Raw genomic sequence first — 102288 nt, 5'->3', positions numbered from 1 at the left:
CTGAAGTCGAAAGACAGCGGATTTACAGTCCGCCCCATTTGGCCGCTCTGGAACCTGCCCGTGTTAAAAGCTCAAAAACCTAAATTCCAACTTAGCCCTCTTCCTTGGTAAAGAAGTGCTCTACCCGATCAATTGCAGATTCATGTAACCTGCAACCCGGGATCTGGAATTTATACGAGCCAGCAGAGGGATTCGAACCCCCGACCCACTGATTACAAATCAGTAGCTCTGGCCAACTGAGCTATGCTGGCATACCAAGTATTTTATCTCAAGATATCCGTAAAAGGAAGCGCAAAAATAACAGCTTTGTTGAAATCTCAAAATTGTTTTTTCAGCCCTGGGACACTCTTCGTTTTTTACCTGATCTGTTTTGGCTAAAATGCCCTACAGTAAAGAACTTTACTACCTTCACCGATCCCTTTTTGAATCGGGATGGCAAAGGTAGTAAAGAGGTTAATAACTTCAAAATTATTTTTCAGGATTTATTGAAATTTCTTTTCTTTTTGCCGCTTGATCTGATTTACAGCAGCATTGAAGGCGAGGTCGAAGGATTCTTCAAAGGATTTAGATTCATGTTTAACAAAAAGGTCGTGGCGGGGTATACGGATCTTTATCTCGGCAATCTTGTCTTTGATCTGGTGTGCTACATTGTCTAACTTAAGGAATACATCCACACTAACGATGCGATCATAGAAGTTGGAAAGTTTCTGGATTTTTTTGTTCACATGATCAATTAGCTTGGAATCTGCATCAAAATGCACCGTTTGAATTTGAACGTTCATGACACTAAATTTTTTAATATTTAACAATCTCAATTCAAGTGGGTAGTCATACTTTCATAGGCTCTCTGTTTAAAATGATTATGTGAAGAACTCTATTACTAATTTATAAATTTTTGCCGTCATTAGCACAATTAAAACCTAATAAATTGTTAACATTAAAAAGTTTGAAGTTTAAAGTTTGAGGTTTGAAGTCTGAAGTCTGAAGTTTGAAGTTTGTTAGAGGTTAAAGGTGCAGAGCGGGTGTTATACAAACAGGCTATGGGCCTGTGAGGCAGGGAGTTGGGTTAAGTATCTCGATACCTGATACCCGATACCTGGCACCTTTGACTGACAACATACATTTGGAACCCGAACCAGGAACCTGCAACAAACTTCAAACCTCAAACTTAAACCTGTTACGCTTTCGGGTGGGCCTGTTTAAACACATCCTTCAGCTTTTCGATGGTATTGTGGGTGTAAACCTGGGTGGCGGCAAGACTGGAATGCCCCAGCAATTCCTTAATGGCATTGATGTCTGCGCCGTTATTGGTGAGATGAGTGGCGAAGGTGTGCCGCAGCACATGCGGACTCTTACGCGTGATAGTGGTGATCTGGTGGCGGGTCAGATAATCCCGCACGAGGTTGTATACATACTTGGGGTATAGTTTTTTCCCGCTTTTAGGATGCGCCAGCAATACCTGCGGCGCCGGGTTTTCGAGCTCGCGTCGCTTACGGGCCATGTATTCCCTCAGCTGCTGTAGCAGCTCCCGGCTGATGGGAATGATCCGCTCCTTGTTCCCTTTTCCCAATACCTTGATGGTAAGATTACCGCTGTCTACATTCCGTTCTTCCAGGTTGATCAGCTCTGATAACCGGATACCTGTATGGTACAGCAGGTCAAACACCAGGCGGTGCGTTACCCCTTCCAGGTCGTCTGAAAAGATAGGCATCCCCTCCTCACCGCGTCGCATGCTGCGGTTGTCTTCCATGGCCTGCATCCCCTTTTCGTCTATAAAACCAGGCAAACGGCGGCTTACTTTAGGGGCCGATACCTTTACCATAGGCGTCTGCAATATCAGGCCCTGCCTTACGGTATACTTGAAAAAAGATTTAAGTGCGGAAATTTTGCGGTTAACGGTCCGGGGCTGCTGCTGCTCTCTTATCAGCTCAGCCAGCCAGCTGCGGACATGTAAATGCCCTATCGCAGAAAGCTCCAGCTGTCCGTAGTGTTGCTCCAGGAACTGAAAAAATTGGTGAAGATCCTGCCTGTAAGCGGCAAAAGTGTGCGCAGAATAGCGCTTTTCAAGCTGAATGTAGGATAAGAACCGGTCTACCACCGGATATTGTATATCTTCGCTCAACGCAAAAAAATTGATGATTGTAAAGTTATTAAAAACCTTACAATCATCAAGTATTTTGATGCGTAAGCTACGCCAGATTAATCTTCAAACTTGCCACTAGCCAGCTGCTGCTTGTAAACAGCTTTCAGCACCTGGTTACGGCGCTTAACAGAAGGCTTGGTGAAAGACTGACGAGAGCGCAGTTGCAGCAAGATACGCGCCTTTTCAAACTTCTTCTTGTACTTTTTCAGCGCTTTGTCAATGTTTTCGCAATCTTTAGAATCGATGATCAACATAATAAATGCTCCTTTAATAATTTTTAGGGAAGGCAAAGATAAAACAATGTTTTAAAAATACAAAAATCTCTAAAATCTTTACCTTCGGACTAACTAGCATATTGTACTATGTTTACCGGTATCATCGAATCATTAGGAGAAGTAATATCCACCAAGAAGGAAGGCGGCAACCTGCTCATCACCATCGGTTCCAGCCTTACACCCGAGCTGAAAGTAGACCAGAGCATTGCCCACAACGGGGTTTGCCTTACCGTAACCCGCCTGCTGGACAACGCGTATGAAACCGTAGCCGTGGCAGAAACCCTCCAGAAAACCAACCTGGGCCAGCTTATTCCCGGTCAGCAGGTGAACCTGGAAAGGGCCATGCTCTTCAATGGCCGTATAGATGGGCACCTGGTACAGGGCCATGTAGACAGCGTAGGCGAATGCCTCTCCGTTACCCCGCAGGACGGCAGCTGGGAATTCCGCTTCCGTTATCCCGCAACATTTGCAGGCCTGCTGGTGGAAAAGGGCTCTATCTGCCTTAATGGCATCAGCCTCACCATATTTAATGTAACAGACCGCGAGTTTTCCGTGGCCGTTATTCCATACACCTACCAGCACACCAATATATCTGCCGTTCAGCCCGGACATACCGTTAACCTGGAGTTTGATATATTAGGTAAATACGTGGCCAGGCAACTGCAGGTAAGCAGTTTACAGGCAGCTGTGGCCGCACAATGATACTATTTACAACACATTTACATAATGAACCTCCTCAACACCATTTACCCCATTATCCAGGCGCCCATGTTCCTGGTCAGCAACGAGGCCATGGTGAAAGCCGCTATGGACAGCGGCATCGCCGGCACTTTTCCCTCCCTCAACTTCCGCAGGGAAGGTGAGCTGAAAGCCGTGCTGGAACGCCTCAATGAACACCACAGCCAGCTGTCCACACCCGGTACCTATGGCGTTAACCTGATTGTTCAGAAAACCAACCCGCTCTACGTAAAACACCTGCAGGAATGTGTACAGGCCCGGGTGCCTTTCTACATCACCTCCCTCGGTAACCCAAAGCAGGTAATAGAAGCCGCCCACAGCTATGGCGGAAAAGTGCTCTGCGACGTCACCAACCTGGAACATGCCGAAAAAGCCGCAAAGGCAGGATGCGATGGCTTTATTGCTGTTTGCGCAGGAGCGGGGGGGCATGCAGGCCCCTACCCTATGCATGTATTGGTGCCTGCCCTGCAAAAAGCCTTCCCCGATAAATACCTGGTGGCAGCCGGCGGCATTGCCAGCGGCCGACAGATGGCCAGCGCCCTGGTGCTGGGCGCTCAGGCGGTGTCTATTGGCACCCGCTTCATCGCCAGCATGGAAGCCGCCGTAAGCGACGCCTACAAACAGGCCATCCTGGAATATGGTATGGAAGATATTGTGCTGACGGAACGCCTCTCCGGTACACCCTGTAACATTATCAATACACCGGCTGCAAAAAAAATAGGTTATAAACAGAACTGGTTTGAAAAAATGCTGAGCCGCAACCCGCGCACCCGCAAGTATTTTAAAATGCTGGTACAGCTGCGGGGCATGAAAAAACTGGAGCAGGCCGTGCGACCCGGCTCCTACCAACACCTCTGGAGCGCCGGGCAAAGCGTGGAAATGGTAGACGACATCATCAGCACCCGCGAAATAGTAGACCGCCTGGTGCAGGAGCTTCACAACTCGCTGGACCAGATCAGCGCGCTGCGGCAACAAGTATGAAGCACCGGATTCTGGAATGATTTTTTCTTCTGTTATAATTATGAGAGTGCACCTGTTGGCCGCCTTTTTACTGCTTCCGCTGTTATCAGCTGCCCAGAAAGCAGTGGTAACAGGCGTTACCGCCTTTTACGACACCACCGCCGTGGTAGAACTGTATAACCAGGCCCCTCTCGGGCTGGAGATCACCTACAATAACGGGGATATCCGGCAGACAGAGGGCTTCCTGGAGGGCGATTATCGCTGGAGAGCCATTAAAGTGTCCAGTCCCGACGGCGATTTCCGGAACGGCCACCTGTACTTTGACCGCCAGAAACTGGCCGGGCAGCATTACCGGGTAAAACTGGTGGTAACCCTTCCTGACGCAGGCGGCCATCCCCCTTTTGAAACCACGCTCCAACTGCCCTACATCACCGGCATACGTTTTAACCATTATGCCGACAGCCTGAAAAGAGGCATTCATTTTTACCTCAACGTTGAAGCAAAATTCAGTTCAGGCAGGATCTTTCCCCTGGATACCTCCAGCGTACAGCTGCAGACTTCCGCCGGGAAACTTCTCGGACAAGACCTTCTGCTGAACACCGGCGATACCACCCGCCTTATTAATGTAAGCGCCGTCTACAAAGCCAAACCCCGCCTTACCGCACACTCCGTAATTCCTGTAAAACAACTACCCGATGACGATTCCCAGGTGATAGAAGATGACAGGAGACCGAACAGGAAAAGGAAAAATTAGTTTGAGGTTTGAGGTTTGAAGTTTGAAGTTTGTTAGAAGTTAGAGGTTTAAAATTTAGGTATATAATAACCTACATATCTCAAGCAGCTTATTGCCCCGCTGACGGCTACTTTCAACCTGTCGCCTTCAACGAACCTCAAACGTCAAACCTCAAACTTAAATCAACATTCTTGCCTTCAGTTCCAGGTATTTGTTGATCACCTGTATGGTCAGCTGCTGGGGGGTTACCAGCAGCGACATGATGCCGTACTGAGACAGCTCGCGGGCAATGAGTTTTTTCTCGTAGGCAAACTGCTGGGCAATTACCTGTTTGTATATTTCTTCCACGCCGGAGGCCTGTTGTTCTGTTACTTTCTTCAGTGCCGTATTCTCAAAGAACACAACCAGCAACAAATGATAGCGGGCCAGTTTGCGCAGGTATGGCAGCTGCCGCTGTAACCCGGGCATGGATTCAAAATTGGTAAAGAGGATGAGCAGCGAGCGCTGGTTGAATGCCCTTCTGAGTGAAATGCTCAGTTTTTCGTAGTCGCTTTCCTCCCACTGGGTTTCCTGGGCATACAGCATTTCCAGCACCTTGTCCAGCTGCGTTTTCTTATTGCTGGCAGGCAGTATATCCACCTGCTGGGCGGCAATGGTAGCCAGTCCTGCCTTATCTCCTTTCTGCAGGGCCACGTTGCTGAAGATCAGCGTGGAGTTAATGGCATAATCCAGCAGTGTGAGTCCGTCAAAGGGCATCTTCATAGTACGCCCTTTATCTATCACACAGTATACCTGCTGCGAGCGTTCTTCCACGTAGGTGTTCACCATCAGGTTTTCCCTGCGGGCGGTAGCTTTCCAGTTCAGCATGCGTACATCATCGCCGCGGGTATATTCCTTGATGTGGTCAAACTCCATGCTGTGTCCAACGGTACGCTTTTTATGCACACCCAGCTCATTCAGCCGGTTCATGTAAGACAGCAGTTCAAAGTTGCGTAGCTGCAGAAAAGAGGGATATGTTTTTACCTGTGCTTCGTTCTCATAAATAAAACGCCGTTTCACCAATCCAAAGGGGCTGGATACAAAAGCGTTGGTATTGCCAAACTGGTAAATACCTCTTTCCAGCGGCCGTAGTGAAAAGGTGAATACCTGTTCTGCGCCCGGCTTTATCCAGCTTTTCAGCAGGTGGTCCCTGAGCTGGAACTGGAAAGGCAGTTCATCCACTATGGCCACTGATACCGGGAAACGGAAATTGCTGCGCACCTCTATACGCACCTCATTCTCATCGCCATTGCTGAAACGCACCGGCGTAATGCGCGTTAATTCCAGCGCATTACCGCGGGTAATGAACAGCAACGTCAGATCCAGCAACAACAGTGCCATCAGCGCTGCAAACACCAGCAGGGCAATGGTATACAAGGCCGGGTAGAAAAAGGATACAATGAACAGCAGCACATTCACACCCAGGGCCAGGTAAAACCGGTTGCCGAAGAACAGGGAACGGTATAGCGCTTTCAGGAACATTATCTGGGTACCTCCACTGCTTTAATGATCTGGGCAATCACTTCGTCTGCAGCAATGCCTTCCATTTCACGCTCAGGGGTGAGCATAATACGATGGCGCAATACATGCGGCAGCATCTCCACGATATCATCCGGCGTTACAAAATCACGATCGCGCATAGCGGCGATAGCCTTTGCACAGTTCATCACCGCCAGTGAAGCGCGGGGCGATGCACCGAGGTACAGCGATGGGTTTACGCGGGTTTCCTGTACCAGTGCGGCAATGTAATGCAACAGCTTTTCTTCAATATGGATCCTGCGCACCTGCGACTGGAACTCCAGCACCTGTGTGGCGGTTACCACACGGTTCACCATCATGGTAATATCCTGTACGCCGTTGTGCTGATGCATGGCCTGCAGCATGGCTACTTCTTCTGCTATCTCGGGATACTTCACCTCAATTTTGAACAGGAAACGGTCCAGCTGCGCTTCAGGCAGGCGATAGGTACCCTCCTGCTCTATCGGGTTCTGGGTAGCGATCACCATAAAAGGCAAAGGCAGCGGATGCGTGATACCATCGTTGGTGATCTGCCGTTCTTCCATCACCTCAAACAGTGCGGCCTGCGTTTTGGCAGGGGCGCGGTTGATCTCGTCTATCAGTACGAGGTTACTGAAAACAGGCCCGCGTTTATATTCAAACTCCCGGCTCTGGGGGTTAAATACAGAGGTGCCCAGCACATCAGCCGGCATAATATCGGGTGTGAACTGTATACGTGAGAAATCAGCGTCCACACAACGGGCCAGCAGTTTGGCGGTAAGCGTTTTAGCCACCCCCGGCACACCTTCTATCAGTACATGGCCCTGCGTAAGCAGCCCGGTGATCAGCAGATCTATCATCTGATGCTGACCGGCTATCACTTTGCCGATCTCCGCACGGATGGCCTCCACTGACTGGTGAAGGGTAGAAAGATCTGATCTCGGCTCAAATGTATTAACGTCCATTTATTTCGTATTTAGGTAAAACTGATGAATGTTCCTATAGAATTGCTGCAGGTCTGCATCGCTGACCTGGTCGGATAGTTGTATATGATGAATGCTTTCCACGATCTCTCTCACCACAGCATAAGGCTGTCCGGATTTACGTGCCAGCGTATCTATAAAGGCTGCGTTCAGATGCTGTGTACTGAGGTAGAAACGCGTACGCACGTATTCTGTCCAGTGCAGCGTCATCTTCTGCGCCAGGTTCCGGTTATTGCCCTGCTGGTAGTATAACTGGCCCAGCGTTTCCACAAACTCCAGCGAGTTATTAGCCAGTACAGGTTTATCAGGAATGATGCGCTGGCGCCTTTTGCTTTCAAAAATAACATATACCAGGAGCAGCGCCACAAACAGCCACAGCGCCCAGCGCATAGCCGGGTAACGCATCAGTACCTGCCACTCGCTGAAGTCGCCCTGCGGCCCGTTCAGATACTTATAGTACTCATCCCAATATACGCCCGAAGGCCGGTCGTAAGTATAGGCCAGCTGATGTTCCAGCGAAACAATGTTGTTGCCGTGCATCAGGAAATAGTTCGTAAAGGAGGAAGGATTCAGCAGTACGAAAATATCTCCCTTGCCATAGCTCACCCGGATGAAGTTAGGCCGCTGATGATGATTGGTAGCCAGTATAGTGGTGTTGGACGTATCCATGGCGGTAAAGTATCGTCCCTCGTATATTCCTTTACGTGAGAATACGGTATCTGCGCCTATATAGGGATTTACATAATGTTCTGCGCTGGGGGTGGAGGCCAGGGAGAACAGCATACGCTCGTCGTTCACGGCGACGCCCAGCCGCACTTTCAGTATGCTGTCCGGCCGGTTTACGGCCAGGAATAACTGGTTGCCTGTTCTCACAAACCGCAGCATATCATCTATATCTTTCTGGCTGGCGTATAGTTTATCTGCCACCAGTATGTACAGGCTGCCCTCTCCCCTGTTGAGATAAACGTTTTTCCTGTAAGTGCGCGTAAATGGCTTTGTCACTACCTTCACCGCTTCTCCGTTAAAGAGATGCTGCAGGCAGTTGTAAGCCACATAGCAACCGCCGGGCAGTTTATCTTTATGAGAGAAGCTCTGCTTGCTGAGATCCTGCCTGGCGTCGGCATTGCGCGACTGGTTGCCGGCTATCATCAGCAATATGAAGCATAGCACTACAAAGACAGTTACAATAATGAAAATCCTTGATCTCACCGGGTAAATCCTAGTTCGTTTATAAATTGACGGAACTGCCCATGAATGTGGTTAAACTGATCAGCATTCACATTCACTTCTCCGTACCATATGTATTCATAGTCTCTTGTAAGACGGACAAAAGGCTGGTACCATTGGGTCTTCAGCAATACGCGGAGGTAGTCTGCATTGGTTTTATCCTTGCTTAATACGATCAGTTCACGGTCTGCCATCATCCGCAGTGTCAGCAGGTGTAAAAAGCGTACGGCCTGCCTGAAATCACCCGCTGTTATCGCCTCCTGTAAATATCGCTCATACCCTGCAATGCCCGGGTCTGTAACTTCCGTATCGGGCAGGGGTTCTTCTGCCTGACCGCGGAAACGGAATCCCTGCTGACGCATGAAATAAAACACCAGCAGCAACAAGCCCGCTACCAGCAGTACAATGATCAGCAGGCGGATATTATACAGGAACTGCACCAGGCCAACCAATAATTTCACCAGCCATTCATTCCGCACCGGCGCTTTTTTCTCCTTATCATATTGCAGGGCCTTATCAGCTTTCAGTTTAGACATGACCTTATCAGGCACTTTGCGTTGCACCAGTCCGCCGTTCACCCACCACTCTTCCGTGCTGTCTATATTCACCGGTACCGCCTGATCCCAGAAAGAATGCGTTCTCACTTCCTGTTCTCCATAGGCTGTTTCCAGCTCATCGCTCTCCGGCGCCTGGAATGCGGCAGTGTCATACATACCGACATCAGCAAGCGACACGCTATCCAGCTCCTGCGCAGGTAACAACAGGGGAAGCAGGATGGCGACCAGCAACAGTAAACAGCTTCTATACCGATTCTTTATGCACATCATCATAGGTTCAGTTGGTTGCCGGAATAGCTTTATCAGGTTTCACCAGTGCGCCGGTGGAAGCGTCCAGCCGGTATCCCTTGCGCTGCACGCATATAGGATATATGATGAAGTAACCGATAATAAAGGACAGTGATAACAGTAATATCAGGAGGCTCAGCCACAGGGGCATGGAAGTATGGCGGGTTACAAATCCTTCCAGGAAAGCCGCCACTACAAATATGGGGATGAGGCTAACGATCACTTTAATACCGTCTTTGGCGGAGCGCTTCAAGGCGTCCATTCTTTTGCGGGTGCCCGGGAACAGCAGGCCGCTGCCCATGATCATCCCGGCGGCGCCTGCAATGACAATGGCTGAGATCTCCAGCGTGCCATGTATCCAGATCACCAGTACAGACTGCCAGCCCAGCCCTTTAGCAAAGAAATAATATTGGAAAGAGCCCAGCATTACTGCGTTTTTAAACAGCAGCCAGAGTGTGCCCACGGTAAAGATGATACCGCCCACAAAACACATCAGGGCCACGTTGATATTGTTGTAGGCAATGTAAAAGAACATTACCCATTCATTACCGCTTTTATATACACCGAAAGGGTCTCCGCTGGAAATATTCTGTTCGGTCATATTTACGTACTCATCGCCCAGGATGCCCCGTACAAACGTTTCGTCATGCGATGCAGAGAAAGCGCCCATAATGGTGAAGAGCAGGAAGTAGGCGAAGGTGAAGAGCAGCAGCCGGTGATGGCGGCGGATCAGCAAAGGCAGCTCGTAGGCCAGGAAGGTGCGCACCCGTCCGGCTTCATCGCGGCGGTTGCGGTAGATATGCTGGTAGATGGCGGCAGCCATCCCGTTGATATACTGGGTTACTTTGCTGAAGCTGTAGAAAGTTTTAGCGTATGCGAGATCGTCCAGCAGACTGGTGAACCGTTCCGCCATTACATCCGGATCATCACTGGGCTCTGCCTGGTAACGCTTCCAGCGGGCCAGGTTCTTTTTAATGAAAGTGGATTCTCTCATACCTGACAAACATATACATTAATTAGTAAATTTGTGCATGACCGCTATAAAAATACCAACTGCTTTCAATATAGACCTTGAATTTGAGGCCGCTGATATCAGCCAGCGTTTTGTGGCCTGGCTGATAGACCTGGGCATACGGATAGCGTGGCTGATACTGGTATGGATTATAGCGGCCAGCTCGTTTTCCGGTACAACGGGCAACATTTTTGCTTTCTGGGCCATTGCCCTGCCGCTGAGCCTTTATTTCCTGGTATTTGAGGTGCTGATGCGTGGACAAACACCCGGAAAAAAAGCCATGAGCCTGAAGGTCGTGAGTATGCTGGGAAACCCGCCCAGCTACAGCCAGCATATGATCCGCTGGGTATTCCGCATTATGGAATCTCCCTTTATTCTCTGGGGCGTTATCCCTATCATTTCTATTGCCCGCTCTAAGTATAATCAGCGGCTGGGCGATGTGGTAGCCGGCACTATTGTAGTGAATACCCGGACAAAAAGCAGCCTGAACGACACCATTTTCCGAGAAGTATCGCAAACGGATTATCAGCCTCATTTTCCGCAGATACTGCGCTTGTCTGACAAAGATCTCAACAAGGTCAGGGAACTGATGGACCGCGCTTTGAAATCAGGCAACCTTGAGCTGGCGGCAAAAGTATCCTACCGTGTAAGGGATGTGCTGAAGATCGAAACGGAAATGGATCACATGCAGTTCCTCGAAACCTTGCTGAACGATTATAATTACTACGTTACGAAAGACTGATCTTAATTTTTCACTACCGTGGTACTTGTCCACTGATCATGCCAGGGCGCCGCGCCGAAGCCTGAAAATGCTTCAAAAGGTACTATACGGCTAAGGCTTCTCACAAAGGCGTCACGGAAGCCGAGCGGTTTGCCATCGTTGGTGACAGCGTGTGTACTGGTGATGAGCTTACCGAGGGTGCGTCCTTTCAGACATGCTTCGGCAAGGGTATAATATATAACCGTGCCCGTGTAGATGAGTAAATAAAACGATATTTTCTCATCCAGGATCCAGCTGTAAGATTCACCCAGCAGGCTCACCATAAAGATACCTGTCAATAATGAAATTGCCAGTGAGGCTACTCTGTCGATAAGATAATTTGCAAGTCTTTGTCCCTGTGATGCGTAATTCAGTACCGCAATCTCATGTATGTCTCCCAGCAGCTCCTCGCTGCCTGTATTCGGATTAACAGATTCCATTGGTATAGTGTGTTTTTGTTTGCACCGTTTTTCCCCCGTACTATTTATTTAACATCCGAGCCGATACTCTGGATCTGATCACCAAGCGATGTGGCGTTGGGATTACCGGCAGGGCCCTGGTACTGGATAGATTTATCAAAGGCCAGGATCGGATAGAAAATGAAACCCAGGAAGATCAGGCCTAAGGTAAAGCCTTCACTTTTGCCAAAGCTTTTGCTGAGCAGGTTGGCAGCCCATATGGCAATCACGAGGTTGACAACAGGGATAAACATCAGCAGCAGCCACCACCAGGGTTTGCCAATAATTCTCATTTGCACGATCACGTTGTAGAGGGGAACGATAACCGCCCATCCCGGCTGACCGGCTTTCTCGTAGATCTTCCAGCCACAATAAATGTAAAAAATCGTGAGTACCAGCCAGAAAAGAAAAAAGCCGGTACCAAAAATCGAGGACGAAGATTCCATAATGTTGAGGTTTTAGGTAAAAAATTAAGGTTGAAAGTAATTCACATTACAAATAAACCACCTTTCTGTCAAATTGTTTACAAATGTATATTATTTTTTTTCGACATATAATATAGACATATGAAAACAGGCAGCTAACATCTTTGCAGTAAAATTTGCATTTTAGCTGAATTCTCTTACCTTTGCATCCGGCAAGTCTTATACGACCAGCTCCTGCTGAACTCCCCCAGGACAGGAATGTAGCAAGGGTAGGCGGTTGTAGCGGTGCGATGTAAGTAACTTGCCGTTTTTTTTTCTTATTCCAGGTCATTAGTTCATATGTCAATAGTCATTCGGGTGGCTATTTACTCCACCTCCTTCCTAATGACCGATGTTCAAATGAACCTGCCTGTAACCGTTACCGTTAAACATTATATTGTCATAGTAGCTATTCCTTGAACGGTATTGATTAAACTGACCTCTTAACAAGTAAATATCTCACATGAAACCTGGCTACTGCAAAGTTCCATGTGATCATTGAATAAAATCAAATATTTCTAACATGAAATTCTTCATAGATACAGCAAATCTCGCACAGATCCAGGAAGCACACGACCTCGGCATTTTAGACGGCGTTACCACCAACCCTTCGCTGATGGCCAAAGAAGGCATCAAAGGTGAAGAAGCTATTCTGAAACATTATGAGACCATCTGCGAAATGGTGAAAGGTGATGTAAGCGCGGAAGTGATCGCTACCGACTTCGAAGGCATCATAGAAGAAGGTAAAAAACTGGCCGCCCTGCACCCCCGCATCGTGGTTAAAGTACCGATGATCAAAGACGGCGTGAAAGCCATCAAATGGTTCACTGAGAACAAGATCAAAACCAACTGTACCCTGGTATTCTCTGCAGGCCAGGCCATCCTGGCTGCCAAAGCAGGCGCTACCTACGTTTCTCCCTTCATCGGCCGTATTGACGACGGTGGCTGGGATGGCGTAGAACTGATTGCACAGATAGCCAACATCTACAACATCCAGGGCTTTAAAACAGAGATCCTGGCAGCTTCCATACGCAGCCCGCTGCACATCATCAAATGTGCTGAAGTAGGCGCAGACGTTTGTACCTGCCCGTTAGAGTCTATCCTCGGCCTGCTGAAACATCCCCTTACAGATATCGGCCTGGCCAAATTCCTGGAAGACGCCAAAAAGACAAGGTAATACCTGATCATATTGCATTTTTAGATGGTGTTCCCCGGTGCCTGTGGTACCGGGGATTTTTTTAGAAAAAATGCCTACCTTAACCCATAAACCATCAGACCACGTTATACGCCATGCAGGGAAAATACATACTATCACTTGACCAGGGCACTACCAGCTCACGCGCCATCCTCTTCGATAACCAGGGCGCCATCACCACTGTAGCACAGAAAGAATTCCGGCAGATCTATCCGCAACCCGGCTGGGTGGAACATGATCCGGTAGAGATCTGGTCTACTCAGGCCAGCGTAGCGGCAGAGGCCATTATTAAAGCAGGACTGGACGGCAGCCACATAGCCGCCATCGGTATTACCAACCAGCGGGAAACCACCATTGTGTGGGACCGTCAAAGCGGCAAACCCGTATACAACGCCATCGTATGGCAGGACCGCCGTACTTCCGCCACCTGCGACCAGCTGAATCAACAGGGCTACGGCCCGCTGGTACAGGAGAAAACCGGGCTCGTAATAGACGCCTATTTTTCCGGCACCAAAATAAAATGGATACTTGACAATGTGCCGGGCGCCAGGGAAAAAGCCGACAAAGGCCAGCTGGCCTTCGGCACTGTAGACAGCTGGCTGATATGGAACTTCAGCAAAGGCAAACTGCATGTAACAGACGTTACCAACGCTTCCCGTACCATGCTGTACAATATCCATACCCTGCAGTGGGACCAGGAGCTTTTAGAACTGCTGGATATACCCGCTTCCATGCTGCCCGAAGTGAAAAGCTCCAGTGAAATATACGGTCATACAGAAGCTACTCTTACTCCCTTCCGTATACCCATAGCCGGTATTGCAGGCGATCAGCAGGCCGCCCTTTTCGGACAAATGTGCATCTCTCCCGGCATGGTGAAAAATACTTACGGCACCGGCTGTTTCATGGTACTGAACACCGGTACAAAGGCTATTCCGTCTAAAAACAACCTGCTCACCACCATTGCCTGGCAGATAAACGGCGAAACCACCTACGCGCTGGAAGGCGGCATCTTCATTGGCGGTGCAGTGGTACAATGGCTCCGCGACGGCCTCGGCATCATCCGCCACTCTGCCGACGTAGAGAAGCTGGCCACCTCTGTTGACAGCAGCGACGGCGTATACCTGGTTCCTGCCTTCGCAGGATTAGGCGCCCCCTACTGGAACCAATACGCCCGCGGCACCATGGTAGGCATGACCCGCGGCACCACCGCCGCCCACATTGCCCGCGCTGCGCTGGAAAGCATCGCCCTTCAGACCCTGGATGTGCTGAAAGCCATGGAAGCCGACGCGGGGATGAATATTCAGGAACTGCGTGTAGACGGCGGCGCCACCGCCAACAATCACCTCATGCAATTCCAGGCAGATATACTCGGCGCTAAAGTGGTACGACCGCACATTACCGAAACTACTGCCCTGGGCGCCGCCTACCTGGCCGGACTTGCAGTTGGTTTCTGGGATAGTATTGACACCATCAGCAGCCAGTGGCAGGTAGACAACACCTTCACTCCTACCATGGACGCCGATAAACGCCACCAGCTCACCAAAGGCTGGCAACGCGCCATCAAAGCCGCTCTGGCCTGGTCACAAAACGATGAACTTAATAATTAATAATTAACAATGAAAATCACAACACCTGTCTTCCATCCTGACACTTGTCACTCCAATTATTAATTCTTAATTATTAATTATTCATTTTTATGTCTCCTTTTATTGCAGAAGTATTCGGTACAGCTCTTCTTATATTACTGGGTGATGGTGTGGTAGCTAATGTGGTGCTTGAAAAAACAAAAGGCGGGCAGTCCTGCTGGATAGTGATCACTATGGGCTGGGCCATGGCTGTATTTACGGGGGTATTTTGCACGGCCAAATTCAGTGGTGCACACCTCAACCCTGCCGTTACCATTGCGCTGGCGGCCGCTGGTAAGTTTGCCTGGGCGCTGGTGCCATCTTATATCCTGGCTCAGGTAGCGGGCGCTATGCTGGGTGCTTTACTGGTATGGCTTTCCTATAAAAAACATTTTGATGTGAGTACGGATGCCGATCTGAAACTGGCGGTATTCTGTACGGCTCCCGCCATCCGCAGCACGGTGCATAACCTGCTCACAGAGATCATCGGCACCGCAGTACTGATACTGGGCGTGTTATACATGGCGGCGCCGGGTGTTGGACTGGGTGCACTGGATGCCTTGCCCGTAGCATTGCTGGTATTGGGCATTGGCCTTTCACTGGGCGGACCTACCGGTTATGCCATCAATCCCGCACGCGATCTGGGTCCCCGTATTATGCACTTCATACTACCTATTCCAGGCAAACGTGACAGCGATTGGGGATATGCCTGGATTCCAATAATGGGTCCTGTAATAGGCGCTTTGCTGGCGGCCGGCTTGTTTCAGCTCTTATTGTGACAAAGTGTATGCGTAAAATGAATGACATGTTTGCATACTGAACATGGCAGTTAGGAAATAAATTTTTAAATTTCCGGCTATGCGCTATGCTAGCAGATCAGCTGTCATTTACGCCTTTTTCCGTGCCGTAGAATCAAGTCGCCCGCCAAACGACCGGCTGTTCTATGACCCACATGCAAAGCTTTTCCTTACACCGATACTGAAAATGTGGGTATGGCTGGCGCGCTTTCCTCTCTTCAGATGGTTTGTGCCCTGGTATGTGGATCTTCGCTGGCCGGGCTCCATTACCTCCGTAGTGGCGCGTACCCGCATGATTGACCTGATGGCGCTGGAAGCCATCGAAAAACATAAAGTATACCAGGTCATTATATTGGGCGCCGGCTACGAAACCCGTGCATACCGCCTTACACAAATGGGCGTAAAAGGCGTACAGTTTGTGGAAGTAGACCGCCGTATGACGCAGGAAAGGAAAAAAGATCTGCTGCTGAATATCCCCGCATCAGACAAACCGGATATACCGCTGGATTATATTGCCCTCAACTTCAGGGAAGAAAGCCCGGAAGAAGTGATTCCGCAACTACTGCAACAAAAGCATTACAAAACACTGATCATCTGGGAAGGCGCTGTTAACAATCTCACCGCCTCTATCGGCAATACCATGTTCCGCTATTTTCAAAACTACCCCTCCGGCACCCGCATCATCTTCAACTTTGTAGACGCCCGGATGAAAGAAAACCCGCGCAGCTTCTACGGTGCTACCAGTGTTATGCGCATGCTGAAACAGATGAACGAAGAATGGGATACCGGCCTCGTTCCCGAATCCCTGGGCGAGTTCCTGGACAAATACAACATGCGGCTGCTCTACAATGAAAACGCTACCGTTTACAGGCGCCTCTACACAGGCAAACGCAATGGCGGCAGAAAGATGAGAGGGTACGAGTTTCTCCGCCTGGCAATGGCTGAACTCAAGTGAAATACCAAAATCCAAAATCCAAATACCAAATTCCAAAGGCGGACAACTGTCAGAAGTAACAGGAAAGTCCTGTTTGTCTGCATACCCAATTTGGATTTTGGAATTTGGTATTTGGTATATGGTATTTGGAATTTAAACCTATGTTTCATTATTTTCTGAAAGTTTAATAACTTTGTAAAACACCAGAGCTGGTACAGCATTTGTCGCCGGTTCTATTAAATCATTACTTATGATGCAGCCCAATATTCCGGAAACCGGTCTTCCCAGGGTGATTATTGTTGGAGGTGGATTTGGAGGCATTAACCTGGCTAAACAATTGAAAAACGCCCCCCTGCAGGTAGTGCTGCTGGACAGGAACAATTATCACCTCTTTCAACCGCTGTTATACCAGGTTTCCACTGCAGGGCTCGAACCCGATAGTATTGCCTTTCCCCTGCGCGGCATTTTCGGGAAGCAGCAAAACTTTCACTTCCGTATGGCAGAGGTAAAAGGCGTAAGAACCGCCGAACAGATACTGGAAACAGGTATCGGCGATCTCCATTACGACTATTTAGTGATCGCTACAGGCAGTAATACCAACTTTTTCGGTAATAAGCTCGTGGAAGAGAACGCCATCGGCATGAAATCGCTGATAGAGGCCGTGCAGATCAGGAACTATGTGATCAAACAGTTTGAAGAAAGCCTGCTGATATCCGACAAAACAGCCATCAAGGCCAAACTCACCTTTGCGGTCGTAGGCGCAGGGCCCACCGGCGTAGAAATGGCCGGAGCCATCTCTGAACTACGCAAACATATCCTTCCGCATGATTATCCTGAGCTGCCGGCAGACTGTATGGATATTTACCTGATAGAAGCCGGGCCGCGTATCCTGCCCGCCTTTAGCGAAAGCTCTTCCAACAAGGCATTGGAGGGACTGCAAAAGCTGAACATTAAAGTATTGCTCAATACCGCCGTAAAAGATTACGACGGACAAACACTGCTGCTGGGCAATGGCGAACAGATCGCTACGCATTCGCTGATATGGGCCGCCGGTGTAAGAGGCATGGCTATCAACGGACTGCCCAAAGAATCAGTATTGCCCAATGGCCGTATTATAGTGAATGAGTTTTGCCAGGTGCAGGGCTTTACCAACATCTTCGCCATTGGCGATATCGGGTATATGACCAATGATCAGCGCTACCCCAGAGGTTATCCAATGGTGGCCCAGGTAGCCATCCAGCAGGGCAAGCTCGTTGCGGCCAACCTGAAAAGATCACTGCGGCAACAACCTATGCAGGGCTTTGTTTATAAAGACCTGGGCAGCCTGGCCACTATCGGCCGTAATAAAGCAGTAGCAGAGATCGGGAAAATGAAATGGAGCGGGCGCTTTGCCTGGTTCATCTGGATGGTGGTACACCTTATGAGCCTCCTGGGCTTCCGCAATAAAATGGTGGTGTTCATCAACTGGTTTTACCGCTACTTCACTTTTGACAGGGGCACCCGCATCATCATTAAACGCGGAGCTGCCAATATTGTGAAACTACGGCAAAGCGTGTTGGAAGAGCAAGTGATTAAATAGCAGTTAGCTGGTAGCTGGTAGCTAGCACTGCTATTTGCTTCTATTCAGCATACTATTCAGCGTAGCCATGCCTACCAGCTCGTCTGAACGGCCGCCTAATGGCCTGAAGTAGATCAGTATGGTATAGTTATTTTCGGCTTCCCAGTGGTTGCCTTCTGTATACTCGGTGCTGAACTTGCTGTTGGGAACTGTTTTATCTATCAGCCCGTAGATGTAGTTATAAAAGCCCTGTTTCAGGAACAGCGTTCCTTCATAAGCCCCCGTGGATGGATTGTACACCATCTTATTGCTTTCATTGCATTCATAGCTGGTCAGCTCTCCGAATATGTACATATCATAACCCGCGTAGGGTTCTCTTGAAGGATAGGTAAAGTGAACCGCTGCATAATCACCTTCAAAATTGGGATCATAATTATCCAGCGTAGCCAGCTGGTAACGCCCGTTAATATCCTTGATATACTGGTAGATACTGTTGCCCCGTTCGGGATCAGGTTTTACGTAAATGTCCGTACCATTGCGCCGGTAATCAGAGTGGTCTACGCGTTCAGTCTGCAGGCGGAAACTGCGCAGATCCACCCAGCGCCATTCTTTCATAGCCGGAAATATGCAATCCACTTCTGTATTATACACAATCTCATTACCCCGCAGGAACATCGGTTTTATATTGTGAATGGCATTGTCCCAGCGATAGTTCTGAAGAATATACACCTTCACCTGGTCAAAGGGATTATTGATATTCAGTCCGGCGGTATTAACAGTAAAATTTACTTTCTGACTGGTGCGAAACAGCTTGGGACTTACCGGTTGCTGTATAAAGCCCGCCACACCGGCTTTATTATCTACCACCAGCATACGGCGCGTAAAGGCCAGCTGGGTGGTATCGCTATCCAGGTACACCATCAACAGGTAATTACCTGCTTTCTTGGGTGTACTGTTGGCAGCAGGTACAGCCACCGTATAATGCGTATATTTCTGCAAGGCGATGCTGGAAAAACGATAGTTCTGTATGCGGTTCTCAGAAAATCCCTGCAGGTAATCAAAAGTGTTTACCTGTGCGCGGGACCAGTCTGCATTGCAAAGCACGAAAGTGAAATAGTAATTCTTCGTGTCGTTATCCATATCATCAAAGCTCAGCTCCAGCTGGTCGCCTCCCCCACGTGTAATAACGGGAAGGCTCAGCGGATCGCCGGGAGGATGGAACTTAACGGATCTGATATTGTTATAGTAGATATGGTCCGGCGATACCGCGTTTTCCTGTGCAGCGGCATAGTAAGTGTTCAACAGTTGCCCTGCCAGCAGCAGGAGTAAACAGCGTATCTTCATAATACTCAAATAGCAGGTTTAAGTTACGATTATTTTACTTTTTTCCGTTTCTTCGTATTATCATGCGTTTATCTTTCTTTATTGCCAGGCGGATCGCATTTAACAAGGGTTCCTCCTTTTCAAGGTTCATCATCAACATAGCCATTATAGCTACTGCTATCAGCGTAGCGGTAATGATACTGGCTACTGCGCTGGTGAACGGCTTTCAGCAGGTGATACAGGAGAAGATATTCAGCTTCTGGGGGCATATACACATTACACAATACCAGCCTAATGCCGGACCGCTCACCGAACAGATCCCCTTTCCGGATGATACTGCCCTGCTGCACCAGCTGCACAGCACACCGGGCATCACCTTTGTAAATGCCTACGCTACCAAATCAGCCATCCTGAAAGCAGAGAAAGATATTGAAGGCGTGATATTCAAGGGAGTGGATGCACATTACGACTGGCAGCAGCTGCAGCGTTTCCTGGTACAGGGCAGCCCCCTGAAATATACAGACAGCAGCTATTCTCCCGAAATAGTGATCTCTGAAAGCATGGCCAGAGAGCTGCGCCTGCAGCTGAATGATAAGGTGATCGTATATTTCATACAGGGTGGCGGACTACCGCCCCGCGCCCGTAAGTTAACGGTAACGGGCATATACAAAACCGGTATTGAAGAATATGACAAGACTTATGTGATCGGCGATCTTGACCTGATCCGCAAGCTGAATAACTGGGGCGCTACCGATATCGGGGGCTATGAAGTATTTACCGCCAACTATAAACAAATGGACGATATCGGCCTGCATCTGGATAATATAGTGCCCGAAAAACTGTTTGTACGCACCATCCGCGATATCTATCCCAACATCTTTGACTGGCTCAGGTTACAGAACAAAAATGAGCTGATCATCCTTGTTATCATGACCATTGTAGCGGTGATCAACATGATCACCGCTATCCTGATACTCATACTGGAACGTACCAATATGGTGGGCATACTGAAAGCCCTGGGCATGCGCAATACAGGCATCCAGGAAATGTTCCTGTTCCAGGCCGCCTACATTGTGCTGATAGGCCTTGCCATTGGCAATACCCTGGGCCTTGGCCTGGCAGTCCTGCAGCAGCAGACAGGTTTCTTCAAACTGCCTGAAGAATCGTATTATATGTCTGTAGCCGCCATAGATCTTCGCTGGCACGAAATAGTGCTCATCAACATCTGCACCTTCCTGATCTGTGTATTTGTATTATTGCTACCTTCTTTAATTATCCGCAGGATCACACCGGTGAAGGCGATACAGTTTAAATAGCTAGTTTTAGCTGTAGCTATTGAAGCGATAATTACCTCCGGGAAAATCACTAATAGCTAACAGCTAACAGCCAACAGCTATATCAGAAGCCTTCCACAAATAATGCCGGTGGCAACAGCTGCATTCAGTGATTCGGCGCCACCCAGGCGGGGGATGGTGATGTGGTGGGTGCTGAGGTCTATTATTTGCTGACTGAGGCCGCGGGATTCATTGCCGATCAGGAGGATACCTTCTTTAACCCGCTCAAATGCGGTAATGTCACGGCCATGCAGGGTGGCGGCGTAGCCGGGCACATCGCTGGTTTTCAGCAGCTCAGCAATATCATGGATGATAACCTGCACACGGGCAAAGCTGCCCATGGTAGCCTGAATGGTTTTGGGGTTGTAGGTATCTACGCAATCCGGTGAGCAGTATATGCTGCTGATACCAAACCAGTCGGCTATACGAATGATGGTGCCCAGGTTACCGGGATCCTGGATGGTTTCCAGCGCGAGCGATACGGTACCGGTGAGCGGCGCGGGGGCTGTGGCAGGCGGTATGTCCAGCAGGGCAATGGCCCTGTTAGGTGTAGTGAGGGCCGAGAGCTGTTTCAGCACCTGGGGTTCCACCACTGTTACCGCTACCCCGGAAAGCTTTGCCAGCAGCGCTTCCTGTTCATGTACCCAATCATCAGTAGCATACACCTCCCGTGCAAGCCCGCCGGTGAGCAGCTCCAGCACTATCTTATCTCCTTCTGCCGTGAACTGGCCGGATATTTGACGGTTTTTTTTATGCTGTAATGATTGAATATACTTAATTTGCGCCTTTGATAACATGGGGTCAAAACTATTTAAAAAATATCATAATTGTTTTCATCGAAATGCAGCCGCCACATAGTTCCTCCTTTCTTAACCTGAACTATACAGTATTACTGATTGCCCTGTTAATGCTGACGGCCTGCTCCAACACCAAATACCTCCAGAAGCACCAGCAACTGTATACTACCGTCTCCGTCAAAGTGAAAGGCGAAGGACTGGTAGCCGCCGAAAGGCAGGACATCCGTAGCTCCCTGACCTCCAAATCGCTGATGCTGCAACAGCCCAACTCAAAATTCATGGGCACACGGATAAAGACCTTTCTTTACAACCAGAAATACAACGAGAAAAAATCCAACTGGTTCTGGAACCTGGTACTGGCGCCCCGAAACCTCGAAGCCCCCGTTATCTATGATTCCATCAAAACAAAAGAATCTGTTAACCGGATGGTGAGTTACCTGAACAACCAGGGCTATTTTTACGCCACCGCCTCGTATACGGAAAAGATCAAACGCCAGAAAGCCAGTATCACCTACCAGATCAACACGGGCAGAAACTTTATCATCAACAACGTTTACTACGATGTGCAGGATTCCGCCATTCTTAAACTGGTAAAGGCTTCGCAACCATTCTCCCTTATAAAAAAGAATACGCCTTACAAGCAGGAATCGCTGATCAGTGAAAGGGAACGCCTGATGCGCCTGGCTAAAGACGCCGGCTACTACAAGTTTTCCCGCGATGCCATCGAATTTGAAATAGACACCCTTCATAAAGCACTGTTCCGCAACCCGCTGAACCCTTTTGAAGGCATCTCCAATATATTCAGTGAAAGACGGGGACTGGAAAAGCCGACCATGGACATTACCGTGCGCATTAAGAACCCGGAGGATAGTCTTGGCCGCTGGGAAGTGTACCGTATTGACTCCATCTTCGTATACCCGGATTTCCCACTCAGCGCCAACCCCGCCGATACTTCCTTTAAATCAGATACCAGGAAATATATCACCATCCGGTCAAGAACGGAATATCTCCGCCCCAGGGTGTTATCCCGCTCGGTACTGCTGCGTAAGGACGACCTGTTCTCCCAGCAGCAGCAAACCAATACCATTAACCGCCTGTATGACCTGGGCGTATGGAACTCCATCAGCCTGCAATACCGGGAAAAGAAAGACACGGCCAACAAGCTGGACGCCTACCTGTTCCTGACGCCCAAACGCAGACAGGAGCTGGGCGCCAACTTTGAGGTAAGCACCAGTAGCGATTACCTGGTGGGTAGCGGCATCAGCCTCAACTACCGGCATCTGAACCTGAACAGGTCTGCCAACCAGCTGAGTGTGAGCCTGAACGCAGGTATAGAGACCATCCGTGACCAGCTGGACAATTTTGTAGTACAGGCCAAACAGTTCGGCGTACAGGTAGATCTTACCTTCCCGCGCTTTATCGCGCCTTTCCGCATCCGGCAGAGCAACCGCTCTTCCATGCGTACGCGCCTGACAGCCGGTTTTGACTACCTGTCCAGGATTGACCGCTTCAAGATCAGTAACATCAACGCCTCTTTCGGATACGAGTGGAACGAGTCTGCCTACAAACGCTGGATCGTAAAACCCATCTCCCTGAACTACGTAGGCGTTAGCCTGGACCCTGACTTCAGGGACACCGTTGTAAACAAGAACCCTTACCTGAAAAGAAGTTTTGAACCGGCTTTCATCGGCGGCGAGAACATCACCTTCATCTTCAGCAATAACGACATCTTTCATAAACGCCATAATTCCTACTTCCGCGCCAACCTGGAAGAATCAGGCCTTTGGCTCAATGGTCTCAACAGCATTGCAGGCACGATCTCCGGTCACAGAAGCGACCTGGAATCTGTAACAGGGCTTACCATTTCCAACTATATAAAGCTGGAAGCAGATTACCGCCACTACTGGAACTTTAACCTGCATGCTTCCCTGGCCACCCGTGTGTATGCAGGGGTGGGAGTGCCCTACAGCAAATCGCAGGTACTGCCCTACATACGGCAGTTTACAGCCGGCGGCCCGATGAGCATCCGCGCCTGGCGGCTGCGTACACTGGGACCGGGCTCCTATAAAGACAGCTCTGAGATTGCACGGATCTTTCCCGACCAGACAGGCGACATGAAGCTGGAAGGCAATATAGAACTGCGTTTTGACCTCATCCGCATGTTCAGGGGCACCATCAACCTGAAAGGCGCCACCTTCCTGGATATTGGTAATATCTGGATGATGAGTAAAGATCCCGCCCGCCCTGGTAGCGAATTTCACCTCAGCACCCTGTATAACGACCTGGCCGTGGGCACAGGCGCCGGTTTGCGGCTGGATTTCAACTACTTCCTGGTAAGACTTGACTGGGGCATTCCGCTGAAAGTACCCTATTACACCGGGCAGCGCCATGGTTGGTACATCAGCGAATGGGATTTGGCCGATAAAAAGTGGCGAAGGGAAAATATCATCTGGAACATAGCCATCGGCTATCCGTTCTGATCTTGTTTGAATTTGTCTATAAACGCATTCACTTCTACCGCATCTGATAATTTAAACTCCCCGATACGTGTTCTGCATAAACTGCTGAGATAAGCCCCGCAACCCAGCGCAGCACCGAAATCATTGGCCAGCGAACGGATATAGGTACCCGTACTGCATACCACCCGGAAAAACACCAGCGGCATCTCAATCTTTGTTAATTCAAATTCTTTGATGAAGATACGGCGAGGCTCCACCTTTACTTCCACCCCTTTACGGGCCAGGTGATAAATGGGTTTTCCGTTCTGTTTAATGGCAGAATGTATGGGCGGCATCTGCTGCTGCTCTCCCATAAAACGTGCAGTAGTGGCGTGTAGCAGCGCTTCGTCTATTCCTGCGGTATCCTTATGCTGCTCCGGTTCAGATTCGAGGTCAAAAGTGGGGGTAACGGCGCCCAGCGTAAATGTACCGGTGTATTCTTTTTCCTGGGCCTGGTATTCATTGATCTTCTTCGTCATTTTACCGGTGCAGCAGATCAGCAGCCCGGTGGCCAGCGGATCCAGCGTACCCGCATGTCCTATTTTTGCTTTGGTCGTATTCCTGATCTTGCGAACTACATCGAAAGAGGTCCAGTGCAATGGTTTATTAACCAGCAGCACCTGTCCTTCCTGGTAGATATTCTTTTCCTGGTGTTGATTCATGGTGCAAAGATAGCCTTTAGCTATTAGCTTTTAACGGTCAGCCCGTTGTCATCGATAGCTAAAACCCAACAGCTATAGGCTAACAGCTTACACGCAAAGTATTTGACATTTTTGTTATTTTAGCGCCTTATGGCTTTACAACAACATAAAGACGCCAACATCAGATACCAGCAGCAGGTAGATAATTCCCGCACTTACGTGATCCCTTTCATTGAACAGGCCATGCCTGTAACAACAGGTTTACGTGTCATGGAAATAGGCTGCGGCGAAGGCGGCGTACTCACCCCCTTTCTCGAAAAAGGCTGTGCGTGCGTTGGGGTGGATCTTGACCCGGTGAGGATCGTACTGGCCAATGAATTTTTAAGCACTTATGTGAACAGCGGCCAGCTCCGCCTGATCACTAAAAATATTTACGACGTTGATTTCCTCGGAGAGTTCCGCAACGCTTTTGACCTGATCATCCTGAAAGATGCCATAGAGCATATTCCCGATCAGTCAAAGATCATCGGCTACCTGAAAAACCTGTTAACACCCAGGGGACAGGTATACTTTGGTTTCCCGCCCTGGTACATGCCGCATGGCGGCCACCAGCAGATCTGCAGCAGCAAAATGCTGAGCATGATGCCATATATTCACCTGTTGCCCAAGCCCCTGTACCGCTCTTTGCTGAAAGCCGGCGGTGAGCACGACAGCACCATACAGGAGCTGATGGAAATAAAAGATACAGGTATTTCCATTGAGCGCTTTGAAAGGATTGTACGGCAGCAGGGGTTTAGTGTTACGCTGAAACAACATTATCTCATTAATCCTATCTATAAATACAAATTTGGCCTGCAGCCACGCAGGCAATGGGCACCGGTAACGTATATACCGTTTTTCAGGAATTTTGTGACTACCTGTGTGTATTATTTGGTGAAGCCTTAGGGTAATGGGGGTTCTTCTGCAGGATAAATTAGTCCGGAATCCGTAATAAATTGGTAGCCCCCTACCCCCGCTCATTCCATATATCCCAGCTTGCTTCCGCCTGCAGCACCAGCATCTCATATCCGTTCTTAACTGCTGCGCCCTTAGCTGCGCCCTGCTGCAGGAACAACGTCTCCGCGGGATTGTAGATCAAATCGTATAGCAGATGACGTTTGGTAATAAGATCATACGGGATCGGTGGCGCCGCATCAACTTCCGGGTACATACCCAGCGGGGAAGTATTGATGATGATCGTATGCGCCGTCATAATATCCTTGTCCAGCGTATCATAGGTAATAACCCCCTGCTGCGCATTGCGGCTCACCACGGTAAAAGGAATATTCAGCTCCTGCAGCACAAACATTACCGCTTTGGCGGCTCCGCCGGTGCCCAGTACCAGGGCATTGGTATGATGGGGTTTTAACAAAGGCTGCAGGGATCTTTTAAAGCCCATTACATCCGTGTTAAAACCAATGCGTATACCTTCGTGAAACTGGATGCAGTTTACGGCCTTTATCTGCTCTGCCGCCGGACTCAGTTCATCCAGCCATGGCAGCACCGCTTCTTTATAGGGGATGGTCACATTCAGTCCCCGCAAACCGGGATGCTGCTCCAGCAAAGCAGGGAACTGGCTGATATTTTCCAGGGGGAAATTTTCATATATGCAGTCATTAATGCCCTCCTTCCGGAATTTCTCCGCAAAGAACCCTTTGGAGAAGGAATGACTTAAGGGGTGGCCAATCAGGCCAAATATTTTCATCATCAATTATGAATTATCAGGTTCCGCATACCCGCTGCATACCCCTACTCCTTATCCAGGAATAAGTGGAAAGTATCACCCCGCAGTCCGATACGCATGGCTTCCAGCGAAATCACCTCATGCGGCGCCAGGTTGCCCAGGTTGGCATTACAGCCGATCAGCTCCAGGAAGTACAGCTGCTGCGCCTTCTGAGGAGCTTCCCAGATGATCTTTTCTGCCGGTATCTGGGTCAGGATCTCCTGCACCAGGCCTTCCCGCACCTCGCCGGAACCACGGTAGATGCCCACATTACCGCTTTCACGCGCTTCGGCAATCACATAACTGGCGCCCGCGTTCAGTTCAGCGCTCATCAGTTCAATCCATTTATAAGGCGGGATGATGTGTTCTGCATCTTTTGAACCCACCTCGCTGAGCACCAGGCCCAGCTTGGCCAGCTTCTCAATATAACCGCATTTTTCTGCATGCGGGATGGTGATAGAGCCGTCGGATACCTCCATATAGGTGATACCGTAGTCTTTTACCACCTTGATATATTCATCCAGCTGGTTACGCACCAGGAAAGCTTCGAAAAGCGTGCCGCCAAAGTATACAGGGATATTATGGGACTGGTACAGCTCAATCTTTTCACGTAGCCGCGGAGTAACGAAAGAGGTGCCGAAGCCCAGCTTCAGTACATCTACGTGCGGCGCTGCCACTGACAAAAAATTCCTTGCTTCTTCCAAACTCAGGCCTTTATCCATTACCATGGTCAGGCCATGCTTACGGGGCTTTTTTGTCCGGTCAGGGATCTGTGTAAGATTAAAGTTCATCGCTCAGTTATTTGTCTTTAAGCCAAATCGGGTACCAAATTATAAAACCGGCGCAAAAATAAGAACTATCTTTAATTTATAATGAGCAAAAACGCTTAAGGCTGAATGCGAAACGATGAACGCTGAACGCAGCATGCCGGATGCTGAATCCCGGGCACATAACGATCTGGCCCTGATGCCAGATAAAAAAAGCTGACCGTTTGCAATATTTGCCTGCGGTCAGCTTTTTTTTATGGAGCATTCAGCCTTCAGCTTTCAGCATCCGGCGTTCAGCGTTCTAATCACTTTTTTTTCCTGTAGCGGCTGATCAGCTCTACTACACTGGTATGCTGCAGAAGCGTTGGATCCAGCTCCACCATCTTTTTAAGCTGGCGGGGGGCCATCTGCAGTGCTGTTTCCAGCTGTATAAGGCCTTCTTTGGTACGGCCCTGTGCAATCAGTACGGCGGCGCGGTAGTACTGGAATACAGGCTTGCGGCCCACTTTCTGCTCTGCCTCATCCAGCTGCACCAATGCCTCGTCAAAGAAATCAGAGATATACAGGCCACGCACAAACTCCTGCCAGGAGCTTACACTGGATGGTTTAAGGCGCAGGGCGTGCATGAACTGTATCAGCGCGTCCTTGTTCTTGTCCAGCTCCAGGTAGCATTGCCCCAGCGCAATATAGTACTCTGCACTGTTCTTATTGATTTTTAATGCGCTGGCGATGGATTTAACGGCATTCTCCCAGTTACCCTCCATCATGTAGGCTACGGCTATCTTGTAGTGCAGCTTATCATCCTGGGGACTCAGGTGCGAGGCCTTACGGTAATAGTAGCGGGCCTGGGTGAATTTGCGCATCTTCTCGTAGCAATGGCCAATAGCCTCGTAGATCACATCTTCGGGCTTGGCTATTTCCAGGTGTTTCTGCAGTACTTCAATGGCATCCTGGAACTTGCGTAAACGGATATACGCATCCCCCATATTGCGGTAGGCATAGTCAAATTTCTCGTCTATGGCCACGGCATACAGGTAGGCGTCTATCGCTTTTTCATAGAGCTTCAGGCCCTGGTAGGCCGTACCCAGGTTAAACCAGGCCAGCTGGTTGTAGGGATGCTCGTTGATAATATTGGTATGCAGGCGGATGCTTTCTTCATTGCGCCCGGTGTACTCGGTCCAGAAGCAGATCTTATGCAGCGCTTCTTCGTTGTTAGGATCGTGTTCCAGCGCTATTTTCAGGCAGTCAAACACACGGTCAAATTCCTCCCAGTCGTCATACACATCTGCCAGTTCCAGTAATAACTCCGTACGGTCTTCCCCGTCAAACTGCTGGATCTGTTCTTCCAGCAGGGCGGCCGCCTTTTCATGCTGATTAAGGGCCAGGTAGATATCTGTTTGCAGGATATACAGGTTTATATCAGTGCTGTCTAAGATGGCTGCCTTCTCCAGCAACTCAAGGGCGTCGTTGTACTTCTTGGTTTCTATCAGGAGGTTGGCTTTTTTCAGCAAAAGGGTGGAAGAATATGGAAACTGTTCTATTGCTATTTCTGCGGCCTGTATGGCATTGGGCAACTCGTCATGCTCATCGTAATAGTCGATAATCTGCTCGAAAGAGTCTTCGTCGAGGAAGGAATGAGACCGGCCAGCCCTGAGGTTTTCGAACTGCTGCAACAAGTCTCTCAACTCCTCAAAATCCTCGTTAAATAATGGAAAGTCTTGATTCATTAGTGTAAATATAATAATTTTATCCAACCAGACAAATGTGCCCCTCAGGGTGCCGTTCATGTAATATTTAACAGTTTCTTAGGAATTTTCACTAAATTGCGTTAAGAATTTGTTATATGATATATTGAAAAGTTTGTACATTTGTGATACAATGAAAACGAGAACCTCCATATTGCATTCTTTTTCATTGTCCTGCTTACTGGCAGGGATCCTGGTTTTGTGCAGTATCAGCAGCAAGGCCAACGATCTTTCTACCAACAGTGATAATGACAAAGACAAGAAGAAAGCGGGTAGCAGCCTCTTCGCCGGAGCTTTACCCAAGACCAACCTGAGCCTGGATGGCTTCAGGTACAATGGTATGCTCAACTCTGAGTTCAAGCTGACAGCTAATAATACATGGAACTTCAAATCAGTGATGACTTACAAGAAAGGTAACGTCACTTACGTGTTGCCGTACAATTTCCAGGTACAGCAGCCGGCTAACATGCAGTTTCATAAATTGCAGTTAGTGCTTCCGTTAAAGTAGAGCATTCAATTTCCAGATAATAAATCCCAAATTCCAAACAGCATTCGCATCTTGGAATTTGGGATTTTTTTATTTGACATTTCTTTAATTCCCCGCTAGTTCCCCATACGCTGTAGCTCCTCCTTACTGATCACTTTATAGCCAGACACCGGTACTTCAAACATCGTAACAGGCACGGGATGCAGGTCCAGCGAAGTCGCCGTTACCTTCATTTTAGCGCCCGTACGGGTGATGATCTCAAACTCCAGGGGAATACCCTTCAGGTTCACAAAACGGCGGTTATAATGCTTGTTTTCCGGTATCAGGCCGGGTGCATAATACACCTCAAAGGTTTTACCGTCTGCCGTGGTACCGATCGCCTTTCTGCAGGTATGCCCCACCAGCTCCTTGGTACCCTCCTGGTCTTTAAAATGGATACCGGCATACTGTTTCAGCTCTTTCTCGTATTCTTCCTTCCCCGAACGGATCAGGTATTTATCTACATGATTATCTATCAGGGTTACCAGGCTCTGCTCCCGACTGTTGATGAGATAGGTATAATGCACTACATTCAGGTTCATATCTATGCGGCTCAGGTGCCCGCGCATGTACTGGGTAAGGGTGCTTCCCTCCAGCATGGCATCCAGTTGCAGCTGTTCAGGCGGCAACTCAAGTTTATAAACGATTTTGGCATCTGACACATAATGCTGGGCGTACAAACGGCCTGCCCCCGGCAGAGCGGCCAGCAGGAATAAGAGCAGGCATTTTAACAACTTTATATGCTTCTTTTTCATAGGTTTCTGATTAATTAATTCTCACCAGCCAGGCCTTTCCTTATTAAGAAACGCCGCTATCCCCCTCCGGCACTCCGGATGCCCGCGGGTGGCGGCGTTCAGCCGGGCGGCCTGTTCCAGCGCTTCATTCAGGGGCATATCCAGCACCCCTGCTATCAGTTGTTTGGTTACTTTCAGGGAGTTGGCAGCTGCTTCATGGCATAGGGCGGTAGCCAGCTGATGTACATAACCGGCTATCCCGGCTTTAGGTACCACTTCGTTAATAAGGCCGTATTCGCGGGCTTTCTCTGAACTGATCAGCTTCCCGGTGAGCAACAGCTCACGCGCCCTGCCCTCTCCTATCTTTCTGACCAGGAAAACCGATACCAGGGCAGGAATGAAGCCGATCTTCACCTCGGTGTAACCCAGCTGGGCCCCGGGCACGGCATAACTCAGGTCGCAGAGTGTTACCAGGCCGCAGCCACCAGCGATAGCATGGCCTTCTACCTGTGCAATCACTACCTTTTCATGATAATAGATCTGTTGCATCAGCTGCATCAGCGAACGGGAGTCCGCCAGGTTCTCCTCATAGGTATTACTTTGCAGCTGTTTTAAGTATTCAAGGTCGGCTCCGGCGCAAAAGGCCTCACCGGCGCCTTTCAGCACAATCACCTTTACCGCCTCATCTTCTTCCGCCTGGCGGAACGCCTGCTGCAGCTCTGTTACCATGGCCCCGTTCAAAGCATTCCGCTTGTCTGGCCGGTTAAGAGTAATGGCAGCAATACGCTTATCAACCTCGTACGTAATGAAAGAAAAAGTGGCTTGCGGGTTGTGTGACAAGGTAACAGTTTTAGTTTGATGGCGCCGTTCACGGTTGAGCCGGATAGCAATTTATTAAATTTGGCAGCAAATCCAAATTAATAAACGTGTTATTGCTTCCCCTTATGATGCGGCGCTTATATTATTTTCCCCGTCTTTCCCAGGCTTCACACAGGCATTCTTTTGCTCCGGCCGTTTTTGTGAAAATAGTACCAGCCTGTAAATAAAAAGGCTGGCCTTCCGGCCAGCCTTCAGCGTTACTTTGTTATCTCTTCTATCACCTTTCCTACGTTCCCGCTCGGCATCTGGATGTGCAGCAGGGCCGCCAGGGTAGGCGAAATATCCGTCATACCGATGGTACGGTTACTTTTGCCGGGTTTAATGCCCCACCCCAGCCATACCAGGGGTATATGTGCATCGTAGGGGTACCACAGGCCGTGGGTAGTGCCGGTTTTACCGCCCTCTATCCAGCCGGGCTGCAGTACCACCTGGATATCTCCGCCACGTTTTACATTATATCCATTGGCCATCATGCTGCGCATTGGCTCAGGCAGGGTGGTCTGGTTCAGTTCTTTGATGGGGAAGGCGTTGGCAATGGCCTTCTGCTGCAGCAGCTGATCTATAACAAAATCAGTGATCTCCCTGGCTGTTTTTCCCGCGTTGGCAATAGCCGCATGATCCAGGTAGAACTGGTAGTTGCTGAAAGCCTGCAAAGCTTTGCTGACGCCAAATTTAGCGTTGATCTGCTCATTGAGGCCGGATAATGTTACCTTATCATCCCAGGTGCCGTTGGGCAGCTTGTTCTCTTCCATAAAGCCGGGCACATGCGCCACGCCATGGTCGGCAGTAATGAAGAAGGTCCACTGTCCCTTGCCGATCCTTTTATCCAGGTAATCAAAGAAAGCCCCCAGGTCTTTATCCAGGCGCAGGTAAGTATCTTCTGCCTCGATGGAGTTGGGCCCGAACTGGTGGCCTACATAATCCGTAGAAGAAAGGCTGATGGCCAGCATATCGGTAACAGATCCGCCGCCCAGGTTATAGGCTTCCAGCGCTTTTTTGGCAAACTCCAGGGTCATGGTGTTGCCCCAGGGTGTAGAGGCAATGCGGCCGGGCTGCTGGCTCAGATCATGCGGAAAAGCGCTGTTGGCTACATTCGGAAACCTGCCTTCATACGGTTTATCATCCGCTGTGCTCAGCTTGTATGTTTCAACGGGATACAGGGTGGTCCAGGGTGTTTTGAGGTACTGAAGCGGCCATTTCTGGTCGTTGAATTCCTTTGCCCAGGCGGGGAGCTCGTTCATATAGTAGGTACTGGTGATCCAGTTACCTGCGCTGGCGTCAAACCAGAAAGCAGCGGTAGCGCTGTGGCCAGCGGGCAGAATGGCACCACGGTCTTTAATGGCAACGCCTACTACTTTACTCTGGAAATTGTTGGACAGGCGGAGCTCGTCGCCAATGGTAGTCACCAGCATATTACGCGGACTCATTTTACCTGCCTTGGAGTAGCTGCCCACGGTATTTACACTGGTATCTTCCGCGCAGTACATGTTACGGCCAATTTCCCGGCTGTACCAACCATTGCCCACAATACCGTGAATGGCGGGTACAGAGCCTGTATACACACAGGTATGGCCGCAGGCGGTAATGGTGGGGGTATAATTAATTAACGTATTTTCGCAGGAGAAACCTTCGTGTAGCAATCTTTTAAACCCGTTAGACGTATAACGGTCGGCATAACGGTACAGGTAATCCCACCGCATCTGGTCCACCACCATACCCACCACCAGTTTAGGGCGGGCCGCTGCTTTAGGAGCACGATCCGCAGCTGATGCGGAATAAAAAGGCTTTGGAGACGTTGCTTTTTGTGAATGAGCGCTGTAAGAAACAAACAGGACGGCCGAAACCAACAGACTGATCCATTTTTTCATGGTGTAATGATTGAATTTAACAAATCCTGAGCTACAGGGTATTATCCCCCGAAAGCCCGATTGCATCATAGTATAATAATGAGTTTATTTGCCTCCGTTCTTTTTCGGTATGCTTTTGGCAAGATGGCTGCAAAAGTAATGTAAGATCGTAAAAAGTAATATTTTAATACATTTGTGCACGATTTTTAATGATCACAATTAATCATTAATTAACATATGGATATTTTTGAGAAACTGCTGAAACACCAGGGCCCTATCGGGGAACATTCAGAGAGAGCCCACGGATACTTTGCCTTTCCGAAGCTGGAGGGTGAAATAGGCCCCCGTATGACATTCAGGGGCAAGGAAAAGATCGTTTGGAGTCTGAATAACTACCTGGGCCTGGCCAACCACCCGGAAGTACGCGCTACGGATGCGAAGGCGGCAGCAGATTTTGGTTTAGCCGCTCCTATGGGCGCCCGTATGATGAGCGGGAATACCAACTACCATGAACAGCTTGAAAAAACGCTGTCTGAATACATGGGTAAAGAAGATACCACCCTGCTGAACTACGGCTACCAGGGCATTATGAGCGCCATAGATGCCATTTGTAACCGCAGGGACGTAATTGTATACGATGCCGAGTGCCACGCCAGCATTATAGACGGTCTTCGCCTGCATCAGGGGCACCGTTACGTATTTAAGCACAATGATATAGCGGACTGTGAAAAGCAGCTGAACCGTGCCGTTGAATTGATCAAAACCACCGGCGGCGGTATACTGGTAGTAACGGAAGGGGTGTTCGGCATGGCCGGCGACCAGGGCAAGCTGAAGGAAATAGCCGCCCTGAAGGATAAATATGAGTTCCGCCTCCTGGTAGACGATGCCCACGGCTTCGGTACCATGGGTAAAACCGGCGCTGGTACCGGAGAAGAACAGGGCGTACAGGATAAGATCGACCTGCTGTTCAATACCTTCGCTAAATCAGGCGCTTCTATCGGCGCTTTCATGAGCGGCGACAAAGCCATCATCAACTACCTACGCTATAACATGCGCTCGCAGATCTTTGCCAAATCCATCCCCCTGCCCATCGTGATCGGCCACCTGAAAAGGGTTGAACTGATGCGTACCCAGCCGGCGCTTAAAGCCAGGCTGTGGGAAAACGTAAACAAGCTGCAGCAGGGCCTGAAAGAAAGGGGCTTCAACATCGGGCATACCAACTCGCCTGTTACCCCCATTTACCTGCAGGGCGATATCCCGGAAGCTACCGCTATGTGCCTGGATCTGCGCGAGAACTACAACATCTTCTGCTCTATCGTGGTGTACCCGGTGATCCCCAAAGGACAGATCATCTACCGCCTGATACCCACTGCAGCCCATACTGATGAAGACATTGCCCTTACCCTGAAGGCATTCAGCGAAACCAAGCAGAAGCTGGACAGGAAAGAATATAAAGTGGCAGAAATACCGGTGGTGTAGTATACTATAGCATAACAGCATATAAAGATAAAAGGCGATGAACGTTCATCGCCTTTTATCTTTACACTACATTAGCTTGCATTGGATACCCTACCGGAAAAACAAGGGGCCGGTGGTTAAGCGGCCCCTGAACATAACGTTCTTTCACTAGGTGTAAAGTATCACTTAGCTTTCATTAGGACATGGTAGAAGCAATGGCCTTCATAGAATAGGAACAACCATTTGATTCTAACGAAGTTTATAATAAGTTTATAATAAGATTATGAATTAGCCCTTGCGAAAAATATTGTTGCAGTATTATTCTCTCTCTATATATCCAAAATTATGTCACTCAATTGTAGAAAACATCACACGAAGGTGCCATTTTGTTAATAACTCGTTAAGTAACTCCCTGGAACATAACAAAATGTGCATAACTTCGTTGCCACAAATTTCCCCCGGGTACGTATACACTTAATTCCCCTGCTTTGTGCCACTGTTATTAGTTTCACCCGAATAACCGTAACACTTACGTTTATTCGTAATACTGAAGTATTCCCTGCAGGAATAGCGGGCGCTACAGAAGGCGATCTGTACGGGGTTTGCGCCTGCCAACGGATGTGTTATTAATAAGAAAGTAAATAATCAGAGCAGGTATTAAAAAGCAAAAAGGAGCGGTGATTTTTGCACCGCTCCTTTTTTATTACTTGCTTTTTTATTTTTACTTATCCTGGCCCAGGTGGCTTTCAATAGACGTATCGTAAGCCGTTTTCCAGTCCTGTATTACGCCCCAGTCTTCTCCATCCACTACGATACGGTCGCCTTTCACCACGCCTATCTTTTCGTGCCGTACGGAATGATCAGTAGTATCTACCAGGCCATGTAATACGGCCTCAAATTTCTCCTGGTCTTCCGGTCTGATGGTCACCACTACGCGGCTCTGGCTTTCGCCAAACAGGTAGGCATCCTTACGGAAATTGCTGTTGGTGTTCACTTCAAAACCCAGGCCGCTGGTCATTGCGCTTTCCAGCAGGGTAATAAAGAGGCCGCCTTCGCTGATGTCGTGTGCAGACTGTATCAATCCGGCTTTATTCAGCCGGGTAATAGCCGCCTGCAGGCGGTGTTCTTCTTCCAGGTTGAAATGCGGCGCAGGGCTGTGCTCTATACCAATGAGCTTGTGCAGGTATTCAGAGCTGTTAATATCATTACGGCTGCGGCCCACAATGTATACCAGGTGGCCGGCAGCTTTAAAGTCCAGCGTAATGCGCTGCTCCAGGTTGTCCAGTATACCCAGCATACCGATGGTGGGGGTAGGATATACGGGGCCGTCGGGCGACTGGTTATAGAAGCTTACGTTACCGCCGGTAACCGGGGTATCGAACTTACGGCAGGCTTCGCCCATGCCTTTGATAGCATATACAAACTGGTAGTATACTTCCGGATCGTAGGGATTACCGAAGTTCAGGCAGTTGGTGATAGCCACCGGTTCGCCGCCGCTGCACACAATGTTACGGGCCGCTTCTGCCACGGCTATTTGTCCGCCGATATGCGGGTTGGCAAACACATAACGGCTGTTACAGTCCGTAGTAACGGCCAGTGCTTTCTTAGTGCCCTTTACCAGTACTATGGCCGCATCGCTGGGTGCATTGGTGGTAGCGTTGGCAGTACCTACCATGCTGTCATACTGTGTATAGATCCAGCGTTTAGAGGCGATGTTAGGCAGTTTGGCCAGCCTTTCCGCCACAAAGCGGGGGTGGGTGGTATCTGGTATGTTCTGGATGTCAAAAGCCTTTATTTTCTCAAAATAAGCAGGCTCGGTATAAGCCCGATGGTATTGCGGAGCGCCGCCGCCCAGCACCAGGCTTTCTGCCGGTACATCGGCTTCGAGCACACCGTTCATATAGAATTTAAGACGGGGATCTTTGGTTACTTCACCGATCTGCACGCAGTGCAGGTCCCATTTATCGAATACTTTCAGCACTTCGGCTTCGCGGCCTTTCTGCACTACGATGAGCATACGTTCCTGGCTTTCGCTGAGCAGCATTTCCCAGGCTTTCATATTCTCCTGGCGGGTAGGCACTTTTTCCAGGTAGATGTTCATACCGTGTTCGCCTTTGGCGCTCATTTCAGCGGTAGAGCAGGTGATACCGGCGGCGCCCATATCCTGCATGCCTATCAGCGCACCTGTTTTAATCACTTCCAGGCAGGCTTCCAGCAGTTTCTTTTCCTGGAAGGGGTCGCCCACCTGTACAGCCGGCAGGTCTTCCGCGCTTTCTTCCGTGATATCGGCACTGGCAAAGGAAGCGCCGCCGATACCGTCTTTACCGGTGGCAGAGCCTACAATAAATACCGGGTTGCCTTCTCCGTAAGAGGTAGCGGAAACGGTCTCCCCTACTTTTACAATACCTACGCTCATGGCATTCACCAGGGGGTTGGTACCGTAGCAGTCTTCAAAATAGGCTTCCCCGCCAACGGTGGGTACGCCAAAGCAGTTGCCATAGTGGCCTATACCGTGTACAACACCTTTCAGCAGGTGCTGAGTTTTTTTATCGTTCAGGTTGCCGAAGCGCAGGGAGTCCAGCGCGGCAATGGGGCGTGCGCCCATGGTGAAGATGTCGCGGTGAATGCCTCCTACCCCGGTGGCCGCGCCCTGGAAGGGCTCAATAGCACTGGGGTGGTTATGTGATTCTATTTTGAATACGCAGGCATAACCGTCGCCTATATCTACCAGGCCTGCATTCTCCTCTCCCGCCTTCACCAGCAGGCGGGCGCCCTCACGGGGCAGGGATTTCAGCCATACGATGGAGTTCTTATAGCTGCAATGTTCGCTCCACATTACAGAATACATGCTGAGCTCCGTGAAGTTGGGAACACGGCCCAGGATGGTTTTTATACGTTCATATTCGTCTGCGGTAAGTCCAAGCTGTTCTGCAGTTTCTACGGTGGTATGCATTAATTTATCTGTGGTTTCTACAGTGCTTTGCATGTATGTAAAGTATATATATACACAAGAGTAAGAAAGAAGTGCAAACCTACCTAATTTTCCGGCAATTGACAAGTGGGGGAGTCGGCGGTGCGGAGGTCGCTCCTACTACCTACGTAGCCACCCACCCCATTTACAAAAACTACCATCTCCTTCTATATGATTATTTTTTTAATATGTCAGTTTTAAAACGCCCTCATCCATTTTTTTTGGTCAAAAATCAAAAAATATCTGATTTTTGGTGCTAAAATGTAATTTTTTAGCAAAAACGAATAAACTTCTTGTTTATCTTACGTAATGAACGTTTTTTTGTGTTAAAATCACTTTACTTAGTATAAAAATCAATTACAGCATGCAATCTTTACGTTTCACGGCGCTGGAAGGTCTAGCCGGCGTTGATCTAAAAATCAAGCCCGAGCAGCTGAACGGCAAAATCACTGAGGTGTTCGGCAGCAATGTTTTCACGGGCAAAGTTCTACGCGAAAATCTGAGTGACGAAGCTTACAAGAGCTTAATGAATTCCATCAAAACCGGATCCAAGATCGAACGTAAGATGGCAGAGCAGATCGCTGCGGGTATGAAACAATGGGCAATGAAAAAAGGTGTAACCCACTTTACCCACTGGTTCCAGCCCCTGACCGGTACTACTGCTGAAAAACACGATTCTTTCTTCACCATTAAGAGCGATGGTTCTGCTATCGAAACTTTTGACGGTGATGCGCTGGTACAACAGGAGCCTGATGCTTCCAGCTTCCCCAGCGGCGGTCTCCGCGCTACTTTCGAAGCGCGCGGTTATACTGCATGGGATCCCTCCTCTCCCGCATTTATTATGGAACAGGGTTATGGTAAAACACTCTGTATCCCTACCATATTTGTATCCTACACCGGTGAATCACTGGACTACAAAGCTCCGCTGCTGAAAGCGATCTCTGTACTGGATAAAGCCGCTGTAGACGTATGTAACTACTTCGACAAGAACGTAACCAAAGTAACTGCCACCCTGGGTTGGGAGCAGGAATACTTCCTGGTGGATGAGAGCCTGGCTAACGCCCGTCCTGACCTGGTAATGTGCGGCCGTACCGTTGTTGGTCACGCACCTTCCAAAGGCCAGCAGCTGGAAGACCACTACTTTGGTTCCATACCCGAACGCGCCTACGCTTTCATGCGCGATTTCGAAGAAGAATCTTACAAACTGGGTATTCCTTTAAGGACCCGTCACAACGAGGTGGCTCCTTCCCAGTTCGAATGCGCTCCCATCTTTGAAGAAGTGAACATCGCAGTAGACCACAACTCCCTGCTGATGGACGTTATGAGCAAAGTGGCCAAGCGTCATAAACTGAGAGTGCTGCTGCACGAGAAACCTTTTGCAGGCATCAATGGTTCCGGTAAGCACAACAACTGGAGCATGGCCACCGATACCGGTGTAAACCTGCTGGCTCCCGGCAAAACGCCGAAGACCAACCTGATGTTCCTCACTTTCTTTGTGAACACCATCAAGGCGGTACATGATTATGCTGACCTGCTGAGAGCTTCCATCGCTTCTGCCAGCAACGATTTCCGTCTGGGCGCCAACGAAGCTCCCCCGGCTATCATTTCCGTATTCGTAGGTAAATACCTGTTCGAAGTTTTACAGGAAGTGAAAACCCGCGTAAACAACAAGTTTGACGAGCAGGACGAAGCCATCCTGAAACTGGATCTGCACCGTCATATTCCTGAACTGCTGCTGGACAATACCGACCGTAACCGTACTTCTCCCTTTGCTTTCACCGGCAACAAGTTCGAGTTCCGCGCCGTAGGTTCTTCTGCAAACTGTGCTTCTGCCATGACCATCCTCAACACCATCATGGCGCAAACACTGTCTACATTCAAGAAAGACGTTGATTCCCTGATCGAGAAAGGCGAGAAAAAAGAGATTGCCATCATGCAAACTCTTCGGAAATATATTGTAGATTCGGAAAAAGTTTTATTCGAAGGCGACGGCTACAGCGAAGAATGGGAAAAAGAAGCAGAGAAAAGAGGCCTGCCCAACGTTAAAACCACACCGCATGCACTGGACGCCCTGGTGACGCCCAAAGCTGCCAAGCTCTTTACCGAGACTGGTGTTTACAATGAAAAAGAACTGCATGCCCGCCACGAAATCCTGCTGGAAGATTATGTGAAGAGAGTACAGATCGAAGCCCGCGTGATCGGCGACCTGGCTACCAACACCATCCTGCCGGCTGCCATCAGCTATCAGAACACCCTGATCGAGAACATCCGCGGCCTGAAAGAGATCGGCTTAGGTGAAGAGGCAGTTAAAGCGCAAAAACAAATAGCTGGTAAAATAGCTGAACATATTAATGTCATCAGTGAGAATGTACAGGCTATGATTGAAGCACGCAAAGTGGTAAACAAGCTGACTGACAGCCGTCAGAAGGCTATAGAATATTGTGAAAAAATTAAGCCGTACTTTGATGTGATCCGTTACCACTCCGACAAACTGGAGTTCCTGGTGGATGACAAAAAATGGGGTCTCCCCAAGTACAGAGAGCTGCTTTTCTTGCGATAAAACCGTAAGATTGTTTTGGTGTATGATTAGCCCGCGGTTTTCACCGTGGGCTTTTTCTTTTTATAAAGTATCGCTGTCCCCGTTAAACTTTTCCTCCCCTGCCCCGTCTATACAACCGTTATGCTGTTTGCGCAACCAATAACCATCCTGTTGCTCCTGCTAATGATGGCCGGGATCACCCGGGCACAGGATGCTGCAGGCGCCCGTCCGCCAGCTGACTTGTCTGCAGCACATAGCCGTCATTCCGCTAATCAAAACAAGCAATGGAAAATAATCAAAGCGGAACTTGCGTTAACAGATAAACAAAGTCAGCAATGGCAAACCCTGAACACAGCCCTCGAAAGCAGCACCAGGGAGATACTGCAGCATAACACACTTACCCCTGCACAAAAACAGGAACTGTTGACCAAAGCGCAACAGGACCATGAGCAACATATAAAAGCGTTACTCACAGCAAATCAATACCAGCAATACGTGCAATGGAACGCCAAACGCCTGGAACGGCTGAGAGCACTGAAGAGGATGGAAGACCGTCAGTTACCCGGCAGAACAACGCCCGGTAAGAACTGATTCAAGATACGTCATGGCTATTTCAAATAAGAACAATTAGGTTAAAGTAAAGCAAGTCCCCGCTCATCTTCCGGTGAGCGGGATTTTTTTTACTTTTATCTTCTCACCCACCGGTACAAAAACATTACGTCATGAGAAAAAGATTAGTGCTGCTTGTGCTCCTGTTTATTTACTGCTACGCCGCCGGGGCCCAGCAAAGAACTTACTGTAATCCTATTAATATAGACTACGGCTTCTGCCCCATTCCCAACTTTACCACCCAGGGTAAACACCGGGCTACGGCAGACCCGGTGATCACCTTGTTCAAAGGCGACTATTACCTCTTTTCCACCAACCAGTGGGGCTACTGGTGGAGTAGTGATATGCTGCAATGGACATTTGTACCCCGCAAGTTCCTGAAGCCCTGGCACCATGTATACGATGAACTCTGCGCTCCGGCTACCGTGGTGCTGGGCGATACACTGCTGGTGATCGGCTCTACCTATACCACCAACTTCCCCCTGTGGATGAGCCAGCATCCCCGCACCGATACCTGGAAGGAAGCAGTAGACTCCTTCAAAGCCGGCGCCTGGGATCCCGCCTTTTTTGCTGATGACGACGGCCGCCTGTACCTCTACCACGGCTCCAGCAATACCTATCCCATTTACGGCCGTGAAGTGGACCGTAAAACACTGCAGCCCATCGGCGAAAGAAAGGACCTGATCCGCCTGCATGACGATATTCACGGCTGGGAGCGATTCGGTGAAGCGAACGATAATACTTTCCTGGCTCCCTTCATGGAAGGCGCCTGGGTAAATAAGCACAACGGCAAATATTACCTGCAGTACGGCGCCCCCGGCACGGAGTTCAGCGGGTATGCAGACGGTGTATACGTAAGTGATCATCCGCTGGGACCATTCACCTACCAGGCGCACAACCCCTTCTCCTACAAACCCGGCGGCTTTGCCAAGGGAGCCGGTCATGGGGCTACTTACCAGGATAAATATGGCAACTGGTGGCATGTCTCCACCGTAGCCATCTGCGTGAAGAATAATTTTGAACGCCGTATAGGCATCTGGCCCGCTGGTTTTGACAAGGATGATTTACTTTTCTGCAACACGGCCTACGGCGACTATCCCCATTATATGCCCGACGCCGCTGCAGACCCTTCCAACAGCCTGTTCACCGGCTGGATGCTGCTCAATTACAACAAACCGGTACAGGTATCATCTACCTATGGCGGCTATACGGCCAACCAGGCGGTAGATGAGGATATCAAGACCTACTGGTGTGCCGCTACCGACAATAAAGGCGAATGGCTGCAGTCAGACCTGGGCGCCCTTAGCACGGTTCACGCCATCCAGATCAACTATGCAGACCAGGATGCTACCATCATGGGCAAACAGCCAGGGCTGTACCACCAGTATAAGCTCTACAGCTCTGTTGATGGTAAAAAATGGCAGCTGCTCACCGATAAAAGCCGCAACCATACCGATGTGCCGCATGATTATATTGCTTTATCAACACCGGTGAAGGCCCGTTATATCAGGCTGGAGAACATCCACATGCCCACCGGCAAATTTGCTATCAGCGGCCTGCGGGTATTTGGTTACGGTAAAGGACAAAAACCCGATACCGTGCGGGAATTCATAGCCCTGCGCGGCGACAGTGAGCGCCGCAATGCCTGGCTTAAATGGAAAACGGTGGATAACGCCACAGGCTATACCATTTACAGCGGGATAGCGCCCGATAAACTGTATACCAGCGTAATGGTATATGGCGCCAATGAGTATTATTTCAGGGCGATGGATAAAGGCAAACCTTACTACTTCTGCATAGAAGCCTTCAACGAGAACGGCATTGGCAAGCGTACCGCTGTGATCAAAGCGGAGTAAAATAAAAACTCCGGGCAGGAATGCTGCCCGGAGCTGAATTTCTATTTGCTTACAACGCACATCTGTCAGCTTGCACGTAACATCTGTCAGCTTGCACGCCGTATCTGTTATCTTACATCGAATACCTTTGATCTGTCACGGTACATCTGTCAGCTTACATGACACATCTGCTGTCTTTCATCGAACACCTTCGATCTGTCACGGTACATCTGTCAGCTTACATGACACATCTGTTGTCTTTCATCGAATACCTTCGATCTGACGCAGATTTTTGTCGGCTGGCGGCGAAGATCCCTTGTCTGGCAAGCGATCTTACCCTGCTTACACCAGCTTAAAGCTTTCTGTGAACTTGGTGGTGAAGTTTCCTTTACGGAAGTCCTCATTACGCATCAGCTGCTGATGGAATGGAATGGTGGTTTTCACGCCTTCGATCACGAATTCGCTCAATGCGCGTTCCATGGTGTTGATGGCTTCCTCCCTGGTCTGCGCAATGGTAATGATCTTGGCCACCATACTGTCGTAGTAGGGAGGGATCACATAACCGGCATAGATATGGGAATCCACACGTACACCATGGCCGCCGGGTATATGCAATACAGTGATCTTACCCGGGGAAGGACGGAAGTCGTTGTACGGATCTTCCGCATTGATACGGCATTCGATGGCATGCATCTGTGGCGTATAGTTCTTTCCTGAGATAGGGATACCGGCGGCTATTTTGATCTGTTCCTTGATAAGGTCAAAATTGATCACCTCTTCTGTTACACCGTGCTCCACCTGGATACGGGTATTCATTTCCATGAAGTAGAAGTTGCGGTGTTTGTCAACCAGGAACTCGATGGTGCCCACGCTTTCGTAATTGATGGCTGCAGCAGCCTTGATGGCGGCTTCACCCATTTTTTCGCGCAATTCAGGCGTCATGAAGGGAGAAGGAGATTCTTCTACCAGCTTCTGGTGACGACGCTGGATGGAGCAGTCTCTTTCGCTCAGGTGACACACCTTGCCGTATTGGTCGCCAGCTACCTGGATCTCAATGTGACGGGGCTCTTCCACGAATTTCTCCATGTAGATACCATCGTTATTGAAAGCGGCGCGGGCTTCAGTTTTGGCCATGTTATAGGCATTCTCCAGCTCCTTTTCCTCCCACACTACGCGCATACCCTTACCACCGCCGCCGGCGGTAGCTTTGAGTATCACGGGCAGGCCCATTTCCCTGGCCAGTTGCTTGGCCTGGTCCAGGCTTTCCAGCAAACCCTCGGAACCGGGAATAACCGGTACACCGGCAGCTATCATGGTTTCTTTGGCGGTCATTTTATCGCCCATTTTCCGGATCATTTCCGGGGTGGGGCCAATAAATTTGATGCCATGCTCTCCGCATATCTCAGCGAAGCGTGCATTCTCTGCGAGGAAACCGTAACCGGGATGGATGGCGTCTGCATTGGTGATCTCAGCAGCAGCCATGAGGTGAGGAATATTCAGGTAGGATTCTGAGCTCTGCGGTTTGCCGATGCAAACTGCCTCGTCGGCAAATTTTACATGCAGGCTGTCTTTATCCGCAGTAGAATATACAGCCACCGTTTTGATGCCCATCTCTTTACAGGTGCGTATGATACGCAGGGCTATCTCTCCACGATTGGCGATCAGTATTTTTTTAAACATTGTTTCTTTTATGGTTCTACTAAAAACAAAGGCTGATCATATTCAACCGGGGAGGCGTCATCAACCAGCACTTTTACGATCTTGCCGCTAACTTCGCTCTCGATCTCATTGAACAGTTTCATGGCTTCGATGATGCATACCACCTTGCCGGGGGCAACATCGTCTCCTACGCCTACAAAAGCTGGCTTGTCAGGGCCCGGGCTGCGGTAGAAGGTACCGATCATGGGAGATTTGATAGTAACAAGGTTATCTGCTTTGGCTGCGGCCGGGGCGGCTGCAGGAGTAGCAGGCGCAGCTGCGGCTGCAACAGGAGCTGCTGCTACCGGTGCAACTGCCTGTACGGGTGTGGCGGCGGGCACCGCTATCACTTGTTGAACCTCGTTATCCTTTTGCTTTATAGTAATCTTAAACTTGTCTTCCTCTATGCTCAGTTCACTGATGTTGGACTTGTTGACCATCTTTACCAGCTCCTGAATCTGTTTAAAATCCATGTAGACAGTTTTTGGTTTTTGAAATGTTCGTTAGTGTTTAGTATGGATTATTCTATTCTTTAACTCTTTCGATGTATTCACCGGTCTTTGTGTTCACTCTGATAGACTCCCCTTCATTTACGAACAAAGGCACCATTACTGTAGCGCCGGTTTCAATGGTGGCAGGTTTTAAGGTACGGGTAGCGGTATCGCCCTTCATGCCAGGCTCGGAATAGGTGATTTTTACAACGATCTTGTCAGGCAGCTCCACGCTCATGGGCTGTTCGGTTTCCGTATTGATAGATACAAACACCTCTTCGCCTTCTTTCAGGAACTGGGGCGCATCTACCATCGTCTCAGGCAAAGCGATCTGCTCAAAGGTTTCCTTATCCATGAAATTATAACCACTGTCGTCCTGGTACAGGTACTGAAACGCTTTCTTTTCAACACGAACAGGGAAAATGGTATCGCCGGAGTTCCAGGTATGCTCTATAGAACGTGCATTGTCAACACCTTTCAATTTAGCCCAAACTTTGGCGGCAGCACGGGCAGTTTTGTTCTGACCAAACTCTACAACAGAATATAAGCTGTTGTCCAGCTTTATGATCAATCCTGTTCTGATATCTGCAGTGGTAGCCATAAAATAGGATACTGATTTTAGGTTTAAAAATGAGATTAGGACTGCAAAAGTAAATCATTCTCAGAAATCCTTGCGAAATCCTTAATAGTACGGCTACCTATGAATTAATTAAATTCTAATATATTCCGGGAGCGGTACCTATTATTTTTTTTAGGAATGCAAACATAATGTAAGGACAGGTAATCTAGTAATTTTTTTGGAAAAAAATCAATTTGCCGGTGTCATTCAAGCCGTTCTGTACTAAATTTAGCCCTTATTGATTAAAACAGACGAATCATGCGATACCTGATGCTGTTATGCTTATGTGCCCTCCCTTTTCTTACACAGGCGCAAAAAAGCAACACGCCCACCGAAGCACCTTACCTGCAGTACAAGGTAATACCGGCTTTTCCACTCACCCTGCCCGACGGGCATATTATCACCAAAAACGATCTCCGGAAGAATGTGCCTACCCTGGTCTTCATTTTCAGCGTGGAATGCGATCACTGCAAACAGCTGACAGAAGAAATGCTGAAGAACATGGATAAGTTCAAAAAAACACAGATCCTGATGATCACGCCTTTCAAGCCAGACCAGATGAAAGCGTACTATGAGCAGTATAAGATCAAAAACTATCCGAACATTATCATGGCCAGCGAACCCACCCGCCAGATCATGTACTTCTATAACATGCACTATTTCCCGGGCCTCTATGTGTACAATAAGAAACAAACGCTGGTGAAAGGATTTGAAGGCTCCGCAAAACTGGACCAGTTACTGCCATATATTAATTAATCGGAACTCCTTTTTACTTATTTTTACTTTAATCAATATTTTTCACCCTAAATATTTGGATAAAATGAAAGTTACTGTTGTAGGAGCCGGCAATGTAGGTGCAACCTGTGCTAACGTGTTGGCCCACAGAGATTTTTTACAGGAGGTCGTATTACTGGATATCAAGGAGGGTACTGCAGAAGGAAAGGCGCTGGACACCTGGCAGCAAGCGCCGATAGATTATTACAGCACCAAGGTGACCGGCGTTACAAATGACTACGCCCAAACTGCCAACAGCGATGTGGTAGTGATCACATCCGGCTTACCCCGCAAACCCGGTATGAGCCGTGATGACTTAATCTCCACCAATGCCAATATTGTAAAATCTGTTACCGAAAATATTTCCAAACATTCTCCCAATGCCATCATCATTGTAGTAAGCAACCCGCTGGATGTGATGACCTACTGCGCTTTCCTTACAGCGGGTAAAGACAGCAGCAAGGTATTCGGTATGGCCGGTATCCTGGATACTGCCCGCTACCGCGCTTTCCTGGCAGATGAAATAGGATGCTCCCCCAAAGATATCCAGGCGATACTGATGGGTGGCCATGGCGATACCATGGTGCCGCTGCCCCGTTATACCACCGTTGGCGGTATCCCCGTTACAGAACTAGTTGCTGCCGATAAACTGGAAGCCATTATCCAGCGCACCAAAGTAGGTGGCGGCGAGATAGTGAACCTGCTGGGCACCTCTGCCTGGTATGCTCCCGGCGCTGCAGCCGCACAGATGGTAGAAGCCATCCTGAAAGATGAAAAACGCATATTCCCCTGCTGCGCATGGCTTACCGGCGAATATGGCCTCAAAGATATTTACCTGGGTGTGCCGGTGGTATTAGGCAAGAACGGTATTGAAAAGATCATAGAACTGAAACTGAACGCAGAAGAAACTGAACTGCTCAAAACATCAGCACAGCACGTAAAAGAAGTAATGGATGTGCTGGATAACATGAAAGTAACCGCGTAAATAACTGATTCACATTATTAAAACGGGGACTGGCCAATCATCAGTCCCCGTGTTTATTTTATCAACCACTTCACACATTCTTGTCATCATGTCGAACATCGAAAAGTTACTTTCGCAAAAGGCCTTCTCCAGCGAATACACGAAAGGATTGGTCAGCCTCGTATTTGTAGGCAACTGGATCGTTGGCAGACATCAGCAATTCTTCAAAAAGTTTGACATCACCATGCAGCAGTTCAATATTCTGCGCATTTTACGCGGACAACATCCCAAAGCGGCCAATATCAATATGCTGAAAGAAAGAATGCTGGACAGGATGAGCGATGTATCCCGGCTGGTTGAACGCCTGCGCAAAGCAGAACTGGTTGAACGCAAAAGCTGTGAGTCAGACAGAAGGGCGGTAGATGTAAAGATCACCGCTAAAGGGCTTGCGCTGCTGCAGGTGATCGATGAAGAGATTGAGCAGCTGGAAGACTGCCTGAAAAATACCCTTTCTCCCAAAGATGTGGCTATGCTGAACAAGCTGCTTGACAAAGTGCTGGCGGATTATTAGCAGACCGCTCAGATCTCCTCCAGGTAATTCAGTTCCTTTCCGAAAGTTTCTTCTACAGTGTAAGCAGTGATCAATGCAACGCCTATACAGATAACCGCTACGATGGCGCCGCTGTGCACATAGCTGAACCATGCCTGTAATGCGGTGAACAAAGCAGAGATCAGCGGCAGCAGGCCCCTGGCAAAATTAGGTACGGTAGTAGCCACCGTGGCGCGCAGGTTGGTGCCAAAGCTTTCTGCTGCAATGGTTACGAAGATTGTCCAGAAACCAACGCTGAAGCCCAGGCCAAAGCATACGGCATAGAAGGTCCATTTGGTAGCGCCATGCATCTGGAAATATACGAACACAAAAGCGGCGGTGAGCAACAGGAACAGCAGCATCACCTTGCGGCGGCTCTTCCATAACTGGCTGATAAGGCCCGTAGAAAAATCACCCAGCGTCAGACCGGTGTAGGTAAAAGCAATAGCATCGCCCGGACTGATAGGATCACGCACGCCCATTTCCACCGCAAATTTGTTGGAGAAAGCGATGAGTATGCCTACTACAAACCAGGTAGGCGTACCGAGTAACAAACATTTAAGGTATTTAAGAAAACGCTGCCGTTCTGTAAACAAAGAAAGGAAATTGCCACGGCTGGTACGGGTTTCCCTGATAGCATTGAACATATGTGATTCCATCACACTGATACGCAGCACCAGTAATGCCAGGCCGAGGCCTCCGCCTATGAAATAACAGATGCGCCAGTCCTGCACTATTTTGGCAATGAAATTTGCTGCCACAGCCCCGGATACGCCAACGGTAGCTACAATCATGGTTCCATACCCGCGTTTTTCCTTGGGCAGGATTTCTGATACCAGGGTAATACCGGCGCCCAGTTCTCCTGCCAGGCCAAGCCCTGCAACAAAACGCCATAAGAGGTAGCCGGTGGTACCCTGCACAAAGCCATTGGCGATGTTGGCCACAGAGTATAATAATATGGAGCCGAATAGTACGCTGAGCCGCCCTTTTTTATCACCCAGAATGCCCCACAGCACCCCGCCTATCAGCATGCCCAGCATCTGTATATTGATCAGCAGCAAACCTACACCGGTGTCAATCTCGTTTTGCGGTACGCCCAGCTCTTTAAGACTGGGCACGCGTACAATCGTAAAGAGCAACAGGTCATAAATATCTACAAAATAGCCTAGTGACGCCACTATAACGGCTACGTTAAAGATAGAAGGGGAGCGGTTTTCAGCGTGCATAGCGGATAGATAGTAGTTGATTAGTGCTTACGATAACGTGTCGGTGGGCGCCTTGCTGTCCTCATGATGTAAATGAGGCTGCTGCTTGGTTTTTCCGAAGAAGAGCTTTATCAGTACCGGTAAGGTGGTGATAAGGACGATGATCAGTATGATCAGCTCCAGGTGCTCTTTCAGTCCGGGGAAGGCTTTGTCAAGATAATGACCGGCCAGCATCATGGAAAATACCCAGCAAAAAGAGCCTACTATATTATATAACATGAATTTTTTGCTCTCCATTTGCACAATACCTGCCACAATAGGCGCGAAAGTACGTACGATAGGCAGGAAACGCGCCAGGAAGATGGCGCCGCCGCCATGCTTGTCATAAAATTCCTTTGCCTGGTAGAGGTATTTCTTTTTGAAGAGGAAGGTGTCTTTCCGGTTAAACAGCAGCGGACCGGATTTGCGCCCAAACCAGAAACCTACCATATTACCCAGCACACCCGCAATGGCAATGAGGAACATGATCACAAAAAAGGGCATATTGAAAAAGCTCTTGCTGAGCAGGTCTCCATAAATACCTGCTACAAACAGCAGTGAATCTCCGGGTAGAAAAAATCCCACAAACAAACCTGTCTCTGCAAAAACGATCAGCAACAGCAGGTAGATGCCTCCGTGTTCGATGATCCATTGGGGGTTAATAAGATGCTTAAAAAACTCTGTGATCTGGTCCATGCTACATTTTATGAATAAAAATTCCAAAATTTCGAGATTGCCAAAATAGCAATTTAGTTGTTATAATCTTGTTATATCTCTTTCAGGGCATCCCGGCCGGGTTCAAAAGCGCCTTCCCATTTAGATACCACTGCAGTGGCCATTGCATTGCCGATCACGTTGGTGGCAGACCGCCCCATATCCAGCAGGTGGTCTACCCCCAGTAACAGCAGCAGTCCCGCTTCAGGAATGTTGAACATGGAAAGCGTGCCTGCGATGACTACCAGCGAAGCGCGGGGCACACCGGCTATACCTTTGCTGGTGATCATTAATACCAGTAGCATAGAGATCTGCTGTTCAATTCCCAGGTGCATGTTATATGCCTGGGCAATGAACAAGCTGGCAAAGGTCATATACATCATAGAACCATCCAGGTTAAACGAATAACCCAGTGGTAATACGAAACTTACAATTTTGTTATCACAGCCATATTTTTCCAGTTCCTCCAGCATCCGCGGGTAGGCTGCCTCGCTGGAAGCAGTGCTGAATGCCAGCAGCAGGGGGGCTTTCAGGCGGCCCAGTAAAGGGAATACCAAACGCCCCAGTATTACAAAACCTGCCAGGGCCAACACCAGCCACAACACACCCAAACCTAAATAAAACTGGCCTATAAATTTACCGTAGGTCCACAAAATTCCCATTCCTTTCTGCGATATAATGGCAGCCATAGCCCCGAATACAGCGAAAGGCGCAAAATTCATAACGTAGTTGGTCACCTTCAGCATGATATAAGCTACGGCATCCAGCGCTTTGATCACCGGCGCAGCTTTTTCACCCACGGCGGCAGTTGCCACTCCAAAGAATAACGCAAATACCACTATCTGTAATATCTCGTTGTGGGCCATTGCATCGATAACGCTGTCAGGGAACACGTGGCGGAAAAACCCCCTGAGGGACATATCTGCACCGGATACCCCGCTGCTGGCGTGAGTATCGGGCAGGGGCAGGTTCAATGCATGGCCCGGCTGCAGCACGTTTACCAGGATCAGCCCGAGGAACAGGGAAACAAAAGTGGCGGTAATAAACCAGAGCATTGTTTTGCCGCCTATCCGGCCAACGGCTTTAATGTCACCCAGTTTGGCCACGCCCGTAACCAGTGTGGAAAATACGAGGGGCGCAATGATCATTTTTACCAGGCGCAGGAAAATATCCGTGAGGATGGATATGTTGTCTGCAAATTTCTTGACAGCTGCTTCATTTCCTGAGTATAGGACATAAACAATGTACCCTGTTAATATGCCCAGCACCATTCCCAGGAATATGAACAGGGTAAGCCGGTTAGATTTCTTCATGCAATTACTGGTTTAGCTTATATATAGCCTTCTTTAATACTTAAAATTCCCCAAAAATAAGGTACAGGATTAATATTCAGCCCATACCTGGTAAAATAAAACAGGCTTATTTGGTTTTAGATAGTTATATTTGGCGGTCTTAAAACAAATCACAACAAATCAAACCACTTAATCAACCAACAATACTTCTATCATGAGTAGACTCTTTGTAAGAAAGCCACTGGGTCAATTATTATCTGAAGCTACAGAATCGGAAAAAGGTTTAAAGAGAACGTTAACTGCCGGATCCCTGGTAGCATTGGGTATTGGCGCCATTATAGGGGCCGGACTTTTTGTTCGTACTGCTGCTGCAGCAGGAGCTCATGCCGGGCCTGCAGTAACCCTCTCCTTCATTATTGCAGCTATTGGCTGTGCGCTCGCTGGTTTATGTTATGCGGAGTTTGCTTCCATGATCCCTATTGCCGGTAGTGCCTACACGTATTCTTATGCTACCCTTGGCGAGTTGGTTGCCTGGATCATTGGCTGGGACCTGGTGCTGGAATATGCCCTGGGCGCCGCCACCGTTTCCATAGGCTGGTCCCAATACCTGAACAACTTATTGAACACGCTTTTTCACGTCACGATCCCCTTTGAATGGTCGCACTCTCCCTTCCAGGTATCTGATGCAGGTGTGCACGGCATTGTGAATCTTCCCGCCATATTCATACTGTTTTTACTGACCTTGCTGCTGATCAAAGGTACCCAGGAATCTGCCCTGGTAAATACGATCATCGTAATAATAAAGGTTGCTATCGTATTGTTATTCATCGCGTTGGGCTGGCAATTCATCAATCCTGCCAACCACACTCCTTATATTATCCCTGCCGATGCAGGTGTTGTTCATCTGAATGACGGCACATCGGTGGATTATTCGCTAACGCGAAACCATGGATGGATAGGCGTATTGGCCGGAGCTGGTGTGGTATTCTTTGCCTTCATAGGTTTTGATGCCGTATCTACTGCCGCCCAGGAAACCAAGAACCCGAAAAAGGCAATGCCTATCGGTATCCTGGTATCCCTGGCCATCTGTACGGTATTGTATATTCTGTTTTCTCACGTAATGACGGGTGTGGCTCCCTATAAAGACTTCCTGAAGGAAGGCGCCGAAGCATCCGTAGCGTACGTGATCAATACGTATATGCCTGGTTACGGCTGGCTGTCTTTATTTATCACCATCGCCATCCTGGCAGGTTTTTCTTCTGTGATACTGGTGATGTTGCTGGGACAGACCCGCGTATTCTACTCCATGTCAAACGACGGGTTGGTGCCGCCGGTGTTCTCCAAACTCCATCCCAAGCACCGCACGCCATATAAATCACAATGGATGTTCTTCTTCTTTACCGCATTATTTGCCGGTTTTATCCCGGATCATATAGTAGGTGATATGACCAGTATCGGTACCCTGTTTGCCTTTGTACTGGTATGTGTAGGTGTAATGGTAATGCGTAAAACAAACCCGGAGGTGCCCCGTCCGTTCAAAACGCCCCTGGTGCCTTTTGTACCTATCGCTGGCGCACTGGTGTGCCTGGCCATGATCGCCGGACTGGGCCCCGGTAACTGGACACGTCTGATCATCTGGCTGGCTATCGGCTTTGTAATTTATTTCGGGTATAGCGTTAAGCATAGTAAAGCCCGTAAATATCATGAACAGAACAAGCAGTAACAGCACATTATATGCTATCAGGATATTTCAGACCGTCCCGGCTAAACCGGGACGGTTCCATTTTACTGGTAGTACATTAGGATAAACACTGTATTTTTGCGTCTCGATAATAAACCAACATGGGAAGAATTTTTGAAGTAAGAAAGGCCACTATGTTTGCCCGTTGGGACCGGATGGCCAAACAATTCACCAGGATAGGTAAAGAAATTGCCATTGCCGTAAAACAGGGTGGCCCTGACCCGGATAATAACCCAGCCCTGCGTCGTTGCTTTGCCAACGCCAAAGGCGTGAACATGCCTAAAGACAGGGTGGAAGCCGCGATCAAACGCGCTATGGGTAAGGATAAGACGGATTATGAAGAGGTTGTATATGAAGGTTATGCTCCTCACGGCGTGGCGGTAATGGTGGAAACCGCTACCGATAACCCTACCCGCACAGTAGCTAATGTGCGTATGCATTTCAATAAAGAGGGCGGTAGCCTGGGCACCAGTGGCTCCGTAGGTTTCCTGTTTAACCGTATGGGTGTATTCAAGGTGAAAAATGAAGGCCAGAACCTGGAAGAGCTGGAACTGGAACTGATTGATGCTGGCCTGGAAGAAATAGGGGAAGACAGTGAGAATAATATTATCATCCGTACTCCTTTCACTGAATTCGGTAATATGGCCAAAGCCCTGGAAGAAAGGGGCATCACCACGATCACTGCCGAACTACAGCGCATCCCCACTACTACTGTAGAGCTGAATGAAGAGCAGGCTAAAGAGGTACTGCAGCTGATTGACCGCCTGGAACAGGATGAAGATGTGCAGCAGGTATTCCATAACCTGAAATAGGTAATAGCAACTCAAAAGAGATTATAAACAAGAACCGTCCTGCAGATGCGGGACGGTTCGTCTTAGTGTGTGGTGTGTGGTGTTTGTGATTAGTCGATAATATTTTCAGGCATCCGCCATGCAGGCCTTGGGATCTGTAACAAGCCGCAACCCCTTTCCATGGAAGGTTTCCAGCTTTACATCCGGGTCAAGGCGGAAGTGTTTTCTAAGTCGTGTAAGGTATACATCCATGGTGCGCCCCGCAAAGAAGTCGTCACTTCCCCATACGCTCAGCAGGATATTTTCCCTTCTTAAACGCCGGTTAGGATTTTCGCAAAGGAACTTCAGTAATTCAGCTTCCTTGGGGGGCAGGTTAATGGTGTGCCCGGTAGGCTGATGAAAGATCTTCAGTTCTGTATAATTGAATTCCAGGGCTCCAAGCTGGTAGACCACTATTTTTCTGTTTTGCAGTAAACGGCTCCTTTTCAGGAAAACGTCTATCCTGAACTGCAATTCCTCTATATTGAAGGGTTTCACCATGTAATCATCTCCCCCCGCCTGAAAGCCGCTGAGGCGGTCTTGCTCCATATAGCGCGAGGAAGTGAAGATAATCGGGATATTGGTATCTCTGCTCCGGATGTCTTTTGCCAGGGCGAAGCCGTCCCTCCCGGGCATGATAATATCCAGCAGGCAGATGTCGAAAGCCCGCTCCTGGAAGGTGCGCCAGGCTTCTTCTCCATCCAGGCAATGCACAACATTGTAGCCTTCTTTTTCCAGATGTCTCTTAATTACTTTTGCGAAAAAGTGATCGTCTTCTACCAGTAGAATTCCTGCTTTCATACAGGGTAGTTTTTTGATAAGAGTCTAGGGTACCTTGATTAATGAATTTTCTTCATGTCTTTAATAGTAACCGCGGGGGTTATTAATCTTTTCCAATTTAGCTAATTCTTCCTAATTCCGGAAAAATACAGGAAACTTTTTTATGACTTACTGTTATTCATTTTATTCATTATTGATATCTACAATAACTAATATCCGATTCTAAGTATCAGACTATCAACATAAATATAACAGTTACCCATATCAGTAATTAACGGGCACAGCGTTGCTGGCAGCGATCTCAGCCTGCTAAAATAGATGCGATCAATTTAGCAGGTTTTCGGGTTTGCCTGAAAGGTAGGACCGTACATTTTCAATTACCGTATTCAGTAGGCGGCCTCTGGCCTCTTTTGCCGCCCAGGCAATATGGGGTGTTACCAGGCAATTTTTTGCATAAAACAATGGATGTTCAGCAGCCGGCGGCTCTACCGAAAGTACATCGAGCCCTGCGGCGGCAATACGTTCATTGTTCAGGGCGTTGGCCAGGTCCTGCTCATTTATTAGTGGGCCGCGGCTCGTATTGATGAGCAGGGCGTTCCGTTTCATGGTATCAAGCAAAGCCTTGTTCACAAAGCCGCGGTTCTGCTCGTTCAGCGGACAGTGTAAGGTAATAATGTCTGCCTGTGCAAAACAATCTGCCAGCGATACAAAGTGCACTCCATCCATTTTGTCCCGCTCAGGGTGTTTATGGTGTGCTATTACCCGCATACCAAATGCAAGCGCAATCTGCGCCACCGCCTGTCCTATCTGGCCTAATCCAACAATGCCCAGTACTTTGCCGTCGAGCTCCTGCAATGGCGCTTTCCAGTAGCTGAAATCATCGCTGCGGCTCCAATCCCCTGCCCGTACACTGTCTGCATGCAGTTTAACATGGTTACAAAGCTCAAGTATCAGTGCAAATGTAAACTGCGCCACTGCAGCTGTACCGTATGCAGGTACGTTGGTCACTTTTATCTGCCGGGCGCTGGCAGCGTTTACATCCACGATATTGTAGCCGGTGGCCATTACACCGATGTATTGAAGCTGGGGCAGCTGTGCTATGGAGGCCGCATTCACAATGGCTTTATTGGTCAGTATAATGTGGGCATTCTTGGCGCGGAGGGCAACCTCACTTTCTTTTGTCCTGTCGTATATGGTAACATTGCCCAGTGCATGCAGTGGGCTCCAGTCAAGATCTCCGGGATTTAAAGCATAGCCGTCTAATACAACAATATTTTTCATCTGCAGTTCTTTTTGCCGTTGTTAATATAGTGAGTTTTGGCACGATTATGTACTAAGTTTAAACAGGCACCGGATTGAAATAATCGTTAAATAACACGGCCATGGCATAGTAGTATGGATATTATTTTTAATATTTGTAGCACCTTCTGCTTGTCATCTGCCTGAACCTACAACTGTTACACTGAAAAAAAACGTCCCGTGTGAACATACTACACGGGACGTAATGTTTTATTTCAGGTTGTGATTATTCTGCCATCATCGACATCACAGTCTTGATCACATCTTCTGTATTAGGCTTGGAGAAATAATCCCCGTCAGATCCATAGGCAGGCCGGTGGGCCTGGGCACTAAGGGTACGGGGAGCCACATCCAGCCAACGATAGCCGCCCTGCTCTTCCATTACCTGCTGGAACATGTAAGCGGTGCCTCCACCCGGAACATCTTCATCGATGAATAAGATCCGGTTGGTTTTCTTCAGTGATTCCACAATACTGTGGTGGATATCGAAAGGCAACAGGGTTTGAACGTCTATCAGTTCACAGGAAATTCCCATTTGAGACAGTGTATGCATGGCTTCTTCCACAATACGCAATGTTGAGCCATAAGATACTAAGGTAATGTCAGTACCTTCATGCAATACTTCCGGTATACCTAACGGCACAGTAAATTCAGTAAGGTTGGCCGGGATTTTCTCCTTCAGGCGATAGCCGTTCAGCGATTCAATCACAATAGCCGGTTCATTGGCACTGAGCAAGGTATTGTACATACCTGCCGCCTGTACCATGTTACGTGGTACGCAAACATGCATACCGCGCAAACTGTGAATGATCATTCCCATGGGAGAACCGGAATGCCATATGCCTTCCAGCCGGTGACCACGGGTACGAACAATCAGCGGGCATGCCTGTATTCCTTTGGTTCGGTATTGCAGGCTGGCCACATCATCACTGAGAGGCTGTAATCCATACAGCAGGTAATCAATGTACTGGATCTCAGCAATAGGACGCAGTCCGCGTAAAGCCATACCAATTGCCTGTCCCATAATGGTGAGCTCACGGATACCGGTATCGAATATACGCTGCTTGCCATGCTTCTGCTGCAAGCCGGCAAAGCCCTGGTTTACGTCGCCTATCTTACCTACATCTTCTCCAAAGGCAAAAACCTTCGGATTTTCAGCAAACAGCTGATCAAAGTATTTGTTCAGCACTTCGTATCCATTGACCATATGCACTTCTTCAGTAAACGAAGGAGCAACAGTTGGCACATTCAATGCAGAATTGGCACCGGTGGCATAAAGGTTCGTGTTATAATTTTCCCGCTCCTGGGCAAGCAGCTGGTCGTAATACTGTTGCAGGGCCTTTAATGCAGGGCTCTGCGCTTTCTGGTGATGGAACAGGATGCCGGCCGCAGCCTTTAATACATCACGGCGTAAGGGTTCGCGGTTAGCCTGAAGTTCCTGCATAACCCGGTTTACCATCTCTGCATCCGCAGTGCCTTCGGCTACCAGGGCTTCTCCATGCGACAGCATCGTTTTAACATGCTGTTTGATTGGAGTGATGTATTTCTCCCAGGCGCTTTTCCTGGCTGTTTGTGCAGTGATCTTAGCCTGGCTTTCAATTTCCCGGAGTGTGGCATCATCAGCCAGCGCATTCTCAATGATCCACTGCCGCATCTTCACATTACAATCAAAATCCTTCTCCCAGGCAAGGCGGTCCTTGCTCTTGTAACGCTCATGAGATCCGCTGGTAGAGTGGCCTTGCGGCTGCGTGATCTCTTCAACGTGGAACAAAGCGGGGATGTGTGTTTCGCGCACTTTGCGGAGGCCGTTTTCAAACACCTCGCACATACCTGCGTAATCCCAGCCCTTTACGTTGTAGATATCAAAGCCATTGGAATCTTCTGTTTTGCGGAAGCCCTCCATTGCGGCGCTGATAGACCCCTTGGTGGTTTGATATTTACGCGGTACCGAAATACCATAACCGTCATCCCATATAAATACGGCCAGTGGTACCTGCAAAACGCCGGCTGCGTTCATGGTTTCCCAGAAATGCCCTTCAGACGTAGAGGCATCGCCGATAGTAGCAAAACATACTTCGTTACCGTTATGCGATAAATTGGTAAAAGGCTTCAGGATATCTACCTCACGGAACAGCTTTGAGGCAAATGCAAGACCCAGGGCACGCGGCATCTGGGCCGCTGTAGGTGCCATATCTGTAGCTGTATTCTTTATCTGGGTAAGATCCCTGAAACGGCCGTCCTCGGTTATATTAGGTGTCGCAAAATGCGAATTCATCTGCCTGCCGGCTGAAAATGGTTCATTCTCAGGATCGGGATCGGCATAAAGTTGAGAAAAGAATTGCTCTATCGTGGCAATGCCGCTGGCAAATGCAAAAGTCTGGTCGCGGTAATATCCTGAACGAAAATCGCCCGGCAGGAAGTATTTCGCCATTGCGATCTGAGCCACCTCTTTACCGTCGCCGAATATACCGAACTTGGCTTTGCCCGTAAGCACTTCCTTACGAGCCAGCAGACTAACTTCCCTGCTTTCGCAAGCCAGCCGGTAGTCATTCAATACTTCCTTGCGGAACTCTTCAAAAGATAACCGGCTGCTCATGTTCATAGTCAGTTCATTATTTTCTATCATGCCCTGTTGGTTAAAGTGCAAAAGTAAGGTTAATTATACAAGTGAAAAATAGTTGCTAATTGACTGAAAATGCCGTCCTTAAATTAAAATGATTTTTTTAAGAAGATTTTAATAATTTGGCGGCTATAGAAGTATTTTTGGCTGTAAATTTGTTACTATTCCAGGGTAAAAACCAGTTTTTTAACCAAACCGTTTAAAAACCAAACTATAATGATGAAAAAGTTTATCTTATCCCTATTTGCGAGCATGCTGTTCACCACAGCGATTTGGGCCCAGGCTCAAAACGGAGCTGGTACAGGGAACCCGGCAGATGCAAAGGTGAAATTTGTGAAAGAAACTATTGATTTCGGTAAAACCCAACTCAACAAACCTGTTACTGTTGATTTTGAATTTACTAACATTTCTAAAGAGCCTGTGCTGATCGAAGCTGCACGCGCCAGCTGCGGATGTACCACTCCTAACTGGACAAAAGAACCGATCTTACCTGGTAAAAAGGGTAAAGTAACTGCTACATACAGCGCAAACGGCCCTGGCCAGCAGAACAAAACCATCTGGGTAAAGCTCAAAGGCGTTGATCAGGACAAGGAATTACACCTGACCGGCACCGTAGAAGGAAACTAACCAACGGCATGCTGCTGTTGTACGGCAGTATAAAGCATTTTGCATAAAACCTTACAGTATTGCTGTAAGGTTTTTTTATTTAATCACGTAAGGGCACATTTCCATATTGCACATTAGCCTACCTTTGCATTCGCAAATGCAATAGAAAATGCCCGAAATTAGCAACAGGGGACAACTGATGCCCCCCTCCCCGATCAGAAAACTGGTGCCTTACGCAGAAGCTGCCAAAAAAAAAGGCATTAAGGTATACCATCTGAACATTGGCCAACCGGATATCGAAACCCCTCAACCTGTGCTGGATGCCGTGCGGCATTCTACCTTTAAGATCCTTGAATACAGCCACAGTGCGGGCAATGAAAGCTACCGCCGTAAGCTGGTAGATTACTATGCAAGATTTGATATCGCGGTAACCCATCAGCAGATCATTGTGACCACCGGTGGGTCGGAAGCCATCCTGTTTGCATTTATGGCCTGCCTGGATCCCGGTGATGAGGTAATTGTGCCTGAACCTTTTTATGCCAACTACAATGGTTTTGCACTGGAAGCCGGTGTGAAGATCCGCACTATCACTTCGGGTATTGAAAGCGGATTTGCACTTCCCGCCATGGAGGCTTTCGAAAAAGCGATCACATCACGCACCAGGGCTATTTTGATCTGTAACCCCAATAACCCCACAGGTTATTTATACAGTAAAGAGGAGCTGGAGGTATTGAAGCAGTTGTGCCTGCAACATAATCTTTACCTCTTCTCTGACGAAGCATATCGTGAATTTTGCTATACAGGACAGCATTTTTCAGCTATGAACCTCCAGGGTCTGGAGAACCATGCCATCATCATGGATACTATATCTAAGCGCTATAGCGCCTGCGGAGGCCGTATAGGTGCCCTGGTAACAAAAAACCAACAGGTACTGGATGCGGTAATGAAATTTGCACAAGCACGTCTTAGCCCGCCATCGTTTGCACAAATAGCCGGGGAAGCAGCAGTAGATCTTCCGCCTGACTACTTCGACGATATAAAAGCCGAATATCTTTCACGCCGGGATACCCTGGTAGAAGGTTTAAATAAAATTCCAGGAGTATTTTGTCCCAATCCCGGTGGGGCTTTTTATGCCATGGCCCGCTTACCAATTGATGATGCTGATAAATTCTGTCAATGGCTGCTTGAATCTTTTTCTTTTCAACAGCAAACAGTCATGATGGCGCCTGGAACCGGATTTTATGCAACCCCCGGGCTTGGAAAACAGGAAGTGCGCATGGCCTACGTACTGAGCAATGATAATATTGAAAAATCTATCATATGTTTAGAAAAGGCGTTAGAAATTTATCCGGGCCGGGTTGTTGGCAATGCTGTCAATGCAACAAAAAGCGCCTGAAGTAAGCAATTAATTAACATAAAAAATTGATTATTAATAATATAATAACATAATCAATCCTGCAAAATCCCGACCTTTGCTATAAATAGGATAAGTTTTCACGATGCTGATATTATATTATAATAAATTCTATATTTATGTTTTCGACTAAGACGACAAATTTTTTTTAGGAAAAGTATTTTTTAAATCAATTTTCGTCGTATATTTGTTATCGAAACGGTGAGGGACCAGGTTAAAAAGTGATGAAGAAAGGTAGATGCAAGAAAGCAAAATCCACTACGGGTTTAAGAAAAATTTAACCAATAGAATTTTTTCAAACGTCTTTTTGGTCCGAACTTTGTCCCATAATTAGTAGATATACAAGTGAATTATCAGCGGTGTGTAAAAAGTGGAAAATCTACTAAAACGTTTTAGCTAAATATCGTATTTTTGTATCAGTTTTTCATAACGTGGAATTTATAAAGGCAAACGGCTCTGTTCACAGAGCCGTATTTTTTTGCTCTTATCCCTGATTATCTCCCATTTATCGTCAAGATTGAGTACTTCATCACTTGTACTAATTTCCAGCTGATTTTTTTCTGCATTTTTGCTCTCATATTGAAACGGCGATGCCGCCTGTTCTGTTTATGCAGAGCATGAGCCCATCCGCTTGTTTTCATAACGTGGAATTAAAAGAAACGGTCCCGACTCCTCGGGACCGTACCTATTATACTGCTCGTAATATTTGAGATGTTTCGCTCTTTATGACATATACTGCCTGATCATGGTAAAGAAGTCGTCAAACAGATACCTGGAGTCATAAGGGCCAGGGGTAGATTCCGGATGGTACTGCACTGAAAAAGCAGGCTTATCCTTTATACGGATCCCTTCGATAGAACCATCGTTCAGGTTCACGTGGGTTACTTCCACCGTTTTACTGGCAGAGATAGCTTTAGGATCCACTGCGAAACCGTGGTTTTGTGTAGTGATCTCGCAACGGCCCGTGGTAAGGTTTTTTACCGGGTGATTCAAACCACGGTGACCGTGGTGCATTTTATAAGTAGGAATATTATTAGCTAATGCCAGCAATTGATGCCCCAGGCAAATACCAAAGAGCGGACGCTCTGCATTCAATACTTTTTTGACCGTTTCTACTGCATAGGTCAGAGGAGCCGGGTCGCCAGGACCATTGGAAATAAAATAAGCATGCGGCTTGAACTGCTCGCACTCTTCAAAAGGCGTATTGGTAGGAAATACCTGCAGGTAGGCGCCTTTTTCTGACAGGCATTTTAACATGTTGCGTTTTACCCCGTTGTCCAATACCGCAATGCGGATAGGAGCCTCCGGATCGCCTATATTGTACGCTTCCTTTGTAGATACCTCTGCACATAATGCCAGGCCTTCCATGGAAGGGACCTTGGCCAGCTGCTCTTTCAGTTTTTCTACGTCCAGTGTTTCAGATGAGATAATGCAGTTCATAGCTCCCTTACTGCGGATATGGGATACCAGTGCACGGGTATCCACATCATAGATCGCTACCAGTTTATTCTCCACCAGGAATTGCTCCAATGAGCTATCTGCCATTTTGCGGGAATAATTCTGGGCAATGTTCTTACAGATAAGGCCGCTAATCTTTACACTGCTGCTCTCTACATCATCTTTCTTGGTACCGTAGTTACCAACGTAACAGTTATTCATGATCAGCACCTGACCCTTATAGGAAGGATCTGTAAATACTTCCTGGTAGCCAGTCATACCGGTATTAAAGCAGAGCTCACCGGCAGCGGTACCAATCATACCAAAAGCTTTTCCTTGATAAACCGTACCATCATCCAATAATAAGATGGCCGGTTGGCTGGGTCTTGTGTGAGGCATTGTATTATTCAGACTCTTTTAAAAAATCGTGCAAAGTTAGGCATTAATAATGAATAATGATGCATTAATCACATAGCGATAACTGTACCACCTATTTATCTCGTGATATAACCATTATTCACTATACAAATTTCTCCCTTTACTTCACTTTAACAGAGTTGAATATTCGTTTGGCCACTTCCTGCCCGTTAGGATCATCTGAACGGTAGCGGATGCCAACCAGCCAGCGATGCTGCCCGCGCACCATTACCAGGTTGTAAAAAGATAACCTGACCGCACCCTTGTACAGCATGCTACCTTCCTGTAGTACGCCCTGAATATTGGTCTGAGGCAGGGGGTTAGAGGTATACTGGAGGTCTGAAATGCCATCTTCTGCCTGTATTTCTTTGGCAGCCAGGGTAGTAGCTTCCTCAAGGCTGTTGGATACACTTTCCCGGTAGCTGTACATGTCTACAGTTATTTGCATCCCTTTGTCCTCCCTGTTCCGGTAGTTTTTCGCATAATCCAGCATACTCCTCAGTTCCTGGGGCAAAGGTTTGTCGTTTACGCTTAAATGAACGGGAGTGCTGATTTCTATTGCCTGACGACCGATCGTAACGGTTTGCCAGGTAGTATACTGCCAGGACTTCTCCATTTTAGGGTAGCCCCAGGTAACCATCGCCTGTTTCCCGAAATAGGTGCCTGCAACCGCCACAAATGCAAAAACCAGCACAGCTGCAAGTATAAGCCCCCTTCTGCCAGCCGGCCATAAATACTGCTGCATCCACCCGGGTTTGGACGAAACTTCTTCTTCTATGTATATCGCCACCTCACGCTGAAACGCCTCAAAACCGCTGTCAGGATTCTTCTGTTTCCATTCAGCATATGTATTGGGTAGTTTCTTACCGCAGCTTTCACAAAAGGTAAGGAATTCAGATCTTAATGCATTGTAGTGCCCGCAGTGCTGGCAACTCAGGTAATTCATAGGATCGGGTATTAGGGATTTTCAAGCCGCTATATTACAAAATAATACAATCTATGTCAACACAATGAAAGTATCATTCTAAAAAAAACGGACAAGGCAAATGCCTTGTCCGCTGTATAATATTGAGCAACTGTTGTTTACTCAGCTGCTTTTTCTTCAGATTTGCCTTCAGCAGCAGGAGCTTGTTCATCACCAGCTTCTGCAGCTTTCTTTTTAGCCCCACCGGCACGACGGGTTCTCTTGGCAGGCGCTTTTTCAGTTGTCTTGCCATAGATCTCGTTAAAGTCTACCAGTTCGATCAGGGCTGTTTCTGCGTTATCGCCCATACGTTTACCCAGTTTAATGATACGGGTGTAACCTCCGGGACGGCTGGCGATTTTCTCGCTGATAGCACCAAACAGTTCCTTGATAGCTTCTTTATCCTGCAGGTAGCTAAACACGATCCTGCGGTTATGGGTGTTATCAGTTTTAGCTCTTGTCAGCAATGGTTCTACGTATACACGCAGGGATTTTGCTTTAGCAAGGGTAGTAGTGATACGTTTGTGGCTGATCAGTTCACAAGCCAGGTTAGATAACAGGCTCTTACGGTGAGCAGCTGTTCTTCCCAGATGATTTAATTTAACTCTGTGACGCATGACATTTGATTTTTATTCCCCTGTACCGTGTCAGGAATTACAGGGTACTTATGATTGTTATTAAACTTTTAGCGGTCAGTTATAGGCGATGTACCTAATGCTGACCGCTAACATTTCTAAGATTATTCTTCTTCCAGTTTCAGTTTGGAAAGATCCATACCAAAATGCAGGCCCCTTTCATTCAGCACTTGTTCGATCTCGCTCAGTGATTTCTGACCAAAGTTTCTGAATTTCATCAGCTCTTCCTGCTCATACTGCACCAGTTCACTCAGGGAGTTGATCTTGGCAGCCTTGAGGCAGTTAAAGGCGCGAACGCTCAGGTCCAGGTCTTCCAGCGGCGTTTTCAGTATTTTACGCAGCTGCAGCGTTTGTTCGTCTACCACGTCTTCTTTCTCAGTGTCCTTGGTATCAAAGCTGATGTTTTCATCAGTGATGATCATCAGGTGCTGGATCAGAATACGGGAGGCTTGTTTTACAGCCTCTTCCGGGTGGATAGTACCGTCTGTAACCACTTCCATGATCAATTTCTCATAGTCGGTCTTCTGCTCCACACGGGTATTTTCAATGCTGTACTTTACGTTTTTGATAGGGGTAAAAACAGAATCGATGGCGATATAGCCAAACACAGCATCCTTCGGTTTGTTCTCCTCAGCTGGCACATAACCACGGCCTTTACCGATAGTAAGTTCAATATCCAGTTTGGCAGAAGGATCCAGTGTGCAGATCAGCAGCTCAGGGTTCATGATCTGGAAAGCGCTGGTGGCTTTCTCGATCATATCCGCCTTGAACTCAGTTTTACCTTTGATGGAGATCTGGATCTTTTCGTTATTCACTTCATTTTCCACGATCTTCTTGAAACGCACCTGCTTCAGGTTCAGGATGATCTCAGTAACATCTTCGGTAACACCTTTCAACGTAGCAAACTCGTGATCGGCACCTTCTATTTTTATTCCTACAATGGCATAGCCCTCCAATGACGACAGCAATACGCGACGGAGCGCATTACCGATGGTCACACCATAACCTGGTTCTAATGGCCGGAATTCGAATTGTGCTTCAAAGTCGGTTGACTTCTGCAAAACGATCTTATCAGGCTTTTGGAAATTAAGAATTGCCATTGCTATTTGTAGTTTATAAGTTATTATTTAGAGTACAATTCCACTATCAGTTGTTCCTTGATATTTTCAGGAACGCTCTCTCTTTCAGGATAGGCGATGAAAGTACCTTTCATATCCTTCTCATTCCAATCCAGCCAGCTGAACTTGGGGTTCTTACCGCGAATAACGCTGGTCAGGGCAGTGTTAGCAGCGGTCTTTCCTTTCAATCCGATGATATCACCGGGTTTCAGCTGATAAGAAGGTATGTTCACTACCTGTCCGTTAACAGTGATGTGCTTGTGAGAAACCAGCTGACGGGCAGCGGGGCGGGAAGGCGCAATGCCTAAACGGAATACGGTGTTGTCAAGACGTGCTTCCAGCAATTTGATCAATACCTCACCGGTTACACCTTTACGGCGGTTAGCCTCTTCGAACAGGTTAGCAAACTGGCGCTCCAGTACACCGTAAGTGTATTTCGCCTTTTGCTTTTCACGCAGTTGCAGTGCATACTCACCCAGTTGTTTACGCTTACGGGTGGCGCCATGCTGGCCCGGAGGGTTGCTGTTCTTACCTAAATACTTGCCATTGCCTAAAATCGGCTCTCCAAAAATCCTGGAGATTTTGGTCTTTGGTCCTGTGTACCTTGCCATGTTGTTTTTTGTTAGATTTTTTAGTTCCGATGTATGATCATTAAAAAATCTTAAACCCGATCATACACCCATTGTTTATTAAATATAAATCCCAAATTCCAAATACCAAACCCCGGATGGGAATTTGGCATTTGGAATTTGGATATTGTGATTCCTACACTCTTCTTTTCTTTGGAGGACGGCAACCGTTATGCGGTAAGGGCGTAACGTCCTTGATCATGCTCACTTCGATACCGGAGTTCGCGATAGCACGGATAGCGCTTTCACGTCCGGCGCCGGGGCCTTTTACAAATACGTCTGCTCTTTTCAGACCAGCATCAAAGGCGGTCTTCGCAGCATCAGAAGCAGCCAGCTGGGCAGCGTAAGGAGTATTCTTTTTAGAACCCTTGAAGCCCATCTTACCTGCAGAAGACCAGGAGATCACCTGACCCTGCTTGTTGGTAATGCTAACAATGATATTGTTAAAACTGGCGGAAATGTGTACATCTCCGTAGTTATCTACTTTTACTACCCTCTTCTTATTAGCAGCAGTTTTTGTATTGGATGCTTTTGCCATAATAATTTAAAATTCCGAATTCCAATTTCCCCGTTCCACTTACCATGCATATAATCCTGGGAAACTGGAACTGGTTATTTATAATGTCAAGATTATTTCTTAGGTGCCTTTTTCTTACCAGCAACTGTCTTACGCTTACCTTTACGGGTACGGCTGTTGGTACGGGTACGCTGGCCTCTAACCGGTAAGCCTTTTCTATGACGCAGACCGCGGTAGCAGGCAATATCCAGCAAACGCTTGATATTCATCTGCACCTCAGAACGAAGCTGGCCCTCTACCTTGAACTCATTGTTGATGACGTTACGGATGGCTGCCTGATCATCATCATTCCAATCCTTTACCTTCTTGTTAAAGTCAATACCTGATTTGGTCAGGATGTATTGAGCGGTAGAACGGCCTATACCATAGATATAGGTGAGGCCTATTTCTCCTCTTTTATTCTTAGGAAGATCTATACCGGCTATACGTGCCATATTGCTATTTTAAAATTTACGTGTTTTAATTAATCTGAATTATCCCTGGCGTTGTTTGAAGCGGGGGTTCTTTTTGTTGATCACCAACAATTTGCCCTTTCTACGCACTATCTTGCAATCTGCACTTCTCTTCTTGATGGAAGCTCTTACCTTCATATTGTTAAGAATTAAGTTGTGTTATTTATAACGGAATATTATTCTTCCTCTCGACAGATCATACGGGCTCATCTCAACGCCTACCTTATCTCCAGGCAAAATTCGTATGTAGTGCATTCTCATTTTCCCAGAAATAGTCGCCAATATCTCATGCCCATTCTCCAATTTTACACGGAACATAGCGTTAGACAAGGCTTCCAGTATAATTCCATCCTGTTTAATGAGTGCCTGTTTTGCCATAAAAATTTTTAGGACTGCAAAGATAGCTAAAATCTTTTGAAATCGAAAAATTTCCCAAAATTAATTAATAATAGCGTTGAATAATCGATAATTTCCGCGGAAAACCTCGTTTCCTCCCCCCTTTCCAATCACTACCTACTTTTACTTATCAATAACCCTCTATTTGTTAATAGCTGGAATTCAAAGCTGTATTCTCCTTCTCTGCTCTTTCAATACCGGCAAAGCTGGAAAGTACGTCTGCTTTACCTTTCATCACCGCCACCGTATGCTCATAGTGCACAGAAGGCTGTTCATCGCGGGTAGCTACCGTCCAACCATCATCCATATACGCCACATCCTTGGAACCGAGGTTTACCATAGGCTCTATGGCGATCACCAATCCTTCTTTCAGGATAGGCCCGCTTCCCCTTTTTCCATAATTAGGCACCTGGGGATCCTCATGCAGATGCTTCCCAACCCCATGTCCTACAAGCTCGCGCACAACGCCATATCCACGTTCTTTCTCAGCATATTCCTGGATGGCGAAGGCAATATCTCCTACCCTGTTCCCAGCTACTGCCTTTTCAATGCCGCGGTACAATGCAGATTTGGTGGCAGCCATCAACTGTAACACCTCTGCTTTCACGTTGCCTATTGCAAAGGTATAAGCACTGTCTCCATGAAAACCATTGAGATATACACCCACATCCACTGATACGATGTCTCCATCCTGCAACACATAAGCATTGGGAATGCCATGCACCACCTCATCGTTCACAGAGATACAGGTACTCTTGGGATAACCACGGTAATCCTTAAACGAAGGAACCGCGCCGTTATCACGAATAAACTGATCCGCCAGCCTGTCCACATCCAGGGTAGTCATCCCCGGTTTAAGTGTTTTTGCCACCTCTTCCAGTGTGGCGCTTACCAGCAATGCGCTTTTACGCATTAACTCTATTTCCTCTCTGTTCTTGTAATGGATCATGATATCTTCTCCAAAAGGTCACAATGTCACAAGGTCAAAAGGCCTCTTATAAACTGGTAAGACCTTCTGACCTTGTGCCTTTATGTAATTAAATGATTAGCCTACACATTAGCCGGAGCAGTTCTGCCTTTTATACGGCCGGAGCTCATTAGGCCGTCGTAATGGCGCATCAGCAACTGGCTTTCGATCTGCTGCAGGGTATCCAGTATCACCCCTACCATGATCAGGAGGGAGGTGCCGCCAAAGAAAGAGGCGAAATTACTGTTGATACGCAGGGCAGCTGCTATACCAGGCAATATACCTACCAGCGCCAGGAAAAAGGCACCGGGAAGGGTAATACGGTCCATTACAGCGCCGATATAATCAGCGGTAGCCTTACCAGGTTTTACACCGGGGATGAACCCGTTGTTCCGCTTCATTTCTTCCGCCATCTGGTTGGGGTTGAAGATCAAAGCAGTATAAAAATAAGTGAATACTATTACCAGTACAGCATAGATCAGGTTATAATAACCATTTGTATGGTCGCTGAATATGCGGATGAATCCTGAAGCACTCTCAGAAGAAGTGGCGAAGCCGATAGCGGTTGCAGGGATAAACATAATAGCCTGCGCAAAGATGATCGGCATTACACCGGCAGCGTTCACCTTCAGGGGGATGAACTGGCGTACACCGCCATACTGCTTGTTACCTACTATGCGCTTGGCATAGTTGACAGGTATCTTACGCGTGCCTTGTACCAGCAATATCAACCCGATCGTGATCAGGATAAATACGGCCAGCTCTATCAGGAATACCAGCATGCCGCCGCCACCACCTGTTGTTTTGGAGGTGAACTCCTGGATCAATGCCTGGGGCAGACGGGCAAGGATACCCACCATGATGATCAAGGAAGTACCGTTACCGATCCCTTTATCTGTAACCTTCTCACCCAGCCACATTACAAACAGGGTACCTGCTGTAAGAACAACTGTTGTGGACAGCCAGAAAAGGAATGCACTGTATTGAGGGATGATAGCGCCGGCAGATTGATTTTTCAGATAAGCCACGTAAGCACTTGCCTGGAAACCGGTTACGAACACGGTTAATATACGGGTATACTGGTTGATCTTCTTTCTGCCGCTTTCACCTTCTTTCTGCAGTTTCTGGAAATAAGGCACTGCTATAGTTAGCAGCTGAATGGCGATAGACGCGGAGATATAGGGCATGATCCCCAACGCGAAAATGGAAGCCCTGGAAAAAGAGCCCCCCGCAAACATATTGAACAGTCCCAGAATACCCTGATTGGATTTCTCTGAAAACTGCTGCAGGGCGTTGGCATCAATACCGGGTAACACGATGTAGGATCCTACGCGGTATACGAGGACAAGGAGCAACGTGGTAAGAATGCGTTTACGCAGGTCTTCTATACTCCAGATGTTCTTTATTGTTTCAATAAACTTCTTCACAGGAAGATAAAGGTTTAATAGCGCTATTAAATACGAAAAGACGCACTACTCCGTAGGCGTCTCCTCAGTCGTAAAGTCTTATACCAGTTCTACTGACCCACCTGCTTTTTCAACAAGCTGCTTGGCTTTTTCACTGATGGCGTTCACCTTTACGGTTACTTTAGCTTTCAGTTCTCCCTGTCCTAACAGTTTAACTTTAGCAGTTCTGTTGATCAGGCCATTGGCATACAGGTTGTCAAGAGAGAACTCCTGCAGACCGTATTTTTCTACCAGGTGATCTAACTGGCCAACGTTGAATACTGTAACTTCTTCCGGGTTAATGCTTTTAAAACCACGCTTGGGCAAACGACGCTGGATCGGCATCTGGCCACCTTCGTGACCTATTTTCTGGGAATAGCCGTTACGGGACTGATGCCCCTTGTTACCTTTGGTAGAAGTACCACCTTTACCGGAAGCTTCCCCACGACCCAGGCGTTTCTCTTTATGTACAGAACCTTTTGCAGGTTTCAGTGAATGCAGATTCATGATTAATTCTTTTTACTTACGCGGAAATTAGCCGCTCGCTTAAATATAATATGTATTTCTATAATACCAATGTAAAAGTACGATTATTTAGTGAAGGCCGAACACAGCGATCAACCTTTCACGTCTTCTACTTTTACCAGGTGATTCACCTTACGCACCATCCCTACGATCTGGGGAGTTGCCTCTACTTCAACAGTAGCGTGCATTTTGGTAAGGCCCAACGCCTTTAAGGTCAGTTTCTGCCTTTCAGGACGGTCTATACCACTTTTTACCTGAGTGATCTTGATCTTTGCCATAATATTAAGAATTTCAAAATTCCAGATTCCAAATCCCACAATGTTGGGAATTTGCTTCCCGGGATTTGCGCTTAACTCATTATCCGTTGAACACCTTTTTCAGGGACACACTTCTGCTCTTAGCAACCTGTACCGGCTCGCGGAGCAGGCCCAGGGCTTTGAAAGTAGCTTTTACCACGTTATGCGGATTGGCAGATCCGAGAGACTTAGCCAATACGTCCGTAATTCCGGCACTTTCCAACACAGCGCGCATAGAACCACCGGCGATCACACCAGTACCATGAGCGGCAGGTTTGATCAGCACCTTGGCAGCGCCTTCCTTGGCAAACTGGTCGTGAGGAATTGTGCCTTTCATTACAGGTATTTTGATCAGATTCTTCTTGGCATCGTCAATACCCTTAGTGATAGCTTCCTGCACTTCCTTGGCTTTACCCAAACCATGGCCAACAACACCGTTCTCGTTACCTACAACTACCAGGGCGGAAAAGCTGAATGTGCGGCCGCCTTTGGTCGTTTTGGTAACACGGTTAATGGCCACTACCTTCTCCTTCAACTCCAGGTCACCGGCCTTTACTTTATTGAATGAATTCTTTGCCATTTTATTAATTGCGAATTACGATTTCAGATTTACGATTATTATTAGAACTGCAGGCCACCTTCCCTTGCGCCATCTGCTACACTTTTAACACGGCCATGGTACAGGTAACCACCACGGTCAAACACACAGGCGCTGACACCTAATGCTTTGGCTTTGGCGGCCAGGGCGGTACCTACCAGCTTGGAGATCTCGCTCTTGGTACCCTTCTGCGCCTTAATGTCCTTATCGCGTGAAGAGGCAGCAGCCAGGGTGGTACCAGTGGTATCGTCGATCAACTGTACGTAGATATCGCTGTTGCTGCGAAATACAGACAACCTGGGCTTTTGTGCCGTACCGCTGACCTTTTTACGGATGCGGTAACGGATCTTCTGTCTCTTGATTTCTTTCGTGTTCATTTATTTCAAGTTTTAACGCCCGATGCTGCCGGGCGTTTAATTATAAGCAACTAATTATTTACCTGCAGACTTACCTGCTTTCTTACGTACCACTTCATCGCTGTAGCGAACACCTTTACCTTTGTAAGGCTCAGGCTTACGAAGGCTGCGAAGTTTAGCGGCAACCTGGCCTAACAGCTGGTTGTCAATGCCTTCCAGCATGATCTTGGGGTTAGCACCTTTTTCAGTTAAGGTGCTCACCTTCAGTTCTTTCGGCACTTCGAAGATAATATTGTGAGAATAACCTAAGGACAGATCCAGCAATTGACCCTGGTTGGCGGCTTTGTAACCCACACCGACCAGCTCCAGCTGTTTCTTGAAACCATCAGTTACACCTTTTACCATGTTGGCGAGCAGCGCACGGTACAAACCATGCAGCGCACGGTGGCGGATCTGGTCAGTAGGACGGGTAACCGTCACTACGCCATCTTTCACTTCCACCTTAATATCCCTGTCAATGCTCTTCTTCAGTTCGCCTTTAGGGCCTTTCACTGTAATTTCATTAGCCGGAGAAACAGTAACTGTTACACCGCTGGCTAATTTTATGGGACTTTTCCCTATACGTGACATGTTTTGATATTTTATGCTGTTAAAAGTACCGGCTGCCCGTGTTCAGCTCCGTATAGAAAGCTTAATTGTCAGACGTGCCGCATGTATATATTAGTAAACGTAGCAAACAACTTCGCCGCCTACGTTCTGCGCTTTAGCTTCTTTATCAGTCATTACGCCTTTAGAGGTAGAAATGATAGCTACGCCCAGACCGTTCTTGATACGGCGGAAATCGTCGGGTTTAGAATACTGACGTAAACCCGGACGGCTGATACGCTGTAATTCCTTTATTGCGGGTTCTTTTGTTTGAGGATCATATTTCAGCGCTATTTTAATAACGCCCTGTTTGGTATCTTCCTCAAATTTGTACTTCAGGATATAACCTTTATCGTACAGTATCTCTGTGATACGTTTCTTCAGTTTGGAGGCCGGAATTTCCACGATCCTGTGGTTAGCCATTTGAGCATTCCGGATTCTGGTCAGGAAGTCTGCTATTGGATCAGTAACCATTGTTTGTAAAAAAGTTAATAATGTTTACAATGCGATATCCAATCAGTAATAGATAGGAAAATCAAAAATCAATTCAAAAACGATCAGTTACGGCAACAGGCCCAATGCCATTACAGCAGGGCCTCCGTAAACCGGATCTTACCAGCTAGCTTTTCTAACGCCGGGGATTTTACCAGCCAGTGCCAGATCGCGGAACATGTTACGGCAGATGCCGAAGTGACGCATGTAACCTCTGGGACGACCTGTTAACTGGCACCTGTTCTTTAAGCGAACGGGGGAAGCATTTTTAGGCAGTTTGTCCAGTTCTGCATAGTTGCCTTCTGCTTTCAGGGCAGCGCGCTTTTCTGCAAACTTGGCTACCAGTGCTTCTCTTTTTCTTTCCCTGGCTTTTACGGATTCTTTTGCCATAGTATTGTTATAATATAATTAATTAGTCCTTTTTCATATTCTTGAACGGCATACCCAGCTCTTTCAGCAGTTCATAAGCTTCTTCGTTGGTAGTAGCCGTTGTTACAAAAGTGATATCCATACCGGCGATCTTGGTCACCTTGTCGATATCTATCTCAGGGAAGATGATCTGCTCAGTGATACCCAGGGTATAGTTACCACGGCCATCAAAAGCTTTCTCATTCACACCTTTAAAGTCACGTACACGGGGCAGTGACACAGACACCAGGCGATCCAGGAAATCATACATGTTGGTTCCACGCAGGGTTACGCGGGCGCCAATCGGCATGTTCTTCCTGAGTTTGAAGTTGGATATATCTTTCTTGGAAAGGGTGGGTATTGCTTTCTGACCTGCGATACGGGTCATTTCGTCTACAGCAATATCAACCAGCTTTTTGTCGCTAACTGCGCCATTAATACCCTGGTTCAGGCAGATCTTTACCAGGCGGGGTACCTGCATTACACTCTTATAGTTGAATTTCTTCATAAGTGCAGCTACCACTTCTTCGCGGTACTTTTTCTGCAGCCTCGGGATATATGTAGTGTTTGCCATTATTTAATTACCTCCCCTGATTTTTTAGCTATACGAACTAATTTACCGTTTTCACGCTGCCTGTTCACCCTGGTAGGTTTACCAGCCTTAGCATCCCACAACATTACGTTGGAAATGGCGATAGGAGCCTCCTGCTTTACGATACCACCTTTGGTGTTCTGAGCAGTGGGTTTGGTGTGCTTGGTGATGATATTTACGCCTTCAACCAGAACACGGGCTTTGTCGATGAGCACTTCCAGCACCTTGCGAGGCTTAGTCCTGTCCTTGTCGTCGCCGGCAATCACCACTACCATGTCGCCCTTCTTAATGTTGAACTTAGGCTTGAATCTAGTTTTCATTTTTGTTTATTTATAAACGCCAAGCGAAACCCTCGTTTCGCTTGATAAATATTGACTCGTTTTTGTAAACGGGCTGCAAAGATAAATAAAAAAGAAAAAGGTAAAAATTAAAATTTTCTGCTAACTCTCCGTTCCTGTGTTGTTTTTACTTTTTTCCTTTTTACCTTTTATTTATTACAGTACCTCAGGTGCCAGGGAGATGATCTTCATGTATCCCTTATCACGCAGCTCACGGGCAACCGGACCGAAAATACGGGTACCGCGCGGCTCGTCGGAGTTGTTCAGCAATACAACGGCATTATCGTCAAAACGGATGTAAGATCCGTCTTTACGGCGCAGCTTGTTCTTTGTTCTTACAATAACAGCTTTGGTCACCATACCTTTTTTCACGCCACCGGCAGGAATTGCATCCTTCACGGTTACCACGATCTTGTCGCCCACTTTCGCATAGTCCTGGCCGGAGTTGCCCAATACCCTTATACACAGCACCTCTTTGGCACCGCTGTTATCAGCTACGTTCAGCCTTGATTCTTGTTGTATCATCTTAGTATGTTTTGCTATTTGTTTAGTCAGCGGCTACACCCGGGAACGCCGGCGTGCAGCTTGAAACAATCATTAAATTATTTTACTTTTTCGATAATCTCTACCAGTCTCCAGCACTTGTTCCTGCTCAGCGGACGGGACTCCATGATCCTAACGGTGTCGCCGATGCTGCACTCGTTCTTCTCGTCGTGCGCCATGAACTTGGTAGTTTTCTTAACGAATTTACCATAGATCGGGTGCTTCACTTTACGCTCCACGCTTACAGTGATGGTTTTATCCATTTTATTGCTGGATACAACACCAGTCCTGGTCTTTCTTAAATTTCTTACTTCGGTCATTGTTGAAAGTATTTTTCCCTTCAAACTCCTCCATTTACTGCGGAAGAGTTAATTAATATTTATGATCTGACGGAAGCCGGATTGACTTACCGGTGCCCGTTTGGATTTAAAAGCCCAACTCTCTTTTATGCAGTTCAGTTTTCATCCTTGCGATCTCCCTTCTCAGTGAGCGGATGCTCATTGGATTCTCGATCGGCGTGATGGCATGACTAAACGTGATCTTCTTCAAGCGCAGTTGCTCTTCAGAGATCTTGTCTTTCAGATCCTGCTCGCTCAGGCTCTTCAGATCCAGCTTTACTTTTGCCATTGCTTTAAGTTTTGTTTTGTTTTTTACTTGTAACTAGAAGGCTGTTCTCACTTACGCAACATAATCGTGGCGTACTACAAATTTTACCTTGATGGGCAGTTTCTGAGCAGCCAGTTCCATGGCTTCTTTCGCTACCTGCAAGGGAACTCCGTCTGCCTCGAACAGGATACGGCCGGGTTTTACCACAGCTGCCCAGTGATCGGGAGCACCTTTACCCTTACCCATCCTCACTTCCAGCGGTTTGGCTGTGATAGGCTTGTCAGGGAAAATACGGATCCACACGTTACCTTCACGTTTCATATGCCTTGTCAGGGCCACACGGGCAGCTTCGATCTGCCTGTCAGTGATCCATTTCGGCTCTAATGCTTTAAGTCCGAACGTACCAAAGGAAAGAGCAGCACCACGCTTAGCGTTACCTTTGATGCGGCCTTTATGCATTTTCCTGTGTTTCGTTCTCTTGGGCTGTAACATTGTTATATGTTATTAATTGTTAATCGATATTGTTAATTGCCTATCTGCGACCACCCCTGTCGCCACCGCCTCTTCTTTCACCACCACCGCGGTTATCTCTTCTTTCACCGCGATCGCCACCGCCTCTTTCAGGACGACCACCACCGGTACGGCCTTCATTCTCTTTACCGCTCAGCACGTTCGGGTTCAGATCGCGTTTACCCAGTACTTCACCTTTACAGATCCATACTTTGATGCCTATTTTACCGTATACGGTAAGGGCGAACAAAGATGCGTAATCTATATCCATACGGTAAGTATGCAGGGGCGTACGACCTTGTTTGATCTCTTCAGAACGGGCAATTTCCGCACCGCCCAAACGACCGCTCACTTTCACCTTAATACCTTCCGCACCCATTCTCAAAGCGGTGGCAATAGCCATCTTAATAGCACGCTTGTAGTTGATACGGCTTTCTATCTGTTTGGCAATTGTTTCAGCAACGATATTGGCGTCTACCTCCGGACGGCGGATCTCCAGAATGTTAATCTGTACATCTTCCTTACCGGTCAGTTTCTTCAGCTCTTCTTTAATGCGGTCTACCTCGTTACCACCTTTACCTATAATGATACCAGGTTTGGAAGTATGGATGGTAATGATCAGCTTACCCAGTGTTCTTTCGATCACTACGCGTGAAATGCCGCCTTTGTTGATACGGGCATTCAGGTAAGTCCTGATCTTGTTATCTTCGATCAGTTTGGTAGCATAGTCTTTTTTGCTACCATACCAATTAGAGTCCCATCCTCTGATGATACCTAACCTGTTACCAATAGGATTTGTTTTCTGACCCATGTTCCTGGTTTATTTATCTATTAGTTGAATAGTTTTTAGTTCTTTGCTACCTCGTTACGGCTGTCCACAACAATAGTTACGTGGTTACTTCTTTTGCGTACGCGATAACCCCGGCCCTGCGGAGCAGGACGCATTCTCTTCAGGATGCGGCCACCATCTACGAAAATAGTCTTCACATACAGGTTAGCATCTTCTACCCGTTGGCCCTCGTTCTTCACTTTCCAGTTGGCGATAGCAGATACCAACAGCTTTTCCAGTGGAACGCTGGGATGTTTGGGATGGAATTTCAAAATATTCAAAGCCTTCTCCGCATCCAGACCACGGATCAGGTCTGCCAGCAACCGCATTTTGCGGGTGGATGTCGGATTATTATTCAGCTTAGCTACTGCTTCCATTTTTAAAAATTTGATATTTGATTTTGAGAGTAGCCCTTCAAAGGTTCAGATTCCCAGAAGGGCAGCTCTCTATATAAGTTACATTTTCTTGTTAGCGTGTCCTTTAAAGTTGCGGGTAGGAGCAAATTCACCCAGTTTATGACCTACCATAAACTCTGTAACATATACAGGGATGAATTTATTACCGTTGTGCACCGCAAATGTATGGCCCACAAAGTCAGGAGTGATGGTAGAACGGCGGCTCCATGTTTTGATCACGGAACGCTTGGTACCTTCATTCATCTTCTCAACTTTCTGCTCTAATTTGAAGTCCACATAAGGACCTTTTTTTATGGAACGACCCATGTTGCTATTTTTAAATTCCAATTTCCAAATTCCAAATTCCAGCTATTATATCCCTTGTTTAGGATTTGGTTCTTGGGATCTGGGATTTTAATTATAATTTCTTGCCGTTTTTCCTGGTGATGATCAGCTTATCAGAGCTCTTATGCGGTTTCCTGGTTTTCAGGCCTTTCGCATATTTACCTGTTCTGGACCTCGGGTGACCACCTGAAGCTTTACCTTCACCACCACCCATCGGGTGATCTACAGGGTTCATGGCCACACCACGGTTGCGGGGGCGGATGCCTCTCCAGCGGTTGGCACCTGCTTTACCGATAGATTGCAAAGCGTGATCAGAGTTGGAAACAGTACCTACGGTAGCCATGCAGGTGATCAGCACTTTACGCAGCTCGCCGGAAGGCATTTTCAGGGAAGCATATCTTTCTTCCTTAGCGTTCAGCTGTGCATATGTACCTGCGCTGCGGGCGATAGCACCACCTTTACCAGGCTGCAGCTCGATATTGTGCACAACTGTACCTAAAGGCATATTTTTAAGCAGCAGGGCGTTACCTACTTCAGGGGCTACTTCAGCGCCGCTTATTACGGTAGCGCCTACCTGCAGGCCCTGGGGAGCCAGGATATAACGTTTTTCACCATCTGCATAGCTCAGTAATGCGATGAACGCGCTACGGTTGGGATCGTATTCGATCGTCTTAACGGTAGCCGGGATATTTTGTTTGTCGCGTTTGAAATCTATGATACGGTAGTGTTGTTTGTGGCCACCACCAATGTACCTCATAGACCTTCTACCCTGCACGTTACGACCGCCGGTCTTCTTGGTAGGCTCCAGCAGGCTTTTTTCAGGGGTATCCGTGGTCAGTTCGGCAAATGCATTGCCTATTTTCCAACGGGTACCGGCTGTGATCGGTTTGTACTTCTTAAGTGCCATTGTCTAGTTTCTTATTGCTAGTTATTATTTATAAAGTGATCTGTATATACAACCATTGTCCCGGGTGTTATGCCGGGATCAGGGCACTATATGTTAGCATACAGATCTATAGATTCTCCGTCTGCCAGTGTAACGATCGCCTTTTTGTAGGAAGGCTTCCTGCCGGCGATGAAACCTGCTTTAGTAAAGCGGAATTTGCTCTTACCGGGCATTACTGCAGTATTAACATCTGCTACGGACACACCGTAAAAATCTTCCACTGCTTTTTTGATCTCCAGCTTGTTGGCTTTTTTGTCAACAATGAAGTAGTAGCGGTTGAATTTATCAGTGGCCTTGTTCACCTTTTCTGTTACCACCGGTTTGATCAAAACATCTGAAAGTTTCATTTTGTATAGCTTTTAGCTGTTAGCGGTTAGCTCCTAGCTGTTGTTATTTATTTTGTTTACGCTTCTACTTCAGCCGGTTCTTCGGTGAAGATCTTTGCTGCGCTCTCAGTGAACACCAGGTAGTTGCTGTTCATGATATCATAGGTGTTGATATCAGCCAGTACCACGCCGTCAATGCTGGGAATGTTCCTTAAAGACAGGTATACATTATCGTTGTACTCAGGCAGTACCACCAGGGTTTTCTTGCCTTCAACGTTGATACTCAGCTTATTCAGGATACCCACCAGTTGTTTGGTCTTGGGAGCTTCGATGTTAATATCTTCCAGCACGATGATGCTGTTCTCTTTTGCTTTAACAGACAGGGCAGAGATCTTTGCCAGATCTTTCACTTTCCTGTTCAGTTTAAAGTCATAACCATGCGGTTTGGGACCAAAGATGGTACCACCGCCTTTATATAACGGGTTACGGATGTTACCTTTACGGGAACCGCCGGTACCTTTTTGTTTGTGCAGTTTACGGGAGGCACCTTTCACTTCTGCTCTGGTCTTTACCTTGTGCGTACCCTGACGTTGAGCGGCCAGGTATTGTTTTACTGCCAGGTAAATAACATGGTTGTTAGGTTCCACGCCAAAGATCTCTTCAGGAAGTTCAATAGTTCTTCCGGTTTTCTTACCTTCTATATTTAAAATATCGAGTTGCATATTACTTCTGGATTAAAACGATTGAACCAATGTGGCCGGGAACGGAACCACTTACCAGGATATAATTCTTATCAGGGAATATCTTCAGAATTTTCAGGCCTTTCACTTTCACTCTTTCATTACCGGTCTGGCCCGCCATACGCATACCTTTGAAAACGCGGGAAGGATAAGATGAACCACCGATAGAACCAGGAGCCCTGCTTCTGTCATGCTGGCCGTGGGTAGCTTCACCCACACCTCCAAAACCGTGGCGTTTTACAACACCCTGGAAGCCTTTACCTTTGGAAGTGCCTACTACGTCAACCTTTTCACCTTCTGCAAAGATCTCGCAGGTGATGGTTTCACCGAGGGCTTTCTGTACATCAGGGTTACGGAATTCTTTTACGAAACGTTTGGGAGAGGTGCTTGCTTTCGCGAAGTGATTTGTTGCTGCTTTGGTAGCGTGCTTTTCTTTTTTGTCGCCAAATGCTACCTGGATGGCGGTATACCCGTCTGTGTCCTGTGACTTCACCTGGGTAACCACGCAGGGACCGGCTTCGATAATGGTGCAGGCTGTTTGCTTACCATTGGACTCGAAGATACTGGTCATGCCAATCTTTTTACCAATAATACCTTTCATTGTTATATAGTTTTACCCAGCGCCTGGGGGTGTTCGTGCTTTCCCCAGGATGGGCGGTTTAAATACATTTATTGGGCGGCCACCCTGAAGGCGTGACCTGATATTTTTTATTAATATTTGTACTACCAGTTAACATGCTACCGGTACCTGAGCACCGTAACCACCGCAATACAATCGTATGTCTTTTTCAAAACCAGGCTGGCCTTTTGCCTTGCTGGTTTATATCTCTTCAAAGGCCGGGCGTTTATACACTGCCGTCTGACCCTATCTGTGAAAGTCCTACGCCTTGATCTCTACTTCAACACCGGAAGGCAGATCCAACTTACTCAGGGCATCTACTGTCCTGGAGGAAGATGTATAAATATCCAGCAAACGCTTGTGCGTGCACAGCTGGAATTGCTCTCTAGCCTTCTTGTTAACGTGCGGAGAGCGCAGTACCGTAAAGATCTTCTTTTCAGTAGGTAACGGAATAGGACCTGTTACCACGGCTCCCGTGTTACGCACGGTTTTTACGATCTTCTCAGCAGATTTGTCTACCAGGTTATGATCGTAGGACTTCAGCTTGATTCTAATTCTCTGAGACATATGCAATGAACTTCTTCTTTTTTACCCTTTACAATTTGGGAGGGCAAAGGTAACCTGTTTTTTGACAAATGACAAATTATTTTGCAAAAAAACGGTGACAAAAATAGGGCCTCATCCTAATACCAGCCTGACCGGATTAAAATGAGACCCTGCAAAAATACTGTAAATGCTTAGAAATGAAGGGGTGGCTCAAAACTAAGCTCCGCCCAGCAAGGATTGGAGCAGATCTAAAATAAATTTAATCAGTGCATTGAACAGGTCCATAAAAAAGGGTTTTTCAGGTGTTAATGCCTACTCTTTTAACTGGTTTTCGGCAATCCCCAGGAATTTACTTGCATACCCCGCCTTACAGGGAATTCAGCAGGCCGGTCAGCAGATCAATAAGTGCAGTGATCAGGTTAACGAAAAAATTCGCCATAAGCACGATCAAAAAATGAGGTTTCCGCCTACTCTGTTATTTTGGTTTTCGGCAAATCCCAAATGCAGTTCAGTTAACTACATATGCGTAAATTAAATACTATCGCGCAGGAATTACCATTCATCTCTATTCATTTTCAAGTGCTTCGGCCAGGCTGTTCAATAATACTGGTTCAAGTAGTTTTAAGGAATAAATAGCAAAGCCCCTGATCATCTTACTGATAAGACGAAACAGGGGCTTATACCCATTGTATGATCAACTTTAACTATCTGCGCTCTTCCCGGATGATCTCCCTGGCCTTTGCCGTTGGCAGGTACACCTGGAAACCGATCCCAAGGTTCAGCCGGTTCGAAGTGGTAGCGCTGCCAAAACCTACCGTCAGCTCATACTTCAACAGGGCCTCCAGGGATACGTTAGGCGTAATAAAATAAGCCAAACCGGGGCCGAAGCCGATGTCCAGGCCATTGTTATTCACACCTGTTTTGGAATAGTTATTCCCGCCAAAACCGGCGGTAGCCTCCAGGAAAAACCGGCTCCGCTGGGAGAATTCCATCTGGCGTACCCGCTTATCTTCAATAAAATACCTGGCCAGCGCACCAATGCCATAAGTGGTATTGGTTCCCTGGTCTTTGGCAGTAGCCAGGCTAAACCGGCCGTACCCGCCCAATGCCAGGTTATCCCTGAAAAAATACGCTATTTTGGGTGTCAGGTCCATGGTAAAGGCGGTACCTCCCCCTCCTCCCAGGAAATTCAGGTTAAAATTCGAAAGGTCGCCGCCTACCATCAGGTTTCCTTTCTGGGTCTGCGCCAGGGCTGCAGTACTGAATAACAACGCCATAAAGGCCAGGGTTACATGTTTCAATCTGTTCATGTCCGGAGTTTTGGTTAAAAAATACTTGCCATCAAAAAATATGAGTTAACACGGTAAGAGAACCGCCAACAAATTATACGCCAACACTTTCCCGGTATTTTATTTCGTTATATAACAGCCGACACTTAAAACTTGTTTTATGCAAAGACCTTTATTCCTGCTGGCATGCCTGCTTACCCTCTACACCACTGGCATGTCCTGCAAAAAAGACTCCAAGCCTTCCTCCAGCGGTGATGATAACTGGCCTGCAGACAGCATAAGAGTAGTGGCAGACCAGCTAAGTTTTCCCTGGGAGATCCTCTGGGGCCCTGATAACCATATCTGGATGACAGAACGGGGAGGGCGTATCAGCCGTATTGAGCCCAAAAGCGGTGATATATTCCCCTTGCTGACCATCAGCGAGGTAAGGAGCAATGGGGAAGGCGGACTGCTGGGCATGGCCCTGCATCCCTCTTTTCCACAGCAGCCTTACGTGTACGTTGTGTACAATTATGACCGGAACGGGGATTACCGGGAAAAAGTGGTTCGCTACACTTATGGTAACAATACCCTTGCCAGTCCCCGGGTATTGCTGGATAACATCAACGCTTCCGGCATTCACAACGGCTCCCGCCTACTGGTTAGTCCGGACAATAAACTATGGATCACCACCGGCGACGCATCCAGCTCCCAGGATGCCCAGGATACCAGCCTTCCCAACGGGAAAGTGCTGCGCATTAACCTTGACGGCAGCGTTCCGGCCGATAACCCCTTCCCGGGTAACCCGGTATGGAGCTACGGCCACCGCAACCCCCAAGGTCTGGTACTGGTCAACGATAAATTGTACGCTTCAGAGCACGGGCCCAATATTGAGGACGAGGTAAACATTATAGAGAAACAACGGAACTATGGATGGCCCCAGGTGAACGGGCCCTGCGATGGAGGAGAAAATACCTTTTGTACCCGGTATAACGTGAAAACGCCGATCTGGTCTTCAGGAAACAGCACCGTGGCTACCTCCGGGATGGATTACTACAATAAGGACCGTATTTCGCAATGGTCCAACTCACTGCTGCTCACCACGCTTAAATCACAGCGGCTGTACCAGCTGCAGTTGTCGCCAGACGGGGACCGCGTGACCAGCTCAGCCACCTGGTTCACCAATGCCTTTGGCAGACTAAGAGACGTATGCATTTCACCCGCCGGCAGAGTATACCTCTGCACCAGCAATGGCAGCAACGATAAAGTGATCGAAATCAGCTCCTTAAAATAAAAGAGACGCGAATGGTCAGTTCGCGTCTCTTAACTATTAATTACTAACTCTTAATTCTTATCAGTCTGCATTCACTTTACCTTTCACCTTAGCCATTACTTCAGCAGCAATGTTGTTAGGCGCAGGAGAATAGTGAGAGAACTCCATGATGGAAGTTGCACGACCGGAAGACAGTGAACGCAGCTGGGTTACATAACCGAACATTTCGCTCAGGGGCACTTTGGCTTTGATCACCTGTGCACCAGCCCTTGATTCCATACCTTCCAGCATACCACGACGACGGTTCAGGTCACCGGTTACATCACCCATGTACTGGTCAGGAGTAGTTACTTCCACCTTCATGATGGGCTCCAGCAGTACGGGTTTACATTTACGGCCAGCCTCACGGAAAGCAGACTTGGCGCAAAGCTCGAATGACATAGCGTCGGAGTCCACTGCGTGGAAAGAACCGTCAAACAGGCGAATCTTCAGGTTATCCAGCGGGTAGTTAGCCAGTACACCACTGCCCATAGAGGCTTCGAAGCCCTTCATTACAGCCGGGATAAACTCCTTGGGAATGGCACCACCGAAGATATCGTTCACGAACTGGAAGCTCTTGCCATCATTCTCTTTCAGCCATTCTGCATCAGCAGGGCCGATCTCAACCTGGATATCAGCGAATTTACCGCGACCACCCGTTTGTTTCTTGTACACTTCCCGGTGCTCAACAGTAGCAGTAAATGCTTCTTTATAAGCTACCTGGGGTGCACCCTGGTTTACTTCTACCTTGAACTCGCGTTTCATACGGTCAACGATGATTTCCAAGTGCAACTCACCCATACCACTGAGGATGGTCTGACCGGTATCTTCGTCTGTTTTAGCGCGCAGGGTAGGATCTTCTTCCACCAGTTTGGCGATGGCCATACCCATCTTGTCCACGTCTGCCTGTGTTTTAGGCTCAATGGCAATGTGGATCACCGGCTCAGGGAAGGTCATTGATTCCAGTACGATCGGATGATCTTCCGCGCAGAGGGTATCCCCTGTTTTGATATCTTTAAAACCAACAGCAGCACCGATATCACCTGCTTCGATGAAATCGATCGGGTTCTGCTTGTTAGCGTGCATCTGCATGATACGGCTGATACGCTCGTTCTTACCGGTACGGGTGTTCAGTACATAAGAACCTGCGTCCAGGCGACCGGAATAAGCCCGAAAGAATGCCAGACGGCCTACGAACGGATCGGTAGCGATCTTGAACGCCAGGGCTGCGAATGGTTCTTTTGCATCGGGTCTACGCTCGATCTCGTTGCCGTTATCGGGATCGGTACCTTTTACTGCGTCGATATCTACCGGAGAAGGCAGGTAACGGCAAACAGCATCCAGCATTTTCTGTACGCCTTTGTTCTTGAAAGAAGAACCGCATAGCATCGGGATGATAGCGATATCGATGGTAGCTTTACGGATAGCCTCGTGGATTTCATTCTCGGAGATAGAATTAGGATCTTCGAAGAATTTCTCCATCAGCTTGTCGTCGTATTCAGCAACGGCTTCCACCAGTTTAGCCCTCCACTCTTCCGCTTCGTCCTTCATGTCTGCGGGAATGTCGATCTCCTGGTAAGTAGCACCTTTACCTTCTTCGTCCCAGATGATACCTTTCATGGTGATCAGGTCAACTACACCCTTGAAAGTGTCTTCAGCGCCAATAGGCAACATCAGGGGCACAGGGTTAGCGCCCAGCATTTCCTTCACCTGTTTTACCACGTTCAGGAAGTCAGCACCGGAGCGGTCCATCTTGTTCACGAAACCGATACGGGGTACACGGTAGCGGTTAGCCTGACGCCAAACGGTTTCAGACTGGGGTTCTACACCAGATACAGCGCAGAACAGGGCTACCAGACCATCCAGTACACGCAGAGAACGCTCTACTTCCACGGTAAAGTCCACGTGGCCCGGAGTATCGATGATATTAAATTTATATTGCTTGGATTCAGGCGTGTTTTTACCCTGGTTGGTAGGGAAGTTCCAGAAACAGGTGGTAGCAGCAGATGTGATGGTAATACCTCTTTCCTGCTCCTGTGCCATCCAGTCCATGGTGGCAGCGCCTTCATGCACCTCCCCTATCTTGTGGGTTTTACCTGTGTAGTACAGGATACGCTCTGTGGTAGTGGTCTTACCGGCATCGATGTGCGCCGCGATACCAAAGTTCCTTTGAAATCTTAAGTCTGCCATAAAATATAAATGACTGTATAATTAAATGCAATTTGGGGGGCAAAGGTAATCCTTTTTTTGTTATAAATAAAACTACTCCATATTGCCGGAATGTTATTTCCCTTTAACAATTAGGAGGCAATACGGATTAATAAATTGAATTATAAGTAATAATGTCAAAACCACATATAGCATTCATCCTACCAACTACAGCCCGATTTTAACCAAACAGGAAGTAGCGGTTGACCGCCTGCCGTAATTAAATAATTTTTGTTTCGTGTTTCCCCAGCGTTTGCAGAGTACGATACGTATACCCTTTTACTTCACCACCTCAAACTGCTATTGCATGATAAAACTGAACACACCTATGTAATGCTATTTATATAACGGCAGCCGTTCGGCTTCCGATAGTATCCACTTTATTTTTTTATGGTACACCTAATGCCCAGGGCCGTCAGGCGCTTTGAGGGGCATAGCCTTGTTTTTGTCATCATCAAACTACTTCATAAAACATAACTACATGAAATTGATCTACTTATTATGCGCAATCACCTTCATGAGCCTGTTATGGTCACTTACCGCCCGGGCACAACTGGTGCTCCAAAGGCAGGTGACGGCTAGTACAGGGGGCAGTGGCCTTATCGGCAACATCCTGATCCAGTATACAGTTGGCGAACCGGCCATCAGTACCCTGGGCGGGGGCAGCCTGATGCTGACCGAAGGCTTTCAGCAGCCGGAATTGCCTCCTTTAACACCCGGCGAAGACGCCATCAAAAACTATATACTGTACCCCAACCCTGCTTCTGTTACAGTGAAGGTACAGTTTGACCTGCTCACGCAAACCTCCGTGCTTTTCAGGCTGATCAACGCCGCCGGTCAGATGATGTACCAGCAGTTCCAGCACTACGGGCCCGGACAAGTGATCATTCCCATCCCGGTAAACCGTTTCCCCGCAGGCATTTACACCGTTATGCTGAACATTAACGGGAAAGTATACTTCGAAAAACTGATCATTCAATAAACAGCTCACTATGCAATACCGATTTACTCTACTACCTGCCTGCCTGCTCTTAGCGGCGTTACCGCTGGCGGCGCAGAAAACGCAGGAAAAGCCGGTGAACGCAGGGGCTTCTTTCCTGCTTATTAATCCGGACGCCCGCAGCGGCGCCCTCGGCGATGCAGTAACCGGGCTGGAGCCGGACGCCAATGACCTCTTTGGCAACGCAGCCAAGATCGTGTTTGCCGGCGACTGGGGACTCAGCGCATCATATTCACCCTGGATGTGGGAAGTAAACAACCATAAGACTCATATGGGCCATATGGCCGCCTTCAAAAACTTCAATGAAAATGAAGGGGTGGGCGCCTCCCTAAAGTATTTCAACCACGGCAATGTTACTTTCCGGGATGAAAATGGCATAATGCTGCAGCAGTACCGCGCCATTGAATACGCCATTGACGCCGCATATGCCCGTAAACTGGGCCAGCATTTCTCCCTGGCCGTAGCTGCCCGTTACATCCGCAGCCAGCTGGGACAGGGCACCTATAACGGCCTGCAGCAGCAACCTGCTTCCGCTATAGCCGGCGACGTTAGCCTGTACTACCAGAACAAGGCAGACAACCTGGATTTTGGCAACCGTTATTGCTGGGGCATCAGCTTTACCAACATTGGTTCAAAGCTGCAGTATACGGACGATAACAACCGCAAAACCTTCCTGCCCATGAACCTGCGCATCGGCGGCGGCTATTCCTTTGTCAATACCAGCGAGCACCAGTTCACAGTGCTGGCAGACATCAACAAACTGCTGGCGCCCACACCGCCCATCTACCAGGTGGATCAGAACGGCCAGCCCACCGATGTCATAGAGAAAGGAAAAGATCCCAACCGTGGTGTGGCATCTGCCCTTTTCAGCTCCTTCACCGATGCCCCCGGCGGCTTTGGAGAAGAGCTGCGGGAGCTTACCATTGCGGCAGGCCTGGAATATACTTACCAGCACCAGTTCTTTGTACGCGCCGGCTACTTTCACGAGAACCCCAACAAGGGGTATCGTCAGCATTTCAGCACCGGCCTGGGGGTAAGGATCAATTTCCTTGAACTGGATGTCGCCTACCTGATGCCTACTTCGGGCATCTGGCAGCGTAATACGTTCAAATTCTCACTGGTATATACCCGTCCGAAATAGTCTGAAGCCGATGTTCCATATAGCTCATAGCAGGGCTTATGTGATCGCCGGCCAGCATGATTTTCTAATCATCAAACTCAAATCAAACTATATGAAAAGGAGCTTCACTAGTGCTACCCTTACCCTGATCCTTATGATGGCGTTCTGTGTGGGCGCCAGTGCGCAAAGCCAGCGCACCAGGGATAAGCTGTTCCCTAATTTCCAGCAGGATCTTTCTTCCCAGAAAATGGAAGTGAAGGCAGATCCGCGTGCTACGGCCACCTCAACCAGGAGCCTGATATTCACTAATTACCAGCCGGGCGCCACTAACGCCGGCAGCCTTCGCAGGGTGGCTCCCCGCTCCGCAACAACGGCCGGCAGACAGCCATTGCCTTCCGATATCCCGGTAAGCGAGGCCGCTGCCAAAGCACCGCCTGTAAAGATCCAGAAGGCGCCAGTTCCCCAACAATAAAATCCGATACACATGCAAAAACTATTTATACTTACTATACTTTTATTTATGTGCCTGACCGGCAGCGTGCAGGCCCAAAGCGGGTTAAACGGCATTAATTACCAGGCGGTAGCCCGTAATGCGAGCGGCACCCTTTTATCTAACCAGTCGCTCAATGTGCGTATATCCATACTGGGAGGCGCTGCCAACGGACCGGTACAATACCAGGAAACGCACAGTGTTACCACCAACCAGCTGGGACTCTTCACCCTGCAGATCGGTAACGGTACCCCGGTAACCGGCACCTTTGCCGCTGTTCCCTGGGGCAACGCTAACCAATACCTGAAGGTTGAAGCTGCAGCAGGCGGTGGCAGCTTTGAAACGCTGGGCACTACCCCGCTGAAAAGCGTTCCCTTCGCCTTATACGCCGCTAACGGCAGCCCCGGCCCCCAGGGTCCAGCCGGACCAGCGGGGCCTGTAGGACCAGCCGGACCCGCTGGAGCGACCGGACCAGCTGGGCCTGCAGGACCGGAAGGACCAGCCGGTGATCCGGGATTGCCCGGACCGCAAGGCTTACCCGGTGCGGTAGGCGCTCCGGGCCCAACAGGGGCCCAGGGACCAGCTGGGCCTGCAGGACCCATAGGACCCGCCGGAACAGTTGGACCAGCAGGGCCAGCAGGACCTGCGGGACCAGCTGGACCAGCAGGTCCGGCAGGTCCTGCCGGACCTCAGGGACCAGCTGGCAGCATCAACAGCGCACCTGCGGGGGGCGACCTGGCAGGCACTTATCCTGATCCCACCGTGGCCAAGATTCAAACTGTACCAGTATCCGGCACAACACCGGCAGCCGGACAGGTACTGAAATTTGATGGTGTTAACTGGACCCCGGCTGCTGATAATACCGGTGGCGGCGGTGGCGGTTTTACCCTGCCCTACAGCGCTATTGAAAATAATGCGGCCACCCTCTTCAGCATTACCAATAATGGCGATGGTACTTCCCTGGAAGGGGTGAACAACACCAACACTTCCAATATTGCAGCCATCCGCGGCATTGTTTCTTCCGCAGGTCCGGGCGGCTTTTCCGCGGGCGTAAGAGGCATCAATAATGGCACCGGCGGCCTGGGCGTGGGTGTTTATGGCTCACAGGCAGGCAGCGGATGGGGCGTATACGGCGTTACGCCCAATGGCCTGGGCGTATATGGAAATGCCAGCGCAAACGGTTATGGCGTATATGCCAACAGTAATACCGGTACGGGATTAAATGCTACTTCCAACAACGGTGTAGCTGCCAACTTTTCCATCTATAACAATGCGAACAACAATAATGTAATAGTGGCCAATACGGTAGGTAACGGAACGGTTGTCAATGTCAGCACTATCGGCGGTGGCACCGGTATACGAAGCAGTGCGACTTCAGGCTTTGGCGTTCACGGTACTACCACCGCGCAAACCTCTGCAGGTATAGTGGGCGATAATAATGGCAACGGCGAAGCCGTGGTAGGTCGCACCACGAGCGATATTGCCGGCGCAGTAGTAGGCCGCAATGATGGCGGTGGTTACGGCGTACGTGGTTTTGTGGCCACCAATACCAGCGGCACCGGTATCGGGGTGTTGGGGCAGGTAGGATTAAATAACAGCACCGGGCGTGCCGGGCGTTTCGAGAACTTCAACGCCACCAACACAGCCGGCAATACCCTGGAGGTAGAAACCAGCGGCAACGGTAATATTCCCGACAACACCCAGGGCAATGCGGCCTCTTTCCTGGTCAATAATACCAACAGCGTGGCGGCAGGAGTAAGAAGCGAGGTAAAAACTATCTTCGCCAACTTCGGCGCTGCGGCCATTTTCGGAACATCCTCCGGTTCAGGCGGCTTTGCAGGGCTGTTCCACTCGTCTAACACCAACGGCAACACCGCTACGCTGGTATCCATCCAAGATGGTAATGGCAATGCCTTTACCGCTAACGCCAGTAAAGATGGCAATGCCATAGAGGCAAATGTTGACGGGGCAGGTAATTCCCTGTATGCCTGGGTGCCCAACTTTTCAACAGGCCGTGCCGGGCGCTTTCATATTTTTAATAAGACCAGTACGAGCGATGCAGTCACGGTTACCACCGAGGGGAATGGCATTGCAGGCAATTTTAAGGTAGATAACGTAACCGGTACAAAGGCGGCGGTAAGAGGCGAGGTAAATTCCCAGTTTTCCAACTTCGGTACAGCCGGCATCTATGGCGTTTCTTCTGGTACGGGTGGCTATGGTGGTTTGTTCCATGCCTCCAACCCCGCGGGTAACGGTCCGGCGCTGATTGCCATTGCAGATGGTAACGGCAATGGTGTTACCGCTAATGCGAGCAATACCGGCGACGGTGTGGAAACCACCGCAGATGGTACCGGTAGTGCGATCTACGCCTGGACACCCAACTTCAGCCAGGGAAGGGCCGCCCGTTTTGTGAATTATAACACCTCCAATACCAACCCGGTGCTCACCGTTGAACAGCATAGTAATGGCAGTATCGCCGTATTCAGGTCAGGTAATCCCGGCTCAGTGAATGTTGCCAGGATCAATGCCGCCGGCAGGGGTTTCTTTAATGGCGGTACCCAGAGCAGCGGCGCAGACGTGGCAGAAGCCTTTGATGTGAGCGGCTCCATCAGCCAGTATGAACCGGGCGATGTACTGGTGATTGCTGTGGATGCAGACCGTACAGTAGAAAGATCAGCTGAAGCTTACTCTACCCTGGTGGCCGGTGTGTATGCTACTCGGCCCGGCGTGCTGCTAACAGAAGAACACATTGAAACAGACCTTTCAGATAAAGTGCCGATGGGTGTGATCGGGGTGATACCTACCAAGGTATGCGCTGAGAACGGCGCCATCCGCAGAGGCGACCTGCTGGTGACCTCCAGTGTGCCGGGTCATGCCATGAAAGCGGATCCGGACAAGGTAAGGCCGGGTCAGATCATTGGTAAGGCCCTGGAAAGCTTTGAAGGGCAGGGAAAAGGAAAAATTAAAGTACTGGTGAACGTGAAATAGGCCCCGGGCAATTGCCCGCTGGGCGGAAGGCAGCAGGGCCGGGATGTGATACACATCCCGGCCCTGCTGTTTATGTCTTAAGCCTGTTTCCGTGGTCATTAGCTGGAATGCCGCTTATACAAAAAAGCAGAAAGCACGCGGTATGTTCCTGCATGCTTTCTGCCGTATATATCTTAAATACGTTTGTGAGCGTATTACTATACCCTGAAGTGGGAGAATGCCTTGTTGGCTTCAGCCATACGGTGGGTATCTTCTTTCTTCTTGAAAGCAGCACCTTCACCTTTGCTGGCAGCTACGATCTCGTTAGCCAGTTTCTCAGCCATGCTCTTACCATTCCTTTCACCAGCGTAACGTACCAGCCATTTAATACTCAATGACACTTTCCTGTCTGCACGTACCTCAGAAGGGATCTGGAAGGTAGCACCACCGATACGGCGGCTTCTAACTTCTACAGCAGGGGTAACGTTATTCAACGCTTTCCTCCACACCTCGTAACCGTTTTCGCCGGTTATCTGGCTTACCTTATCTATAGCGTCATAGAATATTTTGTAGGCAATGCTCTTCTTTCCTTGCTCCATTACGTTATTCACGAAACGGGTCACCAGCTTATCGTTGAACCGGGGATCCGGAGCCAATGGTAATTTTTTAGCAGCTTGCTTTCTCATTTATCTGAAAAATTTCACTTGAAGATTAAAATTATTTCTTAGCCTTTTCCTTTTTGGTACCATACTTGGAACGGCTCTGTTTCCTGTCCTTCACACCGGCAGTATCCAGGGAACCGCGTACTATATGATAACGTACACCCGGCAGATCCTTTACCCTACCACCACGGATCAATACGATAGAGTGCTCCTGCAGGTTATGACCCTCACCGGGTATATATGCGATCACCTCTATTTTATTGGTCAGCTTCACTTTAGCCACCTTACGGAGGGCAGAGTTAGGTTTCTTAGGCGTGGTAGTGTAAACACGGGTGCATACACCACGGCGCTGGGGGCAGCTATCTAATGCCCTGGACTTTGATTTAGCCCGGATAATTTCTCTTCCTTTTCTTACTAATTGTTGTATAGTAGGCATTCTTAACCTATTTTTTATGCTGTCGGTTTATAATGACATTCCAAAGTCCAAAACAGGATTTTGGGAGGGCAAAGGTAAAACGAACTCAATTAAATTCCAAATCCAATCATCTAAATCCCAAAATAAATTCAACATCCGGCGGGATCTACACTTACAAGAGGGCGGTTACCAGCTGTTCCCATTCCTCTTCCAGGGTGCTGAACGGCATACTTTTACCTGCCCTCGAGTACCAGTAGGCGGCATTGGAGCGGTCGCCTTCCTTGCGGTGCAGGTAGGCATGTATCCAAGAGCCGGTACCATTTTCGATATCCTGCGCAATGTCATGCGCCCTGTCCCAGTTACCCTTACCATCCCACCACATGGCCTGCAGAGGGGCAGAAAGGCCCTCCGGCGGAGCCGGGTTCCCGAGCGTGGCTTTAAAGGCGGAGATCGTCATGGGTCAAAATTAATAATTAATAAATAAAACAGGCCATTTCACAAGGAAACAGCCCGTTTCATAATATAACACAACTAAAAGAATTAAAAATCAATAATTAAAATTAGAATGCCAGAAACACCCAAATATTTAATATGTTATCAATCTCTAAATAATTTCTTCCCATCTAAACATGCTTTCAGGCCCCTCTGCAATTATTAATTATTCATTACTAATTAATAACGAAGTTCCACCCCCTGGCATCTTGAGCCTTCCCGGTGCGGATGGCGTCCAAACGTTTGATGACCTCAGCGCCAACGTCGTAGTGGGAGGGGTCCAGCCGGATGGAGTGCTCTTTGTAGTCCAGCTGCTCGACGTAGGCTACGCTGGCAGCGGTACCGGTCCCGAACACTTCGCGCAGGGTGCCGTCTTTCCAGGCAACAACGATCTCGTCTATGGACACTGGGCGTTCTTCTACGGTGAGGCCCATATCTTCCAGCAGGGTCATTACGCTGGCGCGGGTAACACCGGCCAGGATGGTGCCCTGGGTAAGATCAGGCGTGAGCGCCTTATTGCCAATAATAGTAAATACGTTCATTGTGCCACACTCCTGCAGGTATTTGTGCTCCATACCGTCTACCCACAATATCTGGTCAAACCCCTGTTTGCGGGCCTGCATGGTGGGATACATGGCCCCGCCGTAATTGCCTGCAGCTTTGGCGTATCCAACACCACCGGGGAAGGCACGGATAAATTTATCCTGTACCAGCAGCTTGATCGGCTTGTTGAAATAAGCGCCGGACGGAGAGTTGATGATCACGAACTTATATGTTTCAGAAGGACGGACCCCGATAAACTCATCTGCTGCGATCATGAACGGGCGCAGGTAAAGGGAGCATCCTTCACCGGTGGGTATCCAGTCGCGGTCCAGGCTGATCAGCCGGGCCATGCCGCCAATGAACAGCCATTCCGGAACAGATGGCATGCCCATCCTTTCTGCAGAAAGGTTGAAACGGTTATAATTATCATAAGGGCGGAAGATCATTGGACGGCCTTCCTGGTCCTTATAGGCCTTGATTCCCTCAAAAATGGCCTGCCCGTAATGCCAGGCAGCGTTGGAAGGGCTTATAGACAGGTTCTGAAAAGGCAGTATCTGGGCGTCATGCCAATCCCTACCGTCAAAATCAGCTACCAGCATATGGTCTGCATATTTCTTCCCGAACACCAGGTTATTGAAATCCACCTCACCAATACGGCTCTGCGTGGTTTTGCTAACCTTGATCCGCTTTGCAGCTTCTTCCATTGCCGGAGCATTTACGCCTTTATAATCTACTACCATCATGGTTAATCAATTTTATCTCAATATTTTTACGCAAATAAACTGATTTTTCCCCAAGCGGGAATGATCACATGAATACTTAAACCAATATTTATGTCTTTTGATCAACTGCAGCTGGACCCGTACTTACTGGCCAGGATATATAATCAGCCTATCATTCCCGGGAAAAGCGCCCCTGTTGTAAAGGAGCAGAAGCCGCTGCCGAAAATCAAATATTTAGGAGAAAATCAAAAAAACATCGCTCTATTCATACAAAATGAAAACAGTGCTTACTTAAATGATGAATTATTCAACCTGCTTACAAATATTTTAAATGCCTGTAAACTGGGCATGCAGGATGTAGCACTGGTGAATACGGCTCAGGTCCCCAACACACCACTCGCCATGTGGCAACAGGCCGTCAATATGCGGAAATGCGTGGTATTCGGCATCACACCGGCCAGTCTTGGACTAGAGCCCCTGCCTGAATACCAGGTGCATAGTGTGGGCGGCATACAGCTGCTGTTTTCCCACCCGCTGGAAATGATTGCTGCAGACAAATTGCTGAAAGGAAAACTCTGGAACGGATTAAAACAACTATTCTTATAACACATGCAACTGGTATTTGCCACTAACAACGAGAACAAGGTAAAGGAAATGCGGTCTTTGCTAGGCAATCACTTTGAGATCATCACCCTGCAGGAAGCCGGTATCGATATAGATATTCCCGAACCGCATGATACACTGGAGGAAAATGCCAGGGAAAAATCATCCGTTATTTATAAGATGACAGGACAGGACTGCTTTTCTGAAGATACCGGGCTGGAAGTAATGGCATTAGGCGGCGCCCCCGGCGTGCTCTCTGCCAGGTATGCAGGCGAACAGAAATCTGCAGCGGATAACATCGTAAAAGTATTACAGGAACTGAAAGATAAGACAGACCGCAGCGCACGTTTCCGCACCGTGATCTCCCTGATCATTGACGGAAAGGAACTGCAGTTTGAAGGCGTTTGCCCGGGCCGCATTCTTGAACAGCCACAGGGCAGTGAAGGATTCGGCTACGATCCCATATTTGTACCCGATGGCGCCGACCGCAGTTTTGCAGAAATGGGCCTGGCAGAAAAGAATACATACAGCCACCGCGCCCGCGCTTTTGAAGGCCTGATCACTTACCTGAAAGAACAGGGTGAACAGCACTGATCACGTGATTACACGTAACCTGAAATAAAATAATGGCAAGAATAAAATTAACATTACCGGCAGCATTCGGATTTAAGACACAGATACCTGTACGTATACAGGATCTTAACTACGGCAACCATGTAGGCAACGACGCCATTCTTTCCATTATGCATGAAGCACGGATGCAATACCTGCAAGCCGCCGGACTAAAAGAATTACCGGAGCAGGGCCCGGGCCTGATCATGTCTGATGTAGCGATAGTATATAAAGGAGAAGGTTTTCACGGTGATATATTCGACGTGGAGATTAGCGCCGATGAATACACCTCTTCAGGCTTTGACCTTTATTACCGCATTACCGCACATCGCGGCGATGCCATCCTGCCCATTGCAGAAGCCAAAACAGGCATGGTATGCTTTGACTATCAGCAACGTAAAGTAAGCCGTTTGCCGGAAGCCTGGAAAACACAACTGGCATAAAGAATAAAAACAACAAACAATGGATCAGCATTTAGAACAAATCATCAAAAACAGGCGTACGGTAAAGCCTACCGGTATGAACGGCAAAAAGATACCGGACGATATTATCAGGCAGTTACTGTCGCTGGCCGATTGGGCGCCTACGCACGGATATACAGAACCCTGGTACTTTGTAGTATACAGTGGAGATGCTGTAAAGCAATTCTGCGCAGATCATGCAACGCTGTATAAGAACAATACACCAGCCGCCCAGTTTATTCCGGGCAACTACGAAAAGCTGCAGCACCAGGGCGACCTGGCCTCTCATATCATTGCTATCTGTCTGAAACGGGGCGACAATCCCAAAATTCCGGAGATAGAAGAGATTGCCGCAGTTTCCTGCGCCGTACAAAACATGTGGCTGGGCGCCACAGCACTTGGCCTGGCCGCTTACTGGGGCTCCGGCGGCATGACCTATACTCCTGCCATGCAGGATTATTTAGGCCTACGCGACCAGGATAAAGTACTGGGATTCTTCTACCTGGGCTATGCCGATGGCGGCATTCCTGAAGGCAGAAGGATCAAACCGCTGACAGAAAAAATAAAATGGATCTAATCAGAAAAGATCAGGATAATCTGTAATGATGCCGTCTACTCCCAATGCTTTCAGCTGAGCTATTTCTTCAGCAGTGTTGGGAGTCCACGGGATCAGTTTAAGGCCTTTCTCTTTGCAGCTTTGCACCAGCTGCGCATTCACTAGTTTATAGTGCGGACTGTATATAAAAGGGGTAAAACCCAGTACAGCCAGGTTGCTGTCCAGGCCCTGCTTATCCTCTCCTACCAGGTAACTTGTTTTTATATCAGGATATTTTCTGTGCAGCACCTGTAAGGTTCTTTTATCAAAAGACTGTATCACTACCCTGCTGGTGATCTTCTTCTCTTCCAGTACGGCTACCAGCAGGTCTACAAATTCTTCAGGAGCCGGTTGCCATTCACCGTCATGCCCTTCTGCTGATTTGGTTTCGATATTATACCGCGGGAGGTCTGCACTTTTTAAAGCAGCATATTGCTCTACTGTATCTATCACTTCAGACAGCAAAGGTTTGTACGCTTTAATACGCTGCTGCCGTGGAAAACCAGGATTGCCTTTGGAGCCTACATCAAACTTACGGATCTCAGCATAATCCATTTTATAAAGCACATACCGCGGCTCATCTTCTTTCGTAAAATCCCTGCCTTCGGGTGTCAGAGAGAAGCGGTGATTGAGGTAGGCATCATGAGACAATATTACCTGTTTGTCTTTTGTAATGACCACGTCCATCTCCAGGGTGGTAACACCCAGGTCTATTGCCTTCTTCATAGCGGGAATAGTATTCTCAGGCATGAGGCCCCTGCAGCCGCGGTGGCCTTCTTTGTCAAATACCGGGAACGTGTCCTGCGCTTTCATATCCTGAATGGATAACAGTAAAACTCCTGCGAGTAAGAATAATTTCGTCATAATCTTAAAAATAGTGTCTGGTCTTTAGTTATGCGCCCCTGGTATGGGAAGTAACGTAATGTTAATATGCTTCGCTACCGGAGCTTTCAGCTTAGTAAATATGATTTAGCCAGCGCCGTAAAGCTTTCCAGCTGCCGTTGTTCCCAGCTGCTGTCCTGCTGCAATTCCCGGGCCATAATAGCAGCTATCACGGGCGCTATGCGCAGGGCTTCGCGTGCATAGAGGAACAGCGCGCGTGTACGGCGCGCCAGAAAGTCTTCTACATGGCAAGCCATTTCATGCCGCACGCCCCATATCACCTGTGCCCTGCGGATATGCAGGGAAGTGCTGAGCGCTTCCTGCAAAACAGGTTGGGCGGAGATGAGGTCGCGGATGGCGGCTGCATCACTGCCGTAAAAGTACCAGGGATCGTTCCAGTCTGCCTGCCCCGCGCCATGCAGTGGCATATCATGGGTAACGGATGTGGTGCGTGTCCGGCCGAGGGCTTTTTCCATCTGCCGTATAACGTCTTCGGCCATACGACGATAAGTAGCCCATTTTCCGCCGATAATAGTCACCAGTCCTGATGCCGCCACCATGATCTTATCATTGCGGGATATCTCCCTTGTCTGCTGTCCTGCTTCTTCGGGAGTAGCCAGGGGCCGTAAGCCTGCCCACACGCTTAGTACATCCGTTCTTTTGGGACGGCGCTGCAGGTATTCCCCGGCTGTATTCAGTATAAAGCTGATCTCCTGTTCCAGGGCATGGGGGTTCCAGGGTGATATGGTTCACGGGGTATCGGTGGTACCCGCTACCACTTTATTGTGCCAGGGCACCACGAAAAGCACGCGTCCTTCGCTGGTGCAGGGTATCATAAGGGCGCAATGACCGGGCAGAAAGGAAGCGTCCAGCACGAGGTGCACCCCCTGGCTGGCGACCACTGATTTGCGGGCGCCCGGACTGTCCATCTGCAGGATATCGTCTGTAAACACGCCGGTAGCATTGATCACGGCGCGGGCATCTACCCGGATAGGCATCCCGCCAATGGTATCTACTGCGCGGATACCGGTGATACGGCCCTGGGCGTCTTTACAGAGGGCTGTTACCCTTACATAGTTCAGGGCGGCACCACCTTTCTCGCAGATGGTTTGCGCCAGGTTGACGGCCAGCCGGCTATCGTCAAACTGTCCGTCGTGATACAGTACCCCGCCCTTCAGGTGCTGTGTCGACAGGGTGGGCAGCCGCTCCAGAGTTTCCCTGCGGGAGATATACTGCGAGCGCCCCAGGCTGAGGCGGCCGGCCATACGGTCATACAGTTTAAGTCCGACTGTGTATTTGAGCGACTGCCACCAACTGAAAACGGGGATCACGAAAGACAGGTTCCTGACCAGGTGCGGGCATTCCGGAGCAGGCGGCCGCGTTCAATACTGGCCTCTCTTACCAGGGCAACATCGCCCTCAGCGAGGTAGCGCACGCCACCATGTACCAGCTTGGTGCTTTTGCCGGAGGTAGATTTGGCAAAATCAGCCTGCTCCAGCAGCAGGGTACGATAACCACGGGTAACGGCCTTCAGGGCGGCGCCCAAACCGGTGGCCCCTCCCCCGATCACGACCACATCCCAGGACTGGGTGTGCTGCTGGATATTTGCGATGACGGCTTCCCTTTTCATGCTATGCGGCTCACAATGAATGAATTTAATCAATAAACACAGGAATTCCCAACGATACTATTTCAGCAAAAACAGCAGGGAATATGGATACAGCAAGGATAAAGCATGGAGAAGGTAGTTAAAATGCTATCAGTACGCCCCTGCTGATACTATTTTAACATAATGCCACGGCAAACGATATCACAAGGAGAACCATGGTGAAGACTGTTAAATGGTATTAAAGCATTAAATTGCTATGGTAATCATTTAGTTAACCATGCACAAAACTGTCTTTAGGAAGCTCCGGCCTTTGATAGCCTGGTGTTGCTGGATGTTGCTGCTGGCGGGCAACGCTTCCAGCCAGTCAAAAAAGGAGCCCCAGCAAGCATCACCGGATAAAGACAGCGTTAACACCAGCAGGGATATTTCCCGGTTTGCCAAAGACACCAGTAAGTCAAAAGCCTCTGATACCGCTACTGCGGTGATCATTAACCGCATAGAAGGTTATACTTTAATGCTGAATGAGCTGGGCAGCACATTGAAACAGGGATACGATACATCCGGTATTACGGAGCGGTTGCCACTGATAGATTCTTCCCTGCATGTGATCAAAGGCAATATTGCTGCACTGGGGGCCACCCCCAATATTCACGATCTGTTCACCAACAAGGTAATGCTGGTGCAGCTGCGGCGGATATTACAAACCTGGCAGAAAGGCCTGTTCCGTCATTACGAAGAGCTGGTAAGCATCAACGACACGCTGCAGCAGGTGAGAAAGGATACCACCATGCGCATGGTACCTGCCGAAGACGAGCTGCGGGATTTTTATGTAAGCCAGCTTACCAGCCTGATACTGAAGTTCAGGCAGATAGATAAAGCCAATAAGCAGTCGCTCCTGCAAATGGGCCTGCTGCAGAACGAGGTGGCCATGCGTTACATTGCTGTTACCAACCTGCTGGGAGATATGGAGTTTGCGATGGATAACTATAACCGCCGCATGTTTGCCAAAGACTATACCTATTTGTGGCAGCCAAAGAAGCAGGCTACAGAGCCCGGCTTTTTCACGGTATTGCGCAATTCTTTGTCAAAGAATATACGGGTACTCAGCATTTTCTTTGCCATGCAGTGGCCGATCATGATAGTATGGGTATTGCTGGGCGGTGTATTTGCTTTCTGGGTGCGCAACAATATACGCCGGGTACGCAATCATCATCCGGATACTGAAGCAGAGGCTATTCTGCAACATTCCCGCCTGCTGTACCGCTTTCCGGTGGCCAGTATGCTGGTGTTTATCTTCACAGTGTCTGGCCTGGTATCAGTACAGTATCCGGTGTTGTACCTGGAACTGAACTGGGTGGTGACGGTGGCGGCGCTCAGTTATATCCTGCATCATTTTATACCGCGGCATATTTTCCGCCACTGGCTTTTACTGGTGGCCGTCCTGTTTCTTTACTTCATCAACAATCTGACCATCCAGGCTACAAATGCTGAGCAGTGGGGACTTTTCTTTGCCACCACAGCATCCATTGTGCTGGGTATGCGCCTAATGAAGATCACGGGTCAAAGTACGCTGGCGCTGCCCAAATATTCCCGCGGGGTGCTGATCATCTTTATGCTGATGAGCGCTTTCTCCATGCTGCTGGTGATCAGCGGGCGTATGACCTCGGCCAAGATCATGGGTTCTACGGCCGCAATAGCGGTGACAATGGCAGTGAACCTGATGTTCCTTGCAGACCTGCTGATGGAATCTGTTTACCTGCAGGTGGAGGCCAACAAGAGTTCCAGCACCTTTATTTCCTTTATTGATTTTCAGAATATACAGGCACGGCTGAAAGTGCTGCTCTACCTGTTTGCCACCCTGGCCTGGATGATGCTGATTGCCCGCAATCTTTACATTTACGATAATATTTACGAGACGATTGCCCGCTTCCTGGACACTGAGCGCAGGATCGGTAATACCACCTTTACCTTTGGCAGTGTCATAGTATTTCTGCTGGTGATCTGGGTGTCTTCCGTTATTTCGCAGATGATCGCCTATATGTTTGGCGACCCGCAGAATACCGGCTCCGGTAAAAAGAACCGGCTGGGTTCTGCCATGCTGCTGGTAAGACTGGCAGTACTGGCAGTGGGCATTCTCCTGGCTTTTGCGGCCTCGGGCATCCCGATGGACAAACTGGCGATCGTAATTGGCGCACTGGGCGTAGGCATTGGTTTTGGTTTGCAGAATATTGTGAACAACCTGGTATCCGGTGTGATACTCGCATTTGAGAAACCAATAGAAGTAGGCGATGTAATAGAGATGGGCACACGTTCGGGTGTGGTGAAGGAGATAGGCATCCGCTCCAGCAAGATCTCTGCTTACGACGGATCTGAAGTGATTGTGCCGAATGGCGACCTGATATCGCAGCAGCTGATCAACTGGACATTGAGCAATCGCACACGCCGTGTAGAGTTGGTGATAAACGTGAATTACGGGGCCGATATAAAGACGGTGACGGAGATACTGAAGCAGGCGGTAGCGGGCAGGGAAGGCGTAATGGAAAACCCAGCACCGGTGGTGTTCCTTTTCCAGTTTGGCGATAACTCCATCAACTTCCGGGTGTTCTTCTGGTTAACTGACCTGGGACTGGCAGGACAGCTGCAGCATGATGTGCTGACGGCCATTTATGAGAATCTGCAAAAAGCAGGTATTGAGTTTCCTTATCCGCAGCGCGATCTGCACATCCGCTCCATTGACCCTGAAATACTGCAGCAATGGAAACCCGGCCAGCCGCCTGAAGGTAATACACATGCAGCGGATCCCACTACTTAGTACTGCCGTTTACGTTAATCTCCAGATGCGCAGCCATGCACACCCTGCCGTTGAATGCAGGGCGTACATGTTTACACAGCATGTTTACCAGAAAAGAGGCCAGGCAGCTTAGCGGCCTTCATCGAGCCTGAAGGAAACCTTACAGATCACGCCGTAGGTGGTAACCTTTCCATCTTTCACATGGGCCTTAATGTCTTTTACAAAAACGGAATCGATGTTGTGAATGGTTCTGGATGCTTCTGCAACAGCGTTTTGGATAGCATCTTCTATGCTTTTTTCAGAAGAGGAAATGAGCTCAATTACTTTTACTACTGACATGGGGAAAAGGTTTTTCAGGTGAATAAATCAGATTACCCTGCTGGTACAACAATTACCATGCGAAAAGGTTGCAGGCGCCCTGCACGCTGCGAGTGGCGTACTGTACTATTTTTTGGTGGATATACAGATTATGTATAAATTTACGTAACCAATTACGTAATTAATGATCAGTTATGGAGTTTTATGAGCAGGTAGGGAAAATGGCACTTGGCAGCAGGCTGCGCCGGCTGAGTGACCTGCTTACCGAAGAGGCGTCCCAGATCTATGCTTTATACAACATAGACATGCAGCCAAAATGGTTCCCGGTGTTCTATGTTCTGGCACGCGGGGAAGAAAGGACCATTACCGCAATAGCCCAGGAAATAGGGCACACACACCCTTCTGTGAGCCAGATTGTGCGGGAGATGGCTAAAAAGGGATATGTAAAAGAGAAGAAGGGAAAAAAAGACGGGCGCAAGAATTTCGTGACGCTATCCCCCGCAGGGGAAGCCATCCTCCAGAAAATGCAGGACCAGCTCAGCGATGTGGGCGCTGCGGTAGAAAATGCCATGAAAGAAACACAGTATGACCTCTGGAAAGCCATTGCAGAATGGGAGTTCCTGCTGGGTCAGAAGAGCCTGCTGCGCCGTGTACAGGAACAGAAGAAAGCGCGGGAAGGCAGCAGCGTACAGATCGTGGATTATGCCCCTGAACATGCGGCGACTTTTAAAGCGCTGAATGTACAGTGGATTTCCACCTACTTCAAAATAGAGCCGGAAGACCTGAAGGCGCTGGACCATCCGAAGGACTATATCCTGAAGAAGGGCGGGCATATTCTCATGGCCATTTACGAAGGCCAGCCCGTAGGCACCTGCGCACTGATCAAAATGAAAGATGGTAGCGGCTATGAGCTGGCCAAAATGGCGGTATCGCCGGAAGTGCGCGGTAAGAGCATCGGCTTTTTACTGGGTAAGGCGGCCATAGAAAGAGCCAGGGACAATGACGCCAGGCGTCTTTACCTGGAGAGCAATACCATCCTGAAACCAGCTGTTAACCTGTATCACAAACTGGGATTCAGGAAGATCACGGGGCCCCCCTCTCCTTATGAGCGGGCCAACATCCAGATGGAGCTGCTGCTGGAGGACTGAATACATTGTTCATCCGGGGAGATTTTCCGCTTACCTTTGGTGATAATGTCTGTCTTATGAAAATCTTCTTCTACATTGTTTATGCCTGCTGGCTGCTGTTGGAAATCATACTCAACCGGGTATTGCGCTCCAGCAGTGGTGATCAGCCCCTGAAGAGCAAACAGACGCTGACTATCATCTGGATAGCGGCCATCG

The 102288-nt window shown here is 48.4% G+C and carries 108 protein-coding genes, 1 tRNA gene and 1 other RNA gene (1 of these 110 only partly in view); 37 read left to right on the top strand and 73 right to left on the bottom strand.

Annotation, left to right across the window (positions count from 1 at the left end):
- Positions 1–177 precede the first annotated feature (177 nt).
- The 4 genes from Q0577_RS27120 to rpsU all read right to left on the bottom strand — a co-directional run bounded on the left by Q0577_RS27120 (position 178) and on the right by rpsU (position 2397).
- Positions 178–251: transfer RNA gene (locus Q0577_RS27120), tRNA-Thr, on the bottom strand.
- A gap of 231 nt (positions 252–482) precedes the next feature.
- Positions 483–782 (bottom strand): HPF/RaiA family ribosome-associated protein, encoded by a 300-nt coding sequence (locus Q0577_RS27115; RefSeq protein ID WP_145713195.1) that lies wholly within the window; start codon positions 780–782, stop codon positions 483–485.
- Positions 783–1177: 395 nt separating this feature from the next.
- Positions 1178–2122 carry a tyrosine-type recombinase/integrase gene (locus Q0577_RS27110; RefSeq protein ID WP_298742011.1) on the bottom strand — a complete coding sequence of 315 codons (945 nt, stop codon included), beginning with the start codon at positions 2120–2122 and terminating at the stop codon, positions 1178–1180.
- A gap of 77 nt (positions 2123–2199) precedes the next feature.
- The gene (gene rpsU, locus Q0577_RS27105; protein WP_298742009.1) at positions 2200–2397 is read right to left on the bottom strand and encodes a 30S ribosomal protein S21; all 198 of its coding nucleotides are present in this window, start codon (positions 2395–2397) and stop codon (positions 2200–2202) included.
- Between the two features lie 108 nt (positions 2398–2505).
- On the opposite strand from rpsU, the gene Q0577_RS27100 reads away from it, so the two are divergent.
- From Q0577_RS27100 to Q0577_RS27090, 3 genes are read left to right on the top strand one after another with little or no spacing between them, the layout of a single operon-like run.
- A complete protein-coding gene (locus Q0577_RS27100) occupies positions 2506–3120 on the top strand; it encodes a riboflavin synthase (protein ID WP_298742008.1) in 615 nt (204 codons plus the stop codon).
- A 24-nt stretch (positions 3121–3144) separates the two neighbouring features.
- A complete protein-coding gene (locus Q0577_RS27095) occupies positions 3145–4137 on the top strand; it encodes a nitronate monooxygenase (RefSeq protein WP_298742006.1) in 993 nt (330 codons plus the stop codon).
- Between the two features lie 40 nt (positions 4138–4177).
- The gene (locus Q0577_RS27090) at positions 4178–4870 is read left to right on the top strand and encodes a hypothetical protein (RefSeq protein WP_298742004.1); all 693 of its coding nucleotides are present in this window, start codon (positions 4178–4180) and stop codon (positions 4868–4870) included.
- 156 nt (positions 4871–5026) lie between these two features.
- Here Q0577_RS27090 and Q0577_RS27085 read toward each other — a convergent pair whose 3' ends face one another.
- Genes Q0577_RS27085 through Q0577_RS27065 form a run of 5 tightly spaced genes read right to left on the bottom strand, consistent with a single transcriptional unit; the run spans position 5027 to position 10434 of the window.
- On the bottom strand, positions 5027–6370 hold the full coding sequence (locus Q0577_RS27085) for a DUF58 domain-containing protein (RefSeq protein ID WP_298742002.1): 1344 nt from the start codon (positions 6368–6370) through the stop codon (positions 5027–5029).
- On the bottom strand, positions 6370–7350 hold the full coding sequence (locus Q0577_RS27080; RefSeq protein WP_298742000.1) for a MoxR family ATPase: 981 nt from the start codon (positions 7348–7350) through the stop codon (positions 6370–6372). Before Q0577_RS27080 ends, Q0577_RS27085 begins: the two co-directional genes overlap by 1 nt.
- Positions 7351–8577 carry a DUF4350 domain-containing protein gene (locus Q0577_RS27075; RefSeq protein WP_298741997.1) on the bottom strand — a complete coding sequence of 409 codons (1227 nt, stop codon included), beginning with the start codon at positions 8575–8577 and terminating at the stop codon, positions 7351–7353. It lies immediately after the preceding gene.
- Positions 8574–9425, bottom strand: a complete 852-nt coding sequence (locus tag Q0577_RS27070; protein ID WP_298741995.1) for a DUF4129 domain-containing protein — start codon at positions 9423–9425, stop codon at positions 8574–8576. Before Q0577_RS27070 ends, Q0577_RS27075 begins: the two co-directional genes overlap by 4 nt.
- A 4-nt stretch (positions 9426–9429) precedes the next feature.
- Positions 9430–10434 carry a stage II sporulation protein M gene (locus Q0577_RS27065; protein ID WP_298741993.1) on the bottom strand — a complete coding sequence of 335 codons (1005 nt, stop codon included), beginning with the start codon at positions 10432–10434 and terminating at the stop codon, positions 9430–9432.
- Positions 10435–10471: 37 nt separating this feature from the next.
- Here Q0577_RS27065 and Q0577_RS27060 point away from each other — a divergent pair, with 37 nt between their 5' ends.
- Positions 10472–11194: an RDD family protein gene (locus tag Q0577_RS27060; protein ID WP_298741991.1), complete on the top strand. Its 723-nt coding sequence runs from the start codon at positions 10472–10474 to the stop codon at positions 11192–11194.
- Positions 11195–11196: 2 nt separating this feature from the next.
- Here Q0577_RS27060 and Q0577_RS27055 read toward each other — a convergent pair whose 3' ends face one another.
- Both Q0577_RS27055 and Q0577_RS27050 read right to left on the bottom strand, forming a co-directional pair.
- The gene (locus Q0577_RS27055) at positions 11197–11652 is read right to left on the bottom strand and encodes an RDD family protein (RefSeq protein WP_298741989.1); all 456 of its coding nucleotides are present in this window, start codon (positions 11650–11652) and stop codon (positions 11197–11199) included.
- A 44-nt stretch (positions 11653–11696) separates the two neighbouring features.
- Entirely contained in the window at positions 11697–12116 is a 420-nt protein-coding gene (locus tag Q0577_RS27050; RefSeq protein ID WP_298741986.1) for a DUF5684 domain-containing protein, read from the bottom strand.
- A 189-nt stretch (positions 12117–12305) separates the two neighbouring features.
- Between Q0577_RS27050 and ffs the strand changes: the two genes are divergently transcribed.
- From ffs to Q0577_RS27020, 6 genes are all read left to right on the top strand, one after another.
- Positions 12306–12405, top strand: an RNA gene (ffs, locus tag Q0577_RS27045) — signal recognition particle sRNA small type.
- Between the two features lie 252 nt (positions 12406–12657).
- Positions 12658–13311 (top strand): fructose-6-phosphate aldolase, encoded by a 654-nt coding sequence (gene fsa / locus Q0577_RS27040; protein WP_298741984.1) that lies wholly within the window; start codon positions 12658–12660, stop codon positions 13309–13311.
- A 113-nt stretch (positions 13312–13424) separates the two neighbouring features.
- A complete protein-coding gene (glpK, locus tag Q0577_RS27035; protein ID WP_298741982.1) occupies positions 13425–14936 on the top strand; it encodes a glycerol kinase GlpK in 1512 nt (503 codons plus the stop codon).
- Between the two features lie 89 nt (positions 14937–15025).
- A complete protein-coding gene (locus Q0577_RS27030) occupies positions 15026–15733 on the top strand; it encodes an MIP/aquaporin family protein (RefSeq protein WP_298741980.1) in 708 nt (235 codons plus the stop codon).
- Between the two features lie 79 nt (positions 15734–15812).
- Positions 15813–16706: a class I SAM-dependent methyltransferase gene (locus tag Q0577_RS27025; protein ID WP_298741978.1), complete on the top strand. Its 894-nt coding sequence runs from the start codon at positions 15813–15815 to the stop codon at positions 16704–16706.
- 229 nt (positions 16707–16935) lie between these two features.
- A complete protein-coding gene (locus tag Q0577_RS27020) occupies positions 16936–18264 on the top strand; it encodes an NAD(P)/FAD-dependent oxidoreductase (RefSeq protein WP_298741977.1) in 1329 nt (442 codons plus the stop codon).
- Between the two features lie 30 nt (positions 18265–18294).
- On the opposite strand, the gene Q0577_RS27015 is transcribed toward Q0577_RS27020, so the two are convergent.
- Entirely contained in the window at positions 18295–19587 is a 1293-nt protein-coding gene (locus Q0577_RS27015) for a DUF5103 domain-containing protein (RefSeq protein ID WP_298741976.1), read from the bottom strand.
- Positions 19588–19649: 62 nt separating this feature from the next.
- On the opposite strand from Q0577_RS27015, the gene Q0577_RS27010 reads away from it, so the two are divergent.
- Positions 19650–20882, top strand: coding sequence for an FtsX-like permease family protein (locus tag Q0577_RS27010; protein ID WP_298741974.1), 1233 nt, complete (start codon positions 19650–19652; stop codon positions 20880–20882).
- A gap of 77 nt (positions 20883–20959) precedes the next feature.
- Here the strand turns inward: Q0577_RS27010 and Q0577_RS27005 are convergent, their stop codons facing one another.
- Positions 20960–21697: an RNA methyltransferase gene (locus Q0577_RS27005; RefSeq protein WP_298741972.1), complete on the bottom strand. Its 738-nt coding sequence runs from the start codon at positions 21695–21697 to the stop codon at positions 20960–20962.
- A gap of 44 nt (positions 21698–21741) precedes the next feature.
- Between Q0577_RS27005 and Q0577_RS27000 the strand changes: the two genes are divergently transcribed.
- Positions 21742–24177: a BamA/TamA family outer membrane protein gene (locus tag Q0577_RS27000; RefSeq protein ID WP_298741970.1), complete on the top strand. Its 2436-nt coding sequence runs from the start codon at positions 21742–21744 to the stop codon at positions 24175–24177.
- Here Q0577_RS27000 and truB read toward each other — a convergent pair.
- Entirely contained in the window at positions 24165–24857 is a 693-nt protein-coding gene (truB, locus tag Q0577_RS26995) for a tRNA pseudouridine(55) synthase TruB (protein WP_298741969.1), read from the bottom strand. The two genes, Q0577_RS27000 and truB, sit on opposite strands and share 13 nt — an antisense overlap.
- A gap of 129 nt (positions 24858–24986) precedes the next feature.
- On the opposite strand from truB, the gene Q0577_RS26990 reads away from it, so the two are divergent.
- Entirely contained in the window at positions 24987–25781 is a 795-nt protein-coding gene (locus Q0577_RS26990; protein WP_298741968.1) for a class I SAM-dependent methyltransferase, read from the top strand.
- Positions 25782–25842: 61 nt separating this feature from the next.
- Here Q0577_RS26990 and Q0577_RS26985 read toward each other — a convergent pair whose 3' ends face one another.
- The 3 genes from Q0577_RS26985 to Q0577_RS26975 form a co-directional block, all read right to left on the bottom strand.
- Entirely contained in the window at positions 25843–26583 is a 741-nt protein-coding gene (locus tag Q0577_RS26985; RefSeq protein WP_298741967.1) for a shikimate dehydrogenase, read from the bottom strand.
- 41 nt (positions 26584–26624) lie between these two features.
- Positions 26625–27389 carry a phosphosulfolactate synthase gene (locus Q0577_RS26980; RefSeq protein WP_298741965.1) on the bottom strand — a complete coding sequence of 255 codons (765 nt, stop codon included), beginning with the start codon at positions 27387–27389 and terminating at the stop codon, positions 26625–26627.
- Between the two features lie 281 nt (positions 27390–27670).
- Entirely contained in the window at positions 27671–29092 is a 1422-nt protein-coding gene (locus Q0577_RS26975) for a tetratricopeptide repeat protein (RefSeq protein ID WP_298741963.1), read from the bottom strand.
- A gap of 151 nt (positions 29093–29243) precedes the next feature.
- Here Q0577_RS26975 and Q0577_RS26970 point away from each other — a divergent pair, with 151 nt between their 5' ends.
- Positions 29244–29618, top strand: coding sequence for a hypothetical protein (locus Q0577_RS26970; RefSeq protein WP_298741961.1), 375 nt, complete (start codon positions 29244–29246; stop codon positions 29616–29618).
- 95 nt (positions 29619–29713) lie between these two features.
- Here Q0577_RS26970 and Q0577_RS26965 read toward each other — a convergent pair whose 3' ends face one another.
- The 3 genes from Q0577_RS26965 to pafA form a co-directional block, all read right to left on the bottom strand.
- Positions 29714–30391, bottom strand: a complete 678-nt coding sequence (locus Q0577_RS26965) for a hypothetical protein (protein ID WP_298741959.1) — start codon at positions 30389–30391, stop codon at positions 29714–29716.
- A 21-nt stretch (positions 30392–30412) separates the two neighbouring features.
- Complete coding sequence (locus Q0577_RS26960; RefSeq protein WP_298741957.1) at positions 30413–31210, bottom strand: enoyl-CoA hydratase-related protein; 798 nt, start codon at positions 31208–31210, stop codon at positions 30413–30415.
- 236 nt (positions 31211–31446) lie between these two features.
- Entirely contained in the window at positions 31447–33117 is a 1671-nt protein-coding gene (gene pafA, locus Q0577_RS26955) for an alkaline phosphatase PafA (RefSeq protein ID WP_298741955.1), read from the bottom strand.
- Positions 33118–33333: 216 nt separating this feature from the next.
- Between pafA and Q0577_RS26950 the strand changes: the two genes are divergently transcribed.
- Complete coding sequence (locus tag Q0577_RS26950; protein ID WP_298741953.1) at positions 33334–34575, top strand: pyridoxal phosphate-dependent aminotransferase family protein; 1242 nt, start codon at positions 33334–33336, stop codon at positions 34573–34575.
- Between the two features lie 700 nt (positions 34576–35275).
- Here the strand turns inward: Q0577_RS26950 and purL are convergent.
- A complete protein-coding gene (purL, locus tag Q0577_RS26945; protein WP_298741951.1) occupies positions 35276–37540 on the bottom strand; it encodes a phosphoribosylformylglycinamidine synthase subunit PurL in 2265 nt (754 codons plus the stop codon).
- A gap of 349 nt (positions 37541–37889) precedes the next feature.
- Between purL and Q0577_RS26940 the strand changes: the two genes are divergently transcribed.
- The 3 genes from Q0577_RS26940 to Q0577_RS26930 all read left to right on the top strand — a co-directional run bounded on the left by Q0577_RS26940 (position 37890) and on the right by Q0577_RS26930 (position 42529).
- A complete protein-coding gene (locus Q0577_RS26940) occupies positions 37890–40085 on the top strand; it encodes a glutamine synthetase III (protein WP_298741949.1) in 2196 nt (731 codons plus the stop codon).
- 120 nt (positions 40086–40205) lie between these two features.
- Positions 40206–40655, top strand: coding sequence for a hypothetical protein (locus Q0577_RS26935; protein WP_298741947.1), 450 nt, complete (start codon positions 40206–40208; stop codon positions 40653–40655).
- A 131-nt stretch (positions 40656–40786) separates the two neighbouring features.
- Positions 40787–42529 carry a family 43 glycosylhydrolase gene (locus Q0577_RS26930; protein WP_298741945.1) on the top strand — a complete coding sequence of 581 codons (1743 nt, stop codon included), beginning with the start codon at positions 40787–40789 and terminating at the stop codon, positions 42527–42529.
- Positions 42530–42850: 321 nt separating this feature from the next.
- On the opposite strand, the gene accC is transcribed toward Q0577_RS26930, so the two are convergent.
- Genes accC through efp form a run of 3 tightly spaced genes read right to left on the bottom strand, consistent with a single transcriptional unit; the run spans position 42851 to position 45298 of the window.
- On the bottom strand, positions 42851–44188 hold the full coding sequence (accC, locus tag Q0577_RS26925) for an acetyl-CoA carboxylase biotin carboxylase subunit (protein WP_298741943.1): 1338 nt from the start codon (positions 44186–44188) through the stop codon (positions 42851–42853).
- An 8-nt stretch (positions 44189–44196) separates the two neighbouring features.
- On the bottom strand, positions 44197–44679 hold the full coding sequence (gene accB / locus Q0577_RS26920) for an acetyl-CoA carboxylase biotin carboxyl carrier protein (protein ID WP_298741940.1): 483 nt from the start codon (positions 44677–44679) through the stop codon (positions 44197–44199).
- 52 nt (positions 44680–44731) lie between these two features.
- Positions 44732–45298: an elongation factor P gene (gene efp, locus Q0577_RS26915; protein WP_298741939.1), complete on the bottom strand. Its 567-nt coding sequence runs from the start codon at positions 45296–45298 to the stop codon at positions 44732–44734.
- Between the two features lie 276 nt (positions 45299–45574).
- On the opposite strand from efp, the gene Q0577_RS26910 reads away from it, so the two are divergent.
- The 3 genes from Q0577_RS26910 to Q0577_RS26900 all read left to right on the top strand — a co-directional run bounded on the left by Q0577_RS26910 (position 45575) and on the right by Q0577_RS26900 (position 47625).
- Positions 45575–46072, top strand: a complete 498-nt coding sequence (locus tag Q0577_RS26910; RefSeq protein ID WP_298741937.1) for a redoxin domain-containing protein — start codon at positions 45575–45577, stop codon at positions 46070–46072.
- Between the two features lie 64 nt (positions 46073–46136).
- Complete coding sequence (gene mdh, locus Q0577_RS26905) at positions 46137–47075, top strand: malate dehydrogenase (RefSeq protein ID WP_298741935.1); 939 nt, start codon at positions 46137–46139, stop codon at positions 47073–47075.
- A gap of 88 nt (positions 47076–47163) precedes the next feature.
- Positions 47164–47625, top strand: coding sequence for a MarR family transcriptional regulator (locus tag Q0577_RS26900; RefSeq protein ID WP_298741933.1), 462 nt, complete (start codon positions 47164–47166; stop codon positions 47623–47625).
- Positions 47626–47633: 8 nt separating this feature from the next.
- Here the strand turns inward: Q0577_RS26900 and Q0577_RS26895 are convergent, their stop codons facing one another.
- The 3 genes from Q0577_RS26895 to Q0577_RS26885 form a co-directional block, all read right to left on the bottom strand.
- The gene (locus Q0577_RS26895; protein WP_298741931.1) at positions 47634–48869 is read right to left on the bottom strand and encodes an MFS transporter; all 1236 of its coding nucleotides are present in this window, start codon (positions 48867–48869) and stop codon (positions 47634–47636) included.
- A 27-nt stretch (positions 48870–48896) separates the two neighbouring features.
- The gene (locus Q0577_RS26890; protein WP_298741929.1) at positions 48897–49583 is read right to left on the bottom strand and encodes a VTT domain-containing protein; all 687 of its coding nucleotides are present in this window, start codon (positions 49581–49583) and stop codon (positions 48897–48899) included.
- 71 nt (positions 49584–49654) lie between these two features.
- Positions 49655–50914, bottom strand: coding sequence for a dicarboxylate/amino acid:cation symporter (locus Q0577_RS26885; RefSeq protein ID WP_298741927.1), 1260 nt, complete (start codon positions 50912–50914; stop codon positions 49655–49657).
- A gap of 193 nt (positions 50915–51107) precedes the next feature.
- On the opposite strand from Q0577_RS26885, the gene Q0577_RS26880 reads away from it, so the two are divergent.
- The gene (locus tag Q0577_RS26880) at positions 51108–52616 is read left to right on the top strand and encodes an amino acid permease (RefSeq protein ID WP_298741925.1); all 1509 of its coding nucleotides are present in this window, start codon (positions 51108–51110) and stop codon (positions 52614–52616) included.
- A 119-nt stretch (positions 52617–52735) separates the two neighbouring features.
- Complete coding sequence (locus Q0577_RS26875; RefSeq protein ID WP_298741923.1) at positions 52736–53446, top strand: YebC/PmpR family DNA-binding transcriptional regulator; 711 nt, start codon at positions 52736–52738, stop codon at positions 53444–53446.
- A gap of 105 nt (positions 53447–53551) precedes the next feature.
- On the opposite strand, the gene Q0577_RS26870 is transcribed toward Q0577_RS26875, so the two are convergent.
- The 3 genes from Q0577_RS26870 to Q0577_RS26860 all read right to left on the bottom strand — a co-directional run bounded on the left by Q0577_RS26870 (position 53552) and on the right by Q0577_RS26860 (position 58169).
- A complete protein-coding gene (locus tag Q0577_RS26870) occupies positions 53552–54265 on the bottom strand; it encodes a response regulator transcription factor (RefSeq protein WP_298741921.1) in 714 nt (237 codons plus the stop codon).
- A 303-nt stretch (positions 54266–54568) separates the two neighbouring features.
- The gene (locus Q0577_RS26865) at positions 54569–55525 is read right to left on the bottom strand and encodes a D-2-hydroxyacid dehydrogenase (protein ID WP_298741919.1); all 957 of its coding nucleotides are present in this window, start codon (positions 55523–55525) and stop codon (positions 54569–54571) included.
- A 244-nt stretch (positions 55526–55769) separates the two neighbouring features.
- Positions 55770–58169, bottom strand: a complete 2400-nt coding sequence (locus Q0577_RS26860; RefSeq protein WP_298741917.1) for a thiamine pyrophosphate-dependent enzyme — start codon at positions 58167–58169, stop codon at positions 55770–55772.
- A gap of 210 nt (positions 58170–58379) precedes the next feature.
- Between Q0577_RS26860 and Q0577_RS26855 the strand changes: the two genes are divergently transcribed.
- Positions 58380–58790, top strand: coding sequence for a DUF1573 domain-containing protein (locus Q0577_RS26855; protein ID WP_298741915.1), 411 nt, complete (start codon positions 58380–58382; stop codon positions 58788–58790).
- 148 nt (positions 58791–58938) lie between these two features.
- Positions 58939–60165 carry a pyridoxal phosphate-dependent aminotransferase gene (locus Q0577_RS26850; RefSeq protein ID WP_298741913.1) on the top strand — a complete coding sequence of 409 codons (1227 nt, stop codon included), beginning with the start codon at positions 58939–58941 and terminating at the stop codon, positions 60163–60165.
- Positions 60166–60906: 741 nt separating this feature from the next.
- Here Q0577_RS26850 and carA read toward each other — a convergent pair.
- From carA to Q0577_RS26685, 33 genes are all read right to left on the bottom strand, one after another.
- Entirely contained in the window at positions 60907–62019 is a 1113-nt protein-coding gene (gene carA / locus Q0577_RS26845) for a glutamine-hydrolyzing carbamoyl-phosphate synthase small subunit (RefSeq protein WP_298741911.1), read from the bottom strand.
- A 139-nt stretch (positions 62020–62158) separates the two neighbouring features.
- Positions 62159–62983, bottom strand: coding sequence for a hypothetical protein (locus Q0577_RS26840; protein ID WP_298741910.1), 825 nt, complete (start codon positions 62981–62983; stop codon positions 62159–62161).
- A gap of 137 nt (positions 62984–63120) precedes the next feature.
- The gene (gene rplQ / locus Q0577_RS26835) at positions 63121–63618 is read right to left on the bottom strand and encodes a 50S ribosomal protein L17 (RefSeq protein WP_298741909.1); all 498 of its coding nucleotides are present in this window, start codon (positions 63616–63618) and stop codon (positions 63121–63123) included.
- A gap of 122 nt (positions 63619–63740) precedes the next feature.
- Entirely contained in the window at positions 63741–64736 is a 996-nt protein-coding gene (locus Q0577_RS26830; protein ID WP_298741907.1) for a DNA-directed RNA polymerase subunit alpha, read from the bottom strand.
- Between the two features lie 23 nt (positions 64737–64759).
- Positions 64760–65365: a 30S ribosomal protein S4 gene (gene rpsD / locus Q0577_RS26825; protein ID WP_298741905.1), complete on the bottom strand. Its 606-nt coding sequence runs from the start codon at positions 65363–65365 to the stop codon at positions 64760–64762.
- Between the two features lie 154 nt (positions 65366–65519).
- Positions 65520–65921: a 30S ribosomal protein S11 gene (rpsK, locus tag Q0577_RS26820; RefSeq protein ID WP_298741903.1), complete on the bottom strand. Its 402-nt coding sequence runs from the start codon at positions 65919–65921 to the stop codon at positions 65520–65522.
- Between the two features lie 92 nt (positions 65922–66013).
- The gene (gene rpsM, locus Q0577_RS26815) at positions 66014–66394 is read right to left on the bottom strand and encodes a 30S ribosomal protein S13 (protein ID WP_298741901.1); all 381 of its coding nucleotides are present in this window, start codon (positions 66392–66394) and stop codon (positions 66014–66016) included.
- A 39-nt stretch (positions 66395–66433) separates the two neighbouring features.
- The gene (gene rpmJ, locus Q0577_RS26810) at positions 66434–66550 is read right to left on the bottom strand and encodes a 50S ribosomal protein L36 (RefSeq protein WP_072360626.1); all 117 of its coding nucleotides are present in this window, start codon (positions 66548–66550) and stop codon (positions 66434–66436) included.
- A 21-nt stretch (positions 66551–66571) separates the two neighbouring features.
- Positions 66572–66790: a translation initiation factor IF-1 gene (infA, locus tag Q0577_RS26805; protein ID WP_012789309.1), complete on the bottom strand. Its 219-nt coding sequence runs from the start codon at positions 66788–66790 to the stop codon at positions 66572–66574.
- A gap of 166 nt (positions 66791–66956) precedes the next feature.
- Positions 66957–67757, bottom strand: coding sequence for a type I methionyl aminopeptidase (gene map / locus Q0577_RS26800; RefSeq protein ID WP_298741899.1), 801 nt, complete (start codon positions 67755–67757; stop codon positions 66957–66959).
- 101 nt (positions 67758–67858) lie between these two features.
- Entirely contained in the window at positions 67859–69202 is a 1344-nt protein-coding gene (secY, locus tag Q0577_RS26795) for a preprotein translocase subunit SecY (protein WP_298741897.1), read from the bottom strand.
- Positions 69203–69280: 78 nt separating this feature from the next.
- A complete protein-coding gene (rplO, locus tag Q0577_RS26790) occupies positions 69281–69727 on the bottom strand; it encodes a 50S ribosomal protein L15 (protein ID WP_298741895.1) in 447 nt (148 codons plus the stop codon).
- A 110-nt stretch (positions 69728–69837) separates the two neighbouring features.
- Positions 69838–70023: a 50S ribosomal protein L30 gene (gene rpmD / locus Q0577_RS26785; protein ID WP_298741893.1), complete on the bottom strand. Its 186-nt coding sequence runs from the start codon at positions 70021–70023 to the stop codon at positions 69838–69840.
- A gap of 79 nt (positions 70024–70102) precedes the next feature.
- A complete protein-coding gene (rpsE, locus tag Q0577_RS26780) occupies positions 70103–70621 on the bottom strand; it encodes a 30S ribosomal protein S5 (protein WP_298741890.1) in 519 nt (172 codons plus the stop codon).
- A 41-nt stretch (positions 70622–70662) separates the two neighbouring features.
- The gene (gene rplR / locus Q0577_RS26775; RefSeq protein ID WP_298741888.1) at positions 70663–71016 is read right to left on the bottom strand and encodes a 50S ribosomal protein L18; all 354 of its coding nucleotides are present in this window, start codon (positions 71014–71016) and stop codon (positions 70663–70665) included.
- 54 nt (positions 71017–71070) lie between these two features.
- The gene (gene rplF / locus Q0577_RS26770) at positions 71071–71625 is read right to left on the bottom strand and encodes a 50S ribosomal protein L6 (protein ID WP_298741886.1); all 555 of its coding nucleotides are present in this window, start codon (positions 71623–71625) and stop codon (positions 71071–71073) included.
- Between the two features lie 90 nt (positions 71626–71715).
- Positions 71716–72114 carry a 30S ribosomal protein S8 gene (gene rpsH, locus Q0577_RS26765; RefSeq protein ID WP_298741884.1) on the bottom strand — a complete coding sequence of 133 codons (399 nt, stop codon included), beginning with the start codon at positions 72112–72114 and terminating at the stop codon, positions 71716–71718.
- Between the two features lie 138 nt (positions 72115–72252).
- A complete protein-coding gene (gene rpsN / locus Q0577_RS26760) occupies positions 72253–72522 on the bottom strand; it encodes a 30S ribosomal protein S14 (RefSeq protein WP_298741882.1) in 270 nt (89 codons plus the stop codon).
- Between the two features lie 22 nt (positions 72523–72544).
- Positions 72545–73096, bottom strand: a complete 552-nt coding sequence (rplE, locus tag Q0577_RS26755) for a 50S ribosomal protein L5 (protein WP_298742016.1) — start codon at positions 73094–73096, stop codon at positions 72545–72547.
- A 17-nt stretch (positions 73097–73113) separates the two neighbouring features.
- A complete protein-coding gene (gene rplX, locus Q0577_RS26750) occupies positions 73114–73452 on the bottom strand; it encodes a 50S ribosomal protein L24 (protein ID WP_029464389.1) in 339 nt (112 codons plus the stop codon).
- Between the two features lie 174 nt (positions 73453–73626).
- Positions 73627–73995, bottom strand: coding sequence for a 50S ribosomal protein L14 (gene rplN, locus Q0577_RS26745; RefSeq protein ID WP_089918397.1), 369 nt, complete (start codon positions 73993–73995; stop codon positions 73627–73629).
- Between the two features lie 77 nt (positions 73996–74072).
- A complete protein-coding gene (gene rpsQ, locus Q0577_RS26740; RefSeq protein WP_298741873.1) occupies positions 74073–74333 on the bottom strand; it encodes a 30S ribosomal protein S17 in 261 nt (86 codons plus the stop codon).
- 106 nt (positions 74334–74439) lie between these two features.
- Positions 74440–74640, bottom strand: a complete 201-nt coding sequence (gene rpmC / locus Q0577_RS26735; protein ID WP_298741871.1) for a 50S ribosomal protein L29 — start codon at positions 74638–74640, stop codon at positions 74440–74442.
- Positions 74641–74691: 51 nt separating this feature from the next.
- Positions 74692–75111, bottom strand: coding sequence for a 50S ribosomal protein L16 (rplP, locus tag Q0577_RS26730; RefSeq protein WP_298741870.1), 420 nt, complete (start codon positions 75109–75111; stop codon positions 74692–74694).
- Between the two features lie 40 nt (positions 75112–75151).
- Entirely contained in the window at positions 75152–75940 is a 789-nt protein-coding gene (rpsC, locus tag Q0577_RS26725; RefSeq protein ID WP_366885178.1) for a 30S ribosomal protein S3, read from the bottom strand.
- A 35-nt stretch (positions 75941–75975) separates the two neighbouring features.
- Positions 75976–76335 carry a 50S ribosomal protein L22 gene (gene rplV / locus Q0577_RS26720; protein WP_298741868.1) on the bottom strand — a complete coding sequence of 120 codons (360 nt, stop codon included), beginning with the start codon at positions 76333–76335 and terminating at the stop codon, positions 75976–75978.
- A gap of 78 nt (positions 76336–76413) precedes the next feature.
- Positions 76414–76680, bottom strand: a complete 267-nt coding sequence (rpsS, locus tag Q0577_RS26715; protein WP_298741866.1) for a 30S ribosomal protein S19 — start codon at positions 76678–76680, stop codon at positions 76414–76416.
- A 91-nt stretch (positions 76681–76771) separates the two neighbouring features.
- The gene (gene rplB, locus Q0577_RS26710; RefSeq protein WP_298741864.1) at positions 76772–77605 is read right to left on the bottom strand and encodes a 50S ribosomal protein L2; all 834 of its coding nucleotides are present in this window, start codon (positions 77603–77605) and stop codon (positions 76772–76774) included.
- A gap of 86 nt (positions 77606–77691) precedes the next feature.
- A complete protein-coding gene (gene rplW, locus Q0577_RS26705) occupies positions 77692–77991 on the bottom strand; it encodes a 50S ribosomal protein L23 (RefSeq protein WP_298741863.1) in 300 nt (99 codons plus the stop codon).
- A gap of 56 nt (positions 77992–78047) precedes the next feature.
- Positions 78048–78692, bottom strand: coding sequence for a 50S ribosomal protein L4 (rplD, locus tag Q0577_RS26700; protein WP_298741861.1), 645 nt, complete (start codon positions 78690–78692; stop codon positions 78048–78050).
- A gap of 1 nt (position 78693) precedes the next feature.
- The gene (gene rplC, locus Q0577_RS26695; RefSeq protein WP_298741859.1) at positions 78694–79311 is read right to left on the bottom strand and encodes a 50S ribosomal protein L3; all 618 of its coding nucleotides are present in this window, start codon (positions 79309–79311) and stop codon (positions 78694–78696) included.
- A gap of 279 nt (positions 79312–79590) precedes the next feature.
- A complete protein-coding gene (rpsJ, locus tag Q0577_RS26690) occupies positions 79591–79896 on the bottom strand; it encodes a 30S ribosomal protein S10 (protein ID WP_012789286.1) in 306 nt (101 codons plus the stop codon).
- Positions 79897–80579: 683 nt separating this feature from the next.
- Positions 80580–81185, bottom strand: coding sequence for an outer membrane beta-barrel protein (locus tag Q0577_RS26685; protein ID WP_298741857.1), 606 nt, complete (start codon positions 81183–81185; stop codon positions 80580–80582).
- Between the two features lie 139 nt (positions 81186–81324).
- On the opposite strand from Q0577_RS26685, the gene Q0577_RS26680 reads away from it, so the two are divergent.
- Positions 81325–82437, top strand: coding sequence for a PQQ-dependent sugar dehydrogenase (locus Q0577_RS26680; protein ID WP_298741855.1), 1113 nt, complete (start codon positions 81325–81327; stop codon positions 82435–82437).
- A gap of 60 nt (positions 82438–82497) precedes the next feature.
- Here the strand turns inward: Q0577_RS26680 and fusA are convergent, their stop codons facing one another.
- Positions 82498–84645: an elongation factor G gene (gene fusA / locus Q0577_RS26675; RefSeq protein WP_298741853.1), complete on the bottom strand. Its 2148-nt coding sequence runs from the start codon at positions 84643–84645 to the stop codon at positions 82498–82500.
- 499 nt (positions 84646–85144) lie between these two features.
- On the opposite strand from fusA, the gene Q0577_RS26670 reads away from it, so the two are divergent.
- From Q0577_RS26670 to Q0577_RS26655, 4 genes are all read left to right on the top strand, one after another.
- A complete protein-coding gene (locus tag Q0577_RS26670) occupies positions 85145–85645 on the top strand; it encodes a T9SS type A sorting domain-containing protein (RefSeq protein ID WP_298741851.1) in 501 nt (166 codons plus the stop codon).
- Between the two features lie 10 nt (positions 85646–85655).
- Entirely contained in the window at positions 85656–86804 is a 1149-nt protein-coding gene (gene porV / locus Q0577_RS26665; protein WP_298741849.1) for a type IX secretion system outer membrane channel protein PorV, read from the top strand.
- A 91-nt stretch (positions 86805–86895) separates the two neighbouring features.
- Positions 86896–87255, top strand: coding sequence for a hypothetical protein (locus tag Q0577_RS26660; RefSeq protein WP_298741847.1), 360 nt, complete (start codon positions 86896–86898; stop codon positions 87253–87255).
- Between the two features lie 12 nt (positions 87256–87267).
- Complete coding sequence (locus Q0577_RS26655) at positions 87268–90261, top strand: hypothetical protein (protein WP_298741845.1); 2994 nt, start codon at positions 87268–87270, stop codon at positions 90259–90261.
- A 197-nt stretch (positions 90262–90458) separates the two neighbouring features.
- Here Q0577_RS26655 and rpsG read toward each other — a convergent pair whose 3' ends face one another.
- From rpsG to Q0577_RS26635, 4 genes are all read right to left on the bottom strand, one after another.
- Positions 90459–90926 (bottom strand): 30S ribosomal protein S7, encoded by a 468-nt coding sequence (rpsG, locus tag Q0577_RS26650; RefSeq protein ID WP_298741843.1) that lies wholly within the window; start codon positions 90924–90926, stop codon positions 90459–90461.
- A 31-nt stretch (positions 90927–90957) separates the two neighbouring features.
- Complete coding sequence (gene rpsL / locus Q0577_RS26645; RefSeq protein ID WP_089918361.1) at positions 90958–91338, bottom strand: 30S ribosomal protein S12; 381 nt, start codon at positions 91336–91338, stop codon at positions 90958–90960.
- 151 nt (positions 91339–91489) lie between these two features.
- Positions 91490–91774: a hypothetical protein gene (locus Q0577_RS26640; protein WP_298741835.1), complete on the bottom strand. Its 285-nt coding sequence runs from the start codon at positions 91772–91774 to the stop codon at positions 91490–91492.
- 211 nt (positions 91775–91985) lie between these two features.
- Complete coding sequence (locus tag Q0577_RS26635) at positions 91986–93095, bottom strand: branched-chain amino acid aminotransferase (RefSeq protein ID WP_298741833.1); 1110 nt, start codon at positions 93093–93095, stop codon at positions 91986–91988.
- 90 nt (positions 93096–93185) lie between these two features.
- On the opposite strand from Q0577_RS26635, the gene Q0577_RS26630 reads away from it, so the two are divergent.
- The 4 genes from Q0577_RS26630 to Q0577_RS26615 are packed head-to-tail and all read left to right on the top strand — an operon-like array spanning position 93186 to position 95327.
- A complete protein-coding gene (locus Q0577_RS26630; protein ID WP_298741832.1) occupies positions 93186–93680 on the top strand; it encodes a hypothetical protein in 495 nt (164 codons plus the stop codon).
- A gap of 3 nt (positions 93681–93683) precedes the next feature.
- Positions 93684–94271: an RdgB/HAM1 family non-canonical purine NTP pyrophosphatase gene (gene rdgB / locus Q0577_RS26625; protein ID WP_298741830.1), complete on the top strand. Its 588-nt coding sequence runs from the start codon at positions 93684–93686 to the stop codon at positions 94269–94271.
- Positions 94272–94303: 32 nt separating this feature from the next.
- Complete coding sequence (locus tag Q0577_RS26620) at positions 94304–94732, top strand: thioesterase family protein (RefSeq protein WP_298741828.1); 429 nt, start codon at positions 94304–94306, stop codon at positions 94730–94732.
- Positions 94733–94751: 19 nt separating this feature from the next.
- Positions 94752–95327 (top strand): nitroreductase, encoded by a 576-nt coding sequence (locus Q0577_RS26615; RefSeq protein WP_298741826.1) that lies wholly within the window; start codon positions 94752–94754, stop codon positions 95325–95327.
- Here the strand turns inward: Q0577_RS26615 and Q0577_RS26610 are convergent, their stop codons facing one another.
- From Q0577_RS26610 to Q0577_RS26595, 4 genes are all read right to left on the bottom strand, one after another.
- A complete protein-coding gene (locus Q0577_RS26610; RefSeq protein WP_298741824.1) occupies positions 95328–96209 on the bottom strand; it encodes a glycerophosphodiester phosphodiesterase in 882 nt (293 codons plus the stop codon).
- Between the two features lie 86 nt (positions 96210–96295).
- Positions 96296–96868 carry a glycerol-3-phosphate dehydrogenase C-terminal domain-containing protein gene (locus Q0577_RS26605; RefSeq protein ID WP_298741823.1) on the bottom strand — a complete coding sequence of 191 codons (573 nt, stop codon included), beginning with the start codon at positions 96866–96868 and terminating at the stop codon, positions 96296–96298.
- A gap of 108 nt (positions 96869–96976) precedes the next feature.
- Positions 96977–97492, bottom strand: a complete 516-nt coding sequence (locus Q0577_RS26600) for an FAD-dependent oxidoreductase (protein WP_298741821.1) — start codon at positions 97490–97492, stop codon at positions 96977–96979.
- Between the two features lie 62 nt (positions 97493–97554).
- A complete protein-coding gene (locus Q0577_RS26595) occupies positions 97555–97857 on the bottom strand; it encodes an FAD-dependent oxidoreductase (protein WP_298741819.1) in 303 nt (100 codons plus the stop codon).
- 256 nt (positions 97858–98113) lie between these two features.
- On the opposite strand from Q0577_RS26595, the gene Q0577_RS26590 reads away from it, so the two are divergent.
- Positions 98114–100648 carry a mechanosensitive ion channel domain-containing protein gene (locus tag Q0577_RS26590; protein WP_298741817.1) on the top strand — a complete coding sequence of 845 codons (2535 nt, stop codon included), beginning with the start codon at positions 98114–98116 and terminating at the stop codon, positions 100646–100648.
- Positions 100649–100756: 108 nt separating this feature from the next.
- Here Q0577_RS26590 and Q0577_RS26585 read toward each other — a convergent pair whose 3' ends face one another.
- Positions 100757–100966 (bottom strand): dodecin, encoded by a 210-nt coding sequence (locus Q0577_RS26585; protein WP_298741815.1) that lies wholly within the window; start codon positions 100964–100966, stop codon positions 100757–100759.
- 173 nt (positions 100967–101139) lie between these two features.
- On the opposite strand from Q0577_RS26585, the gene Q0577_RS26580 reads away from it, so the two are divergent.
- The gene (locus tag Q0577_RS26580) at positions 101140–102093 is read left to right on the top strand and encodes a bifunctional helix-turn-helix transcriptional regulator/GNAT family N-acetyltransferase (protein ID WP_298741813.1); all 954 of its coding nucleotides are present in this window, start codon (positions 101140–101142) and stop codon (positions 102091–102093) included.
- A gap of 56 nt (positions 102094–102149) precedes the next feature.
- Positions 102150–102288, top strand: the 5' portion of a protein-coding gene (locus tag Q0577_RS26575) for an isoprenylcysteine carboxylmethyltransferase family protein (RefSeq protein ID WP_298741811.1). Its footprint extends 422 nt past the window's final position; the window shows 139 of its 561 coding nt (coding positions 1–139); it begins with the start codon at positions 102150–102152; its stop codon lies off the right edge, out of view.

Source organism: uncultured Chitinophaga sp., assembly GCF_937898475.1.
In the GTDB taxonomy this organism is placed as follows: Bacteria; Bacteroidota; Bacteroidia; order Chitinophagales; family Chitinophagaceae; genus Chitinophaga.
This window is presented reverse-complemented; position numbering and strand designations above follow the sequence as displayed.

Coding starts and splice junctions, on each gene's coding strand:
- Q0577_RS27115 (WP_145713195.1), bottom strand. CDS start 782: ATGAACGTTCAAATTCAAACGGTGCATTTTGATGCAGATTCCAAGCTA.
- rpsU (WP_298742009.1), bottom strand. CDS start 2,397: ATGTTGATCATCGATTCTAAAGATTGCGAAAACATTGACAAAGCGCTG.
- Q0577_RS27100 (WP_298742008.1), top strand. CDS start 2,506: ATGTTTACCGGTATCATCGAATCATTAGGAGAAGTAATATCCACCAAG.
- Q0577_RS27095 (WP_298742006.1), top strand. CDS start 3,145: ATGAACCTCCTCAACACCATTTACCCCATTATCCAGGCGCCCATGTTC.
- Q0577_RS27090 (WP_298742004.1), top strand. CDS start 4,178: ATGAGAGTGCACCTGTTGGCCGCCTTTTTACTGCTTCCGCTGTTATCA.
- Q0577_RS27085 (WP_298742002.1), bottom strand. CDS start 6,370: ATGTTCCTGAAAGCGCTATACCGTTCCCTGTTCTTCGGCAACCGGTTT.
- Q0577_RS27080 (WP_298742000.1), bottom strand. CDS start 7,350: ATGGACGTTAATACATTTGAGCCGAGATCAGATCTTTCTACCCTTCAC.
- Q0577_RS27070 (WP_298741995.1), bottom strand. CDS start 9,425: ATGATGATGTGCATAAAGAATCGGTATAGAAGCTGTTTACTGTTGCTG.
- Q0577_RS27065 (WP_298741993.1), bottom strand. CDS start 10,434: ATGAGAGAATCCACTTTCATTAAAAAGAACCTGGCCCGCTGGAAGCGT.
- Q0577_RS27060 (WP_298741991.1), top strand. CDS start 10,472: ATGACCGCTATAAAAATACCAACTGCTTTCAATATAGACCTTGAATTT.
- Q0577_RS27055 (WP_298741989.1), bottom strand. CDS start 11,652: ATGGAATCTGTTAATCCGAATACAGGCAGCGAGGAGCTGCTGGGAGAC.
- Q0577_RS27050 (WP_298741986.1), bottom strand. CDS start 12,116: ATGGAATCTTCGTCCTCGATTTTTGGTACCGGCTTTTTTCTTTTCTGG.
- fsa (WP_298741984.1), top strand. CDS start 12,658: ATGAAATTCTTCATAGATACAGCAAATCTCGCACAGATCCAGGAAGCA.
- glpK (WP_298741982.1), top strand. CDS start 13,425: ATGCAGGGAAAATACATACTATCACTTGACCAGGGCACTACCAGCTCA.
- Q0577_RS27030 (WP_298741980.1), top strand. CDS start 15,026: ATGTCTCCTTTTATTGCAGAAGTATTCGGTACAGCTCTTCTTATATTA.
- Q0577_RS27025 (WP_298741978.1), top strand. CDS start 15,813: ATGCGCTATGCTAGCAGATCAGCTGTCATTTACGCCTTTTTCCGTGCC.
- Q0577_RS27020 (WP_298741977.1), top strand. CDS start 16,936: ATGATGCAGCCCAATATTCCGGAAACCGGTCTTCCCAGGGTGATTATT.
- Q0577_RS27015 (WP_298741976.1), bottom strand. CDS start 19,587: ATGAAGATACGCTGTTTACTCCTGCTGCTGGCAGGGCAACTGTTGAAC.
- Q0577_RS27010 (WP_298741974.1), top strand. CDS start 19,650: ATGCGTTTATCTTTCTTTATTGCCAGGCGGATCGCATTTAACAAGGGT.
- Q0577_RS27005 (WP_298741972.1), bottom strand. CDS start 21,697: ATGTTATCAAAGGCGCAAATTAAGTATATTCAATCATTACAGCATAAA.
- Q0577_RS27000 (WP_298741970.1), top strand. CDS start 21,742: ATGCAGCCGCCACATAGTTCCTCCTTTCTTAACCTGAACTATACAGTA.
- truB (WP_298741969.1), bottom strand. CDS start 24,857: ATGAATCAACACCAGGAAAAGAATATCTACCAGGAAGGACAGGTGCTG.
- Q0577_RS26990 (WP_298741968.1), top strand. CDS start 24,987: ATGGCTTTACAACAACATAAAGACGCCAACATCAGATACCAGCAGCAG.
- Q0577_RS26985 (WP_298741967.1), bottom strand. CDS start 26,583: ATGATGAAAATATTTGGCCTGATTGGCCACCCCTTAAGTCATTCCTTC.
- Q0577_RS26980 (WP_298741965.1), bottom strand. CDS start 27,389: ATGAACTTTAATCTTACACAGATCCCTGACCGGACAAAAAAGCCCCGT.
- Q0577_RS26975 (WP_298741963.1), bottom strand. CDS start 29,092: ATGAATCAAGACTTTCCATTATTTAACGAGGATTTTGAGGAGTTGAGA.
- Q0577_RS26970 (WP_298741961.1), top strand. CDS start 29,244: ATGAAAACGAGAACCTCCATATTGCATTCTTTTTCATTGTCCTGCTTA.
- Q0577_RS26965 (WP_298741959.1), bottom strand. CDS start 30,391: ATGAAAAAGAAGCATATAAAGTTGTTAAAATGCCTGCTCTTATTCCTG.
- pafA (WP_298741955.1), bottom strand. CDS start 33,117: ATGAAAAAATGGATCAGTCTGTTGGTTTCGGCCGTCCTGTTTGTTTCT.
- Q0577_RS26950 (WP_298741953.1), top strand. CDS start 33,334: ATGGATATTTTTGAGAAACTGCTGAAACACCAGGGCCCTATCGGGGAA.
- purL (WP_298741951.1), bottom strand. CDS start 37,540: ATGCAAAGCACTGTAGAAACCACAGATAAATTAATGCATACCACCGTA.
- Q0577_RS26940 (WP_298741949.1), top strand. CDS start 37,890: ATGCAATCTTTACGTTTCACGGCGCTGGAAGGTCTAGCCGGCGTTGAT.
- Q0577_RS26935 (WP_298741947.1), top strand. CDS start 40,206: ATGCTGTTTGCGCAACCAATAACCATCCTGTTGCTCCTGCTAATGATG.
- Q0577_RS26930 (WP_298741945.1), top strand. CDS start 40,787: ATGAGAAAAAGATTAGTGCTGCTTGTGCTCCTGTTTATTTACTGCTAC.
- accC (WP_298741943.1), bottom strand. CDS start 44,188: ATGTTTAAAAAAATACTGATCGCCAATCGTGGAGAGATAGCCCTGCGT.
- accB (WP_298741940.1), bottom strand. CDS start 44,679: ATGGATTTTAAACAGATTCAGGAGCTGGTAAAGATGGTCAACAAGTCC.
- efp (WP_298741939.1), bottom strand. CDS start 45,298: ATGGCTACCACTGCAGATATCAGAACAGGATTGATCATAAAGCTGGAC.
- Q0577_RS26910 (WP_298741937.1), top strand. CDS start 45,575: ATGCGATACCTGATGCTGTTATGCTTATGTGCCCTCCCTTTTCTTACA.
- mdh (WP_298741935.1), top strand. CDS start 46,137: ATGAAAGTTACTGTTGTAGGAGCCGGCAATGTAGGTGCAACCTGTGCT.
- Q0577_RS26900 (WP_298741933.1), top strand. CDS start 47,164: ATGTCGAACATCGAAAAGTTACTTTCGCAAAAGGCCTTCTCCAGCGAA.
- Q0577_RS26895 (WP_298741931.1), bottom strand. CDS start 48,869: ATGCACGCTGAAAACCGCTCCCCTTCTATCTTTAACGTAGCCGTTATA.
- Q0577_RS26890 (WP_298741929.1), bottom strand. CDS start 49,583: ATGGACCAGATCACAGAGTTTTTTAAGCATCTTATTAACCCCCAATGG.
- Q0577_RS26885 (WP_298741927.1), bottom strand. CDS start 50,914: ATGAAGAAATCTAACCGGCTTACCCTGTTCATATTCCTGGGAATGGTG.
- Q0577_RS26880 (WP_298741925.1), top strand. CDS start 51,108: ATGAGTAGACTCTTTGTAAGAAAGCCACTGGGTCAATTATTATCTGAA.
- Q0577_RS26875 (WP_298741923.1), top strand. CDS start 52,736: ATGGGAAGAATTTTTGAAGTAAGAAAGGCCACTATGTTTGCCCGTTGG.
- Q0577_RS26870 (WP_298741921.1), bottom strand. CDS start 54,265: ATGAAAGCAGGAATTCTACTGGTAGAAGACGATCACTTTTTCGCAAAA.
- Q0577_RS26865 (WP_298741919.1), bottom strand. CDS start 55,525: ATGAAAAATATTGTTGTATTAGACGGCTATGCTTTAAATCCCGGAGAT.
- Q0577_RS26860 (WP_298741917.1), bottom strand. CDS start 58,169: ATGATAGAAAATAATGAACTGACTATGAACATGAGCAGCCGGTTATCT.
- Q0577_RS26855 (WP_298741915.1), top strand. CDS start 58,380: ATGATGAAAAAGTTTATCTTATCCCTATTTGCGAGCATGCTGTTCACC.
- Q0577_RS26850 (WP_298741913.1), top strand. CDS start 58,939: ATGCCCGAAATTAGCAACAGGGGACAACTGATGCCCCCCTCCCCGATC.
- carA (WP_298741911.1), bottom strand. CDS start 62,019: ATGCCTCACACAAGACCCAGCCAACCGGCCATCTTATTATTGGATGAT.
- Q0577_RS26840 (WP_298741910.1), bottom strand. CDS start 62,983: ATGAATTACCTGAGTTGCCAGCACTGCGGGCACTACAATGCATTAAGA.
- rplQ (WP_298741909.1), bottom strand. CDS start 63,618: ATGCGTCACAGAGTTAAATTAAATCATCTGGGAAGAACAGCTGCTCAC.
- Q0577_RS26830 (WP_298741907.1), bottom strand. CDS start 64,736: ATGGCAATTCTTAATTTCCAAAAGCCTGATAAGATCGTTTTGCAGAAG.
- rpsD (WP_298741905.1), bottom strand. CDS start 65,365: ATGGCAAGGTACACAGGACCAAAGACCAAAATCTCCAGGATTTTTGGA.
- rpsK (WP_298741903.1), bottom strand. CDS start 65,921: ATGGCAAAAGCATCCAATACAAAAACTGCTGCTAATAAGAAGAGGGTA.
- rpsM (WP_298741901.1), bottom strand. CDS start 66,394: ATGGCACGTATAGCCGGTATAGATCTTCCTAAGAATAAAAGAGGAGAA.
- rpmJ (WP_072360626.1), bottom strand. CDS start 66,550: ATGAAGGTAAGAGCTTCCATCAAGAAGAGAAGTGCAGATTGCAAGATA.
- infA (WP_012789309.1), bottom strand. CDS start 66,790: ATGGCAAAACAGGCACTCATTAAACAGGATGGAATTATACTGGAAGCC.
- map (WP_298741899.1), bottom strand. CDS start 67,757: ATGATCCATTACAAGAACAGAGAGGAAATAGAGTTAATGCGTAAAAGC.
- rplO (WP_298741895.1), bottom strand. CDS start 69,727: ATGAATCTGCATTCACTGAAACCTGCAAAAGGTTCTGTACATAAAGAG.
- rpmD (WP_298741893.1), bottom strand. CDS start 70,023: ATGGCAAAGATCAAGATCACTCAGGTAAAAAGTGGTATAGACCGTCCT.
- rpsE (WP_298741890.1), bottom strand. CDS start 70,621: ATGGCAAAGAATTCATTCAATAAAGTAAAGGCCGGTGACCTGGAGTTG.
- rplR (WP_298741888.1), bottom strand. CDS start 71,016: ATGAACACGAAAGAAATCAAGAGACAGAAGATCCGTTACCGCATCCGT.
- rplF (WP_298741886.1), bottom strand. CDS start 71,625: ATGTCACGTATAGGGAAAAGTCCCATAAAATTAGCCAGCGGTGTAACA.
- rpsH (WP_298741884.1), bottom strand. CDS start 72,114: ATGGTTACTGATCCAATAGCAGACTTCCTGACCAGAATCCGGAATGCT.
- rpsN (WP_298741882.1), bottom strand. CDS start 72,522: ATGGCAAAAGAATCCGTAAAAGCCAGGGAAAGAAAAAGAGAAGCACTG.
- rplX (WP_029464389.1), bottom strand. CDS start 73,452: ATGAAAACTAGATTCAAGCCTAAGTTCAACATTAAGAAGGGCGACATG.
- rplN (WP_089918397.1), bottom strand. CDS start 73,995: ATGATACAACAAGAATCAAGGCTGAACGTAGCTGATAACAGCGGTGCC.
- rpsQ (WP_298741873.1), bottom strand. CDS start 74,333: ATGACCGAAGTAAGAAATTTAAGAAAGACCAGGACTGGTGTTGTATCC.
- rpmC (WP_298741871.1), bottom strand. CDS start 74,640: ATGGCAAAAGTAAAGCTGGATCTGAAGAGCCTGAGCGAGCAGGATCTG.
- rplP (WP_298741870.1), bottom strand. CDS start 75,111: ATGTTACAGCCCAAGAGAACGAAACACAGGAAAATGCATAAAGGCCGC.
- rpsC (WP_366885178.1), bottom strand. CDS start 75,940: ATGGGTCAGAAAACAAATCCTATTGGTAACAGGTTAGGTATCATCAGA.
- rplV (WP_298741868.1), bottom strand. CDS start 76,335: ATGGAAGCAGTAGCTAAGCTGAATAATAATCCGACATCCACCCGCAAA.
- rpsS (WP_298741866.1), bottom strand. CDS start 76,680: ATGGGTCGTTCCATAAAAAAAGGTCCTTATGTGGACTTCAAATTAGAG.
- rplB (WP_298741864.1), bottom strand. CDS start 77,605: ATGGCACTTAAGAAGTACAAACCGATCACAGCCGGTACCCGTTGGAAA.
- rplW (WP_298741863.1), bottom strand. CDS start 77,991: ATGAAACTTTCAGATGTTTTGATCAAACCGGTGGTAACAGAAAAGGTG.
- rplD (WP_298741861.1), bottom strand. CDS start 78,692: ATGCAACTCGATATTTTAAATATAGAAGGTAAGAAAACCGGAAGAACT.
- rplC (WP_298741859.1), bottom strand. CDS start 79,311: ATGAAAGGTATTATTGGTAAAAAGATTGGCATGACCAGTATCTTCGAG.
- rpsJ (WP_012789286.1), bottom strand. CDS start 79,896: ATGTCTCAGAGAATTAGAATCAAGCTGAAGTCCTACGATCATAACCTG.
- Q0577_RS26685 (WP_298741857.1), bottom strand. CDS start 81,185: ATGAACAGATTGAAACATGTAACCCTGGCCTTTATGGCGTTGTTATTC.
- Q0577_RS26680 (WP_298741855.1), top strand. CDS start 81,325: ATGCAAAGACCTTTATTCCTGCTGGCATGCCTGCTTACCCTCTACACC.
- fusA (WP_298741853.1), bottom strand. CDS start 84,645: ATGGCAGACTTAAGATTTCAAAGGAACTTTGGTATCGCGGCGCACATC.
- Q0577_RS26670 (WP_298741851.1), top strand. CDS start 85,145: ATGAAATTGATCTACTTATTATGCGCAATCACCTTCATGAGCCTGTTA.
- porV (WP_298741849.1), top strand. CDS start 85,656: ATGCAATACCGATTTACTCTACTACCTGCCTGCCTGCTCTTAGCGGCG.
- Q0577_RS26660 (WP_298741847.1), top strand. CDS start 86,896: ATGAAAAGGAGCTTCACTAGTGCTACCCTTACCCTGATCCTTATGATG.
- Q0577_RS26655 (WP_298741845.1), top strand. CDS start 87,268: ATGCAAAAACTATTTATACTTACTATACTTTTATTTATGTGCCTGACC.
- rpsG (WP_298741843.1), bottom strand. CDS start 90,926: ATGAGAAAGCAAGCTGCTAAAAAATTACCATTGGCTCCGGATCCCCGG.
- rpsL (WP_089918361.1), bottom strand. CDS start 91,338: ATGCCTACTATACAACAATTAGTAAGAAAAGGAAGAGAAATTATCCGG.
- Q0577_RS26640 (WP_298741835.1), bottom strand. CDS start 91,774: ATGACGATCTCCGCCTTTAAAGCCACGCTCGGGAACCCGGCTCCGCCG.
- Q0577_RS26635 (WP_298741833.1), bottom strand. CDS start 93,095: ATGATGGTAGTAGATTATAAAGGCGTAAATGCTCCGGCAATGGAAGAA.
- Q0577_RS26630 (WP_298741832.1), top strand. CDS start 93,186: ATGTCTTTTGATCAACTGCAGCTGGACCCGTACTTACTGGCCAGGATA.
- rdgB (WP_298741830.1), top strand. CDS start 93,684: ATGCAACTGGTATTTGCCACTAACAACGAGAACAAGGTAAAGGAAATG.
- Q0577_RS26620 (WP_298741828.1), top strand. CDS start 94,304: ATGGCAAGAATAAAATTAACATTACCGGCAGCATTCGGATTTAAGACA.
- Q0577_RS26615 (WP_298741826.1), top strand. CDS start 94,752: ATGGATCAGCATTTAGAACAAATCATCAAAAACAGGCGTACGGTAAAG.
- Q0577_RS26610 (WP_298741824.1), bottom strand. CDS start 96,209: ATGACGAAATTATTCTTACTCGCAGGAGTTTTACTGTTATCCATTCAG.
- Q0577_RS26600 (WP_298741821.1), bottom strand. CDS start 97,492: ATGGCCGGCCGCCTCAGCCTGGGGCGCTCGCAGTATATCTCCCGCAGG.
- Q0577_RS26595 (WP_298741819.1), bottom strand. CDS start 97,857: ATGAAAAGGGAAGCCGTCATCGCAAATATCCAGCAGCACACCCAGTCC.
- Q0577_RS26590 (WP_298741817.1), top strand. CDS start 98,114: ATGCACAAAACTGTCTTTAGGAAGCTCCGGCCTTTGATAGCCTGGTGT.
- Q0577_RS26585 (WP_298741815.1), bottom strand. CDS start 100,966: ATGTCAGTAGTAAAAGTAATTGAGCTCATTTCCTCTTCTGAAAAAAGC.
- Q0577_RS26580 (WP_298741813.1), top strand. CDS start 101,140: ATGGAGTTTTATGAGCAGGTAGGGAAAATGGCACTTGGCAGCAGGCTG.